This window comes from Burkholderia sp. WP9, assembly GCF_900104795.1.
Taxonomy (GTDB): domain Bacteria; phylum Pseudomonadota; class Gammaproteobacteria; order Burkholderiales; family Burkholderiaceae; genus Paraburkholderia.
This window is the reverse complement of record NZ_FNTG01000002.1, coordinates 228493-343073: the sequence shown is the minus strand read 5'-3', so window position 1 is coordinate 343073 and position 114581 is coordinate 228493. Positions and strand designations below refer to the sequence as shown.

General features: G+C 61.6%; 96 protein-coding genes, 2 tRNA genes, 2 rRNA genes, 1 pseudogene and 2 riboswitches (2 of these 103 only partly in view). Of the genes and pseudogenes, 57 read left to right on the top strand and 44 right to left on the bottom strand.

Annotation, left to right across the window (positions count from 1 at the left end):
* Both BLW71_RS22835 and BLW71_RS22830 read right to left on the bottom strand, forming a co-directional pair.
* Window positions 1-622: the 5' portion of a LysR family transcriptional regulator gene (locus BLW71_RS22835; protein WP_143048391.1), read on the bottom strand. The gene continues 335 nt to the left of window position 1, outside the view; the window shows 622 of its 957 coding nt (coding positions 1-622); it begins with the start codon at window positions 620-622; the stop codon falls past the left edge of the window.
* Between the two features lie 711 nt (window positions 623-1333).
* Complete coding sequence (locus BLW71_RS22830) at window positions 1334-2386, bottom strand: NAD(P)-dependent alcohol dehydrogenase (RefSeq protein WP_091801893.1); 1053 nt, start codon at window positions 2384-2386, stop codon at window positions 1334-1336.
* 318 nt (window positions 2387-2704) lie between these two features.
* On the opposite strand from BLW71_RS22830, the gene BLW71_RS22825 reads away from it, so the two are divergent.
* Window positions 2705-3673: an AraC family transcriptional regulator gene (locus tag BLW71_RS22825; protein ID WP_091801890.1), complete on the top strand. Its 969-nt coding sequence runs from the start codon at window positions 2705-2707 to the stop codon at window positions 3671-3673.
* An 18-nt stretch (window positions 3674-3691) separates the two neighbouring features.
* On the opposite strand, the gene BLW71_RS22820 is transcribed toward BLW71_RS22825, so the two are convergent.
* From BLW71_RS22820 to BLW71_RS22810, 3 genes are all read right to left on the bottom strand, one after another.
* Window positions 3692-4468, bottom strand: coding sequence for a molybdopterin-dependent oxidoreductase (locus tag BLW71_RS22820; protein ID WP_091801887.1), 777 nt, complete (start codon window positions 4466-4468; stop codon window positions 3692-3694).
* Window positions 4465-5097 carry a cytochrome b/b6 domain-containing protein gene (locus BLW71_RS22815; RefSeq protein WP_091808738.1) on the bottom strand — a complete coding sequence of 211 codons (633 nt, stop codon included), beginning with the start codon at window positions 5095-5097 and terminating at the stop codon, window positions 4465-4467. Before BLW71_RS22815 ends, BLW71_RS22820 begins: the two co-directional genes overlap by 4 nt.
* Before the next feature lie 91 nt (window positions 5098-5188).
* Entirely contained in the window at window positions 5189-5821 is a 633-nt protein-coding gene (locus BLW71_RS22810; RefSeq protein WP_091801884.1) for a hypothetical protein, read from the bottom strand.
* A 195-nt stretch (window positions 5822-6016) separates the two neighbouring features.
* Between BLW71_RS22810 and BLW71_RS22805 the strand changes: the two genes are divergently transcribed.
* Both BLW71_RS22805 and BLW71_RS22800 read left to right on the top strand, forming a co-directional pair.
* Window positions 6017-6688 carry a heavy metal response regulator transcription factor gene (locus BLW71_RS22805; protein WP_091801881.1) on the top strand — a complete coding sequence of 224 codons (672 nt, stop codon included), beginning with the start codon at window positions 6017-6019 and terminating at the stop codon, window positions 6686-6688.
* A complete protein-coding gene (locus BLW71_RS22800; RefSeq protein ID WP_091801878.1) occupies window positions 6685-8085 on the top strand; it encodes a heavy metal sensor histidine kinase in 1401 nt (466 codons plus the stop codon). The genes BLW71_RS22805 and BLW71_RS22800 overlap by 4 nt, the downstream gene beginning before the upstream one ends.
* Window positions 8086-8115: 30 nt before the next feature.
* Here BLW71_RS22800 and BLW71_RS22795 read toward each other — a convergent pair whose 3' ends face one another.
* Window positions 8116-8457: a zinc ribbon domain-containing protein YjdM gene (locus tag BLW71_RS22795; protein ID WP_091801875.1), complete on the bottom strand. Its 342-nt coding sequence runs from the start codon at window positions 8455-8457 to the stop codon at window positions 8116-8118.
* 269 nt (window positions 8458-8726) lie between these two features.
* On the opposite strand from BLW71_RS22795, the gene BLW71_RS22790 reads away from it, so the two are divergent.
* Window positions 8727-9029 (top strand): putative quinol monooxygenase, encoded by a 303-nt coding sequence (locus tag BLW71_RS22790; RefSeq protein ID WP_091801873.1) that lies wholly within the window; start codon window positions 8727-8729, stop codon window positions 9027-9029.
* 27 nt (window positions 9030-9056) lie between these two features.
* On the opposite strand, the gene BLW71_RS22785 is transcribed toward BLW71_RS22790, so the two are convergent.
* Entirely contained in the window at window positions 9057-10544 is a 1488-nt protein-coding gene (locus BLW71_RS22785) for a sensor domain-containing diguanylate cyclase (protein ID WP_091801871.1), read from the bottom strand.
* Between the two features lie 234 nt (window positions 10545-10778).
* On the opposite strand from BLW71_RS22785, the pseudogene BLW71_RS22780 reads away from it, so the two are divergent.
* The 7 genes and pseudogenes from BLW71_RS22780 to BLW71_RS22745 all read left to right on the top strand — a co-directional run bounded on the left by BLW71_RS22780 (window position 10779) and on the right by BLW71_RS22745 (window position 21670).
* Window positions 10779-11711, top strand: a pseudogene (locus BLW71_RS22780) (2-hydroxyacid dehydrogenase).
* Window positions 11712-11983: 272 nt separating this feature from the next.
* Window positions 11984-14908: a molybdopterin-dependent oxidoreductase gene (locus BLW71_RS22775; protein ID WP_091801868.1), complete on the top strand. Its 2925-nt coding sequence runs from the start codon at window positions 11984-11986 to the stop codon at window positions 14906-14908.
* 25 nt (window positions 14909-14933) lie between these two features.
* Window positions 14934-15689 carry a 4Fe-4S dicluster domain-containing protein gene (locus BLW71_RS22770; protein WP_091801864.1) on the top strand — a complete coding sequence of 252 codons (756 nt, stop codon included), beginning with the start codon at window positions 14934-14936 and terminating at the stop codon, window positions 15687-15689.
* Between the two features lie 20 nt (window positions 15690-15709).
* Complete coding sequence (locus BLW71_RS22765) at window positions 15710-16660, top strand: dimethyl sulfoxide reductase anchor subunit family protein (RefSeq protein WP_091801862.1); 951 nt, start codon at window positions 15710-15712, stop codon at window positions 16658-16660.
* Window positions 16661-17969: 1309 nt separating this feature from the next.
* Window positions 17970-18959: a GlxA family transcriptional regulator gene (locus BLW71_RS22755; RefSeq protein ID WP_091801856.1), complete on the top strand. Its 990-nt coding sequence runs from the start codon at window positions 17970-17972 to the stop codon at window positions 18957-18959.
* Window positions 18960-19582: 623 nt separating this feature from the next.
* Window positions 19583-20464 (top strand): UTP--glucose-1-phosphate uridylyltransferase GalU, encoded by an 882-nt coding sequence (gene galU / locus BLW71_RS22750; RefSeq protein ID WP_091801853.1) that lies wholly within the window; start codon window positions 19583-19585, stop codon window positions 20462-20464.
* A gap of 204 nt (window positions 20465-20668) precedes the next feature.
* A complete protein-coding gene (locus BLW71_RS22745) occupies window positions 20669-21670 on the top strand; it encodes a GlxA family transcriptional regulator (protein WP_091801851.1) in 1002 nt (333 codons plus the stop codon).
* Window positions 21671-21761: 91 nt separating this feature from the next.
* On the opposite strand, the gene rfbC is transcribed toward BLW71_RS22745, so the two are convergent.
* Window positions 21762-22310, bottom strand: a complete 549-nt coding sequence (gene rfbC, locus BLW71_RS22740) for a dTDP-4-dehydrorhamnose 3,5-epimerase (RefSeq protein ID WP_091801848.1) — start codon at window positions 22308-22310, stop codon at window positions 21762-21764.
* Window positions 22311-22895: 585 nt separating this feature from the next.
* On the opposite strand from rfbC, the gene BLW71_RS22735 reads away from it, so the two are divergent.
* Together BLW71_RS22735 and BLW71_RS22730 are read left to right on the top strand one after the other, a co-directional pair.
* Window positions 22896-23273: a hypothetical protein gene (locus tag BLW71_RS22735; protein ID WP_091801846.1), complete on the top strand. Its 378-nt coding sequence runs from the start codon at window positions 22896-22898 to the stop codon at window positions 23271-23273.
* Between the two features lie 76 nt (window positions 23274-23349).
* Window positions 23350-23739: a hypothetical protein gene (locus BLW71_RS22730; RefSeq protein ID WP_091801843.1), complete on the top strand. Its 390-nt coding sequence runs from the start codon at window positions 23350-23352 to the stop codon at window positions 23737-23739.
* Window positions 23740-23764: 25 nt separating this feature from the next.
* Here BLW71_RS22730 and BLW71_RS22725 read toward each other — a convergent pair whose 3' ends face one another.
* Entirely contained in the window at window positions 23765-23989 is a 225-nt protein-coding gene (locus BLW71_RS22725; protein ID WP_091801841.1) for a hypothetical protein, read from the bottom strand.
* Between the two features lie 1528 nt (window positions 23990-25517).
* Here BLW71_RS22725 and BLW71_RS22715 point away from each other — a divergent pair.
* From BLW71_RS22715 to BLW71_RS22655, 13 genes are read left to right on the top strand one after another with little or no spacing between them, the layout of a single operon-like run.
* Window positions 25518-27044 carry a mannose-1-phosphate guanylyltransferase/mannose-6-phosphate isomerase gene (locus BLW71_RS22715; protein WP_091801836.1) on the top strand — a complete coding sequence of 509 codons (1527 nt, stop codon included), beginning with the start codon at window positions 25518-25520 and terminating at the stop codon, window positions 27042-27044.
* 47 nt (window positions 27045-27091) lie between these two features.
* Window positions 27092-28471: an undecaprenyl-phosphate glucose phosphotransferase gene (locus BLW71_RS22710; RefSeq protein ID WP_091801834.1), complete on the top strand. Its 1380-nt coding sequence runs from the start codon at window positions 27092-27094 to the stop codon at window positions 28469-28471.
* Between the two features lie 56 nt (window positions 28472-28527).
* Complete coding sequence (locus BLW71_RS22705) at window positions 28528-29916, top strand: polysaccharide biosynthesis/export family protein (protein WP_286162077.1); 1389 nt, start codon at window positions 28528-28530, stop codon at window positions 29914-29916.
* Window positions 29913-30356 (top strand): low molecular weight protein-tyrosine-phosphatase, encoded by a 444-nt coding sequence (locus BLW71_RS22700; RefSeq protein ID WP_091801831.1) that lies wholly within the window; start codon window positions 29913-29915, stop codon window positions 30354-30356. The genes BLW71_RS22705 and BLW71_RS22700 overlap by 4 nt, the downstream gene beginning before the upstream one ends.
* Before the next feature lie 13 nt (window positions 30357-30369).
* The gene (locus BLW71_RS22695; RefSeq protein ID WP_091801828.1) at window positions 30370-32610 is read left to right on the top strand and encodes a polysaccharide biosynthesis tyrosine autokinase; all 2241 of its coding nucleotides are present in this window, start codon (window positions 30370-30372) and stop codon (window positions 32608-32610) included.
* Window positions 32607-33542 (top strand): glycosyltransferase family 2 protein, encoded by a 936-nt coding sequence (locus BLW71_RS22690; protein WP_091801826.1) that lies wholly within the window; start codon window positions 32607-32609, stop codon window positions 33540-33542. The genes BLW71_RS22695 and BLW71_RS22690 overlap by 4 nt, the downstream gene beginning before the upstream one ends.
* 9 nt (window positions 33543-33551) lie before the next feature.
* Window positions 33552-34934, top strand: coding sequence for an O-antigen polymerase (locus BLW71_RS22685; protein ID WP_091801825.1), 1383 nt, complete (start codon window positions 33552-33554; stop codon window positions 34932-34934).
* The gene (locus BLW71_RS22680; protein WP_091801822.1) at window positions 34931-36223 is read left to right on the top strand and encodes an MATE family efflux transporter; all 1293 of its coding nucleotides are present in this window, start codon (window positions 34931-34933) and stop codon (window positions 36221-36223) included. The genes BLW71_RS22685 and BLW71_RS22680 overlap by 4 nt, the downstream gene beginning before the upstream one ends.
* Window positions 36224-37177: a polysaccharide pyruvyl transferase family protein gene (locus tag BLW71_RS22675; protein ID WP_091801819.1), complete on the top strand. Its 954-nt coding sequence runs from the start codon at window positions 36224-36226 to the stop codon at window positions 37175-37177.
* A 3-nt stretch (window positions 37178-37180) separates the two neighbouring features.
* Complete coding sequence (locus BLW71_RS22670) at window positions 37181-38275, top strand: glycosyltransferase (protein ID WP_091801816.1); 1095 nt, start codon at window positions 37181-37183, stop codon at window positions 38273-38275.
* The gene (locus BLW71_RS22665) at window positions 38275-39411 is read left to right on the top strand and encodes a glycosyltransferase (protein ID WP_091801812.1); all 1137 of its coding nucleotides are present in this window, start codon (window positions 38275-38277) and stop codon (window positions 39409-39411) included. The genes BLW71_RS22670 and BLW71_RS22665 overlap by 1 nt, the downstream gene beginning before the upstream one ends.
* A gap of 25 nt (window positions 39412-39436) precedes the next feature.
* Complete coding sequence (locus BLW71_RS22660) at window positions 39437-40681, top strand: glycosyltransferase family protein (RefSeq protein ID WP_091801809.1); 1245 nt, start codon at window positions 39437-39439, stop codon at window positions 40679-40681.
* On the top strand, window positions 40678-42204 hold the full coding sequence (locus BLW71_RS22655) for a right-handed parallel beta-helix repeat-containing protein (RefSeq protein ID WP_091801807.1): 1527 nt from the start codon (window positions 40678-40680) through the stop codon (window positions 42202-42204). Before BLW71_RS22660 ends, BLW71_RS22655 begins: the two co-directional genes overlap by 4 nt.
* Before the next feature lie 584 nt (window positions 42205-42788).
* On the opposite strand, the gene BLW71_RS22645 is transcribed toward BLW71_RS22655, so the two are convergent.
* The 5 genes from BLW71_RS22645 to BLW71_RS22625 form a co-directional block, all read right to left on the bottom strand.
* Window positions 42789-43466 (bottom strand): dTDP-4-dehydrorhamnose 3,5-epimerase, encoded by a 678-nt coding sequence (locus tag BLW71_RS22645; RefSeq protein WP_286162076.1) that lies wholly within the window; start codon window positions 43464-43466, stop codon window positions 42789-42791.
* Between the two features lie 28 nt (window positions 43467-43494).
* On the bottom strand, window positions 43495-44388 hold the full coding sequence (gene rfbA / locus BLW71_RS22640; protein ID WP_091801800.1) for a glucose-1-phosphate thymidylyltransferase RfbA: 894 nt from the start codon (window positions 44386-44388) through the stop codon (window positions 43495-43497).
* A gap of 10 nt (window positions 44389-44398) precedes the next feature.
* On the bottom strand, window positions 44399-45460 hold the full coding sequence (gene rfbB, locus BLW71_RS22635; protein WP_091808733.1) for a dTDP-glucose 4,6-dehydratase: 1062 nt from the start codon (window positions 45458-45460) through the stop codon (window positions 44399-44401).
* 426 nt (window positions 45461-45886) lie between these two features.
* Window positions 45887-48454 carry an adenosylcobalamin-dependent ribonucleoside-diphosphate reductase gene (locus BLW71_RS22630; RefSeq protein WP_091801796.1) on the bottom strand — a complete coding sequence of 856 codons (2568 nt, stop codon included), beginning with the start codon at window positions 48452-48454 and terminating at the stop codon, window positions 45887-45889.
* Between the two features lie 261 nt (window positions 48455-48715).
* Entirely contained in the window at window positions 48716-48997 is a 282-nt protein-coding gene (locus tag BLW71_RS22625) for a DUF3331 domain-containing protein (protein ID WP_091801793.1), read from the bottom strand.
* 370 nt (window positions 48998-49367) lie between these two features.
* Here BLW71_RS22625 and BLW71_RS22620 point away from each other — a divergent pair, with 370 nt between their 5' ends.
* Window positions 49368-50450 carry an AI-2E family transporter gene (locus BLW71_RS22620; protein WP_091801790.1) on the top strand — a complete coding sequence of 361 codons (1083 nt, stop codon included), beginning with the start codon at window positions 49368-49370 and terminating at the stop codon, window positions 50448-50450.
* 45 nt (window positions 50451-50495) lie between these two features.
* On the opposite strand, the gene BLW71_RS22615 is transcribed toward BLW71_RS22620, so the two are convergent.
* On the bottom strand, window positions 50496-51371 hold the full coding sequence (locus BLW71_RS22615; RefSeq protein ID WP_091801787.1) for an alpha/beta hydrolase: 876 nt from the start codon (window positions 51369-51371) through the stop codon (window positions 50496-50498).
* Between the two features lie 99 nt (window positions 51372-51470).
* Window positions 51471-52580: an OpgC domain-containing protein gene (locus tag BLW71_RS22610; protein ID WP_091801783.1), complete on the bottom strand. Its 1110-nt coding sequence runs from the start codon at window positions 52578-52580 to the stop codon at window positions 51471-51473.
* A gap of 82 nt (window positions 52581-52662) precedes the next feature.
* Between BLW71_RS22610 and BLW71_RS41090 the strand changes: the two genes are divergently transcribed.
* Together BLW71_RS41090 and BLW71_RS22605 are read left to right on the top strand one after the other, a co-directional pair.
* Window positions 52663-52923, top strand: a complete 261-nt coding sequence (locus BLW71_RS41090; protein WP_143048390.1) for a hypothetical protein — start codon at window positions 52663-52665, stop codon at window positions 52921-52923.
* 202 nt (window positions 52924-53125) lie between these two features.
* Window positions 53126-54286 carry a porin gene (locus BLW71_RS22605; protein ID WP_091801780.1) on the top strand — a complete coding sequence of 387 codons (1161 nt, stop codon included), beginning with the start codon at window positions 53126-53128 and terminating at the stop codon, window positions 54284-54286.
* Between the two features lie 116 nt (window positions 54287-54402).
* Here BLW71_RS22605 and BLW71_RS22600 read toward each other — a convergent pair whose 3' ends face one another.
* Entirely contained in the window at window positions 54403-54702 is a 300-nt protein-coding gene (locus tag BLW71_RS22600; RefSeq protein ID WP_286162075.1) for a hypothetical protein, read from the bottom strand.
* 255 nt (window positions 54703-54957) lie between these two features.
* Entirely contained in the window at window positions 54958-55542 is a 585-nt protein-coding gene (locus tag BLW71_RS22595; protein WP_091801775.1) for an NUDIX domain-containing protein, read from the bottom strand.
* Between the two features lie 123 nt (window positions 55543-55665).
* On the opposite strand from BLW71_RS22595, the gene BLW71_RS22590 reads away from it, so the two are divergent.
* Complete coding sequence (locus BLW71_RS22590) at window positions 55666-56421, top strand: DeoR/GlpR family DNA-binding transcription regulator (RefSeq protein WP_091801772.1); 756 nt, start codon at window positions 55666-55668, stop codon at window positions 56419-56421.
* 53 nt (window positions 56422-56474) lie between these two features.
* Here BLW71_RS22590 and BLW71_RS41085 read toward each other — a convergent pair whose 3' ends face one another.
* A complete protein-coding gene (locus BLW71_RS41085; RefSeq protein WP_143048389.1) occupies window positions 56475-56705 on the bottom strand; it encodes a hypothetical protein in 231 nt (76 codons plus the stop codon).
* Between the two features lie 94 nt (window positions 56706-56799).
* On the opposite strand from BLW71_RS41085, the gene BLW71_RS22585 reads away from it, so the two are divergent.
* A complete protein-coding gene (locus tag BLW71_RS22585; protein WP_091808730.1) occupies window positions 56800-57216 on the top strand; it encodes a hypothetical protein in 417 nt (138 codons plus the stop codon).
* Between the two features lie 609 nt (window positions 57217-57825).
* Entirely contained in the window at window positions 57826-58779 is a 954-nt protein-coding gene (locus BLW71_RS22580) for a peptidoglycan DD-metalloendopeptidase family protein (protein ID WP_091801768.1), read from the top strand.
* A 10-nt stretch (window positions 58780-58789) separates the two neighbouring features.
* Here BLW71_RS22580 and BLW71_RS22575 read toward each other — a convergent pair whose 3' ends face one another.
* Window positions 58790-59608 carry an alpha/beta fold hydrolase gene (locus BLW71_RS22575; protein ID WP_091801765.1) on the bottom strand — a complete coding sequence of 273 codons (819 nt, stop codon included), beginning with the start codon at window positions 59606-59608 and terminating at the stop codon, window positions 58790-58792.
* Window positions 59609-59970: 362 nt separating this feature from the next.
* Window positions 59971-60369, bottom strand: a complete 399-nt coding sequence (locus BLW71_RS22570) for a hypothetical protein (RefSeq protein ID WP_091801762.1) — start codon at window positions 60367-60369, stop codon at window positions 59971-59973.
* A 407-nt stretch (window positions 60370-60776) separates the two neighbouring features.
* On the opposite strand from BLW71_RS22570, the gene BLW71_RS22565 reads away from it, so the two are divergent.
* The 3 genes from BLW71_RS22565 to BLW71_RS22555 are packed head-to-tail and all read left to right on the top strand — an operon-like array spanning window position 60777 to window position 64791.
* Window positions 60777-61232 (top strand): (2Fe-2S)-binding protein, encoded by a 456-nt coding sequence (locus BLW71_RS22565; protein ID WP_091801759.1) that lies wholly within the window; start codon window positions 60777-60779, stop codon window positions 61230-61232.
* Between the two features lies 1 nt (window position 61233).
* The gene (locus BLW71_RS22560) at window positions 61234-63486 is read left to right on the top strand and encodes a xanthine dehydrogenase family protein molybdopterin-binding subunit (protein WP_091801755.1); all 2253 of its coding nucleotides are present in this window, start codon (window positions 61234-61236) and stop codon (window positions 63484-63486) included.
* 12 nt (window positions 63487-63498) lie between these two features.
* Window positions 63499-64791: a c-type cytochrome gene (locus BLW71_RS22555; RefSeq protein WP_091801750.1), complete on the top strand. Its 1293-nt coding sequence runs from the start codon at window positions 63499-63501 to the stop codon at window positions 64789-64791.
* A gap of 80 nt (window positions 64792-64871) precedes the next feature.
* Here BLW71_RS22555 and BLW71_RS22550 read toward each other — a convergent pair whose 3' ends face one another.
* The 7 genes from BLW71_RS22550 to BLW71_RS22520 all read right to left on the bottom strand — a co-directional run bounded on the left by BLW71_RS22550 (window position 64872) and on the right by BLW71_RS22520 (window position 71364).
* Window positions 64872-65528 carry an amino acid ABC transporter permease gene (locus tag BLW71_RS22550; protein WP_007177020.1) on the bottom strand — a complete coding sequence of 219 codons (657 nt, stop codon included), beginning with the start codon at window positions 65526-65528 and terminating at the stop codon, window positions 64872-64874.
* Between the two features lie 2 nt (window positions 65529-65530).
* The gene (locus BLW71_RS22545) at window positions 65531-66277 is read right to left on the bottom strand and encodes an amino acid ABC transporter permease (protein WP_091801747.1); all 747 of its coding nucleotides are present in this window, start codon (window positions 66275-66277) and stop codon (window positions 65531-65533) included.
* 92 nt (window positions 66278-66369) lie between these two features.
* Window positions 66370-67194 (bottom strand): transporter substrate-binding domain-containing protein, encoded by an 825-nt coding sequence (locus BLW71_RS22540; protein WP_091801744.1) that lies wholly within the window; start codon window positions 67192-67194, stop codon window positions 66370-66372.
* 91 nt (window positions 67195-67285) lie between these two features.
* Window positions 67286-68359: an ABC transporter ATP-binding protein gene (locus BLW71_RS22535; protein ID WP_091801741.1), complete on the bottom strand. Its 1074-nt coding sequence runs from the start codon at window positions 68357-68359 to the stop codon at window positions 67286-67288.
* 49 nt (window positions 68360-68408) lie between these two features.
* A complete protein-coding gene (locus BLW71_RS22530) occupies window positions 68409-69311 on the bottom strand; it encodes an ABC transporter permease (RefSeq protein WP_091801737.1) in 903 nt (300 codons plus the stop codon).
* Entirely contained in the window at window positions 69308-70273 is a 966-nt protein-coding gene (locus BLW71_RS22525; RefSeq protein WP_091801734.1) for an ABC transporter permease, read from the bottom strand. Before BLW71_RS22525 ends, BLW71_RS22530 begins: the two co-directional genes overlap by 4 nt.
* Complete coding sequence (locus BLW71_RS22520) at window positions 70270-71364, bottom strand: ABC transporter substrate-binding protein (protein ID WP_091801731.1); 1095 nt, start codon at window positions 71362-71364, stop codon at window positions 70270-70272. The genes BLW71_RS22525 and BLW71_RS22520 overlap by 4 nt, the downstream gene beginning before the upstream one ends.
* Window positions 71365-71890: 526 nt before the next feature.
* Here BLW71_RS22520 and BLW71_RS22515 point away from each other — a divergent pair.
* Window positions 71891-72784 carry a LysR substrate-binding domain-containing protein gene (locus BLW71_RS22515; protein ID WP_091801727.1) on the top strand — a complete coding sequence of 298 codons (894 nt, stop codon included), beginning with the start codon at window positions 71891-71893 and terminating at the stop codon, window positions 72782-72784.
* A gap of 20 nt (window positions 72785-72804) precedes the next feature.
* On the opposite strand, the gene BLW71_RS22510 is transcribed toward BLW71_RS22515, so the two are convergent.
* Entirely contained in the window at window positions 72805-73887 is a 1083-nt protein-coding gene (locus BLW71_RS22510) for a calcium:cation antiporter (protein ID WP_091801724.1), read from the bottom strand.
* Window positions 73888-74347: 460 nt separating this feature from the next.
* Window positions 74348-74704, bottom strand: coding sequence for a BON domain-containing protein (locus tag BLW71_RS22505; protein WP_091801721.1), 357 nt, complete (start codon window positions 74702-74704; stop codon window positions 74348-74350).
* A gap of 453 nt (window positions 74705-75157) precedes the next feature.
* Here BLW71_RS22505 and BLW71_RS22500 point away from each other — a divergent pair, with 453 nt between their 5' ends.
* Together BLW71_RS22500 and BLW71_RS22495 are read left to right on the top strand one after the other, a co-directional pair.
* Window positions 75158-75799, top strand: a complete 642-nt coding sequence (locus BLW71_RS22500) for a DNA-3-methyladenine glycosylase (protein WP_091801718.1) — start codon at window positions 75158-75160, stop codon at window positions 75797-75799.
* 283 nt (window positions 75800-76082) lie between these two features.
* Window positions 76083-76427 carry a DUF4148 domain-containing protein gene (locus BLW71_RS22495; RefSeq protein WP_091801715.1) on the top strand — a complete coding sequence of 115 codons (345 nt, stop codon included), beginning with the start codon at window positions 76083-76085 and terminating at the stop codon, window positions 76425-76427.
* 411 nt (window positions 76428-76838) lie between these two features.
* Here BLW71_RS22495 and BLW71_RS22490 read toward each other — a convergent pair whose 3' ends face one another.
* On the bottom strand, window positions 76839-77282 hold the full coding sequence (locus BLW71_RS22490; protein ID WP_091801712.1) for a CBS domain-containing protein: 444 nt from the start codon (window positions 77280-77282) through the stop codon (window positions 76839-76841).
* A 275-nt stretch (window positions 77283-77557) separates the two neighbouring features.
* Here BLW71_RS22490 and ribA point away from each other — a divergent pair, with 275 nt between their 5' ends.
* Window positions 77558-78208, top strand: a complete 651-nt coding sequence (gene ribA, locus BLW71_RS22485) for a GTP cyclohydrolase II (protein ID WP_035516591.1) — start codon at window positions 77558-77560, stop codon at window positions 78206-78208.
* 172 nt (window positions 78209-78380) lie between these two features.
* On the opposite strand, the gene BLW71_RS22480 is transcribed toward ribA, so the two are convergent.
* Both BLW71_RS22480 and BLW71_RS22475 read right to left on the bottom strand, forming a co-directional pair.
* The gene (locus tag BLW71_RS22480; RefSeq protein ID WP_091801709.1) at window positions 78381-78581 is read right to left on the bottom strand and encodes a hypothetical protein; all 201 of its coding nucleotides are present in this window, start codon (window positions 78579-78581) and stop codon (window positions 78381-78383) included.
* 26 nt (window positions 78582-78607) lie between these two features.
* Window positions 78608-79513, bottom strand: coding sequence for an NmrA family NAD(P)-binding protein (locus BLW71_RS22475; RefSeq protein WP_091808727.1), 906 nt, complete (start codon window positions 79511-79513; stop codon window positions 78608-78610).
* 205 nt (window positions 79514-79718) lie between these two features.
* Here BLW71_RS22475 and BLW71_RS22470 point away from each other — a divergent pair, with 205 nt between their 5' ends.
* Window positions 79719-80645 (top strand): AraC family transcriptional regulator, encoded by a 927-nt coding sequence (locus BLW71_RS22470; protein WP_091801705.1) that lies wholly within the window; start codon window positions 79719-79721, stop codon window positions 80643-80645.
* 32 nt (window positions 80646-80677) lie between these two features.
* On the opposite strand, the gene BLW71_RS22465 is transcribed toward BLW71_RS22470, so the two are convergent.
* The 3 genes from BLW71_RS22465 to BLW71_RS22455 form a co-directional block, all read right to left on the bottom strand.
* Window positions 80678-81505, bottom strand: a complete 828-nt coding sequence (locus BLW71_RS22465) for an anti-sigma factor family protein (protein ID WP_091801703.1) — start codon at window positions 81503-81505, stop codon at window positions 80678-80680.
* Entirely contained in the window at window positions 81502-82020 is a 519-nt protein-coding gene (locus BLW71_RS22460) for a sigma-70 family RNA polymerase sigma factor (RefSeq protein ID WP_091801701.1), read from the bottom strand. The genes BLW71_RS22465 and BLW71_RS22460 overlap by 4 nt, the downstream gene beginning before the upstream one ends.
* 139 nt (window positions 82021-82159) lie before the next feature.
* The gene (locus tag BLW71_RS22455; RefSeq protein WP_091801698.1) at window positions 82160-82882 is read right to left on the bottom strand and encodes an anti-sigma factor family protein; all 723 of its coding nucleotides are present in this window, start codon (window positions 82880-82882) and stop codon (window positions 82160-82162) included.
* Window positions 82883-83160: 278 nt separating this feature from the next.
* On the opposite strand from BLW71_RS22455, the gene BLW71_RS22450 reads away from it, so the two are divergent.
* The 3 genes from BLW71_RS22450 to BLW71_RS22440 all read left to right on the top strand — a co-directional run bounded on the left by BLW71_RS22450 (window position 83161) and on the right by BLW71_RS22440 (window position 85170).
* The gene (locus BLW71_RS22450; protein ID WP_091801696.1) at window positions 83161-83430 is read left to right on the top strand and encodes a DUF4148 domain-containing protein; all 270 of its coding nucleotides are present in this window, start codon (window positions 83161-83163) and stop codon (window positions 83428-83430) included.
* A 112-nt stretch (window positions 83431-83542) separates the two neighbouring features.
* Window positions 83543-84634 (top strand): catalase family peroxidase, encoded by a 1092-nt coding sequence (locus BLW71_RS22445; RefSeq protein ID WP_091801693.1) that lies wholly within the window; start codon window positions 83543-83545, stop codon window positions 84632-84634.
* On the top strand, window positions 84631-85170 hold the full coding sequence (locus BLW71_RS22440; RefSeq protein WP_091801691.1) for a cytochrome b: 540 nt from the start codon (window positions 84631-84633) through the stop codon (window positions 85168-85170). Before BLW71_RS22445 ends, BLW71_RS22440 begins: the two co-directional genes overlap by 4 nt.
* A 12-nt stretch (window positions 85171-85182) precedes the next feature.
* On the opposite strand, the gene BLW71_RS22435 is transcribed toward BLW71_RS22440, so the two are convergent.
* Window positions 85183-87678 carry a GcvT family protein gene (locus BLW71_RS22435; protein WP_091801688.1) on the bottom strand — a complete coding sequence of 832 codons (2496 nt, stop codon included), beginning with the start codon at window positions 87676-87678 and terminating at the stop codon, window positions 85183-85185.
* Between the two features lie 282 nt (window positions 87679-87960).
* Between BLW71_RS22435 and BLW71_RS22430 the strand changes: the two genes are divergently transcribed.
* Together BLW71_RS22430 and BLW71_RS22425 are read left to right on the top strand one after the other, a co-directional pair.
* Complete coding sequence (locus tag BLW71_RS22430) at window positions 87961-88743, top strand: DeoR/GlpR family DNA-binding transcription regulator (RefSeq protein WP_091801684.1); 783 nt, start codon at window positions 87961-87963, stop codon at window positions 88741-88743.
* Window positions 88744-88869: 126 nt separating this feature from the next.
* Window positions 88870-92328 carry a DEAD/DEAH box helicase gene (locus BLW71_RS22425; RefSeq protein ID WP_091801681.1) on the top strand — a complete coding sequence of 1153 codons (3459 nt, stop codon included), beginning with the start codon at window positions 88870-88872 and terminating at the stop codon, window positions 92326-92328.
* A gap of 502 nt (window positions 92329-92830) precedes the next feature.
* Here the strand turns inward: BLW71_RS22425 and BLW71_RS41080 are convergent.
* Window positions 92831-93286, bottom strand: a complete 456-nt coding sequence (locus BLW71_RS41080; RefSeq protein ID WP_143048388.1) for a hypothetical protein — start codon at window positions 93284-93286, stop codon at window positions 92831-92833.
* On the opposite strand from BLW71_RS41080, the gene BLW71_RS22420 reads away from it, so the two are divergent.
* The 4 genes from BLW71_RS22420 (at window position 93233) to BLW71_RS22405 (ending at window position 98618) form a co-directional block, all read left to right on the top strand.
* On the top strand, window positions 93233-93970 hold the full coding sequence (locus tag BLW71_RS22420; protein ID WP_091801678.1) for a response regulator transcription factor: 738 nt from the start codon (window positions 93233-93235) through the stop codon (window positions 93968-93970). The genes BLW71_RS41080 and BLW71_RS22420 overlap by 54 nt on opposite strands.
* Window positions 93967-95418 (top strand): FecR family protein, encoded by a 1452-nt coding sequence (locus BLW71_RS22415; protein ID WP_091801676.1) that lies wholly within the window; start codon window positions 93967-93969, stop codon window positions 95416-95418. The genes BLW71_RS22420 and BLW71_RS22415 overlap by 4 nt, the downstream gene beginning before the upstream one ends.
* A 66-nt stretch (window positions 95419-95484) precedes the next feature.
* The gene (locus BLW71_RS22410) at window positions 95485-97977 is read left to right on the top strand and encodes a CHASE2 domain-containing protein (RefSeq protein ID WP_091801673.1); all 2493 of its coding nucleotides are present in this window, start codon (window positions 95485-95487) and stop codon (window positions 97975-97977) included.
* Window positions 97974-98618, top strand: coding sequence for a DUF4136 domain-containing protein (locus tag BLW71_RS22405; protein ID WP_091801670.1), 645 nt, complete (start codon window positions 97974-97976; stop codon window positions 98616-98618). The genes BLW71_RS22410 and BLW71_RS22405 overlap by 4 nt, the downstream gene beginning before the upstream one ends.
* Window positions 98619-98628: 10 nt before the next feature.
* Here BLW71_RS22405 and bluB read toward each other — a convergent pair whose 3' ends face one another.
* Genes bluB through cobA form a run of 5 tightly spaced genes read right to left on the bottom strand, consistent with a single transcriptional unit; the run spans window position 98629 to window position 102455 of the window.
* Window positions 98629-99288: a 5,6-dimethylbenzimidazole synthase gene (gene bluB, locus BLW71_RS22400; RefSeq protein ID WP_091801667.1), complete on the bottom strand. Its 660-nt coding sequence runs from the start codon at window positions 99286-99288 to the stop codon at window positions 98629-98631.
* On the bottom strand, window positions 99272-100624 hold the full coding sequence (locus BLW71_RS22395; protein ID WP_091801664.1) for a cobyrinic acid a,c-diamide synthase CobB: 1353 nt from the start codon (window positions 100622-100624) through the stop codon (window positions 99272-99274). The genes bluB and BLW71_RS22395 overlap by 17 nt, the downstream gene beginning before the upstream one ends.
* A 3-nt stretch (window positions 100625-100627) precedes the next feature.
* On the bottom strand, window positions 100628-101230 hold the full coding sequence (cobO, locus tag BLW71_RS22390) for a cob(I)yrinic acid a,c-diamide adenosyltransferase (RefSeq protein ID WP_091801661.1): 603 nt from the start codon (window positions 101228-101230) through the stop codon (window positions 100628-100630).
* Window positions 101231-101277: 47 nt separating this feature from the next.
* Window positions 101278-101685: a cobalamin biosynthesis protein gene (locus BLW71_RS22385; RefSeq protein ID WP_091801658.1), complete on the bottom strand. Its 408-nt coding sequence runs from the start codon at window positions 101683-101685 to the stop codon at window positions 101278-101280.
* Window positions 101682-102455 carry a uroporphyrinogen-III C-methyltransferase gene (gene cobA, locus BLW71_RS22380; protein WP_177205179.1) on the bottom strand — a complete coding sequence of 258 codons (774 nt, stop codon included), beginning with the start codon at window positions 102453-102455 and terminating at the stop codon, window positions 101682-101684. The genes BLW71_RS22385 and cobA overlap by 4 nt, the downstream gene beginning before the upstream one ends.
* A gap of 240 nt (window positions 102456-102695) precedes the next feature.
* Window positions 102696-102946: riboswitch (cobalamin riboswitch) on the bottom strand.
* 67 nt (window positions 102947-103013) lie between these two features.
* Window positions 103014-103294: riboswitch (cobalamin riboswitch) on the top strand.
* A gap of 219 nt (window positions 103295-103513) precedes the next feature.
* Here cobA and cobW point away from each other — a divergent pair.
* The 4 genes from cobW to BLW71_RS22360 all read left to right on the top strand — a co-directional run bounded on the left by cobW (window position 103514) and on the right by BLW71_RS22360 (window position 110135).
* Window positions 103514-104605: a cobalamin biosynthesis protein CobW gene (gene cobW, locus BLW71_RS22375; RefSeq protein ID WP_286162074.1), complete on the top strand. Its 1092-nt coding sequence runs from the start codon at window positions 103514-103516 to the stop codon at window positions 104603-104605.
* A 6-nt stretch (window positions 104606-104611) separates the two neighbouring features.
* A complete protein-coding gene (cobN, locus tag BLW71_RS22370; RefSeq protein ID WP_091801650.1) occupies window positions 104612-108415 on the top strand; it encodes a cobaltochelatase subunit CobN in 3804 nt (1267 codons plus the stop codon).
* Window positions 108412-109470: a magnesium chelatase ATPase subunit I gene (locus BLW71_RS22365; RefSeq protein WP_091801647.1), complete on the top strand. Its 1059-nt coding sequence runs from the start codon at window positions 108412-108414 to the stop codon at window positions 109468-109470. The genes cobN and BLW71_RS22365 overlap by 4 nt, the downstream gene beginning before the upstream one ends.
* Window positions 109471-109544: 74 nt before the next feature.
* Entirely contained in the window at window positions 109545-110135 is a 591-nt protein-coding gene (locus tag BLW71_RS22360) for a vWA domain-containing protein (protein WP_091801644.1), read from the top strand.
* A 39-nt stretch (window positions 110136-110174) separates the two neighbouring features.
* On the opposite strand, the gene BLW71_RS22355 is transcribed toward BLW71_RS22360, so the two are convergent.
* On the bottom strand, window positions 110175-111119 hold the full coding sequence (locus tag BLW71_RS22355; protein ID WP_091801640.1) for a flagellar brake protein: 945 nt from the start codon (window positions 111117-111119) through the stop codon (window positions 110175-110177).
* Window positions 111120-111759: 640 nt separating this feature from the next.
* Between BLW71_RS22355 and BLW71_RS22350 the strand changes: the two genes are divergently transcribed.
* From BLW71_RS22350 to BLW71_RS22335, 4 genes are all read left to right on the top strand, one after another.
* Window positions 111760-113292 (top strand): 16S ribosomal RNA (locus BLW71_RS22350).
* A 66-nt stretch (window positions 113293-113358) separates the two neighbouring features.
* Window positions 113359-113435: transfer RNA gene (locus BLW71_RS22345), tRNA-Ile, on the top strand.
* A 68-nt stretch (window positions 113436-113503) separates the two neighbouring features.
* A tRNA-Ala gene (locus BLW71_RS22340) sits at window positions 113504-113579 on the top strand.
* 297 nt (window positions 113580-113876) lie between these two features.
* Window positions 113877-114581, top strand: a 23S ribosomal RNA gene (locus BLW71_RS22335) (it continues 2174 nt past the right edge of the window).
* Together the 16S and 23S rRNA genes with 2 tRNA genes alongside form the textbook arrangement of a ribosomal RNA operon.

The window sequence follows — 114581 nt, the reverse complement described above, 5'->3', positions numbered from 1 at the left end:
CTTCGAAATCGAAATCCACTTCGCGTCCGTTGTGCGGCGACATGCAATTGACGGCCGCATGTCCGCGCAAATCGTCGAGGTTCGTGGGTGTGCCATGACGGGCCAGGTAGGCCGGACTCGCACAGGTCACGTGTTCGAGCGTGCCGAGTTGGCGCGCGACCAGATTCGAATCCGGCAATTCGCCTAGCTGGATGCTGCAGTCGATTGCTTCGGAGATCAGATCGACGGTGCGGTTGCTGATGCCGATAGCGAGATCGAGGTTCGGGTAGCGCGTGTGGAAGTCGTCCAGGGCCGGCAGGACGATCGTGCTGGCCACCGCGCCGGGCATTTCGATACGCAGGCGCCCGGTCAGGTTATCCGTGGCGTGCCGGATGCTGGCTTCCATTTCGTCGATGTCGGCGAGGATTTGCGCGCAGCGCTCGTAGTAGGCCGCGCCTTCGGGTGTAATGCTCAGGCGCCGCGTGGTGCGGGCGAGGAGAACTGTGCCTAGCAGCGCTTCCAGATTCTGGACGATGGTGGTCGCCGTGGCGCGGGGAATGTTGAGGGATTCCGCTGCGCGGGTGAAGCTGTTGGTGTCCACGATTCGGATGAATGTGCGCATTGCGGTTATTCGGTCGATCACGGGTTGTGCTCCAGTCTGGGGTTGTTTGTTGGCTGCGGGGCGGTTTTTGTTTGTGATCTTCGGGGTGTTGGCCTTTCCTTGATTTCGCTGTGGTCTATTCGCGTTGCCCCTGTGCGGGGCGGCACTTACTTTCTTTGCCGCCGCAAAGAAAGTAAGCAAAGAAAGCGGCTTTACACCGCCAGCTCATAAGCGGGTCCCCTGGCTTGGAGGGGGTAGTGGCGCATCTGGAATCCGCGTTCTCGCACATTCCGCCCCGGTGACAAGGCAGTCATGCTTCCGGCGGCGCTGCGCGCGCCGCAGCGGTCTTCATTGAACAGTGGCCTTTTTAGGGTGTCGCCGAGGCGAAGCCGACGGCCCCCACGGCGTAGTCCTACTGACGGGTTCCCGCGCATACCCGTCCGCGACGCACGCAGTGCGGAGTGGGAGCGGATGATGGCTTTGTCACTGGAGTGGAATGTGCGAGGGCACGGATTCCAGATGAACCACTGCCTTGGCTGTGCGGGGGACCCGCTTAAAAATTAGCGGTGTGAAGCCGCTTTCTTTGCTTACTTTCTTTGCGGCGGCAAAGAAAGTAAGTGCCGCCCCGCACAGGGGCAACGCCAATAGACCACCACGAATTCAAGGAAAGGCCAAAGCCAAAAAAAACAACCCAACCCCGACCGCGCCGCAGGCAAAAAAAACAACACCCCCGCAGCGCGGCCCACCCAAAATTTACTTCCGCAAGGAATCCAGATCAATCACAAACCGATACTTGACATCACTCTTCAGCATCCGTTCATAAGCCTCATTAATCCCCTGCATAGGAATCACCTCGATATCCGAAGTAATCCCATGCTCACCGCAGAAATCCAGCATTTCCTGCGTCTCGGCAATGCCGCCAATCAACGACCCAGCCAACCGGCGACGCTTGAAAATCAGATTGAACACCTGCGGCGACGGATGATCGTGCTCCGGCGCGCCGACCAGCGTCATGGTTCCATCACGCTTGAGCAGATTCAAAAACGGATTCAGATCATGTTGCGCAGCCACGGTGTTCAGAATGAAATCGAAGCTGTTCAAATGCGCTTCCATCTCTTCGGCATTCTTCGAAATCACCACCTCATGCGCACCCAGCCGCTTCGCGTCTTCGATCTTCGAGGGCGACGTGGTGAACAACACGACATGCGCACCCATCGCGCGCGCCAGCTTCACGCCCATATGACCCAAGCCGCCAAGGCCGACAATACCGACCTTCTTGCCGGGACCGGCGCCCCACGTGCGCAGCGGCGAATACGTGGTGATGCCCGCGCACAGCAACGGCGCCACGCCGGCAGGGTCGAGATTGTCCGGCACGCTCAAGGTGAACGCTTCGTCCACGACGAGTTGCGTGGAATAGCCGCCGTAAGTGATCTGACCGTCGACCCGGTCGACTCCGTTATACGTGCCGACAAAACCGTTCTCGCAATACTGCTCGAGACCTTCCTCGCAACTCGCACACGTGCGGCACGAATCGACCAGACAGCCGACGCCGACCAGATCGCCCACCTTGTGCTTCGTCACGTCCGCACCGACCGCGGTCACGCGGCCGACGATTTCATGGCCCGGCACCACCGGAAATACGGTGTTTTTCCATTCATTGCGCGCCTGATGCAAATCGGAATGGCACACGCCGCAAAACAGCACTTCCATCTGCACATCAAGGGGGCGAAGTTCGCGGCGCTGGATTTCGAACGGGGCGAGCGGCGCGGTAGCGTCGGTCGCTGCATAGGCATAAGTCGTGCTCATGGGTAGCTCCAGCAAAGAGGGTGAAGTCGCAAGGCGCCGGCCATGGGCGACGCATGTCGCCGATGAGGCCAACCTCGTCATGAACCGGGATCACGGCGCGGGCGGTGACTGGCAAATTCGTCAAACAGGCAATGGCCAATCGAGCCCGGCGCAGCGCGGAAATAGATGATCCGGCAGGGTTCCCATGATAGGAGCGGGCGGGGAGCCCGGGAATACCTGAATGTCTTGAAGGTTTGCCTAAAACTCCTGGCGAGCAGCGCGATAGGTCGTTTGGTGCTAAATTTCAAGCATTATTCTCTTGCACGTCACTATACCGTCATGTCAACCCGTTCCGCTGAACCCGTCCCGCTCGATCCCGCCCAGCGGCGTGTGGTCGAATTATTCGACGTGCTCGCGCCCAATCCGGGCTTCACGCGCACGAGTCTCGAAGGCGTCAATCTGATGCGCGCGAATAGTCCCATGCCGCGCATGCCTGTCATGTACGAGCCGAGCATCGTGATCGTCTGCCAGGGACGCAAGCGCGGCTTTCTCGGCGATCAGGTGTTTCAGTACGACGCGCAGCAGTATCTGGTGCTCTCGGTGCCGTTGCCATTCGAATGCGAGACCGAGGCGAGCCCGGATGAGCCTTTTCTCGCCATCTCGGTGCGCGTCGATCTCACCATGGTGGCGGAATTGCTGATGGCGTTGAACGAGACGCAAGGCGCCGCGCAGCACGAACCCGTCGGCATCTATTCGACGCCACTCGACCCGGCGCTGTGCAACGCGGTGCAGCGTCTGATGGACGCGCTGGCTTCGCCGCTCGACGCACGCATTCTCGCGCCCGGCGTGGTGCGGGAGATCTGTTATCGCGTGCTGACCGGCGAGCAGGGCGACGCGATTCGCGCGGCACTCACGCATCAGAATCATTTCGGCCGCATTGCCAAAGCATTGCGGCGGATTCATGCCGATTACCACGGCGTTCTCGATGTCGATACGCTCGCGTCCGAAGCCGGCATGAGCCTCGCCGTGTTTCACGCGCAGTTCAAAGCCGTCACCGCCACTTCGCCGATGCAATACGTGAAGACCACACGTTTGCATCATGCGCGTTTGCTGATGGTGCAGGATGGTTTGAATGCGGGCGCGGCCGCGGCGCGCGTCGGTTATGAAAGCGCGTCGCAATTCAGCCGTGAGTTCAAGCGCCTTTTCGGCCTCAGTCCAGTGGACGAAGTGAAGCGCATGCGCACCTTGTACGATTCGCCGGCACCACGCGTGGTCAAACCGGTGGCGCGCTACGTCACCGCCGTGTGAGCGGGCAAACGGGCCGCATTACAAACCGCTGAACCAGTTGTAGCCCTGATCTTCCCAATAGCCGCCAGGGTTCGTGTTCGTCACGAAGATCGCCGCGATGTGCTTGGGATTCTTGAAGCCAAGTTTGGTCGGCACGCGCAGCTTCAGTGGATAACCGTATTTGGCCGGCAGCGGCTCATTGCGGAAATCGAGCGTGAGTTGCGTCTGCGGATGCAGGGCCGTCGCCATGTCGAGACTGGAGTAATAGCGGTCCGCGCATTTGAAGCCGACATAGCGAGCGCTCAGATCCGCGCCGATGCGCTCCAGAAACGTGCGAAACGGCACGCCGCGCCATTGTCCGATCGCGCTCCATCCTTCAATGCAGATGTGGCGTGTGATCTGCGAGACCTGCGGCAACGCGCGCAGCTGATCGAGATTCCAGCTGCGCTTGTCCGACACGAGCCCTGAGACTTCGAGCTGATAAGTTGAACCGTCGATGTCCGGCGCGTCGAACTCCGGATAGAACGCGTTGAACGGAAACGGATCGGTGATTTCACGCGCGGAGTAGGTAGGTGCCAGCTTGTTGCGGTCGAACAGCCAGCCCTGCACGCGATCGTTCCAGCGCGACATGGCCCAGAGCACCTTGTCGACCGAATCGCCATCCTGCATGTTGCAGCCGGAAAGCATCGCCAGCGCGCCGATGGAAAGCGACGAGCGCAGAAACAGGCGCCGCTGCAGCCGCTCGATTTGCGGCTGATGATCGGCAAGGACGATGCGGGCTCGGCGTTCGTCGCCGTTGCGTTCGGATGCGCTCATGCCTGGGTTCCTCCATGCGCTGCGTGCCGTGCGCGACCGGTCAGCATTGGCAGCAGCGTGCGCGGCACGAGCAGCACCAGCGCCAGATGCACCACCACGAAACCGACCACACCCGCCATTGCGATGAAATGCACGCGCCGTGCGAAATCGAAGCCGCCGAATAAGGCTGTAAGCCACGAAAATTGCACCGGCTTCCAGATGGACAGCCCCGACGCGACCAGCAACACGCCAAGCGCCAGTACGATGAGATACAGCGCGCGCTGCACCGCGTTATATCTGCCGGTATCGTGCGGCAACTTGAATTGCAGGGCGAGGCTTGCGTCATGTATTACGTCGCGGGGATGAACCGGCAACAGCTTGCGCCGGAAATGCCCACCGCCGAGGCCATACGCGAAATACAGCAGGCCGTTCGCGCAGAGCAGCCACATCGCCGCGAAGTGCCAGGCGATCGAGCCGCCCAGCCATCCGCCGACGGTCGCCCACGCCGGAAATCTGAATGGGAAGAAGGGCGACGCGTTATAGATGGCCCAGCCGCTCATCACCATGCAGACCATCGCGAACGCGTTGATCCAGTGTGTGATACGGACGACGAGCGGGTGGAGGAGCAGGCGCATTTGCGGTTCGGGCATGGAAAGGATCGCGAGGCGAACGGGAGCTGGAAAGCCGCGCCATTTAAAAAAGCGCGGCTGCTCGAACAAACCGGAAAACGGCAATGTCGTGTTACATCGGCGGCGTTACGCCGTGCTCGCCCGCGGAGATGAAGTTGGCCGCCATCGAGCCGTCGGCTTCCTTGTGTGCGAACAGCACGACCTTCGCGCCCGGCACGAGCAGCGAGCGGTCACCCGGTTCCAGCGCGACGATAGGGACGTCTTGCGGAATCACGATCTTCTTTTCGCCGTCCTTGTACTTCACGGTGATCGTGCGGCCGTTGCTGACCACGAGCGAACCGACCGTACCGTTGGTCATCGAACTGTTGCCGCCGAGATCCCACGGACGGTGCCCTTCGCCGGCACCGCGCATGCTCGCGGGGAACACGTGGACTTCGAGTGCTTTCAGCGTGCCGTCCGCTTGCGGGATCGCGGCGGTGCCCACGTAGCTGTCCGGCTTGATGTCGTTCACGTCGGCGAGCACGACGCCGCGAATCGGCGTGTCCTTGGCGAGCTTCACGTCGACGTCCTTGCCGTCGCGCGTGTGGACCTTGAGCAGGTCGCCCGACAACGATGTTACCGTGCCGCGCACGCCGGTCGGCATGGCGTTCTGGGCGTATGCGGCCGGACCGGCGGTGAGGAACGCAGCGGCGGCGAGCGCCGGGGCGACGAAGGTGCGCAACGCACGCGCGGAAACCATCTTCATGAATCTGCTCCAGGTGGTGAACGATGGGGGCAGATTAGACTCGGGACCGGCTCCGGCGAGTGACAGATGGATGACAAAAACGTCATGAATGGCGCGCAACGGCCACGTAAAATGACCGGCATATCCACGTCCCGCATGTCAGCGAGCCTTCGAGCGAGCCTCCGGGCCGAAGCCCGAATTGGAGCACTGAGCACCATGAGCATCCTCGTCATAGAAGACGATCCGAAAACCGGCGACTACCTGAAGAAGGGCTTGCGCGAGAGCGGCTATGCGGTCGATCTCGCCCGCACCGGCACGGACGGCCTGCACATGGCGCTCGAAAATCCTTACGACCTCGTGGTGCTCGACGTGATGCTGCCTGGTATCGACGGCTGGGAAATCATGCGCGCGCTGCGGGCACGGCGCGATCTGCCGGTGATTTTCCTCACCGCGCGCGACCATGTCAGCGACCGTATTCGCGGTCTCGAACTCGGCGCGGACGATTACCTCGTCAAGCCGTTTTCGTTTACCGAACTGGTGCTGCGAATCCGCACGCTGCTGCGCCGTGGCGTGATCCGCGAGAGCGACGTGTTCGAGATCGCCGACCTGAAGCTCGACGTGCTGCGTCGCAAGGTGACGCGCGAAGGCGTCGAGATCCCGCTCACCAACAAGGAGTTCATGCTTTTGCATCTGCTCGTGCGCCGTCAGGGCGAAGCGCTGTCGCGCACGCAGATCGCGTCCGAAGTGTGGGACATGAACTTCGACAGCGACACCAACGTGGTCGACGTGGCCATCAAACGGCTGCGCGCCAAGGTCGATCATCCGTTCGAAAAGAAGCTGATTCATACGGTGCGCAGCATCGGCTACACCTTCGGCGACGGCTCATGAAATTCTGGACCGGGCGCTCGCTCACGGCTCGCACCACCGTGCTGTTCGCGTCGATTGCCTGCGTGGTGATCGGCACTTTGGGCGCGTATTTCTACCGCTCCGCGGAGCTGTCGTTGCAGCGCCGCGCCGACGTGGTGCTGACCGGGCGCGTCGAGCATTTCAGCCGGATTGTGCGCGATCTCTACTCGGTCGGCGAACTGAAGGACCGGCCGTTGCTGTTCGAGACCATGCTCGGCGCGGAACAGGACGTGCTGCTGTTTCGCCGTCCGGGCGAGGCGCCGTTTATCGACGTGAACCCGGGTGGCGTGGCGGTGCCCGCGTTGCAGGCCGGCGAGGAGGGCCGTCTGCCGACCTTTGCCGACATTCGCCAGACCCGGCTCGCCGACGGAGTGCCGGTGCATTGGGCGATCGCCACCGCCCGAGCGCGCGAAGACGGCACCGAGGTCGAAGTGATCGCCGGTCACCCGATGACGCAGGAAGTGCGCATGCTGGCCGCTTATCGCAACCGCATCCTGCTGGCCACGCTGATCGGCATGCTGGCCGCGACGCTGCTCGCCTATTGCGTGCTGCGCCGAGCGTTGCGCCCGGTGCGCGAGATTGCCACGCGGGCCGCGCAGATCAGCCCCGCGAGCCTGTCCGTGCGGCTCGACAGCGAGGCGGCGCCGCTCGAATTGCGCCAGCTCACGCACGCGTTCAACGCCATGCTCGACCGTCTCGCCGACGGTTATCAACATCTGTCGCAGTTTTCCGCCGACCTGGCGCACGAAATCCGCACCCCGGTTGGCGCGTTGATCGGGCAGACCCAGGTTACGCTCGCGAGGACACGCGAGCCCGAAGAGTATCAGCAGGTGCTTGAATCGAATCTGGAGGAGCTGAGTCGCCTCAGTCACATCGCGGAAAACATTCTGTTTCTTGCGCATGCGGACCATGCGGCGCTCTCAGTCGAACGTGAGCCGATCGACCTGCGCGAGGAACTCGTCAGGATCGCAGACTATTTCGAAGGTCCCGCCGACGAACGCGGCATGCGCTTCGTGGTCGAGGCAGACGGTATGGCATGGGTGAATCCCATGCTGTGCCGGCGTGCGATCAATAACCTGGTCGTCAATGCGGTGCGTTACGGCGCGAGCGATACGGTGGTGCGTTTGCGCGGCTCGCAGGACGAAGAGGGCGCCACGGTGGTGGTCGAAAACGACGGCGCGCCCATTCCCGAAGAGCAACTGGGGCGTTTGTTCGACCGCTTTTATCGCGCGGATGCGGCGCGCAGCGCGTTCACCGAATCGAGTGGTCTGGGCCTCGCGATCGTCAAGGCGATCATGCATCTGCACAGCGGCACCGCGTGCGTGGTGTGTCCGGCGCCGGGCGTGGTGCGTTTCGAATTGCGCTTTCCGGGCGTTTGAGCGCCGGCGTTCGCGGGCGGCGCTGTTCGCTCAGACCTTCTTCAGATAAGCGGCCTTCAGCATGAAGTTGCCGGCGTCCATCTTGCAGTCCACTTCATGATCGCCGCCCACGAGGCGAATGCTCTTCACCTTGGTGCCCATTTTCAGCGTGATCGACGAGCCTTTTACTTTCAGGTCCTTGATCAGCACGACCGCATCGCCATCGGCGAGTGGATTGCCGTTGGCATCCTTGACGACGCGTTGGTCGGCGTCGTCGGCGGATGCGGCGGCGTGGATCGGCCATTCATGCGCGCAATCCGGGCAGACGTAATTGTCGCCGTCGGGGTAAGTGTTTTCCATTGCGCATTGCGGGCAGGCGGGAATCGTCGACATGGTTGTGTTTCCGGACCGCGGCGGGCCGCGGATAACTTCAGGGTCCGCGAGTATAGCGGACGCGTGCCGGGGCGCCGGTGTGCGGCACGCGCAATGCTGCGCTAGCGCAAACCGGCACGTTTAAATACCCGCCTGAAGGGCGCGTGGCGGCGCCAAAGGAGCGGCGGACTATACTTTCCGATAGCGTGGCGATCCCGCGTGTGCCGCCACGCTAGCAATGCATTTGTAATGCACGCCTATTGCCCGAATCTCACAGCAGGAGTTCTGTCATGGTCAAACTCGCCCTGTACGTTCGTCTTGAAGCCAGGCCAGGCAAGGAAAAAGAGGTCGAAGCGTTCCTGCTCGGCGGCCTGCCGCTCGTCGAGGAGGAGCCGGGCACCATTGCGTGGTTCGCCTTGAAGCTGGGGCCGTCCACATTCGGTATTTTCGATGCCTTCGCGGATGAAGGCGGCCGTGACGCGCACCTGCACGGCAAAGTGGCCGCCGCGTTGATGGCGAAGGCGGGCGAACTGTTCGCCTCGCCACCCAGTATCGAGAAGGTCGACGTGCTGGCGGCCAAACTGCCGGGCTAAACGAGCGGCGGGCCGCGCGTCTGTTTGTCAGCGGCCCGCCGCGTCGCCGGCGCCGGCGGCCGGCTGGTTCGCATAGGTTGCGCGCTTGTCCTCATACATCAGCAGATCGGCGCGCTGCACGCCCGCTTCGAGCCGGTCGCCCCGTTGGCAGGTGGCCGCGCCCATCGAGAAGCTCAGCGGCGAGCCGGGATAGAACTGATTGTTCATCTCGACCAGTTGCCTGATTGCATCGACCATTGCGACGCCGCCGCGCTCGTCGGTGTCGGGCATGAGGATCGCGAACTCGTCTCCGCCAATGCGCGCCGCATGAAACGGCGTCTCGGTCGCTTTGGCGAGCACCTCGCCGGCGCGCCGCAGCAACGCGTCGCCTGCCGCGTGGCCGAGTTGATCGTTCACGCGTTTCAAACCGTTCAGGTCGGCCATGATGATCGTGACGGGCCACGGACCCTTGCGTTCGAGCCGATTCAGTTCGTCCACGTAGAAAGAGCGGTTGCGCAGTTTGGTCAGCACGTCGTGCTTGCCGAGGAACTCCAGATAGGCTTCGGCTTTCTTGCGCGCCGTGATGTCCGTGAGCGCCACCAGCACAAGATCCCAGTTCTTTTCATGGCCGGGCAGCACGGAGAATTGCAGGTGCACGTGCACCTCGCTGCCATCGAGCGAATAGTTGAGCACCTCGCGCTGCTGGAACAGCTTGCCGTCCCACAGATCGATCAACTGCTCACGGAAATGCGGGCGCATGTCGTCGCGGAACACATCAGGCAGATGCGCCAGCAGCGTTTTCTTGTCTTTGGCCGCGAACATGTCGAGCGTGTGCTGGTTCACGTCGAGCACGTGGATTTCCTGCATGCAGCGCTCGACGAACTCGGGATGCACGTCGGTAAACACGCGGAAATCGTTGATGCCGGCCGCGCGCGCTTCGTCGAGCAGACGTTTGACCGCGCTGAAATCCTCCACCCAGAGCGATACCGGCGAATACTCGAACAGACCGCGCACATACTGCTCGGCAAGCGTCACGCGATGCCGCGCGCCTTCCAGTTCGGTGATGTCCTCGACCGACACCAGCACCCGGTCCCAGTGCGCCTCGTGGCCGGGCAGCACGGCGCCTTTGAGCAGCACGTCGAGGCGCCGTCCGCCGAGCGTGTAGTTGACCGTCTGGCTGGTGAACTGCGATTGCCCGGCCCACAGCTGGCATAGCTCTTCCAGATGGGTCTTGAGCATGTCGTCGCGGAACACCGAGGCGAGATTGCCGTTGAGCGCGTCGAAATCGGCAGCCTCGAATTGGGTCAACGTTTTCTGATTGACCTTGATGACGCGGATGCTATGCGCGCATTGCGCGACGCAGCCCGGATTGGCGGCGAAATGCGCGCGCAGATCGGTCACACCGTCTGCCCGCCATGCGTCGAACAATGCGCGCACGCCGCTGAAGTCTTCGAGCCACAGCGAGACGGGCGCGAGTTCGAACATCTCGGAATCGTCGTTGGCGGGCGCGGGGCCACGCGGCAGGATGTCCAGCATGGAGTTCTCGGAATCGGAAGTGCCGCTATTTTAAAGCCGGTTGGGCGGTTGCTGAAAAGAAAGACCGGTTACGCATCATTTTCGCCTCCGCCATTCAACAAGATAACGGCCGTATTCCAATTGACTTGAGGCGCGCCGGGGCGGCCCGGTCGCTCGCCTGCATGCCTTGGCGAGCCTTGCTACACTGGCTCGAAATCTATTCCGTCCATCCACGTTGCCGACGAAAGCGCCGACATGAAGCCATCCCTTCTGGTTCTGATCCATTTGAACGATGCAAGCCGCGCGAGTATCGAAGCGGCGTTCCACGTCATCTACGCACCCAACGCCGCCCAGCGAGCCGCCGCCATCGACGCGCACGGCGAGACGATTCGCGCCGTGCTGACCAACGGCACGACCGGACTCACCGCCGCGGAAATCGACCGCATGCCGCTGTTGCAACTCGTCAGCGCGCTGGGTGCGGGCTATGAAAACCTTGCCGTCGACCACGCCCGCTCACGCGGGATCGTTCTCGTCAACGGCGCGGGGACCAACGATCATTGCGTGGCCGATCATGCGTTCGCCTTGCTGCTCGCGGTCGTGCGCGATGTGCCGCAGCTCGATCAGGCCACGCGCAAGGGCGTCTGGCGCGACAACCTGCCGATGCGCCCGAACGTCTCCGGCAAGCGCCTCGGCATTGTCGGGCTCGGCAACATCGGCGAGAAGGTCGCGCGGCGCGGCGCGGGCTTCGAGATGGAGCTCGGGTATCACAACCGTAAGCCGCGTGAAGGCTCGCCGCATCGGTACTTCGACAGTGTGGAAGACCTCGCGCGCTGGAGCGACTTTTTGATCGTCGCAACGCCGGGTGGTGCGGGCACGCGTCATCTGATCGGCGCGGCGGTGTTCGAGGCGCTCGGGCCGCACGGCTTCGTGGTCAACGTCGCGCGCGGCAGCGTGCTCGACACGGCGGCGCTCGCTCACGCGCTCACGGCGGGGACGATTGCCGGTGCGGCGCTCGACGTCTACGAGGGCGAGCCGGATCCGCCGCAAGCTTTGCTGATGCTGTAGAACGTCGTGTTGACGCCGCACGTGGGCGGCCGCTCGCCGGAAGCAATCACGGCCTCGGTCGACAACTTTCTGAGCAACGCCACGCGGCATTTCGCGGGCGAGGCGGTGTTGACGCCAATCTGACGACCCGCGCTCGCGCATTCATCGCGGGGTCGCCATGTAGTGCCAGTCCGCTGACGAGCGGCAACGCGCCCGCCCGGTTTGCACGCCGGCGCGGCCGCCTTTTCGCGCTCGGTGCGGACCGGCGCATCACTGAAAGGCAAACCAAAACTATCGGCGTGGCGGATACTTTCCGTCGAAAATGGCGATTTCCCTTGTGAGGTCGCCGCGCATAGGATGGGCGGTATCGCATCACCACTGCTTCGGCCCGCCCGAAGCCGCGACGGAGATCCCGCATGGAACACCACGCCCGCACGCAGAACGAACGTCTCGATGTCAAGACAACCACCTGCTACATGTGCGCCTGCCGCTGCGGCATTCGAGTGCATCTGCGTGAAGGCGAGGTGCGCTACATCGACGGCAATCCGGAGCATCCGCTCAACCAGGGCGTGATCTGCGCGAAGGGCGCCTCGGGCATCATGAAGCAGTACTCGCCCGCGCGCCTCACGCGACCTTTGATGCGCAAGCCCGGCGCGGAGCGGGGCAGTGCGCAGTTCGAGCCGGTGTCGTGGGAGCAGGCTTTCGAGGTGCTCGAAAAGCGCCTGGGCGCGATTCGCGCCACGGACCCGAAGAAATTCGCGCTCTTCACCGGGCGAGACCAGATGCAGGCGCTGACCGGACTCTTCGCCAAACAGTTCGGTACGCCTAATTATGCGGCGCACGGCGGCTTCTGCTCGGCCAACATGGCGGCCGGCATGATCTATACGATCGGCGGCTCGTTCTGGGAATTCGGCGGCCCGGATCTCGACAGCGCCAAACTCTTCTTCATGATCGGCACGGCGGAAGATCATCATTCGAATCCGCTGAAGGTCGCGATTTCGAAGTTCAAGCGCGCGGGCGGCCGCTTCATTGCGATCAATCCGATCCGCACTGGCTACGCGGCGATCGCCGACGAATGGGTGCCGATCAAACCCGGCACAGACGGAGCGCTGTTCATGGCGTTTCTGCACGAACTGATTGCCGCCGACGCATGGGATCACGAGTTCGTGCGCCGCTATACCAACGCAGCGGAACTCGTCGATCTCGACGAAGCCAGCGAAAACTTCGGCCTGTTCGTGCGCGATCCTGAGCGGCCGGTCGGCAATCCACTGTTTCCGCAGAATCATTTGTGGTGGGATGCGGATGCCGCGCGCGCCGTGCCGCATCACACGGCGGGTGTCATGCCGGCGCTCGACGGCCGCTATACGCTCGACGACGGCACGCCGGTCACGCCGTCGTTCGCGTTGCTGCGCGAACGGGTGGCCGATTGCACGCCCGAGTGGGCCGCCGCCATTACCGGCATTTCGGCGGAGACGATTCGACGCCTTGCCGGTGAAATGATCCAGACTTGCCGCGATCACCGCATTACGTTGCCGATCCGCTGGACCGACGCATGGGGCGAGACGCACGAAACGGTCACCGGCAACCCGGTGGCCTTTCACGCGATGCGCGGCCTCGCGGCGCACTCCAACGGCTTCCAGTCGATCCGCGCGCTGGCCGTGCTGATGTCGCTGCTCGGCACGATCGACCGGCCCGGCGGTTTCCGTCACAAGTCACCGTTTCCGCGTGCCGTGCCGCCGTCGGCGAAACCGCCGAACAGCCCCGACGCCGTCAAGCCGAATACGCCGCTCGCCACCGGTCCGCTCGGCTGGCCCGCCGCGCCCGAGGACCTGTTCATCGACGACCAGGGCGGCCCGGTGCGCATCGACAAGGCCTTCTCGTGGGAATATCCGCTGGCCGTGCATGGCTTGATGCACAGCGTGATTACCAATGCATGGCGCGGCGACCCGTACCCGATCGATACGCTGATGATTTTCATGGCCAACATGGCGTGGAATTCGTCGATGAACACGATGAAAGTGCGTGAGATGCTCGTCGACAAGCACGACGACGGCGAGTACAAGATTCCGTTTCTGGTGGTGTGCGACGCGTTCCAGTCGGAGATGACGGCCTTCGCCGATCTTATTCTGCCTGACACGACCTATCTGGAACGGCACGACGCGATGTCGATGCTCGACCGGCCGATCTCCGAGTTCGACGGTCCGGTGGATTCGGTGCGCGTGCCGGTCGTGCCGCCCACCGGCGAATGCAAGCCATTCCAGGAAGTGCTGATCGAACTCGCGTCGCGCCTGAAGTTTCCGGCTTTCACGACTGCAGAAGGCGCGCGGCGCTTTCGGGACTATCCCGACTTCGTTATCAACTTCACGACTTCACCAAATTCCGGCGTGGGCTTTCTGAGTGGCTGGCGCGGTACGGACGGCGACAAGGCGTTGGTCGGCGAGCCCAATCCGCGGCAATGGGAGGAGTACGCGAAGAACAACTGTGTGTTCCATTACCCGCTGCCCGAGACGCTGCAATACATGCGCAACTGCAACGGACCGTATCTCGAATGGGCGGTCAAAAACGGTTTTCGCAAGTTCGGCGAGCCGATCCTGATCCAGCTTTACTCCGACGTAATGCAAAAGTTCAGGCTCGCCGCGCAGGGCCGCACGAGCGGCAGGCAGCCGCCAGACCACTTACGCGCGCGCGTTGAAAAGTATTTCGATCCGCTGCCGTTCTGGTACGCGCCGCTCGAAAGCGGGGCTACGGACCTCGCGCGTTTTCCGCTTGCCGCCGTGACGCAGCGGCCAATGGCGATGTACCACTCATGGGACTCTCAGAACGCGTGGCTGCGGCAGATTCATGGCGAGAACTATCTCTACATGAATCCGTTGATGGCGGCTGAAAACGGCATCGCCGACGGCAGCTGGATCTACGCCGAATCGCAATGGGGTCGCGTGCGCTGCATGGCGCGCTTCAGCGAGACCGTCGAGCCCGGCACGGTATGGACATGGAACGCAATCGGCAAGGCATCGGGCGCATGGAGCCTCGGTCCGGGCGCGAACGAATCACAACGCGGTTTCCTGCTCAATCACCTGATCACCGACGAGTTGCCAGGCCGAGACGACGACGTGGCGCGACGCATGTCGAACTCCGATCCCGTGACGGGCCAGGCCGCATGGTACGACGTGCGCGTGCGCATCTATCCGGCGGAAGCCGACGCGCGTCACACACTGCCGCAGTTCGCGGCGATGCCCGCGGTGCCGGGTGAGAACGGCGTGATCTCACGCATCGTGCAAACCTATTTCGCGGGACGCGGGGAGTTCGCTGCGCGGCTGCGTGGCGCGTCGGGGCGCAAATAGCATAGTCAGCCGCAAGGAGCCTTTGATGACACAGATGGCATTGGTGATCGACCTGAACGTGTGCGTGGGGTGCCATGCTTGCGTGACGAGTTGCAAGGAGTGGAATACCTCGGGTGAGTCGGGCAGCCTCGCCGACCTCAATCCGTACGACGCCGATCCCTCCGGCACTTTCTTCAACCGGGTGCAGAGCTTCGAAGCCGGCAGCTTTCCCAACGCCGAGACGATCCACTTTCCGAAGTCCTGTCTGCACTGCGAGGACCCGCCGTGCGTGCCGGTCTGTCCGACCGGCGCGAGCTATAAGCGCAAGGAAGACGGGCTCGTGCTGGTGGATTTCGACCGCTGTATCGGCTGCAAATATTGCGCGTGGGCGTGCCCGTACGGCGCGCGCGAACTCGACGAAAGCCGCAAGGAGATGACGAAGTGCACGCTGTGCGTCGATCGGATCCACGATGGGAATCTGTCCGAACGTGACCGCCAGCCGGCGTGCGTGCTCGCATGCCCGACCTCCGCGCGGCTGTTCGGCGATATTCACGACCCGGACTCGGTGGTGTCGAAAGCCATCGAGGAGCGCGGCGGCTATCAGTTGATGCCTGAGTGGAACACGCGGCCGGCAAACCATTATTTGCCGCGCGTGCCGACGCAGGCCGCGGGTTGTGGCAGCGATTCGTGCTCGTGCAAATCGTCCGGCTCGATGTCGGAGCCGGTCCAATCGCCGGAATCGCTCGACGCGCAAATCGAGCGCGGTGAGTTGCATCTTGCGTCGATGGCGACGCGCATCTGAAACACCGATAGGACCTCACGATGAACCCCGCATTCTCCGTGGTTTTCCTCACCACCTTGAGCGGCGCGGCGCAGGGCTTGCTGATTGCGCTCGTCGGCGTGGAAACGGCCGCGCATCTCGGCCTGCTCGCGTCGCCCACCGATCCGTTCTATATCACCGGCGCGGCCGTGTCGGTGATATTGGGCGCACTCGGCCTGCTCGCATCGTTCTTTCATCTTGGCCATCCGGAACGTGCATGGCGCGCGATCGCCATGTGGCGAACCTCGTGGCTGTCGCGCGAATGTCTGTGCCTACCGGCGTTTCTCGCTTGCGCCTTTTTCTACGGCGTCGCCCATGCGTTTGCATCACCATGGGCGCTGGCGACAGGCTGGCTCGGTGTGCTGGCGAGCGCGGTGCTGTTCGTCTGCACGGCGATGATCTACGCGTGTTTGCGCTTTCTGCAGGAATGGGCCACGCCGCTCACGCTGGTCAACTTCGCGCTGCTCGGTTGCGCTTCGGGCTTCACGCTGGCGACAGCGTTGAGCGCGTGGCTCGCGCCCGCGCTGACCGCGGGGCTCGCCGTGTGCGCGTGCGGGTTGACGCTCGCCGGTTGCGCGAGCCGCTCGGCATCGCTCATGCGCAATGCGCGCTTGCGGCCGAAGTCGACGGTACAGAGCGCCACCGGTATTCACAATCCGAAGCTGGTGCAGGTGTCGCGTGGCTTTACCGCCGGTGCGTTCAATCTGCGCGAGTTCTTTCACGGCAAATCGGCGCGCACCCTGCGCGGTGTCAAATGGGGTTTTCTAGCGACGGCGTTCGTCGCGCCGGTCGTGTTGATGGCGCTCGGCGCGGCCCTGCATTCGATCGGCGCTTCGCTCGGCTTGCTGGCAGCCGCGTGTTTCGTGCAATACGCGGGGCTGGTCGCGGAACGCTGGTTTTTCTTTGCCGAGGCGAAGCATCCGCAGAATCTGTATTACGCGAGGGTTGGTTGAGGTGCGAGTCGGCGCGCTCTTGTGCGCTTACAAAAAATCTAATAAGACCAACCTTCATCTTTCCAGGTGCTAATGTGCTCTGTTCCAAAGATGACTGAGTAATTGGGAATCTTAAGCGATTGTATGGGAGAGACTGAAAATGATAGTCAATGAGCCCATCCTGTCGTACTCAAAGAGCCGCGACTTCACCTTTAGAACACCATCGAACCCTGGTTCGTCGACCACCATGGTTACGTTGTCTCCCACAAGAGGAAGCAGATGTGCCATCTGCGACCCAGTGGTACGGTAAGTACCAAAGCCGCCCGTGTATTCGTACACATACGTTACCTTCTCGTCCATACCTGTTCCGTTTACGTGTATCGAGTCCGATGCTCGTGACTTCCATATAGGAGGCACGAATTGAGCACTTGGATGCACGCGCGCGCAGTGCTGGCTGATGCATCGTCGACCCAATCGAGCGAACTCAAAAGAAGGGTCCAAGAAAAAAAGCCTGCCGCCCGAAGCGCGGCAGGCGAAATCGAGGGGCGGGGTTGCCTTGGAAAAGCGCCCCCTCGAAAGACCAAAGCACAGTCTAGTCGGTCGATGCGGGCAGCGGATGTGCATGGCGGATTGAGTCAAAATGTTGACTGAGGGGGACATGAGAAAGTGTCTTCCGGGCAGGAACGACCTCGCCGTTCGAGTGTGATAGCGGTCACAGAGCCGCGGACGACTCGCCGTTCCCGGTGACGCATTTATGTCGACACGTATGCTTGTCGACCATTCTTCGCTACCGTTCGCTGCAGCGCGTACCCGTCTCGTTCATGAGAGTGTTCCCATGGTATGGAGCGTGGTCATTTCGTCGAGTGGCTGGCAGGGAAGCTGCATCCGTGGCTCGGTAGTTTTGTTATAGGGAGTCCTGCCAATTCAGCGTGATCCGCATTGGCGAGCCACTATGCGCGATTAGCGACGATTGGCACGACAGGATCGTGGGGTGCGCATGCCACGCTGGTTGCGAGCGGCCGCCACGCACGCGGACTTCAAGTGTTCATCCAATGCTTTATGAAATTGAAAGCGTCAAATATAAATATTGCTGTTCTAAATAACCTGATTTATTTTTTGCGTTTTTCTGATTATTTTCATAAGACTATTAAATTCATTGCCTTGGCGTGATCGCCTTATGTGTTGTCTAAAGGATTGATCATATCCGCCAACATCTTGGTCGATTCAGCCAGAAAAATACGTCGCAGACCATCCTTATGTAGGATCAATCCGCATAATTAGTCAGACTCAAAGCAAATCGGAGCGGACAACAATTTCCGGGGAAAATCTGATGGGGTGTTTTTCAGTCGCTGACCGCAACAGCCCAATGGTACGTCACGTTTTGCCAGAGAGCGGCACCGCGAAACGTATCGGTATCGTTTTGTTTGGCGGCTTCGCCCTTCCCGAGGCAGCAGCGATCGCGGAGGTATTCCAGTCGGCGAATGCGCTCACCGAAGGGGAACAGTATGGCAAGACGCGTTACGACGTGAGTTTGTTGTCGGCAACGGGAGGCAGGGTCGCGAGTTCTTCATCGGTGTTCGTTTGGACCGAAAGCATAGGAGCTCAGCGCGAGTCAGAGCGCTTTCACGCCTTGTTTATTGCTGGTGGCGAAGGCGTGATGGATGCGCTGCGCGATGAACAGCTGGTTGCGTGGCTTCGGCGGACGCATGGGCGCGGGGAACTGGTATTCCCGATCGGTGAAGGACGAGCGTTGCTCGACGCCGCTGGTTTCGGACACGCAGCCGGTGTCGGGCGTGACGGCGAACGCGAGGGCGAAATCGCGCAGACTGGCGCTGGTAAAGGCTCTTCGAGCGCTTCCGTCAGCCCGTTTCGAACAGCTATTGCGGTGATCGAGGAAGATTTCGGCGCCGAGATTGCGCATCAGATAGCTGACTGGGTCGCGCCATCCGCGGATACCAGGTTTACGGCGATTGTGCGCAAGAGTGCTTCGATTGGCGTGAGCGAAAAGATCAAGGCATCGGCAAAATGGCTGGAAACGAACGGGCAACGCCATATTTCGATCGACGAGGCAGCGCAGATCGCGGGCATGAGCGAGCGTAATTTTCTCAGGCGCTTCAAGATTGAAATGGGTGTGACACCGTCCGATTACTTGCTGTACGTGCGGCTTGATATGAGTTGTCGCCTGCTTGTCGAAACTGATTTGCCAGTCGACAAGGTGGCGCGCCATTGCGGCATTGGATGCGGCGGCCGGCTAGCGAAACTCTTTCGCAAGCATCTAACGACAACGCCCACGGAGTATCGTATGCGCACGCGGGTTTGATCGCGGAATCGCGCTCATCTTCACGCCGCCTTCATTGATTGACCATGGTGGAAGTAATTCAAATTGTTTGTTTTTGGAAATTCCCGTGGTTTTCGTTATGCCTCCACTTTTCTGGTTAAAGTGACGCGAATCAGATTGCTGACAAAAAGATCAGTGTTCGTTGTGAATAATTTGCGCCGTGATAGTTCGGCGATATTCATTGCCCGCGCACAGCGAGGCTCGGCAAATTGGCTTATGTTAAAGCGATGTGCGAGGGCTTACTAATTGCTGGAGAAAATCGCTGAATTCAAGCTGTATTAACGGTCGAGAGCCAAACGAAAGACCGGCGCGATGGCGAACTGATCGAGAGAAAATACATTGAGCAGGGCCGGTTCGGCCAAAATTCGAATCGCTTGCGCCATGCGCGGCTACGTGACCCATTTCAGCCTTATGCTCCCGCTTCTTTTTTTCGACCCGCGTGAGCGGCAACATCCGCCGAACCGCCGGTCCCGGCTTCACGCGTTGACCTTAGCGCATTTTGCCTCGGCGTATTCCGTTGAACGCGCCTCGCCTTGCGTGCCTATCCGTGGGGTCGGGATCAAGCACGTGCGATTTGGCCATATTAATGACACTCGGAGTCCCTCATGCTAAAAGTTACGAAGGCAGTATTTCCGGTAGCGGGTCTTGGCACACGATTTCTCCCTGCCACGAAGGCGAGCCCAAAGGAGATGCTGCCGATTGTCGATAAACCTCTCATTCAATATGCCGTCGAGGAGGCCATGGCCGCCGGCATCACTGAAATGATTTTCGTGACGGGTCGCAGCAAGCGCGCGATCGAAGACCATTTCGACAAGTCGTATGAGGTGGAGGCGGAACTGGAAGCGCGCGGCAAGGACAAGCTGCTGCAGTTGGTACGCAGCATCAAGCCCAGCCATGTCGATTGTTTTTACGTACGCCAACCGGAGGCTCTCGGCCTCGGGCACGCGGTGCTGTGCGCGGAGAAGCTGGTTGGCGATAGCCCGTTCGCGGTGATTCTCGCGGACGACCTGCTATACGGCAGTCCCCCAGTGTTGACGCAAATGATCGAGGTGTTCGATCACTACCATAGCTCGGTGATTGGCGTTGAGGAAATCCCGGCGCAGGATACCAAGTCCTACGGAATCGTCGATGGCAAGGAATGGGAAAAGTCGATCATCAAGATGTCGGGCATTGTTGAAAAGCCTGAGCCGAGCGTGGCTCCTTCAAACCTCGGGGTTGTGGGCCGATATGTATTGAAGCCGCGCATTTTCAAACATCTGCGCGCAATCAAGCCGGGAGCCGGTGGCGAACTCCAGTTGACAGATGCAATCGAGTCGCTGCTCGCCGATGAGCAGGTGCTGGCATACAAGTATCGCGGCACACGCTTTGACTGCGGCAGCAAAATCGGCTATCTGAAGGCCACAGTGGAATTCGCGATGCGCCATCCTGAGGTCGGTGCCGAGTTTCGTGAGTACCTCGATGAGTATCTGTCTCTGTCGCCGTTGTGAAATCGTCAGCGTGTCCGGACTCGGTGCTCGCTTGCACGGTAAGAATCCGCACGTGGGCGACCGAATCCGACCCGCCAATTGGATCAGCAGAAGCACGGTCATCCGGACAGCCAGCCATCAGTTTTATGCAGAGCGCCTGTGTACGATTTCCCAAACGGCCCATACGTAGCCGTGGGCGGCCAATTATCTTCAGGGGATGGCTGGATGGCAGGTTTCTTTTCCCGTGCTAGTCGCCATGCGGCTCAGCCTCAGGTGTTACATGGCGTTCGCTCGGTGAAACGCATCGGGATAACTCTTTTCAATGGATTCGCGCTGCCGGAGGCCGCCACGGTAGCGGAAATCTTTCAGTCGGCTAATGCATTCTGTACCTCCATGCGCATTGGTGGCCCGCTCTACGATGTTCATTTGCTCTCGGTAGGCGGTGGAAGAATAGCGAGTTCATCGTCGGTGTTCGTCTGGACCGACAGTATCGAATCACGCGGTCGCGCTGACGATTTTCACGCACTCTTCATTGCCGGCGGCGCCGGCGTTCAAAACATGTTAAGCGAGGAGCGTCTCATTGCATGGCTGCGCTGGCTCGACTTGCGAAGCGAAAGGATTTTTCCAATTGCCGAAGGACAGTTGCTTCTGGATGCCGCCGAATTCCCGAGCAAGTCCCGCAAATTCGGCCTTGGCGAAGACGCTCATACGATTGACCAGCGCGGATTGAAAGTGTCGATTCCACACCGATCCAATACTCCGCTGCGTGGAGCACTTACGATAATTGAAGAAGACCTTGGAGCAGAAGTCGCGCGCGAGATCACAGGAGTGGTCAGATTGCGCTTTGAGGCGCAGTTTACTGCCGCGCCAAACAAAAACGTGCTCGGCGTGGTGAGCGAAAAAATTCAGTCTTCGGTGCAGTGGCTGGAGATGAATTGCGGCAGGGCGATCACGATTGAAGAAGCGGCGCAGTTCGTCGCGATGAGCGAGCGCAATTTCCTGCGTCGCTTCAAGATGGAAATGGGCGTGACGCCGTCAGACTATCTTCTCTACGTTCGTATCGATAGGTGTCGCCACCTTCTGTCGGAAACGGATCTGCCTGTCGACAAGATCGCGCGACGTTGCGGTATGGGCAGCGGCGGCCAGCTCTCGAAAGTATTTCGCCGGTATCTTGGCGTGACGCCGACCGAGTACCGCGCGAGCAAGCGCGCTTTCAACCCGGCTTGAGGAGGCCACGCCCAGGTTCGTGAGACCGGCAGTGGGAGAACCAGTAATCGCTCAACGGGAAGGGCGTTCAAGGCGAGAATGACGGCTCTTGTCAGTACACTTCAGCCATGCTGAAGCGAGTACCCACGGAATCGCGCTCCGACGTGATCGGCGCGGTTTTCAGATCCCACTCAATAGCGATATCCGGGTCGTCCCACTGCAGCGTGCGTTCGTGCTCCGCTAAACCGCGTTCGGTAGTCTTGCCGAGAACCTCCGCCACGTCCGACAGCACCAGAAAACCGTGCGCGAAGCCAGGCGGAATCCATAGCTGATGACAGTTGGCAGCCGAAAGTCGCGCGCTGATATGACGGCCGAAGCTGGGCGACCAACGGCGCAGATCGACCGCGACGTTCACGACTTCTCCATTGACGACGCGCACCAGCTTTCCCTGTGGCCGTTGAATCTGATAGTGCAGACCACACAATACGTTGTGGGGGTAAACGGTATGACGTTCCTGCACAAAACGATAGCCACGCGCTACGTGTTCCTCGAATTCCTCCTGATCGAAGCTGTCGAACGAAATGCCGTTTGCATCGTGAACAATGCGTGGCTCGATCAGTTTGACGTCGCGAATTGCCGTGTGCTTGACCTGGATTGCCATTGTGACGAATAGGATGAAGAATTGCGGACACCCTGCATGGCGTTCTGCGGGAGGTGCTGTTCGTTCTGTGCGATAGCGCCGCGTGTGTACTGTCGATCTCGGCAGCGGGCAGCCACTGGACGGCGCCTTCGGTGCGCCGTTATCCATATCGATTGCCTGCGAAACGGATTGGAGGCCAGTTCTGATGAGCCCCCGGAAACCACATCGCGGGAGTACCTATCTGTTAAGCCGTTAATCTTACAAGTGGCCGTTTATCCTTGATCGCCAAAAGTTTGGTGTGATACGCCATTTGCGTATTTCGGCAAGGGGAGCCGATCGGCATCGTGCGATGCCAGGTTGTGTGATCGGCGAAGTCCCGACCCCTCACCCGCGAATTTCGAAGCTCGGCGGAATCCCTCAATGTTTTGGCGGACCCGATCAGATTGTCCATAGGACTATCCGTCGCGTGATAACAAATCCGGCTGGCGTTAGGCATTTACCCGTAGGCGGTGGAGTGGGTCGGCTTCATCCACTGCATACCCGGGGCGCCATGCTCATTTCCAAAAGCACGCGACCAACTGGGCGCGTCCACTTAAGTCACCAATAATGAACCGTCTGCTCGAATTAGATCTTCAGGCGCGTACGGAACTGCTCGCCTATCTGGTTGCGTTACAACTGGTCGCACGCCAGAAAACCGGCCAGTGGTTGAAGCCTGGCCAACTGATCGAATCCACTCGACTGTGGCTGCGCCTGAATGGCCGTCGCGCCGATTGGCTGCAGCGTGTGACGCTGGCATGCCGTACGCAACGGCTGGCCGAGCAACTCGAGCGAACCTCGCCGGAGCGGTTCGACGCACGCAGTCTGGCGCGCATGTTCTTTTGCGGCGTGAGGCTGGACTGGCGCTCCCAGGTGGTGATCGAAATCTTCGTCGCGTGTGTGGCGAATCTGCCCGGAGAGATCGTCTTTCACAGGCAGGGCGGTTGAAGGTAATGCGAACCCTCGCAACAGAGTAACTCGGTGCACGCCGCATGTGTGACCTAGCTAATTCCACTGACTCGACATGTCCTGGTCAAATTACGCCGACACTCGTTCTTGTACTGAACTTCTAACCTATCTCGTCTTGTCTCAATTGTTGAGGCATCATCTAACCGGAAAATGGCTGCTCGCCGAGCACGCAGCCGAATTCACACATTTGTGGATGTATGTGAATGGCCCGCTTGATCTGCTGGCGCGCGTATCGTTGGCCGGCCGTTCGGAAGCACTCGCAGCGAAAATGTTGCGTGAATCGAAGCAGTTGTTCGACGCCAAGGCCCTTGCGGAGGCATTCGTCGGTTCAGGGCATCTCGACTATCGGTCTCCCGTGGTAGTCGCCGTTCACCAAGCCTGCAGGCTGCAGGTCACGTCAGCATACAAATGCACCGAACACCAGTTTTGGTGCGACGCGGATTAGGGAATCGGCTATTGCAAGGAATGCGCTAGATCAACGCGAGAAGCGCTGCTGCGGTTCTATCAAATGCATTGACCGTCGCGTCGCTATTGGCAAGCGCGGTCATGTTTTTCCGATTTGCTTCCAGAGACGAAATGAAAGCGCCGGTGAGAATCGCGCGTTGCTCGGCGGGTAAAACATCGAGAAGCGAGCTCTGGAAGCTGAGCAGAGCGAGGATCTGGCCGTGCAGGGAGTCGATAGTCGGTTCTAACATGTGAATCTCTATGCGGTGAAAAGGCGGCGAGCTGGCCGCTGTTGAGATGATGACGCGGTCATGAGCGCGTAGCCAAATCCTTGTGCCACGGTGGGGCAGGACGAGGCGTCCTCTCATACGGGCCTGCTGGCTACCGTACTGTACACACCACTGCGGAGAGCTATGTTCCCTTTGGCGGATTGAGCCACATCTTTGACGGATGCGTTTAGGAAACGGATGTCGGCTCGGCGTTCGTGCGACGAAGGATGATCGTGTTATGCGCAGTGAGCGCGAAGCATATCTGGACTATGAATGAATAAGACGGATACGGCCAAATGTTTGTCATGAAACGGGACGCGCCGGCCGCTAGTCTTCAAGAACCTCAATCGCTGGTTCTAAGTTGGTGAAATATATGGTAATTGTCCTTTCGATTCTCGCAAATCTCTGCTTCGGTGGGGCGATCGCCTACCTGCTTTTCAGCGTGTTTTCCGCGTTGAAGGTTGGGCGCCGGCACTTCCAGACATTGATATTTCTTGAGTTTCAGCCGCATCGGGCGCGTGGGAACTGGGAAGCATCGCGGGCGAGGCTCATGATCCGCTTGCGGCTATGGGCAATTCTCGGCGTGTTGATTGGAATTGGGTCTCTGACCGCGGCTCTATCGTTCCCTTAAAGGCCGTCGCTGAGAGGTCTTTCTGCGGCCTTCTCTTGTCTGCAGTCGCCAATAGAATTGGCGCCGGACGGCCAGAATGTGGGCCATGACCTGCATGGATAACTCGCTAAAACGCACCGGCCACCGAGGAATCTTGCGATCCATAAGATGGCGCCAGAGGAAATTTTGAAGTGCGGAAAAAGCGATTGCTTCCGGGATTTGCAGCTTCCTCTTGCCAATACATGGATGCATTCGTGAGATCGGGATGGTGCCTGATTCAGGGCATGGCAAGCGAATGGGCTAAAACGCCAACATGTTGGCGTTTTCCGTCAGTCGCTCAAAGTCAGAAGATGGCCTATGTATGATGCACTGCAACTGAGGTCGGGGTACTTGTAGAAAGTGAGCGGTTGGGGCGACACCCGAAATGCGAAAGGGAAATCTCGATTTTCTTGCTGATAACACGACCACTAACAGCGTTATCAGTGAAAGAGAAATGAGCATTGACCGATTGGATTGGGGCAGGTCGTTAGCCGGACGATCGCGAACGGATGCAAAAGCAGGTTCGGCCTTCAAGTTGAACTCGCTCGCGCGATAGGCGGGCGGAAGCCGGAAGTGGCTGGAGACGCCACGAACACCACATCGGTAAGCCCACCGCCGACGCTGTCGTGACGATGGGCAAGTCCCTTTTTTTGGAACCACGAACTACCCCCGTTGCTGGATCACGATGACCAGTACACGAAGGGTATGGCATCGCATTGTTTGATCTGCTGTCTAAATGCTCGCGTAACCGAGTGCTTGAGTGTTGACTGGAATCAGCGGTTGAGTGACAAGAAGTGACTGATGCAAAGAAAAAAATGCTCTGTGAATCTGTTCAAGCCGGAACTACGAATAGGACTGCATATGCTGAACACCTCAACGGATGAAGCTGTTGTGCGCGCTGGTGACAGCAGGTCGGTTCCGACGGAACAGGTGTTCTCCGCGGCGTCCGTCCGGCTTGTTCCGGTGGTGCTCGCAGGTGGCGCCGGTTCACGGCTGTGGCCCATTTCGCGTGAGCAGTATCCGAAGCAGCTAATTGACGTACTCGGTTCGGAATCGCTGCTGCAAGCTACCGTGCAGCGGATGAAGGGCTTCGGCGCGCATGGGCGATTGGTGGGTGCTCCGATTGTTATCTGTGGAGAGGAGCACCGTTTCGTGACGGCGGAACAGTTGCGTGAACGGGGTGTCGAGGCGCGCATCGTGGTGGAACCGGCTCGTCGCGATACTGCACCTGCACTGACGTTGGCGACCACGACTGCGTGCGCGGATGGGGATGATGCGATTGTGCTGGTCATGCCGGCGGACCACGCGATCGTCGACGTCGCTGCTTTCCAGGTGGCAGTCGCTCAAGCCGCAGAGCACGCCGAGCGCGGTGCGATCGTGGCACTGGGCGTGCCGCCCACGCGTGCCGAGACGGGCTTCGGCTATATCAAGCTTGGCGACGAGATTAGTGGCGAGGCGCATCGCATCGAGCGTTTCGTCGAAAAACCCGCAGCGGAGATCGCTGCCCAATACGTGGCGTCGGGTCAGTACTGGTGGAACAGCGGCATCTTTGTTTTGCGCGCGAGTGTATGGCTTGCGACGCTCAAGCGCCTCCAACCGGCAATGTATGACGCGTGTCTTCAAGCGCAGGCGCAGGGTTCCAGCGACGCTTCGTTCTTCAGGCCGGGCGCTGAAGCATTCAAGTCGTGCCCGGCCGACTCGATCGACTACGCGGTGATGGAACACCTCGGGGCGCAACAAGGCATGGCGGAAGGTGTCGTAGTCCCGCTCAGCGCGGGCTGGTCCGACCTCGGTTCGTGGGATGCAGTCTGGGATGCACTGGAGAAAGACGGTGACGGAAATGCTTCCCATGGTCGGGTCGTTTTCGAGGGGGCCACGTCCAGCTTCGCTCGTTCGGAGAAGCGTCTGATCGCATGCGTTGGCGTGAGCAACGTGGTGGTGGTTGAAACGGACGACGCCGTGCTGGTGGTCGACCGTTCCCGTGTTCAGGAAGTGAAGAGCGTGGTCAGCCGGATGCGGGCATTGCAGGCCCCTGAAGCCGAGGTTCATCGCAAGGTTCGACGCCCGTGGGGTTATTACGATTCGGTCGATCATGGCGAGCGCTTCCAGGTCAAGCGGATCCTGGTCAATCCCGGCGGTCGCCTGTCGCTGCAACTGCATCACCACCGCGCGGAGCATTGGATCGTGGTGAGTGGCACTGCTTTGGTCACGCGTGGGGACGAAGAATTTCTGTTGAGCGAGAACCAGTCGACTTTCATTCCATTGGGCGTGACGCATCGACTCGAGAACCCGGGGAAGCTGCCGCTCGAATTGATCGAAGTTCAGTCCGGGCCGTATCTCGGTGAAGACGACATTGTTCGTTTTGATGATACATACGGGCGGGCGTGACGCTTCGGTTACGCACGCTGTCCACCTTCTGGCGGGGAGATCACAACATGCTCGGATTACAGGGGTTATTGGCGCGGCTTGTCGACGTGATTCTGATCGTGGCGGGCGCACTTCTGGCGTCGCACATTCGCTTTGAAGATCTGGTTCAGACTCGGGTGGATGGCGCATTCATTACGTTCTCGGTCGCGCTTGCTCTGGTGTCGTTCCCTGCATTCGGCCTTTATGAATCGTGGCGCGGTCGCTCATTGTGGCGGCTGACGGGGCAGGTCTCGTTGGCCTGGCTGCTGGTCCAGGCGGGTGGGCTCGTTCTGATGTTCTCCGTTCATCGCACGGATATGATCTCGCGGCTCTGGTTCATCTATTGGACCGCGACGAGCGCGGCTGGCTTGATTGGGTCGCGGTTGGTGCTGCATTCGGTGCTGCGTAGCATGCGCCACGCTGGTATGAACTTGCGCAACGTCGCTGTGGTAGGCGGCGGGTCTCATTGCAAGGATGTTGTGAGTAAGGTGCAGGCGATTCCGGCAAGCGGATTTCGCATGTCGGCTCTATTCGAGGTCGGCGCAAGCGAAGTCTTCGCACCCAAGAGCATTCCGGTATTCAAGAACTTCGACGAGTTCTCCGAACACGTTAGAAAAAACGCGATTAAGGAGATCTGGCTGGCTTTGCCGTTGTCGGAAGCCCAGACCATGCTCCGTTTCGTCAACGAATTTCGTGGTGATCTGGTGAACATCCGTTTCATTCCGGATGTGCGCAGCATGGCGTTGTTCGACGCCGGCGTAGTGGATCTGATCGGCTCGCCGGCGATCAGCCTGGTTGCGTCGCCGCTGCCCGCTCGGGCAATGGTACAGAAAGAGATCTTCGACCGGTTGTTCGCGGCGCTGGCGCTACTCGCGCTGACACCCTTGTTGCTGATCATCGCGATCGCGGTGAAGTGCTCGTCGCGCGGTCCGGTCTTCTTTACGCAATACCGGAAGGGTGCTGATGGACAGGTCTTTCGCATCTATAAGTTCCGGTCCATGCGTGCTCATGCTGAGAAAGCGGGCGTCGTCACTCAGGCCACCAAGGGCGATCCGCGCATCACGCGAGTAGGTGCGCTTCTGCGCCGGACTAGTCTCGATGAGCTGCCGCAATTCTTCAACGTGCTGCGCGGCGAAATGTCGGTGGTCGGGCCAAGGCCGCATGCGATCGAACATGACGAGATGTATAAAAAGGTTGTTGACGGCTATATCCATCGCTATCGGATTAAACCTGGTATCACTGGTTGGGCGCAGGTAAATGGGTTCAGGGGGGAGACCGACCGACTGGAGAAAATGCAGAAACGAGTCGAGCATGATCTCTACTACCTGCAGAACTGGTCGTTTGGTTTGGACATGCGGATCGTGATTGCGACGATGGTAAAGGGGCTGGCGAGCAGTAACGCCTATTAACACGTCAGCCACTCGAACGAATTTTATCTACTTCAGTGCGTGGTCTTCGCAGCTGCATGGAAACACAAGCCTGCCGGCGTGTACTGCAGTCCTGGCGAGGTTTCGGTGACGATTCCACGGAAATCCGCTGGTCAATCAGACCGCAACCCGAAAAACGGCTACACCAATTTTCATACGCGATTCGCAGGGAGATCGTGCGAATTTTTTTGCAGTTGACGCTGCCGCCGAATTCGAAATCAATGAAAAAGCATTTGAAGGATTATCTGATGGCATTATTTTGGAAGTGGGTCAGTCGCTGTAAAGAAACTGATTGCCGTCGCGGTTATCAATTGCTGTCCGGACTGGCTGCAAGCGTCATTCTGTCGGCGTGCTCGGTCGCACCCGGAATGCGAATGACAACACCTCCAACGTTGCCGCTGACAAGTGCCGACGCACAGACTCCGCCGGTCAACCTCCAGGTTCCGATAGTCGACATCAATACCGCATTGATCAGGAAGATGCGTGACGAAGTGGGGCAACCCACCGCGGTCGAAAGCAATAAGCTGTTTTCGAACACGTCCGGCTATACGCTCGGAGTCGGTGACGTACTGCAGATTACGGTTTGGGATCATCCTGAACTCGCAGTCGCGCAAGGCATGCAGCAGACCCAGACAAACGTGCAGCGCAGTACCGATCCCGCAGCTGGCTTCATTATTGAAAGAGACGGTACTGTCCGCTTTCCGTACGCAGGGAAGATCGCTGTCCGCGGTCTTCAGGTAGGCGAAGCTCAGGATCGAATTGCCGCGGCGTTGAAGCGCGTTTTCGAGAATCCGCAGGTCACTGTCAGGGTGGCGTCCTACCGTGCAAAAGAGGTCTACGTAGACGGTCAGGTCAGAAGTCCCGGTGTCGTGTCCATAACCGACATCCCGATGACGCTCTACGAGGCGATTACTCGGGCAGGCGGCCTCGCTGATAGCGCTGACCAGAGCCGCCTGATACTGGTGCGCGACGGTGTCTCCTATCAATTGGATCTCGCGAAGATGCTCGCTCGCGGAGAGAACCCTTCGAAAATCGTGCTGCAGAACGGGGACCTGTTGAGAGTGGTTTCGCGAGACGAAAGCGGCGTCTACGTCATGGGCGAAGTGAATAAGCCGTCTACCGCCTATCCGCTGAGAACCGGTGCATTGACGCTTAGTGAAGCGCTGGCTCAGGCGGGAAGTATCAACTCGAATTCAGCCGACGCCGCTCAACTCTACGTGATACGCAGTTCGCAGGGCGCGAATCCCGAAGTCTTCCATCTGGATGCCCGATCGCCCGTTTCAATGATTCTGGCGAACGAATTCCAGTTGCAACCCAAGGACGTGGTGTATGTGGATGGCAGCGGACTTGTCCGATTCAGCCGTGTCCTCAGCCTGCTCCTGCCAGCGATCAACGCGGGTCTAACCGCAGCAATTGTGACGAAATGAGCGTCCATTCCATTCTGATTGTCTGTGAGGGAAATATCTGCCGAAGCCCTATGGCCGAAGCGCTGGCCATCGATCTGTTTCCACGGCTTCATATCAGCTCAGCTGGTTTAAACGCGCTGATTGGGAAAAAGGCCGATCCTTTTGCCAGATCGGTCGTGACGGAGCGAGGGCTCTGTCTGGATACGCACGTGGCCCGGCAACTCGGCTGGTCGATGGTGAAGGCCGCGGACATGATTCTGGTGATGTCCGCAGAGCAGAAGAAGAGGGTCGAAGACACGTACAGATTCGCAACAGGGCGAACCTATCGAGTGGGGCACTTTCAGAAATTCGACGTGGCTGATCCATACCAGAAAAGCAAAGCCGAATTTGAAGAAGCGTTTGCGTCGATCGAAGCCGGCCTGAAGCATTGGTCTTACGTGCTGGAAGAACTGAACGTATAAATATAGGTAACAAATGGCTGCTAATCTACCCGCGTCGCTTGACGCCACGAGTGCCAATGAAGACGTTTCGTTTGCTGATTACCTTTCGCTGATATACGAAGGGCGGTGGCTCATTGCGGGAATCATGGCGTTTGTCGTCGCGCTCAGTGTCATCTACGCTTTCGGCGCGCGCCCCATCTACGAAGCCAATATTCTGATTCAGGTCGAAGATTCCGACCTCTCCGAAAAGAATCTGCTTGGAGATCTTGCTCCCTTATTGGACGCCAAATCGGCAACCACCGCCGAGATCGAACTTCTGCGGTCGCGGCTTGTGGTCGGGTCCGCGGTTTCGAGTCTGAAGCTTTTTATCGAGGCTACGCCCCGGCACTTTCCGATCATTGGCGGATGGGTGAGCAATCGCTACGAGAGCCGGATGTCAGCGACTGGCCCGGCAGAGATCGCGCCCGCATTTCTTGGCCTGAGTCGTTTTGCGTGGGGTGGTGAGAGCATTCAAGTCGATCAATTCGACGTTCCAAGAACGTATTGGAAGAAGAAGTTCACGCTGGTGGCTACCGGTCGTGACTCGTATGTATTGAAGAGCTCAGGCGACGTGGTGCTCGAAGGGAAGCTGAACCGCGTCGCGAAAGGCCGGATCGACGACGGCGAAGTCACGCTGCTCGTATCCAGGCTAACCGCGCGTCCAGGAACCGAGTTCATTATCAAGCGCAGTTCCGAACTTCAGGCGGTGGAAGACCTTCAGGACGATCTCAAGATTGAGGAAAAGGGCAAGCAATCCGGCATCCTCAGTGTTACCTTGAATGGACCCAATCCAAAGAAGACGAAGAGTATATTGGATGCGGTGGCCAGCGAATACGTAACGCAAAACGTCGCGTTGAAATCAGCGGAAGCACAACAAACTATCGAGTTTCTCGATCGTCAACTCCCGCAGTTGAAAAGCCAGCTTGACGACGCGGAAGCCAAGTACAACCGCTTCAGAAATGAGAAGGGAACCGTCAATCTGAGCGAGGAAGCGAAGCTCATATTGCAGCAATCGGTCGATTCGAATACAGCGCTTCTCGAACTGCAGCAAAGACGTCTCGAGTTGAGGCAGCGCTTCACCGAAGAACATCCGAGTGTCGTCGCGCTTGATAAGCAGATTGCGGCTGCAAAAGGTCAGACAGAGTCCCTTGGCGGCAGAATCTCCGGGTTGCCCAACCTGGAGCAGGGCGCATTGCGTCTCATGCGCGACGTCGCTGTGGATACGGACCTGTACACGGGTCTTCTGAATAGCGCGCAGCAGCTTCGTGTCCTGAAGGCAGGCAAAGTCGGTAACGTGCGTGTGGTCGATTTTGCGCAGGATTCGGAAGAACCGATCAAGCCGAAGAAAGCGTTGGTGATCGCAATGGGCGTTGTGTTGGGCGCGATTTTCGGCGTGACAACCGCATTCGTGCGGAAGGCGTTTTTTGGTGGCGTCGAGAGTGGTGACGCGATTGAGCGCGCCACTGGCCTGCCCATCTATGCAACGATTCCGCACAGCGACGAACAACGCGCGCTGGACGATGCCGTTCGTCAGCGCGTAAAAGGCTTTCATATCCTTGCGCACCAGAATCCTGCCGATACGGCAGTCGAAAGTCTGCGCAGCCTGAGAACGGCAATTCAGTTTGCCATGCTTGAGGCTGAGAATAACGTTGCGATGGTCACGAGTCCCAGCCCCAGTGTGGGTAAGTCGTTCATTGTCGCCAACCTCGCGACGATACTTGCCTCTTCCGGTAAAAAGGTGCTGCTAATAGATTGTGATTTGCGGCGAGGCCACGTGCACGATTGCTTCGGTTTGGCACGGGAGCCGGGCGTGAGTGACTTCATATTGGGTGAGATCAGTCTCGAGAAGGTTATTCAGCGGGACGTTCTTCCCGGTCTGGATTTCATTTCGACCGGGACCGTACCGCCGAATCCCTCCGAGCTGCTGACAAACGCGAGATTCTCGGAATTGCTGGAGAAACTGCGCACTTCGTACGACGTAGTGATCGTGGATAGTCCGCCGGTCCTCGCCGTGACCGATGCGGCGATTATCGGCAAACATGCCGGGACAACACTTCTGGCCTTGCGCTATGCGCAGCACCCACTGCACGAGATCGTTGAGTCCGTTCGGCGATTGCAGCACGGTGGCGTTGCACTGAAAGGTGCATTGCTCAATGATCTGCCGCGAACCGCTCTCGGCTACGGGCGCAGGTATGGGCGGTATTACGCGTACGAATATGGGCAGCTAACGAAATGAACGAACGCTTGGCAAACAGGAAGCGTCGTCTCGACGGACAATGTGATCCGTCGATCCCGTTGACGAACGGCCATCACGTGGCAGTGATCCTGGTGAATTATAAAAACGCCAGGGATACATTGCGCTGTATCGAATCGATCGGGCAACTGGACTATGGCTCCTACTCCATCGTCGTTGTGGACAATTGTTCGGGTGACGGCTCCTACGAGAAGTTCCTGGAGCTTGGGCCGTCGGTCAGGGTTATACGCTCGGATTCCAACGACGGCTTCGCTGCCGCATGTAACCTGGCGATGAATGCGTTGCGGGATTCGGCCGTCAGATACTTCTGGTTGCTGAACAACGACACAATCGTTCGCAATGACACGCTTTCAGAGCTGGTCAAGATCGCTCAACAAAGTGATGCCATAGGCGCCGTCGGATCGAGGATCGTCGATCTACACGATGTTGAGAAGACGATCTGTGCCGGCGGAGGCGTAATCAGCCGTATTACCGGTCGATCCATGCACATCGAGAATTTCACGGCCGAGACAAAGTTGGACTACCTGTGTGGGGCAAGTTGTCTGATTCGCCGGGACGCGTACCTGGATATCGGGCCACTCTCGGAGAAGTACTTTCTTTACTGGGAAGACGCCGATTACAGCTTCCGGCTGGCAAAGAGGAACTGGTTGATTTCCTTTGCCGAGAAGTCAATCGTCATGCATGCGGAGTCGAACACGGTTGGTAAGGGGAGTCCTCGATTCGACTACTTCTTTTCTCGCGGTTCGGTCATTTTCCTTAGAAGCCATTTCAGGTATCACTGGGTCATTCCACTGCTTGTCTCCTTGTCGGGCAGGCTCGCTCGCCGTGTTATCAGGGGCAATTACGCAGGGGCCGTGGCAATTGCGACCGGAGTAGCACATGGCCTGTCCGGTCAACTTCGGCGTCCGGGCTGACGAACCGCTATGGCAACCCTTGGAACCTATACGGCACCGCGACGGCCGCTCCCGCTAAGTTTGCTGTTGGCGTTGAGCGCGCTCTTTGCCGCGCTCGGTGCTCAGATCTTTCCCGTTTTCGGAATCATCTGTTTGGCGACGATCGCGTGTTCGCTATTGGAGGCGACAAAGAAGAATCTCGCCGGGCCGGCGTTCGTCATGCTCATTGTGTTCAGCCTTTACGTGTTGCCGCGCGCCGCCTTGGTTCTGCTAGGTGCGATCGACAAATTCTCGGGTTTCGACTTGAGTGACGACAACCAATGGATCATTGGAACGGTTCTGTTTGTCTATGCGTTTCTATCCGGAACCAAGCTCAGTGGGACCGATGGCGTTGCACTTGGTGCACCGGCAAAGGGTTCAAAGCTGGCAGTCGTGATCAGTCTGTTCATGATTGCCTGTTCCATCCTGTTCTTTTTCAGCTACTTGAAGGCTGTGGGCGGAGTGCAAGGCCTGATTGCGAATTACAACGCGGAAACCTATTTCGCGGCAACTCAGGACGAGGTGGGATCTGCAAGCAAGAATGGGTCGATCTACACGCTGATTTCGGGATTTGCTATCGTCAGTGCGGCGCTGTTTGCGCTTCGCAAATCTCGCAAAATGGTTATTTCTTATTCCATTTTGTGCGGCATCTCATTGGTGATGGCGGTCTGCTTCATCAAGCGCGAGTATGCGTTCGACGTATTGATGGCGATTATCGTCACGTTGGTTGCAAGAAAGTCCGTGGTTAGACTGCAAAAGCTCGCCCTGATCGGCTTTGCGGCCGCGGGAATGCTCTTCCTGCTGTTTCTCGTCAGATCCGGATTTCAGCCGGGCGATGCCGCTGCGGTTCCGTTGGCGCTACTCGACACCTCCGAATTCTGGGTGCTCGATCAGATTATCAACGTGTACCAGAATGGCATCGGACTGACCGATTACGACTATGGCTGGCTTCATGTCATGGCGCTCGTCTCGCCTTTCATGCCGTTCGATTCATATGTCCCCCTGGACCACATTCTGGTTGAGCGATCAATGGGAATTTCCGGCTGGGGAATTCCGCCGACAATTTTTGGTTACGCCTTTCTGGTATTTGGCTGGATTGGTCTGATTCCGTATGGTATTGCGCTTGGATACCTGATCGGCCGTGTTGACCGTTGGTTGAAAAATCGAACCCGAAAGAGTTGGAGTTTCCTGAGCGCATACATGATTTTCATCATGTATTGCTGGTTTCTATTTAGAAACGGTGACCCTGTATTGGCGGTGTTTTATACCAATCGGTACCTGTTCCTGGTGATTTTCGTTGCCTTGATTGAATGGGTGTTTAACCGTGGTTCGAGGCGAATGGCTACCGCGAACTCAATGAGAGTGCGGATATGACGCGACACTTCAATTCACTATTCCGTCAGGCGCTGGGATCGAATGTCGCGATATTGGGGCTGAATTTCGGCAATGTAGCCCTTACGTCGCTGTTCGCCGGTCTAAACACGCGCGGCGCGGTGACGGCGATTATGACGTATCCGCCCTTATTAGCTTCGATATGCTGTTTTGGGCTTCATCTGGGGTTCGTTTATCTGACGCAACGGTTCCCTGAACGCGCGGAAAGTCTCTTTAAATGTTTGATTGTCTGCGCGATTTTCTCACTTGGCGCAGGCACGCTCGTCAGCTTGACAATTGCACCGTATATCGCAAGTAAGATTTCGGCCGATAGGACGCTGGTGACGATTTGGACCATCGTTCTGACCGATTCTACGATCGTCTACGCGCTGTTTTCGGGTGCCTGTCAAACCGAAAAGCTGTTCCATGTATTTAGTGTCTCGCGATTGATGTCGCCAGCGGTGACCGCGGTGGGAATTCTCGTTTTCGGTCTGTTCTCGGTGGTGGAAACGCAAGCTTATCTGGCTGCCTACGCCGCTGGATCACTGGCAAGCAGTGCGTTCACGATCGTCGTGTGCATCAAGGAATATAAAAATAGAGGCGTGTTGGGACGGAAGGATGTACGCGAACTCGGCCGTCTCGCCTCGCTGTACTGGATTGGCGATGTAATGAACATCCTGGTTTGGCAGGTGGACAAGATCGCGTTAATCGCACTGTCCATGCCGATGCGGGAGGTAGGCATCTATACGATCGTCGCAGCAATTGCGCGGGGCGTAGGCCAAATTCCGATTTCGTTGAGTCAGGTGCTGCTGGCAAAGGCGATTGGGAAATCAAGAAATGCAGTGGTGGAACAAACTGCCGTCAATTTCCGATATATCACGGTTTTGTCGGTGCTGATGGCGGCGTGCCTGACCCCGGTCATGCTGTCCTCGTTCTTTATCACGAACGTGGAGATTTCCCGATTCCTCAAGGTCCTGTGCATTCTCTCAATTGATTCCTGTGTAGCGGGGGGAAGCCTGATTGTTTCTCAGGCGTTCAGTGCTGTAGGCGAGCCGCACAAGGGGGCGGTCCGCCAACTGGTGGGCGGCTTGTCTGCGATTGTATTTGCCTATCTGCTCGGGTTGCAGCTCGGTGTAGTCGGCGTTGCGACCGGGATTCTGATGTCCTCCGTTCTAAAACTCACTGTAGCGTGGGTCATGTTCAAGGGCGCTTTTGAAACGCGATCTGAAAATTGGATGCCTTCACGCACCGATTGGGGCGGGGCATTGGGTTTTTTAAAACGGGGAGGCTAAATGAATTCGTTAAAACACAAACTGACGTCGTTGCTGGAAATCATTCCGCAAGGCGATCACATAATATTTGCCGACTATCCCGTTTATTTCAACATCGGGGATCTGTTGATATTTCAGGGGAGTGAAAATTTCTTTCGTGATAACAATATCATCATCGATGACCGCTTCAGTCTGAAGGAAAAGTCGCAGCTTTCCAGAAATACGGTTGGCGACAGGGCGATCGTATTGCAGGGGGGAGGTAACTTCGGTGACCTTTATCCGTGGCATCAGTCATTTCGTGAGCAGATCGTAAGTCAATTTCCCGACAATAAGATTGTTCTCCTGCCGCAGACGATCCATTTTTCTGATTTGGCGAAGGCCAAGGAATCGGCAGCAATTTTCAAGAGACATAGAAATCTACACATCTGTGTTAGAGACGAAAAAAGCTACAAATTTGCCGCGGATTTTCTGAGCGACAAAGTCTATTTACTGCCAGACATGGCGCATTGGCTCTACGGATCATCACCGTTCAAACCGGCAATGCGCGATGCAGCGAACGGTACGCTCTGGTTGATTCGTGGAGACAAAGAGCAGCCGCAGGCTTCGCAAGTTTCGGAACTGCCGGTCCCTGGGCGGGACTTTCAAGGAGATTGGAACGATTTGCAGAAGTTTTCGGCGCCGTTTCTCGAACAGTGGTCTACCAAATTTCATCGCTTAGCGGGAATGGCTCCGGTCAGGGTGGTTCGTCCATGGAAAATGTACCTGCCGGTGGTGCGCTCAATTATCGAGGCGAATGTGAATTTCTTCTCGAAATACGAGCGCGTTGTGACATCGAGATTGCATGGGCACATTCTCGGTGCCTTGCTGGACAAAGAAATTGTTCTGATTGATAACTCGTATGGCAAAAACTCAGGTTATTACGAGTGCTGGACGAAGGCACTTCCGAATGTGGTCCTCTCTGCCAGCGGAGTGTGAGCCGTGCGGACAGCATTCGTATTGCTTTGGGCTGAGATTTCCGTTGAGAATTGGAAGAAGTCATTCGACGAAGGCCTCAGGCCGGACAGAACGCCCTATGGATATCATTATCTGGAGGAGTCTGGATTCGACGTGCTTTATTCGAAGTCGTTTAACGAAAACCCCCTTTCCCGTATTTTCAGAAAAATTGTATCCAGGATATTTCGTGCCGATCTCGTACATGCGCTGAGAAATATCAGGGGAATGGCAAAAGCGGACTACATCTTTACCCATACGGATAAAGAGACGTTCTCTGTTCTGCTGTTGAGAACAGTTTTCCCGTGGCTGATCAAAGCGAGGACCGTGTGCCAGATTATCTGGACCCCAGACGTGCTGAAACAGCAGAGTAAGTTCGGCGCAAGGATTCTCGGAGCTGTGTTGAGGAAGGCGGATCTGGTCATCACGTTGTCCAGCCAGAACCAGGACTGGTTGAACCAGCTCGACAGCCGGATCAACGCGAGATCGGTGAAATTCGGCATTTGTCGCGACAGCTTTTTGACTGAGGAGCTTCCGGCTATTCGGGACGATTCGGCAGTGAGAGTTCTTGCGATCGGTAATGACGAACATCGAGACTGGAACACGTTTTGTGCGGCTCTCTCCGAAGTGAGTGACATCCGCGTACGAGTGCTTAGCCGTACCTTCAAGAAATCGGTTGCGTCATATCCGGATGAATGGGAAATAGAGTCCGCAAATTCGCTCGGTGAGGTAAAGGACGCGTATGCATGGGCGGACCTCGTCGTGGTGCCGCTGAAAAGCAACATGCACGCGTCCGGCATTACCTGCGTACTGGAAGCGGCATTTCTGGGCGTGCCTGTCATCGCGGCAAATACCGGAGGACTGACTGACTATTTCGAAGATGGCGAAGTGATGTACTACGAGACGGGTAGCGCCGAATCGCTTGGTTCGCAAGTCAGGAGATTTGCCACGGATGTCTCGGCGCGACGGAGTTATCAGCGTGCGGCGTTTGAGCGTGCGCGCAAGGAAACGCTGACCTCGAAAAACTACATTGCCCAGCAGGTGAGTTTGATTCTGGCTCGAGATGCAATCGGGGGGACCTGATGAAAATAGTGCACGTATGCGAGACGCTGAAGGGCGGTATCGAATCCTATTTGGCGGAGATTATTCCGTTCCAGGTGGGTCTTTACGGAGCGGACAATGTCCACATCATCGTCCCCCGCGACGGAGCGGGCGGGCGAAGCGAGTTTCACGAAGCCGTTGTCTGGGAATTCAGGAGAAAAGGGCGTTCTTTCTCTACGATGCTGAATCTCTGCGTGGCGATTCTCAAGCTCGTCAAGACACAGGCGCCGGACGTTATCCATTTGCACAGCTCTTTTGCCGGCGCCATTGGTCGCGTTGTGTTGATGGCTTTGCGCAAGGAGACGAAGGTTGTCTATTGTCCGCACGGTTGGTCCTATCTGCGCCAGGGTGCAGAACGTACGAACTGGCTGTGGAAAAAGATCGAAACGATGCTGGCGGTAGCGTGCCACAAGATCGTTTGCATTTCCGAGCACGAGTACAACGCCGCACTCAACGCCGGCTTGCCAGAACATAAGCTGGAACTGATCGTAAGCGGAATTTCGGATGTCGTGTCGGACGCGCCGCGGAATCGGGTCATCTCACGCGAAGGCCGCGCGATACGCCTGTTATTCGTCGGCAGGCTGGATTACCAGAAGGGTATCGATCTATTGTTCAATGCGCTTCGGTCGGCTGCTCGAAATGATATCGAGTTGACGATAGTCGGGGAGGCCGTTGTCAATTCCGCTTGGTGGGCGCAGATTCGCGGATCGTGTCCTGAGAATGTGCAAATCATTGGCTGGCAGGAACGGGATGCGCTGCAGCTTTTTTATGAGCTCGCCGACGCTCTCGTGGTGCCTTCACGTTGGGAAGGTTTTGGCCTCGTTGCTGTTGAAGCACTCCGATCGGGCACGCCGGTGATATGCAACGTGGCGGGAGCGTTGCCGGATATCGTGGAACACAGGATTAGCGGTTATCACCTCGATTTTCAAAATACAGAGAAGGCGGTGGCTTTCTTCGCAGAGCTGAAGCTTGAAAACCTGGCCCACTTGAGGGATGCAGCGCGTGAGCGCTATACCAGCGTTTTTAAATCCCAGGCGATGAACGAAAAGATGCTGCAGATGTATCAAGCCGTCATTCCGCACGCAGAGGCGGTGGGCACCGCGGGGTTTATGGAGTAGGTGGCCCCGATTTATCGAGGACAATATGATTCATGTCGACTATGTGGTTGGTCACGATCCCGCAATTGATCGTGACGGTATCGGGGACTATGCGGAACAAGTGGCAGCAGCTCTGGGCCGACGCGCAACGCTCGGCTCGAAGATTGGCTTTGTTCATTCGAGATTCAAACCGGCGAGTATATTTAAATGGTTTGGATTTCTTCGATTCTTTAACCGATCGAACATTGTACATATCCAGTATCCGGTTGAGGGGTGGGGGACATCGGTCATGCCTGGCGTCGTGCCAGTCATAGGTCGGCTCTTTTTTCGATCGAGCCGCCTGGCTATCACGTTGCACGAATGGCGAAGCATGCACGTGTTGCGCCGTGCAAGCGTCTATTTGACGATTCTTCTGGCAGACGTCCTGATCTTTGCCTCTGAACGGGAACGAAAAGCATTTTTAAGTTCACGGATTGCAAAGTATACGAGGAGCGCTCAACAACAGGTGGTCATTCCGATCGCCGTGAATGTTGATATTCCAGAGCTTGAAACAGCCGATATTCTGGCGGCACGTGAAAGCGCACTGTCGCGGCTGGGCCTCGGAAGAAGCAGGCTCGGCCACGGCGAGTCCGCTCGCCAGTTGGTGCTAGGCTTTTTCGGATTCGTCTATGAATGGAAACAGCCGGAAAAAATGCTCCATATTGTCAATGCGCTGCTGAACAAAGGGTGCGCAGTGAATCTGGTTATGTGCGGCGATTTTCCGGATGGGCACGACGAGAAACGGGAAAATTTTCGCAAAAAAATCGCGGAGTATCGGCTCGAAGGCAATGTCGAATTGTGCGGCTATATCGAGCGGGCGGATGAACTGGCGTTACGGCTTTCTGCGTGTGACGTAGTTCTTCAGCTGTTCTCTGATGGTCTTTCGGCAAGACGAGGAAGTTTCTGGTACTCGGCCGAGCTGGGCACGCAGGTTCTTTCCACGTTTCCGGGCGCGCAGGACGAGTTCGAGCAGTGTGGAACAGGTTATGAGCCTTCGAATGACGAGCGTGTGTTGCTGGTTCCCGCAGACGATGATCCTGCCAACATAGCGGCGAGGATTCTGGACTGGACGCGACCATGGAGTCCACCGGTGAGAAGGACGATTGCGCCTACCTGGGACGAGATAGCGGCCCAACACGAGGGGGTGTATGCCGCAATGATGCCCGCCTCGCAACCGCTGACTGACGAACTGGTGGAGGAGGCCGTTCAGCCGGCGAAGACGTTCGGTTCGCGGTCGACGGAGAGCCGATGAAACCGGTCGATCGCCTGGAGAAAAGACGCTCCGTTGTGAAAGTTATCCTGACCGGGGTGTCTTTTCTGTTGCCCTCTTTGGCGCGATCGGCAGAAAGCGATGCATCTGCTTCTTCCGGCATTGCAAGGCCAGACGGTAAAAAGAGCAGCGTGCGTATCGACGAGCTGGGTGCGAAGGGTAACGGCGTTGACGACGATACGGAATATTTCACGCGTGCCATGCGGTCCGGCGTCACGGTCGTGGCCGGAAACGGAAAGGTCTATCGCGTCAGGCCGCTCGTATTCGTTAATTTAAAAAACGCAGTATTGGATCTGAATGGTTCAACCTTGCTGATAGACCGTCCTACCCCGACAGGTCCTTCGCCGTCGGGTCTTACCTTCAAATCTTCGTCCAGCTTAGGTGGATGTCAGAATCTGAAATTGAGTCATGGAAAAATCGCTTATGTATCGACGCCTTCTGCAAGAATCGACAACAATTTCTCGATTTATGTGGAGGGGGCTCGGGGACTGGAGATTTCCGGAATTGAGATCGATGGAAGCTGGTCGGCGGGGATCTGGGTACAAAAATCGACCCATGTTTATATCCACGATAATTATGTCCATCACACCAAAGCAGACGGCATAACCTGTCAGGGTTGCGGAGACGATATACGCATTATTTCCAACCGCGTGAGCTTGCCGGGCGACGACTGTGTCGCCGTAACGTGGTTCACGGGAAATGATGAATCCTACGTCGGAAATAGCGCGGGTGAGAAATATAGCTCGAACGTCAGAATAGCGAATAATATTTGCGAGGATGGTGCTGCTCGGGGAATTTTTCTTGGGGGCGTGTCGGGAGGCGAGGTCTGTTTCAACAGGATATCGAGAACCGACGCCATTGGCATTCTACTGGCCAGAGATACAGTGGACCGGTCTTCCGAGTTTTTCTATGCTAACGGTGTGAATAACTCGAATCTGAACGTGGATATCCACCATAACGCGTTGAATCAATGCGCTATCGCGTCCAATAGCAGATATGCGGAGGTAGGTGGGATCTGGATCTCCGAGCGGAATCGCGGTATCAGGGTAATGAATAATATTCTGTATAAATGCAATAATATTCACTTCTACTGTGCTGGGAATGCGGAGATTTACCAGAATAAAAGTTTTTCTCCCCAATGGGTCGCGGGCGGAAGGGTGAAAAAAGAACAGATGCTGGGGCGGGGCAGCCACATCGTAACGGGCGCCAATTCGGCAAGCAAGGGATGGAATTTTGGCCGAATTGACGAGAACCAGTTGATTGGCGATTGCTATTACGCAATCTGGATTGGCCCGGGAAGCCTCTCCAGGCAATGGCAGGTTGCCAGAAACCGGATCTTTGTTTCGACTGACACGACTCAGTCCGCAAATTTGCTGTCCACTGAAGCGGGGCAGAAAAACGCGGCGAGGATTACTGCCTGGATTCGCTCCGACAATCCGGGGAGGGTTTCTGTGCAAGACAACGTGGTTCAGGATCTCCGCGATGCGCCCACTCTTGATCCGTAAGTTGGTTTCCGGCGTCGGCGCGTGCAAGACCGAGTTCTGATCTTGCGCTCAGTCCCGGCCGTGAGCGTCTTCGGCCGCGCAGCGCGGAGCCGAGGCATTCTCGTGGTTAGCCGATCGCTCCAACTGCTGGTCGGATCCGTTCGGCGTTCTCAGACCATGCTCGATCCGATCTGCCGACGCACTCCTCGTGCGCGCCTCCTGCAGCGACCGCACGTAATCGTCCATTGCAACGTCCTGCTGAGGGCGACGCTTACGGCGTCCCCACAGGCGACCTACGCTGCCACAGACCTTGCTGATCACGACGGCAATGCAAACGGCCATGGCAAGGAACAACAGGGCGAGACTTTCGCCAATGTTCCGTAAGCGTGTCAGTGTTCGCGAATCTCGCACGATGGCTCCAAGGCGGGCAGCGCCTTAGTCTACCAGTTCGGAACGGCGGGCTTCGACGAGCCTTGAGCAAGCATTTGCGCGCGCGATCGGTACGCCTCGCGAAGGGCAGTCCTGCCGGCGGGGACCACGATTAGCGTCGCAAGCCGTATTAGCGGAGGTGGAATGAGCAGCGTATTTGTTCGGAAAGCGCTTTGTCAGTTGGCGTCCGCGCCGCCGAGCATGCTTTTGTAAGACTTCATTGCGGGGCTTAGCCTGAAGCGCTTATTGCCGGACGGCGCCTCAGTGTCGCCATGCGTTGAAGTCATTTCGGAATAGGACGCAAGGTTACTCGTGTCCGCCGAACTGCCTTGGGATAGAAGCGACGATTGAAGTGCGCGCTTCTTTGACATTTGAAACTTCAATTGACGCCCTTTTTTGTTTTTGTCGCCAAGTGCAAGATCGTCGCCGCTTTCCGATGCGGATTCAAGCATCATGTTGGTGAGGTAATCCGGCTCATCTATCAAATCCTTCCCTACGGTCGCTTCTTTGGTCAGGCTGGGTGGCGCGTAAGGCGAACTGTTGCCGTCCTTCTTGTCGTCGAGGTCCCGACGACGTTGGTGGTCCGCATAGCGACGCCTGTAATGCCCCAATTTCGACGTGTTCGAGTCCTCCGGCACAGGCAAACCGTTCGATGAGTAAGAGGTCAATGTGGCCGGATCAACCGACGTATAGTCCAGGTCGCTCGCGTTGCCGGTGGAATAAGTCGACTGAGCGGTTTGCCGGCTCGATGCGGTGTGATATTGAGCGAAGCCGGACGTGGACATTGCAAAAAGACACAGCAAACAGGCGCGCAAAGGTCTCACTGCCGCTCCTGACAGGTCGAAGAATTTCATTTCGGTTTGCGACGTAACGCGCTTGCGATTAACTTGATTGCCACGCCACCTGCTCCGTAAGAAGGCTTTGCAGATACTTGCCGTAAGCATTCTTGGCGAGCGGTTTGGCGAGAGCCTGCAATTGTTCGCCGTCGATCCATTGCCGCCGGTACGCAATCTCTTCGGGACACGCGACCACCAGTCCCTGACGCTTCTGCAGCGTGGCGATGAAGGTCGCCGCTTCGATCAACGAGTCGTGCGTGCCCGTATCGAGCCAGGCGTAACCGCGGCCCATGATCTCGACATTGAGCGCTGCGTTGGCGAGATAACGCGAGTTGACGTCGGTGATTTCAAGCTCGCCACGCGGCGACGGCTTGATGTCCGCGGCAATGTCGCACACCTGCTTGTCGTAGAAATAGAGACCGGTGACCGCGTAATTCGAGCGCGGTTTCGCGGGCTTCTCCTCGATCGAAAGCGCACGGAACTCGCGGTCGAACTCGACCACGCCATACCGTTCCGGGTCGTGCACGTGGTACGCAAAGACAGTGGCGCCTTCGGTTTTGTCGTTGGCGTTTTCCAACTGCTTCGCCAGATCGTGACCGTAGAAAATGTTGTCGCCGAGAATCAGCGCCGAGGGATCATTACCCACGAACTCCCGGCCGATGATAAACGCCTGCGCGAGCCCGTCCGGCGAAGGCTGCACCGCGTACTGGATATTCATCCCCCACTGGCTGCCGTCGCCGAGCATCGCCTCGAAGCGCGGCGTGTCCTGTGGCGTCGATATGATCAGCACGTCCCGGATGCCCGCCACCATCAGCGTGGACAGCGGGTAGTAGATCATCGGTTTGTCGTACACCGGCAGCAACTGCTTCGATACGACGTGCGTGATCGGATACAGGCGCGTGCCCGAACCGCCCGCGAGAATAATGCCTTTGCGCGCCATTGCCGTGCCCTTACGCGCGTTGCGCGTAGTTGGTCTCAACCCACTTGCGGTATTCGCCCGAGGCGACTTCGTCCGACCACGCCTGATTGTCCAGGTACCACTGCACCGTTTTCGCGAGGCCCGTTTCGAACGTCTCCGCCGGCTTCCAGCCAAGCTCGCGTTCGAGCTTGCGCGCGTCGATCGCATAACGGCGGTCGTGGCCCGGACGATCCTTCACGTAAGTGATCTGGTCGCGGTACGAAGCGCCCGCCTTCGGACGCAACTGGTCGAGCAGGTCGCACAGCGTGTGAACCACTTCGAGGTTCTTCTTCTCGTTCCAGCCGCCCACGTTGTACGTCTCGCCCGGCGTGCCGCGCGCGAGCACTTCGCGGATCGCGCTGCAGTGGTCGCCTACATACAGCCAGTCGCGCACGTTCTGGCCGTCGCCGTACACCGGCAGCGCCTTGCCGGCGAGCGCGTTGGCGATCATCAGCGGAATCAGCTTCTCGGGGAACTGGTACGGACCGTAGTTGTTCGAGCAGTTCGTGGTAAGCACCGGCAGGCCATACGTATGGTGATACGCGCGCACCAGATGGTCCGAACCCGCCTTGGTCGCCGAGTAAGGGCTGTTCGGCGCGTACGGCGTGGTTTCGGAGAATTGCGGATCGGTAGCGGATAGCGAGCCGAACACTTCGTCGGTCGACACGTGCAGGAAGCGGAAAGCGGCCTTGTCGGCCTCGCCGAGCGCATTCCAGTACTGGCGGGTCGCTTCGAGCAGCGTGAAGGTGCCGACCACGTTGGTCTGGACGAAATCAGCCGGTCCATGAATCGAACGGTCGACGTGGCTTTCCGCGGCGAAGTGCAGCACCGCACGCGGTTTGTGCTCGACGAACAAAGCGTCGAGTGCGCTGCGATCGCAGATATCCGCGCGCACGAAAATATGCTTCGGATTGCTCTGTTGCGACTTGAGCGTACCCAGATTGCCGGCGTACGTCAGCTTGTCCACGTTCAGTACCGCTTCGTCCGACGCGTTGAGCCAGTCGAGCACGAAATTGGCGCCGATAAAACCGGCGCCGCCCGTTACCAGAATCATAAATTTTCCTTCGAATGTGCGAGGCTGCATTCGATTGCTTTGCTGAAATGTTTTTGCATGAAATTCCCGGCCTTCTAAAACACCCGCACACGAATAAAGCGCGCATGCTTGCTCAACCGTTATCGGTGAATGATTGTCGAACGCCGACGGTCGTAGGCAAAAGTGGCAGAAATTGACCCGATAATTGCGAGATTGGACAAAGGGACCGGAAAGGGCATGCGCTGATTCGACGAACGGCTCCAGTCTCGCCAGCGTGATCCAAATCACGATCAGATCGGCGGAAGTGGTCCCGAGCCACTGCGGTGTCTCGGGTGCGCCGGTGGCTTCCGCAACGCTAACGCCTCGCGGCGCCAGCGTCTGTACGACGATGCGGCGTTGCGCCGCGAGATCGTCCACGGCCCGCACCATGCGGTGCGGGCCGTCGTCCTACCCGCACGCGCCCACTTCACCGCATGCCGTACAAAAGTCGCACCCATCCTTGCGAATCACCGCGTTCGCCCCGCACGACCCGCATTTGCGTCCAAGCATCGTATGCAGCCCTTGCGCGCCGCCAGGCTGCGTCAACGCGAGAGCGCCGGCGTCGGTTTCGACGGGATGCGGACGAATGCCGAAATCCGCCGGCAACGCCGTCTCGGCCCGCATCTGTCCGCGCGGCAGACGCGCGAGCATGCGCGAGGGCACCTGATTGCCCTCGGCGTCGAGAAAGCCGCGCCGATGCAGAATCTGCTGGATCGCAAAGGCGAGGGCGGCCACCTCCGAATCGTGCCAGCGCGGCGTGCGGTGCCCGTCCAGACGCTGCACTTCGCCGAGCCGAACCTGCCCGCGGTCCCACGAAACCTTGCGCATATCCTGCAGGTTTCGCGCGACAAAACCGCCGCGCGCCGCCAGCGAGAGCGAACGCATCGTCGCCGTGATCCATTGCTGCGATTCGTCGCGCTGGCCGGTCGGAATGAAGAACTCGATAGGCCGCTCGATAGTGACGTCTTCACCGCCCAGCCGCCCCGTGACCTCGATGAACGACACCGCTACGTAGAGCGACTTTTTGCCCGCCTGGGTCAGATACTCGACTTTCTCGATGATCGCCGGCAACTCGCCTTTAGGTCGATGATCGATTGCGATACGCAGCGGATCGAGATCGCTCTCGGCCAGCGTGTCGTCGGCTTGCGGCGGGCTCACGCTGAGCACCGCGCCGAGCGTCTCGTTGGGCCGATAGGTGGCGAGACCCTTGAGCCCGTTTTTCCATGCGTCGAAGTAGAGGCTTTCGAACGCTTCGAACGGATAGTCGGCAGGCACGTTCACGGTCTTCGAGATCGACGTGTCCACGTACGGTTGCACGGCAGCCATCATGTCGAGATGATCGCGCGCCGACATTTCCAGCGCGCTGACGAAATAGTCCGGCAGCTTACCGACATCGCCGCCGAGCTCGCGATAAAGACGATACGCATAGTCTTCGACGTCGAATGATTCGCGGCTGCCATCGGCCATCACCTTCATGCGCGTGTAGGTCCACGAGAAGGCCGGCTCGATGCCGTTCGACGCGTTGTCCGCGAACGCGAGGCTCACCGTGCCGGTCGGCGCGATGGACAGCAGATGGCTGTTGCGAATGCCGTCGCGGCGAATCGCCTGCTTGATGTCCTCAGGCAGGCGCGAGGCGAAAGTGCCGGCTTCCAGATAGCGCGCCGCGTCGAAAAGCGGAAACGCGCCGCGCTCGCGGGCCAGCTCCACGGATGCGCGATACGCCTCGTCGCGCATGAGTTGCGCGATGCGCACGGCGAAGTCGCGGCCTTCCTGCGAGTTGTAGCGCAAGCCGAGCATGACGAGCGTGTCGCCGAGGCCCGTGAAGCCCACGCCGATGCGCCGCTTGGCGCGCGACTCCTCGTATTGCTGTTGAAGTGGCCACAGCGTGACGTCGAGCACGTTGTCGAGAAAGCGCACCTGCGTGCGCGTGCGCCTGGCGAGGCCGTCCCAGTCGAACGACGGCTTGCGGCCTTTGATCTGCGCGAACGGGTCGATCACAAAACGCGTGAGGTTCAGCGGCCCGAGGTTGCAGCAGCCATAGGCCGGCAACGGCTGTTCGCCGCACGGATTGGTGGCGCGGATGGTTTCGACGGCGCGCAGATTGTTGTCCTCGTTCATGCGCGAGATGAACACGATGCCGGGTTCCGCGACGTCGTAAGTGGAGCGCATGATGCGATCCCAGATCGCGCGCGCGGGGCGTTCGCTGTAGACCCACAGTCCGTCTTCGCGCTGCCGCACGTCGTCGGCCGCACGCTGCGCCGGTGAGGGCTCGGCGCGATGCACGAGTTGCCAGGGTTGATCTTCTTCGACGGCGCGCATGAATTCATCGGTCACGCCGACGGAGACGTTGAAGTTGTTCCAGCGGCCTTTCGAATGTTTGGCCTCGATGAACTCCAGCAAATCGGGGTGATTGCAGTCGAGCACGGCCATCTGCGCGCCACGCCGCGAACCGGCGCTCTCGACCGTGCGGCACGACGCGTCGAACACGTCCATATAACTGCACGGTCCGGACGCCGACGAACTGGTGGTGTGAACGCGCGCGCCCTTGGGCCGGATCGCCGAGAAGTTGTAGCCGACGCCGCCGCCGCGCCGCATGGTTTCCGCGGCCTGCAGCAGGGCGACGTAAATGCCGGGCAAGCCTTGTTCGTCGACACCCTGAATCGAGTCGCCCACAGGCTGCACGAAGCAATTGATCAGCGTGGCCGCAATGCCGGTGCCCGCCGCGCTCATGATGCGGCCGGCGCCAAGCGCACCGTGCCGCAGATTATCGACGAAGAGTGCCTCGACCGATTCGCGCAGCGCCGGAGGTTCCGCCTCGGCCACGCCGCGCGCGACGCGTTTGAACACGTCGTCGGCCGATTGCTCGTCGCCTTTCGCGTATTTTTCCAGCAGGACGTCGAGGGAGAATTGCTGCGGTGCGACGAGTGGTGCGGGAGGCGCAGTTGCCGCGCGGGTGTCCGGCGTGTCTTCGGCCATGGTATGCCCTCAAACGGCGCCGCGAGGGGCACGGCGCGGTGGTGGAAGTGCGCGTCACGATACCGCCGGGCGTGGCACGGCAGGGTGACACGGCGCAATGAGGTCCACCTTAACGCACGTGGCGAAGAGCCGCAATCAAAGGGTGTTTTACCCACCGCGCGATGCGGGGCGCATGCGTTGCGTGCCGCTATGTGGGTGGTTCCGCCGGGCGGATCGGGCGCGTCGACTCAACGCGCGCGACGCCGGCAGGGGATTGAGGCATCAGTCCTCGGCGCACTCCAGAAGTTCAGCGCAAATCATCGCGGAGGCATTGGAAGGCGCCGGCCGCTCGGCCGGTTTGAACACCGCGTCGCCGCGGCGAATCTTGCGGCGGGACACCGCGCAGGTTCCTGACGTGTGTGCGGACCTGCGCCGCCACCGTTGCTCACCGTAATGACATCGTCCCGGCTCGACCCAGCGAATCACCAGCGTCGTGTCGGAGCGCTCGAGAATTTCGATGCGTACGCCATTGGCACCGTCCAGGGGGATGGACTCTAGGGTCATCGTCGTCGGCTCCGTATTGTGGTGTGCCGAATGTAGTCCGACGCGCGCCGGATAGCCATTGTGTCGCCGTTGAAACACTGTTCTTGAAACAGCAACAATGAAACTTGACATTCGAGCTATGCCGATAAGACGGGGCTTTGCGGGCCGCGGTCTTGCTATGACGGTAATAGGCCGGATTTTTGCAACGCAGTGTTGTACGCGGTGAGACAAGGCCGCTGCCCGCAAAGGGCGCCGGTGCTTCCTTTAAGATGTGGTTATTGATGAGCGACCGTGCAGCGCCAGTGTAGCGGTTTTGCATTTTTTCGGTCGGCTCGCACACGCCCCGAACAAGTCCCTGATGGGACGTCTTCCCAGAACCATAAGAGCTCACATGATTTCATCCTCACCAGTCGCACCTCCTGAACCGCCCGAAGCGCAAGACCGCCCGAAGAAGCAGAAAACGGCCTCGCTCGTGCTGTACATCGGGCTCGTGCTGCTGGCGCTGTGGGTGGTGCGCGATTTCATCGCGGTGGTCGCCTGGGCCGGCGTGATCGCCATCGCGCTGTGGCCGCTGTTGCGCAAGGTCGAGGGCAACCGCTGGTTCACCGGCCGCACGACGCTGATCGCGGCGGTGCTCACGCTGCTGATCGCGTTGCTGGTGGTGCTGCCTGTGGGTATCGGCATTGCTCAGGCGCTTCGCGAAGCGCATGACCTGAACGAGTGGTTCAAGACCGTGCAGGAAAACGGCATTCCGCTGCCGGACTTCATCCAGCACCTGCCGTTCGGCGTGCAACAGATTTCAGGCTGGTGGCAGGCCAACCTCGCTCAGCCGCTGCGCGAGTCGGCCGCCATGAAAGGACTGCATAGTCCGGCGGTCGTGACGCTCGGCCGGCACTTCGGCGCGCGTGCGGTGCATGCCGTCACGGTGTTCGCGTTCATGCTGGTCACGCTGTTCGTGATCTTTCAGGCAGGCCCGCGTTTGTCGGGCTCGCTGCTCAAAGGCGTGCGGCGGGGTTTCGGCGACGACGGCGCGCAGCTTCTTCAACGCATGGCCGCGGCGGTGCGCGGCACGGTCTCGGGACTGGTCGTGGTCGGACTCGGCGAAGGCGCGTTGATGGGCGTCGCCTACTTCGTGACCGGCTTGCCGCACGTTGCGCTGCTCGCGTTCATTACCGCGATCGCGGCGATGCTGCCGTTCTGCGCGCCGATCACCTTTGCCATCGCGGCTGTGTGGCTGATGTCGCAAGGCTCGGTGGCGGCGGCCATCGGCCTTGCCGTGTTCGGCTCGGTCGTGGTGTTCGTCGCCGAGCACTTCGTGCGGCCGGTGCTGATCGGCAACTCGACGCGATTGCCGTTCCTGCTGGTGCTGTTCGGCATTCTCGGCGGAGCGGAAACGTTCGGGCTGCTCGGTATTTTCATCGGCCCCGCGCTGATGACCGTGCTGATGGTGTTGTGGACCGACCTCGTGCAATAGTTGCACGGTGTTGTCCGGTCTGTTCCGGCGCGACGCCTGATCCGTTCAGGGCCGCCGATTCGACGGATGCTCCTGCGGCGCAGGCTTTACGCAGCCAAGCGTGTATTTCAGCGCGGCGGGCAGCAGCGCACTCCAGACGTCCCAGGTGTGGCCGCCGTCGATAATGCGCAGCGCCGCCGGATTCCCCGACAGCCGAAGGTGCGTATAGAGCGACGATGCCTCGGCCTGGATCGCGAGGTCGTCGTCGCCGGCAGCGATGAACACCGGCAGACGATACGGCCGGCTCATGTAGCGTTCCCACTGCGCCGGATAGTTGAGCTCGTGCCAGATGCGCGTATCGAACTCGCGCTCGCCGAACACCCCGACGCGACGTGCCGCCGAGGCGCGCGGGGGTTCATTCGCATAGATCGCGGGGCTTAGCAGCAGCGCGCCGCAAAAGCGTTCCGGCTGCGTCATCGCGTAACGCAGCGCGCCGAACCCGCCCATCGAGACGCCGCCGATCATCCGTCCGCTGCGCTGTGTCGCGACCGCGTAGTGCGCTTCGATTTCGGGCAGCAGATCGTCGAAAAACGCGGTCTCCATCTTCTCCTTGCGATCGACGTACCAGTCCGTGCCGCCTTGCGGCATCACGATCGCAACCGGAGGCATCGCCTTGTGCTCGATCAGCGCGTCGGCCGCCGTTTGCAGATGGCCTTGCGTGATCCAGTCGTTAGCGTCGCCGTTGTTGCCGTGCAGGAGGTAGAGCACGGGCAGGCGGCTGGCGTCGGGGCGGTAGCCGGTCGGCAGATAGATCGTGTAGGACCACTCGCGGCCGAGCGCGTCCGAATAGAAGCTTCGGCTGATGACGGTGCTGGCGAGCGTCGGCGCGCTGGTGGACGCGGCGTAAAGTGCAACGAGTGCGGAACGTAGGAATAGACGCATGTCGGATCAGGAGGCGCGCCGCGCAGGTCGCGCGCGGCCGCGATGCTATCGGGATCGGCTGGGGGTTCTAGCGCTGGCGCACGGACGCACGCACGCCGTTCAGGGCGATGTGCGCAGCCGCCCGTTATAGAGCCGCCCAGCCAGCCGCTTGAGCGGCTCGGCGCCCAGCGCTACCGCGAACAGCGCGGCGACTGCGGCCGCATCGGCGAGCAGTCCGAGCGGATAGTTGAGATAGCCGTCCGTCGCCGCGTACAGCACGGAATCGACCACGAGCGAGATCACGGCGCCGGCGATAAAGCACAAGAGCCCCTTGCGCCCGATCACGCCGACCCACGGCATCCATTGCGCGAGCTTCTTCGCCCAGCCGAGCTGAATCAGATTCGCGACGAGCCAGGCGATGGCAAGAAAATTGACCGCGCGCAGATAGGAGAGGTTCTGTTTGAGGCTGGCATCGAGCGGCTCGCGCTCGATAAAGAGCTTGTAGTAAGCCGCTGCCGCCACCACGGCGAACGCCAGCACGCTGACGAGCCAGCTCAGGCGGTGCGTGCTGATGCGCTGATAGACCGGCTGGCAACGGGCCAGCACGCCGAGCACGAACAGTAATTGCCAGGCGAACGGGTTGAAATCCCAGTGCATGTCCGGCGCGGCGGGCAGGTAGGCGTCGATGGCCGGAGCCCCGGCCCACAGCGCGATGCTGCCGGCCAGCAGCAGCCATGGCTTGCTGCGCGCGAGCGGCAGGATCATGGGCACGAGCAGGGCGAAGAAGGCGTACATGGGCAGCACGGAAGCCAGATAAGGCTGGCGGCGGAACAGCAGAATGTCGCCCAGCGCGGCGAACGGGGTGTCGATCAGGTCGTCGAGATCCGTGGTGGCGAGGTTCGGTCCGTCGATGCTCAACGCGGTGAGTACCGCGCTGACCAGCAGCATCAAGGCGGCGGTCACGAGAAACGCCCGATAGATTTCCAGCGAGCGCCGCAGGAAGCGGCTGCGCGCGATCGTCTCGTTGCGCCGTTCGGCCAGCGCGGCATAGGCCGTGGCGGTGGCGAAGCCGCCGAGAAACACGAAGACTTCGGCGGCATCGCACAGCGCGTAGGCGTGCAGCGTGATACGCGACAGGATGCTGCCGCCGATGTGATCGACGACGATGATCAGAAGGACCAGTCCGCGAAAAAAATCGAGCTCGATCAGACGGGGTTGAGACTTTTGCATTGTGTGATGCCCAAAGCAAGCCCCGTGCGACGGCGCGCTGATCCAGCGCGGCAGGCGTCTCACAAGGCTTTTAGAAATTGGATTGGAATACAGCGGCGCATACGCGATTCACGGCGCCGCGCTCAACCGGCCGCGATCCGGCACGGATGCCAAGGCGCGTTGCCACGGTCGAGCAGGCAGTAAAAATGACCTTCGTGACGGCGCGGAGTTCCGCTGCGGCGCCGCAAAAGCTTTCTATTATATTTCTTTCCGTGACAAATCCGCGCTGGGCAGCGCGAGTCAACGGCGCGTCGAGCGTTGCCCGACTCAAGACCGCCGGGCGCTGCGTCGTTTACCTGAATGAGCGCTGCGGTAAAAGGGCCTGCCGCACCAAGTGGAGATTTCGCAACAATTTGAGATATCGACACGACACCCAATGGACGGCAGGCTAACGGCGTGTGAGGATTTCCGTAAAGCGCATCCGGGGCGGTCAGTCCCGGGTCGAAGCGCCAAGAACAAAGCGGCCGGATCGAGTTGTCCCATTGCTCGAGTGCAGGGAGATCGTCATGAACAGGCAAGTGTTCGCGCTAGCTGTCTCCGCCGCTGTGTCCGCCACTTTTGCCGCGTCGGCCTCGGCGCAGACGAGCGTGACGCTTTACGGCGTGCTCGACGAAGGCATCAACTACACCAACAATGTCGGCCGTGGCCATGTCTACGAACTGGCGAGCGGCTTTGCGCAAGGCAGCCGCTGGGGGCTGAAAGGCGCCGAGGATCTGGGCGGCGGTCTGAAGGCCATTTTCCAGCTGGAAAACGGTTTCGACGTGAGCTCCGGGCGGCTTAATCAGGGTGGCCGGATGTTCGGCCGCCAGGCGTTCGTCGGTTTGAGCGCGGACCGGTTCGGCACGTTGACGTTCGGCCGCCAGTACGACTCGGTGGTCGACTATCTGGCCCAGACCACGGCCAACGGCAACTGGGCGGGCTCGCTCTTCTCGCACCCGTACGATAACGACAACACAGACAACACGTTTCGCCTCGACAACGCGGTCAAATACACCAGTCCGTCGCTGTCCGGCTTTCAATTCGGCGGCGTCTACAGCTTCAGCAACGACACCAATTTCGCGAACAATCGCGCGTACAGTTTCGGTGGTCAGTATGCGTATGGCGGCTTGCTGGTGGCCGCCGCGTATCTGCAGGCCAACAATCCCGGCAACGGCGCGAATGGTGCGGTCACGGCGAACGACGCCGGCTTCATCGCCGCCCGTATGCGGGTGTTCGGCGGCGGCATCACTTATACGTTCGGCCCGGCGACGGCCGGTTTCGTCTATACCAATTCGAACTATCTGGACCCGACCGGCAACGGCTATCTCGGCGTGACGCCGCTCGCGCCGCCGGGCGTGCTGCTGAATTCGCTGAAGTATCAGAACTTCGAGGTGAACGGCAAGTATCAGATCTCGCCGATGCTGTTCGTCGGCGCGCAGTACGTGTACACGATGGAAACCTACGACGCCTCGACCGGCGGCGTGAAGCCGAAAATCCACTCGTTCGGCTTAATGGCGGACTACAACCTGTCCAAGCGCACCGACGTCTACATTCAGGGCGAATATCAGCAGGTGACAGGCGACACGACCTATTCGATTCTGGACGAAGCCTTCACGCCCGGTACCCAGTCTCCTTCATCGACGTCGAAGCAGGTCGTGGTGCGGGCGGCGATCCGGCATAAATTCTAGTTGCGATTGAATTGATGGCGCGCCAACGCCGCGCTGCCGATTATCGGCGAATGCGGCCGGAATTAAGATCGTGAATAGCGGCGGGTGTATCGATCCCGAACGGATTGACGCTCAGCTCAGTTCACCACGTAATTCTGAATCAGGATGCCGACTAACACGCCGAACGGAATGCCGAAGGTTCTGCCGCGCAGGGTGGCGTTGATGTCTTCATCGAGCACGAAGCTGCAACGGCGCTCGCGCCAGACGGTTTTGTAGGCGAATGGCTTTGCATCGACGATGACGATTGAAATCAGCGCGGTCACGATAACCTGTTGCAACGCATGCAGTTTGGCCATAAACGGCGAAAATTCACCGGCATTGCACAGCAGCAGCATGATGACGGCGGCAATCAGCGTGCCGAAGAAAAAACCACTCATGAATCTGTTTGCTGAACTGAGAGAATCCAATTGAACCTCGGCTTCATTCGCCGCCTCACTCGAAGCGGTGAATTAAAAATATTCTGACGGGAATGGTTTTCCATTCGATCGACCGGCGCGGCCGTGACTGCGGCGCCGGTCAACCTCAAGGAAATGCGTAAGAATATTTTTATTGCCTTCTTCAACCTATCGTCCTTTTCCTAATGGTGGCTAGGATAATTCCGAAAAATGCGGAAACTCGCCGCGTTCCAGCTATCACCTCAACAGATTCAGTCTGGCGTATTGCAACAGCATGATGGTTTTTCCGTCGACGATTTCGCCACGCTCGATCATCGCAAGCGCTTCATCCACCGGCAGTTCCAGCACCTCGATATCTTCGCCTTCGTCGGCGAGGCCGCCGCCCTGGCCGACTTTCGCCACCGCATCGTATTCGGCGACGAAAAAGTGCAGTTTCTCCGTGACCGAACCCGGACTCATGAAGGCCTCGAATAGCTTGCGCACTTCGTGTACGCGGTAGCCCGTTTCCTCTTCGACTTCCGCGCGAATTCGTTCTTCCGGCGACGCGGCCTCCAGCAATCCCGCCGGCGCCTCGATCAGCATGCCGTGATGGCCGTTGACGAACGCCGGCAGGCGGAATTGCCGCGTCAGCACGACGGTACGCCGGCGCGGATCGTATAGCAGCAGCGTCGCGCCGTTACCGCGGTCGTAGGTTTCGCGGCTTTGGCGCTGCCAGCTGCCGTCGGCGCGCTGGTAATCGAAGGTGGTTTTTTTCAGTACGTACCAGTCGTCCGACAGCACCTCGACATCGACAATCCTTACCCGGCTGGCGATTTCGTTCATGGCTCGCATCCTGTTGCGTTGGGAGATCGGCTCATGCCGCATACGAATCAATGGTATCGTGCGATATCGTGCAAAAACAAGTAATTTCGTGCAAACCATGAACCCAGCCAGGAATCGCCGCCGATGCTGACGTCGCAAAGAAAGCAATTGATACTCGACGCGCTAAAGCGTGACGGGCAAGTCGTCGCCAAAACCTTGAGCGCGGAATTCGAGGTGTCGGAAGATACGATACGTCGCGATCTGCGCGAACTCGCCGCCGAGGGCCAGCTTCAGCGCGTGCACGGCGGCGCACTGCCGGCGTCGCCGGCGGCGGTGGATTTCGCCGGGCGCGAGCGGATCGAATCGGCGTCGAAGGCGGCGATCGGCCGCGCGGCGGCCGGCATGATCGCGCGCGACCAGATTGCGTTTGTCGACGGCGGCACGACTGCCGTGCAACTGGCGCGTCATCTGCCGCGCGATTTGCGCGCGACGATCGTCACGCATAGCCCGAGTGTCGCCGTCGAACTCGCAGACCATGCCGGGCTGGAGGTCGTCGTGATCGGCGGGCGCCTGTTCCGGCATTCGATGGTCAACGTGGGCGCAGCAGCCATCGAAGCGCTCAGCCACATTCGCGCCGACCTGTATTTCATGGGCGTGACCGGCGTGCATCCGCAAGCGGGCCTGAGCACGGGCGACAGGGAAGAGGCCTATGTGAAACGCGCGTTCCTCGCGCACGCGGCCGAGACGGTGGTGCTGGCGTCGGCGGAAAAACTCAACGCGGCCTCGGCGTACAAGATCGCCGATGTGACGGCGGCGGGGACGATCGTAGTCGAACGGAACACCGCCGAAGCGCTGACCGCGCCATTCGAGGCGTTGGGCATCACGATAGCGCGGGCATAGTTCGGGATGCTTAGGAAATGAAAACCGTTATATGGCGGTTCATACCGGATCAGTCATTTGTGAAATGGCTTCACGTAGTTTGACGCATCCTGCGGCGAATTGGCGCGATGATCCCGGCCCTTGCCCGCTATCGGGTGGGCAACTCGACGCTGCGTCAAGGCGATGCTCAGGGCATCGGCTTTTTCATGTGCGGGGGTGAAGGGCCGCCAACGCAGTGCGGCACCGTGGGCGCCACGCAAACGTGCGATGAACTTGCACGCCGTGCTCTGTTCAAATGAATTCACGGTGCCGCTGCCTGCTCTTGGCTTACGGCTCGCGGCTTACGGCGCGCCCAACCTTTTCCCCGCAGGCAATGCTGATTCCTTTCACGGAGACTTCATGAGCAATCGCGCGACGCAGATCCTTCCTCACCATAGTTACGTTCATTCGATCGGCGCGCCGCTGGCCTGCGTGCAAGGCACGATCAGCAAAGTGTTCGCCAGCCCGGAAAATCACAACGGCGCCAATCACCAGCACTTCATCATCAAGGTCGACACGGTGGTGAAGTTCGAGGGCGGTACGGAGAATCTCGTGGGCGCCGAGCTATTCGTCGCCGTGCGTTTCGGCGACAACGAGGGACTCGCGCATGAGATTCCCGGATTGCAGGCCGGTCAGCCGATCGAAGCCCAAGGCGAATACATCCCCGACGCCAGCGCCTATCCCACTGAAGACAATCGCAATCCCGTTCTGCCTGTCCTGCACTTTACGCATCATCCGATCGGCTATGTGAAGTACCAGGGCCAGTACTACAGCTAGCCGGCTTCCATCGCGCCGGTCGGGAACAAATCCGTCCGCGCGCCGGCGCCATTCTCCCGCCGCGCTCAATGTCGGTCGCCGCTGTCGATTCAAGTTTTTGCCGCGCTTTGCCGTTAAAGCAAACGTTATCGTGCGTTTGCCGAGGTGTAGCCGTGGGTGCGGCTCGCATGGCTGCCCGATGGGGACGCCCGTGCGTCAATAGCGCTTGACGCGGCGTATCACAACGACCGCTCTTGCAATGACGACGCGCCGCCGCGCTACACGTTGCACGCGCAACGATGTCCGCAATACCGCGCGTAAGGTTTGTATCAAAGTATGTGAGTTGAAGCGTTTTTTATAAAACGCACTTTACAATTCCGCTTGAATTTTAATTGGTAATCTGACCCTTTTCGCAGAAGATCGGCTGTTTTTGCGGGCGGTATCCGTGCGCCCGAGGCATCCGGCAGCTCGTGAACGCATGGGGTTGGGTTGGCCGGCACGGCATGGATGAGCGCCGCACGAGGCGGCCTGGCGGTGTCGCGAGGAAAGCAGCGCGGCGGTTGGGCGCGCGCATCGCTCGCGGCAAGGCAGCATCCAGCTCGACAATGAATGAGGCAGGAGTCGAACAAGATGGGAAAGCGTTTCGACAGAACGATGTTGGCCAGTCTAGCCGGCGCGTGGGTCGCGCTGGCGGTCAGTGGTTGTGCGAATGTGGGGCAGCAGGGTGCGCAGACAGGCGCCGCATCAGGCGCGGCGGTTGCGTCCGGCGTGCCGGCCGCGAGCGCCCCGGCATCCGATGCGGCGGCCGCAACGCCGGCCGCACTCAGCGCCGAGCAGAGCGCGCTGCTCAAGAAGTCACCGCCGCTCGTGTATCGCGTGAAACGTGGCGACACCTTGGCACGCATCGCGCAGCATCATCATTGCAGTGTCGGGCAGTTGCAAGCCTGGAATGGATTGAAGGCGTCCTCGCGGCTAAAGCGCGGGCAGGTGTTGCACGTCGCGTCTCCGGAAACAGTGCGGGCGGTGAATGCGGCTAATGCGGCCGCCAAGGCCGCTGCGGCTTCCGGGGCCGCGGCTTCCGCCGCTGCGCGGCAGGCCGCGGCATCTGGCGCATCGGTGGCGGGCGCGCCGCAATCGCAGTCCGCCCAGTCGCCCGCGCCGAGCGCCGCTGAAGCGCGCGAAGTGGCGCAGCAAACCGCGCGGCATGCGAATGCCGTGTCGCTGGCCTGGCCGGCGGGCGGCAGCGTGGTCGAAGGATTCCAGCCGGGCGAAACGCGGGGTATCGAAATCGGCGGCAAGCCGGGCGATCCTGTGCGGGCGGCGGCGGACGGGAAGGTGATGTATGCGGGCATGGGTCTGAACGGTTACGGCAGCCTGATCATCGTGCAGCACAACAAGGACTTCCTGACCGCTTACTCGCATAACCGCAAGCTGCTGGTCAAAACCGGCGATATCGTCGTGCAGGGACAGCAGATCGCCGAAATGGGCGACGAAAAGAACTCGCGAGTTTCGCTGGGCTTCGAGTTGCGCCGCGACGGCAAGCCGATCGATCCCATGCCGTACCTGCCGCAAGGACGCGGCTAGGCGCGCGCCCTTAATCCAGCCACCGCAGCGCCGCGGCGACGATCGCTTCCGGCGCGTCTTCCTGCATCAGGTGGCCGGCCTTCGGTACCGGCTGAAATCGCGCTTCCGGTATGGCCGCGGCCAGTTGACGGCCGCGCGCCAGCGGAATCCACTGGTCCTCCTCGCCCCACAGAATCTGCACCGGACAACGTAGGTGCGGATAGTGCGCTTCGACCTCGTCGGTGTAGCGCTGATCCATCTGCGCGATTTGCCGGTAGAACGCGGCCTGGCCCGTTGCGCCGAGCCAGGGCGTTACATAAGGCGCGAGCTCGTGATCCGGAATCTCGCGCGCGATCGCGCCGCGCACATACGCCTTGACCACTGCCTCGTGGATGTACGGCGGCAGGCCGCCGAACGCATCACCGTGCTCGCGCACATGCCGCACGAACGGCGAACCCCACGGCGCGACCGCCACCGGATCGATCAGTGTGAGACTGCGATAGTCGCAGCCGTCGATCAGATGCGCGCGCAATGAAGTCGCGCCGCCGAAATCATGCGCGATGACGTCCGGGTTATTTACCCGCCAATGCGCGAGCAATTCCGCAAGCAACCTGTTCTGCACGCCGAGCGAAACGTCCTGAGCGTCGCGCTGTTCGGATTGCCCATAGCCGAGCAGATCGTAGTAGTAGACCGTGCGCGTTTGCGCGAGGTGAGGGGCAATGCGGTGCCACACATACGAAGAAAACGGCGTGCCGTGAACCAGCACTAGCGGCGGACCGTTGCCGGTCACGTTGAAGCGCACGGTTTGATCGCGAAACGTATAGCTTTCGGGGAGCGGCCAGTTTTGCATAGCGATGAGCGTCGCAAGAAAGTTTGGCTACCTTAGCAGGGCTTCGTGCTGCATGCTGACCGGGTTTTCGTAGTCGGCCCGGAACGTCTCCCGCAGAAGCTCACCTTTGTTTTATTCAGCAAAGCCAGGCAAATTCAAACGTGGCTCGATCGCAGACGCGTTTCAATGACAAACGAGCCGCGCACGCGACACACACTCTTACGAATCACGCATAAATTGCCTTGAAATAAGGCGTAAAACCATTGTCCGCATCCAAAAACGCCTGGTAATCGCACGATGACGCCCGCAAGGCGCCATCATGCGAACAGGGTTAAGCGCGATCGAACCACGCATTTTCGATGGTGAGGAAATTCGGGAGCCGGTTACTTCGACTCGATCCCGCGCAACAACTGCGACACCTGACCGTGCTGATGCAGGATCGCCGGATCGGCATGCAGCAGCGGCAGGTAGCGCGGCAGAAAAGTATTGTTCGGCATGTCGGGCGAGAAGAGTCCCGCTACCGCTTCGGCCGCCGCGATCCGGTCGGTGGCCTCGGCTTCCTTGTCGTCGAGAATTTCGTCGACGTTCGCAATCACCGTTGAGAGCGGCGTGAGCCAGCGGAAACCCGAACCGTTGATGAGCGCCTGCAGGAAAGCCGCTGGCGTTACCGGGCCGAATTCCTTCTCATACGCTGCCCGCTCGTGATCGAGAATGGCCTTGTGCAGCGCCAATAGCGGCCGGCGAATGTCCGAGAGGAATTGAGTGCATTGCGAGTCGTTCATGTGTGCTGCTCCTTCGGATAGTCAGACCGGATCCATGCTAACAAAATCGCACGGCAATGATTCGACAAGATTAACCGATCGTGCAAAGTCGCTCGGCTCGGGTGGATGCGCGCAAGGTAACGCCTTGATTCGAATCCGCTTTCAGCCTGGCAATATGCGCTGGGGTCATTATTTGGCCGGCCGGCGGCGTGCAGCCAGGCGGCGAACTTCTTAATGCGCGGCTACAATCTGCCGGTCAGTTTCCGGCGCGCTCGCGCCATGCATTAACCGCCGTTTTCAAGTATCGGAAAGCCGCATCGCGTATTAGTTCGGCTTATCGAATAAACGCGGCAGGTCTTCACGTTTTGGTTCGACGTCTCTGTCTAAACAGCCTCATCAACAATAAACCCGACTCTCGGAGCCGCTCAATGACAACGCTCAATATCAACGGCCAGACGCATACCGTCGACGCGCCTCCCGACATGCCACTTCTGTGGGTCTTGCGCGATCTGGTCGGCCTGACCGGCACGAAGTTCGGTTGCGGCATCGCTCAATGCGGCGCATGCACCGTGCACCTCGACGGCGTGGCAGTGCGCTCGTGCGTGCTGCCGGCAGCGGCGGTCGGCGACCGCAAGATCACCACGATCGAAGCAGTGGGCAACACGCCGGCGGGTCAGAAAGTGCAGCAGGCATGGCGTCAACTGGACGTGGTGCAATGCGGCTACTGCCAGTCCGGGCAGGTGATGTCGGCGGCTTCGCTGCTCGCGAGCAACCCCAATCCTACCGACGCGGACATCGACGCGGCCATGGCCGGCAATATCTGCCGCTGCGGGACGTACAACCGCATCCGCGCGGCGATCAAGCAAGCCGCGAAGGGGGCCTGACATGTCCCAGGGATTGCTCGATGCACAGAACGGCGGCGCGTCTTCGAAAGGCGGCGCGCGCGCCGCGGGTGGATTGTCCCGCCGCACCTTTCTGAAGTTCGGCGTGACGGTGGGGGCGGCGGCCGGTGGCGGCCTGCTGCTCGGCTTCAGCATGCCGGCCGCCAGCCAGGATCAGAAGGCCGGCAAATCGGTGATTGGCGGCGACGGTGTCGAAACGCCGCAAAGCGGTGTGTTCGCGCCGAACGCGTTCATCCAGATCGATACTGCGGGCAAGGTCACGCTCGTGATTCCGAAGGTCGAGATGGGCCAGGGCGTCTATACGTCGATTCCGATGCTGATTGCCGAAGAGCTCGAAGTGCCGCTCGACTCGATCACCGTCGACCACGCGCCGCCGAACGAAAAGCTCTTCATGGACCCGCTGCTCGGCGGCCAGCTCACGGGCGGTTCGACCTCGATCCGCTATGCGTGGGAGCCGATGCGTAAAGCCGGCGCCGCCGCGCGCACGGTCCTGATCAGCGCGGCCGCGCAGCAATGGCAAGTCGATCCGGCGAGCTGCCATGCGCAGGCCGGGCAGGTGATTCATGAGGCCAGCAAGCGCAGCATCGGCTATGGCGAGCTGGTCACCGCGGCCGCCGGTCTGCCGGCGCCGCAGAACGTCAAGCTCAAAGACCCGAAGGACTTCAAGCTGATCGGCACGCCGGCGAAGCGCCTCGACTCGCCGGAGAAAGTGGACGGCACCGCGCAGTTCGGGCTCGACGTGCGCGTGCCCGACATGGTCTATGCGGCGATTGCCAACTGTCCGGTGTTCGGCGGCACGCTCGCGAGCGTCGACGACACCCACGCGAAAAAGATCCCCGGTGTGCGTCAGGTCATCAAGATCGACAACGCGGTCGCCGTGATCGGCGACCACACCTGGGCCGCGAAGCGCGGCGTGCAGGCACTGGTTATCAAGTGGAACGAAGGCGCGGGCGCAAACCTGTCGATGAAGCAGATCGTCGACGATCTCGCGAACGCGTCACAGCGCAACGGCGCGGTGGCGCGCAAGGATGGCGACGTCGGCAACGCATTTTCAAATGCCAAGACGCGCGTGGACGCCGTCTATCAGCAGCCGTTCCTCGCGCACGCCACCATGGAGCCGATCAACTGCACGGTGCATGTGCGCCCCGACGGCTGCGATGTCTGGCTCGGCTCGCAAGTGCCGACGCGGGTCGTGGACGCCGCCGTGGCGGTCACGGGTTTGCCCGCCGACAAGATCGTCGTGCACAACCACCTGATCGGCGGCGGCTTCGGGCGGCGGCTCGAATTCGACATGGTCACGCAGGCGGTCAAGGTCGGCAAACAGGTGTCGACGCCGGTGAAGGTGGTCTGGACGCGCGAAGAAGACATTCAGCACGACATGTACCGGCCGTACTACTACGACAAAATCACCGCGGGCCTCGACGCGAACGGCAAGCCGGTTGCGTGGCAGCACCGCATCGTCGGTTCTTCGGTGATGGCGCGTTTCGCGCCGCCGGCCTTCAAGAACGGGCTCGATCCGGATGCGGTCGAAGTCGCTTCGGACCTGCCGTACGACTTGCCGAATCAACTGGTCGACTACGTTCGTCAGGAGCCGCACGCGGTCCCCACCGCATTCTGGCGCGGCGTGGGACCGACGCGCGGCACGTTCGTGGTGGAAAGCTTCATCGACGAACTCGCGGCGCAGGCCAAAGTCGATCCGGTCAAATACCGGCAGGATCTGCTCGGCAAGACGCCGCGCGCGTTGAACGTGCTCAACGTCGCCACGCAGGCGGCGAACTGGGGCAGCGCGGTGCCGAAGGGGCAAGGGCGCGGCGTGTCCGTCATGCATGCGTTCGGCAGCTTCTTCGGGATCGTCGTGGATGTCGCGGTGGATCAGGGCGAGGTGGCGGTCAAGCGTGTGGTGTGCGCGGTCGATTGCGGCATGGTGGTCAATCCGAACACGGTGGAGGCGCAGGTGCAGGGCGGCATCATCTTCGGCATCACGGCGGCGCTTTATAGCGAGATCACGATCAAGGACGGCCGCGTCGAGCAGAACAACTTCACCGACTACCGGATGTTGCGGATCGATCAGACGCCGCCTATCGAGGTGCATATCGTGAAGAGCGGCGAGGCGCCCGGCGGCATCGGCGAACCCGGCACGGCGGCGCTCGCGCCCGCGCTGACCAACGCGATCTTCGCGGCCACCGGCAAGCGGCTGCGGCAGTTGCCCGTTGGCAGCCAGTTGCAAACCGCCTGACCGGAGCCCGATATGAAAAACACACTGAAGGGTTTTGCCGTCGCGTTGAGCGTGACGCTGCCGTTGTTCGCGCAGACTCCGGCGCAGGCGGCCGCGCAATCCGCCGATTCTGCGCTCGTGCAACGTGGCGCCTATCTGGCCAAGGTCGGCGATTGTGTCGCCTGTCATACGGCGCCGAAAGGCAAGCCGTTTGCGGGCGGCCTGCCGATGACCACGCCGATGGGCCAGATCTACACCACCAACATCACGCCCGATCCGCAAACCGGCATTGGCGGTTACACGGAGGAGGACTTCGCGCGGGCCATGCGCGAAGGCATCGCGAAAGACGGCCACAATCTCTATCCGGCGATGCCGTACCCGTCGTACGCGAAGGTCAACGACGACGACATGAAAGCGCTGTACGCGTATTTCATGAGCGGCGTGGCGCCCGTGCAGCAGGCGAACCGCGAGCCGGACATCAAGTGGCCATTGAACATGCGCTGGCCGCTGAAGTTCTGGAACATGGTGTTCCTGGAGAAAGGCGTCTACCAGGACAAGTCGGGCAAAGACGTGGCCTGGAATCGCGGCGCGTATCTGATTCAGGGGTTGGGGCACTGCGGCTCGTGCCACACGCCGCGTGGTATCGCGTTTCAGGAGAAGGCGCTCGATGAAAGCGGCAGCGCGTTTCTGACCGGCGGACTGCTCGACGGCTGGTTCGCGGCGAACCTTACCGGCGAGCACAACGTCGGCTTGGGCCGCTGGAACGATCAGGATCTGCAGGCGTTCCTGAAGACCGGCGCGAATCGCCATGCATCGGCGTTCGGTTCGATGACCAGCGTGATCAACAACAGCACGCAGAACATGAACGACACCGACATCGCCGCGATGACGACGTATCTGAAGTCGCTGCCGTCGGCGGGCGGCAGCGGCGCGCCGCCTTATACGTACGATCCGCAGGCGACCAAAGTGTCGCTGAACCGTCCGGCGAACAACGAAGGCGCGCGCGTCTACACGGCGTACTGCATGCACTGCCATGGTGTCGACGGACGCGGCTTCGCGCCGATGCTGGCGCCGTTGTCCGGCAATCCGAACGTGCTGGAAAAGGATCCGTCGTCGCTGATCAACGTAACGCTGAACGGCACCGAGGACCTGGTGATCGGCGGCATTCCCGCGCCGTATCCGATGCCGAAGTACGCACCCGTGCTCAACGACCAGCAGATCGCCGATGTGCTGACCTTCGTGCGGGCGGGTTGGAACAACGGCGCGCCGGCGGTGACGGCGGAAGACGTGGCGAAGTTGCGTAAGTCGACGCACGCGGCGCGCTAGTTCTGTCAGGCGGCATACAAAAAAGCGTTCAACCGTGCCGAGCGGTTGAACGCTTTTTTATTCGCCCATCGCTGCACATGTCAGCGATGCTGGCCCACCTTCTGCCGTTTCTCCAGCACCCGCGCATACCACGTCAGCGGGAAGCACATCGCGAAGTAAATCATCGCGACCATGCCGTAGATGGGGAACGGGCGGAACGCGGCGTTGGTGATCATGGTGCCGGTCTTGGTCAATTCCGTGAAGCCGATGATCGACGCGAGCGCCGTGCTTTTCACCACCTGCACGAGAAAACCAACCGTCGGCGCCACGGCGATTTTCAGCGCCTGTGGCCACACGATATAGCGCAACTGCTGGCCGAACGTCATGCCGAGGCTTGCGCCCGCGGCCCACTGACCACGCGGCACGGCTTCGACGCAGCCGCGCCAGATGTCGACCAGATACGCGCTGGTATAGAGCGTCAGCGTGACAGTGGCCGCGACCCACGGCGATACGTCGACACCGAGCAGCGGCAAGCCGAAGAACGCGAGGAAAAGCTGCATCAGCAGCGGCGTGCCTTGAAACACTTCCACGTACACCACGACGATACGGCGCAGCCAGGCGATCGGCGACACGCGCATGGCGAGCAGAATCAGCCCGACGATGCCGCCGCCCACGAACGCGATCAACGAAAGCAGCACCGTCCAGCGGGCGGCGAGCAACAGATTGCGGGCAATGTCCCACAGCGTGAATTCGACCATGATCAACGCTCCGTGGGCAGAGTGCGGGCACCGCGCCACATCAGGCGGTTGCGCCAGTTACGCGGCGCGCTGTCGTTGCCGCGCGCCGCGCGGCCCGCGAACAGACCGCGGCCGAGCCGGTTGAGGATTTGCCGCAACACGATGGACAACAACAGATACGTGGCGGTGATGATCAGGTAGCTTTCGAACGAGCGGAAGTTGCGCGACTGGATAAAGTTGGCCGCGTAGGTGAGATCGGGCACGGAGATCTGCGAGACCACGGCCGAGCCGAGCATGACGATCAGCACCTGGCTCAGCAGCGCGGGAAACACGTTGGCGATGGCCTGCGGCAGCACGACATAGCGAAACACCTGCCCTCCGTGCAAGCCGAGCGCCTGCGCGGCCTGCACCTGGCCGCGGGAAATCGAGTCGATGCCGGCGCGCACGATTTCGATCGCGTACGCGCCGAGATTGACGGTCATGGCCAGAATCGCGGCCTGCACTTCGTCGATATGAATGCCGAGGCTCGGCAAGCCGAAGAACACGAAGAACAACTGCACGATGAACGGCGTATTGCGGATCAACTCCACATAACTCGCCACCACCCAGCGCGCCCATTTCGGCCCGGCCACCGCCACACTCGCGCCGGCAATGCCGACAATCGCGCCGAGCACGGTGGAGACGGCCGTCAGCCCCAAGGTCACGGCGACGCCGCGCGCGAGCATGCCCGCATAAAGGCCGAAGCCGCTGAAATCGAACGCATAAGTCATGGCGTGGCGCTCATCGTGAGGTCAAACTCCGGCGCTGCGCCACGCGGGCAATCTCCTGCGGGATTACGCTTCGTGGCGCGCGCAAAAAAGGTTCAGAGGTCGGCCGGCAGCGGCGCGCGCAGCCACTTCTGCGAAATCGCGTTCATGGTGCCGTCCTTGCGGGCCTTGGCAATCGTTTCGTCGACCTTCTGCTTCAGACGCGGCTCGTTCTTGTTCAAGCCGACGTGATCGGGCGAGCTGAACAGCGAGAACTTCTGCTCGGGATCATTGGCCGGATGACGCGCGAGAATCGTGGCGCCGACGTCGTTGCCGACTACCATCAACTGTACCTGACCAGAAAGAAACGCCGAAATTGCGCCGTTAGGATCGTCGAAACGTTTGATGTTCGCGGTGGGTGGCGCGATCTTGGTTACGCTCAGGTCTTCCAGCGTGCCGCGCGCGACCGAAATCGACTTGCCGGCGAGGTCAGCGGCGTTCTTCACGGGCAACGCTTTCGGGCCGAACACGGCGAGGTAGTAGGGCGCGTACGGTTGCGAGAAATCGATCACCTTCTCGCGCTCCGGCGTCTGGCCGACCGACAGCAGCATGTCCGCCTTGTGGTCGGCGAGGTAAGCCATACGGTTGTCGCCCGTTACCTGTACGAGTTCGACCTTGGCGTTGAGCGCGCGGCCGATCAGGTTGGCCACGTCGATGTCGTAGCCCATCGGCTTCATGTCCGGGCCGATCGAGCCGAACGGCGGATAGTCTTCGAATACGCCGATGCGCACCGTGCCCGACTTGGCGATGTTGTCGAGCGCATCCGCATGCGCGGTGGACGGCAACGCGCACAGCGCGCCGAGAGCGGTGAAGGCGAGCGTCGCGGCGAGTGTGGCGAACACCCGGCGGGTGCTGGATTGGGCAACGGGGCGCTGGTTCATGGTCTGTCCTCTGTCGAAAATATCGGTATTGGAATGGGCGAATTCTTGAGTGATTCAGTGGTGCGCTCGAGTGCCTGAGTCTTGCCTGAAGTCAGTGTGCGGCGCGCGCGGCGATCAGCTTGCACGCATGCGGCGGCAATTCCGCGAACACCGGCATGCCGAGCGCGAGCCCCGGCGTTTCGCGCGGCGTGGTGGCGGCGGTCAGCGTAAAGCCGGCGCAGTCGATGGTCGCTTCGAGCGATGCGCCCACGTCGCGGATAAACGTCACGGTGCCTTGCAGCCGGTTCGGGCCCGCCGCGTCGGACGCCGCTTTCAGGCACACGTCTTCCGGGCGGATCAGCAGACGGATATCGCTGCTGGACGCCGGCACGCGCGCCGGCTGCGCCACGTTGATGCGCCGGCCGCCCGGCAGGCTCACGCCGCCCGCGCCATCGTACGTGACCGGCAGGATATTGCCGAGGCCGATGAAGTCGGCGACGAATTCGCTGACCGGATCGCGATAGATGTCGAGCGGTTTGCCGACCTGGGCGATGCGGCCTTTCTCCATCACGACGATCTCGTCGGCCATCGTCATGGCTTCGCGCTGGTCGTGCGTCACCATGATCGTGGTGATGCCGAGACGCTGTTGCAGCAGGCGGATTTCCACCTGCATCGCCTCGCGCAGCTTGGCGTCGAGCGCGGAGAGCGGCTCGTCGAGCAGCAACAGTTTCGGCTGCGACGCGATCGCGCGCGCAATCGCCACGCGCTGGCGCTGGCCGCCGGAGAGCTGCGTGACCGGCCGGTTCGCCATGTGCGGCAACTGGATCAGGTCCAGCAATTCGGCCACGCGCCGCGTCTGCTGGTCCTTCGCGGTTTTGCGCAGCTTCAGCGGATAGGCGACGTTCTGCGCGACCGTCATGTGAGGAAACAGCGCGAGCGACTGGAACACCATGCCGAAGTCGCGCTGGTTCGCCGGCAGGCGCGTGATGTCGCGTCCGGCGAATTGAATGCTGCCGGATGTGGGCGTTTCGAGACCGGCGATCATCCGCAGCAGCGTGGTCTTGCCGCAGCCGGACGGGCCGAGAAAGCACACCAGCTTGCCGTCGGGCACGCTCAGATCGACGCTGTCGACGGCATGCGCCGCGCCGAAGCGCCGGGTCACGGCCTGCAACGTTAAATGGGTCATCGGATGCTCCAGCAAGGGGTCGTCATGAGCGCGTGTTCGAGGGGGGCAGTCACAGTGCCACGCCTTCGTCGCCGATCAGCTTTTCGAGCAGCCAGATCAGCGCGAAATCGATCGCGACAATGAATACGGCGAAACAGAACACGGTCGGATCGAGCGACGACACCGTGCGGCTATAGAGCCACACCGGCAGCGTCATCGTATCGATGCCGTAAAGGAAAAACGTCACCGTGAATTCGTTGAACGAGACGATGAACGCGAACAGCATGCCGGCCAGAATGCCGGGGCGCATCAGCGGCAGGATCACGTCGACGAGCGCGCGGCCGGGACTCGCGCCCATCACGCAGGCGGCCTCTTCGAACTCCGGGCCGATGGCGGCGACCGAGGCCGCGCAGTTCTTCACGGTAAACGGCAGCGCCAGAATCACGTGCGCGATGATCAGGCGGAACACGCCAAGTTCGACCGGCAGCACGTTGAACACCAGCAGCAGCGACAGGCCGAGCATCACGAGCGGATAGACGAGCGGCAGCGCGACCAGCTGTTCGACCGCGGGCTTGCCACGAAAGCGGTAGCGGCTCAGCGCGTAGGCGGCGGGCACCGAGACGAGCGTGGCGATCACCATGGTGGAGAGCGCAACGATCAGGCTCGTGCTCAAGGCGGCGCCCATCGACAGCGAGTCGCTCGCGTCCGGTGACACGAAGCTGTGCCACGCGGCGCGATACCAGTGCAGGCCATAGGCGTGCGGCGGAAATTCGAGCGTGTCGGCCGCGCTGAACGACATCGTGATCATCGTGAGGATCGGCAGCGCGGCGAGGAACAGAACGATCGCCGCGAGCAGGGCGGTGGCCTTGCCGAGCTGGCCGGGCATGACGGAAGGCCAGCGCGGTGAGCGGGGCGATCGCGGCTGCCGGCGAACGACTTGCGCGGTTTGCGCGGTTTGAACAGGCGTGCTCATGCGTGAGGCTCCTCGGCGAGACGTTGGGTACGGCGCACGAGACGCTGCGACAGCGCCATCACGGTCAGCGTGGCGACCATCAGTACGACACCCGACGCGGACGCCGCCGGCCAGTTCAGCAACGGCGCGACCTGATCGTGGACCAGCACGGCGAGCATCGGCACGCGCCGTCCGCCGAGCAAAAGCGGCACGGCGAACGCGCTTGCGTTGTAAGCGAACACGAGCAGTGCGCCGGACACGAGGCCGGGCATGGCGAGCGGCAGCAGGACGTGACGCAGCGTTTGCCAGCGCGTCGCGCCGAGCGTGGCGGCGGCTTCCTCGTAAGAAGTCGACACCGCGCGCATCGCGCTCGAAAGGGGTAGCACGGCGAGCGGAAACGCTGTCTGGATCAGCCCGAGCAGCACGCCGTTTTCGCGGTACAGCCACATCAACGGGCGTTGCACGAGGCCGCTGCCGAGCAGCGCGTGATTGAGGAGGCCAGCCGGCCCGAGAATGATCAGCCAGCCATAACCTTGCAGCAGCAGGTTGACGAGCAGCGGCAGCAGCACGCCGGCCAGCAGGAGGCGCCGGGCGAGCCGCGACTTCGTGCGGGCCATGGCCAGCGCGACCGGAATCGCCAGCAGCACCGCGCAGATCATGCTTTGGAATGCGAGCTTCAACGTGAGCCACAACGACTTCATGAAGTAGCCGTCGAGCAGGTCCGCGTAGTTTTGCAGCGTGAAACCGCGCCACTCGTTGCCTTGCGTGCCGAAGCTCATGCGCAGCACCACCAGCGCCGCCGCGCCGAGAATGGCGAGAAACAACAGGATCGGCGCGAGCAGCAGCCACGGCCGGGCCTTTTCCATCGCGGTGGCGGCGGGCGCGTCGGGCACGAGATCGGGCCCGGCGTCCGGCATCGTATTTGACGAAGCAGCGGACGCCGCCGAAGCACGCCGCGAAAAGCGCGCGAGCATCGTGGTCATGCCGAGAAGATTTCGGTGTAGCGCTTGATCCATGCCGGCTGCACGACGGCGAGCGCCTTGTCGTCATGCAACACGGCCTTCTCGGCGATCTGCTGCGGGCTCGGCACGAACGCGCGGCTCTCGGCGGGAATCACCGCTTTCGAATTGACCGGGCCGTTCAGCACGTCGGCGGCCATGCGGCCTTGCACGCCCGCGTCGAGCGAGTGGTTGATGAAGGCGTGGATCAGATCGCTGTCGCCCGGGTGCGACTTGGGGATCACCGTGAACATCAACTGCGTGGCGAAGCCTTCCTTCATGCCGTAGGTCACGCCCATCTTGTATTCGGGCTTGCGGATCTGGTCCGGGAAAAACGCCGGCGAATAGATGCCGCCAATATCGAGCGACCCGGTGCGGAACAGATCGGCCACCTGATTCGGATTTTCACCGAGCGTCATCACGCGATCTTTCAGTTGCATCAGCTTCTTGAAGCCCGGCTCGATGTTCTGCTGCGAGCCGCCGTTCATCTTCGCGGCGATGATCGCGAGGTCGACCGCTTCGGCCCACTCGGGCGGCGGCAGGAACAGGCGGCCGGCGTACTTGGGATCCCACAGCGCTTCGTACGATGCCGGCGCGGTCTTCACGGTCGAGGTGTTGTAGATCAACCCGTCCGACCACAGCAGATAGCCGACGCCGAAGCCGTTCGCGCCCGTGCGGTATTGCGGCGCGACGTCTTTGAGGTTCGGCAGTTTGTCCAGATCGGGCTTCATCAGCAGGCCGGCGTCGCCGAGACCGGCCGCGCCGACGCCCGCCAGCGTGATGACGTCGTAGGTGGGGCGATCGCCTGCGGCCTTCACCTTGGCGACCATGCCGGAGGTGCCGTCGGCGCGGTCGGCGATCACTTTGGCGCCGGTTTTCGCCGTGAAGGTGGCGGCGATGTTGCGCAACGCGGCCGCGCCTGTGTCGTCCGACCAGGTCAACAGACGCAGCGTCTTGCCGCTGAAGTTGTGTTCCTGCGCGCGCAGGTTGATGAACGGCATCGGCAAGGTGGACGCCGCGAGTGCCGCGCCGATCGTCTTGATGGCCTGCCTTCTACCCCGTTTGATCTCTTGCATGGCGGTCTCCTGTGTTGAACGCCTGTTGCCTGGTGATATTGCTGTAACCGCCGCCGATGCAGCGCCTCTTCGCGTTGCGTGCCGATGCTGCGTGTGGATGCACTCTAGGTTTGCCAAAATCCCTCAACAAACGAAATATGCGCATGGAGGGCATGACGTAATCTCATGCGACGGCCGTCACGCGATCCGGCTGGCCTACACCGGTCAGACGGCGGGAGCGCCTAGGCAGTAACGCATGCGGGTTAACGTCCATGTTTTGCCGATGTTTCGTTTGCCCACGGAGGTATGAGGAAAGCTCAGTTCTGGTGCGATTGAAAGCGCGTCTCGCCCTATGTTGGTGCGTGGCCGGCCGGCGGACCGCAAGATCGGGCGGCGACATGAGCCAAACGCATGGTTGCAGCGGCGGCCGCTTCTCGTGCTGCAACCCGTGATCGCGTATCCTATGGGCTCGACAGACGTTTCAGCGGCAAGCGTTAAGCCGTACCGCAACGTCCACCAATGATTTTTTCTGATCCCGGATAAGCCGATGCGACGCCTACCGCCGCTCAACGCGCTGCAGATTTTCGAAACGGTGGCGCGGCATCGCAGTTTCACGCGCGCCGCCGACCATCTCTGCCTGACGCAAGGCGCGGTCAGCCGGCAAATCATCGCGCTCGAGGACTACTACAAGTTTCCGCTCTTCAAGCGTCATGCGAAAGGCCTGACGCTCACCGCCGAAGGGGAATTGCTGCTGCCCGCCGTGAAGGAGAGCTTTGCGCGCATCGAGGAAATCTCGCTGCGCCTCACACGGCAGCGCACCGACCTCGCGCTGAAAGTGCCGACCTGTGTGATGCGCTGGATGCTGCCGAAAATCATGCGCTTTCAGGCCGAGTATCCCGAACTCCACGTGCAGATCACGACCACGTGGCAGCACGACGTCGATTTCCAGCTCGAACCGTTCGACGCCGCGATCATCTACGGCTCGTCGCCCGGTGCGGATGTGCAGGCAGTGCCGTTGTTCGAGGAGCGCCTGACGCCCGTGTGCGCGCCCGATCTGCTGAAAGACAAGCCGCTGGCCGAAGTGGCCGACCTCGCGCGCCATACGCTGCTGCATCCCACGCGCGATCATCGCGACTGGAAGATGTGGCTCGCCAAGGTGACCGAGGTGGATACGGCGAACGCGCCCGCCATCGACGCCGAGCACGGCCCGAGCTTCGACACGCTCGATATGGCGACCAACGCCGCGCTACAGGGCTTCGGCGTTGCGATCAGCGACCTCGCGCTGATCGACGAGGACGTGGCGGCCAAGCGCCTCGTGCGGCCGTTCGATACCGTGCTCAAGACCGGGTGGCGCTATTACTTCGTCTATCCGGATTCGGTCGCGCATCAGCAGAAGCTGAATCTGTTTCGCGACTGGATCGCGGCGCACTGGGAAGAGTAGCCCAAAGCGTCGGCGCCCGATCAAGGCGCGAACGAGAGAAACAGATACGCCGCGAACAGCGACAGGTGTACCGCGCCTTGCAGGATCGTCGTGCGGCCGCTGCTGAGCGTGAGCGTGCCCACTATCAGCGTGAGCACGAGGAGCACGGTTTCCTTGCCGTCGATCCCGAGCACGAGCGGCTGACCGGTGTACAAAAATACGCCGGCCACGGTTGGAATGGTCAGGCCGATACTGGCAAGCGCCGAGCCGAGGGCGAGATTCAGGCTGTTTTGCAAGCGATCGACGCGCGCCGCGCGCACGGCGGCAAGCCCTTCAGGCAGCAGCACCAGAGCGGCGATCACAATGCCGACCACGGCCGCCGGCGCGCCCGCGTTCTTGACCGCGGTTTCGACCACCGGCGAGAGCACCTTGGCGAGCAGCACCACCGCGACGAGACATACCAGCAGCAAGCCGCCGGCTGCCAGCGCCTGAGCGGCGGTAGGCGGCGCGGCGTGGACGTTTTCATCCGGCGTGCCGGCGAGAAAGTAATCGCGATGGCGAACGGTCTGCACGAACACGAATACGCCGTACAGCACCAGCGAAGACACCCCGGCGAACGCCAATTGGGAAGACGACAGAAGCGGACCCACGCTGGTCGTCGTGTAATTCGGCATGACGAGCGTCAGGACGGACAGCGAGGCGAGCACAGCCAGCGCCGCCGAGGCGCCACGGCTCTGAAAATCCTGCTCGCGATGCCGGATGCCGCCCACCAGCAGGCAAATGCCCACAATCCCGTTGCAGACGATCATCACGGCGGCAAACACCGTGTCGCGCGCGAGACCCGCCTTTTCCGGGCCGGACGTGAGCATGACCGAGACGATCAGCGCGACTTCGATCACGGTGACCGCCACCGCCAGCACCAGCGTACCGAACGGCTCGCCGACCCGATGCGCGACCACTTCCGCATGATGCACCGCCGTGAAGACCGCCGCACACAGCGCCACGCCGACCAGCGTGAGCAGCACGCCGCTGCCCGGCATGGCATAGGCGATGCCGAGCACGATCCACGCCACGAATGGAGCGGCAATGGTCCAGCGGGGGAGAACGGTCGCGGGCGTGGTCATTCGGGGCCTCCTTTTCGATGCTTTTATTCGGTGGTGCTGCGGGCCCGGACGGCTTGCCCTTCCGGGCCAAAGCGCGCCTGGATGTTCAGGTGGCTTGTAAGCAGTATGCTCTAACGCTTTAAATTATAAAGAATAATGGTCGGCTAGGTGGCGCTCCATTGGCGCGGAGATTGACGAGGCGCCTTCGGCATCCTGTGAGCGCAAATGGTAACTGTCAGTGAGAGGAACTGGATAACGCAGAATGGCGCGGCCGGCATGGGCTCACGCGCTGCCAGGGCGCGGCGAGCGGGAACATGTGGTTTCGTTGGCTGGACCCGAGCGGCCGGGCAAATCCCGGCGTGCGGGCAACCTGCGCTGCACTGCGCGGCGCCCGGCGAAGCCGCCGGGAGTCGCGCCAGGGCGCCAGCGCTCCGTGAGAGGGACTGGCGCCCGGTCGTTTCGTTACGACGGGTTCAGCCGATTACTGGCCGACCGGACGAATCGTCAGGGCGTTCTTGACCGACGTCACACCGGCCACGCCTTGTGCTGTCTGAGTGGCCAGGTCGACCTGCGGCTGCTCAGGCACGGAGCCGGCCAGCGTCACTGCGCCACCGCGCGCGCGCACGGTGATGTTCGACACGCTCAGACCCTTGGTCTTCGACAATGCGCTGCGGACTTTGCGTCCCAGGGCGCGGTCGGCCGCCTTGGTCTGCTTGGCCGACGGCGATGCCGATGTGGCAGCCGGGGCTGCTGCATCGCTGCTTTGCGCATAGGCATTGAGGGACGCGAGAACGATCAGCGCGCTGCCGATCATCTTGATTGCCGGAAATGCTTTCATTCAACTCTCTCCTATTGTCATTGGCACTGCGCCCCCGGAATGGGGCGGTGCGCTACACCAGCGGGTACATCGGGATCAAATCTGAATGGAACGGTGCTGCGGATCGTGCGAATGCTTTACATCTTTACGCTGATTCGGGCGGGCCGAAACACACGCGAGCCGGCAAAGGCTGTGCTGCAGGCCGGAAACACACGATACTCCAATTAGTGCCATGGTGATGGCAACGCCGTACGCAAGTGAGGTTTTGCTACAACGATTGGGCCGATGAAAACAGACCGATGGCGTCGTATTGCTTGATATCGGGCGCGCATTGCTGTATTTGCGATTAATTTTGCGGCGAGTTTTGGCGCCAATAACCGGCCGGTCGAACTGTCAACTATTGGGCGGGGCATCTCACGCTTTCGTCTCACTCGAATCTCTCGCCTCTCGTGGCTTCAATACAAGGCCTGACGCATGCGGAAACAGCAACTTCCAATCGTGCCATTGCTTCGTGACGATTTACCGCTCGATACCGTGCAACTCGCGCGCTTCATGATCGGCAAATACCTCGTGCACGATCTGCCGGAAGGGCGCATGAGCGGGCGAATCGTCGAAACGGAGGCCTATCCGGTGGGGGACTCGACGGGCCATGCATTTATCGGCCGCCGTCCGTATAACCGTTCGCTGTTTCTCGCCCGCGGTTACGCGTATGTGCGGCTGACCTATGGACTCTCGTACATGCTCAACATGTCCGCCGAGGCCGAGGATGTCGGCGCCGGCATTCTGTTTCGCGCGATCGAGCCCCTCGAAGGCTTGCCGCTGATGGAAGCGCGCCGGCCCGGCGTGCCGCTGCGCGATCTGGCGCGCGGGCCCGGGCGGCTCACCATGGCGCTCGGCATCGGCCAGGCGTTCGATGGTCGGGATCTGTGCGCGGGGCGCGATTTGTGGATTGGCGTCGTGGAGCGTGGCGACCTGCCGGTGGGCGTGACGACCCGCATCGGCTTGTCGCGTGAAATGCATCGACCGCTGCGGTTCTACGAACCGGGCAGCGCATTTGTCAGCGGGCCTCGAAAGCTTCTGCTGACGCCCCAGTCCGGTGCGTCCGAAGAGGCGTAAATTTGACCTGTGCTGAGGCGTCTGCCGGCAAAACGCACTCTAATCAGACGTATTTTTGAAATGTCAGACACAAATGGTTACGATCCCGACAATTATTACGCCAAAGATGCTGGTTGGATGGGGATTCGCGGTAATGTTCGGCGCATTATTGCGATCACGACAATTATTTATCTCGAAATCAAGGGTTTTCCCTCGACGCTCTGGTGACTAGACTGAAACCACTCGCTTCTCACATACCGTGTTCAGGCGACGCAAATAAAACCAAGTCTGGAGGTAAGTCATCATGAAATCGCTCATCAAGGCAGTTGCTATTGCCGCAGTTCTCGCCGCTCCGATCGCGTCTTTCGCTCAGGCGAGCCAGCAACCTGTCACCCGCGCGGATGTACGCCAGGACCTGATCCAGATGGAGCAGGCTGGTTATAACCCAGCCACGTCCAATGATCCGACGTATCCGGCCGATGTTCAGGCTGCTGAGCATCGCGTAGTGGCTCAGAACCCGGCCATCGCGCAGACGCAGGAGCCGGTCGCTGACACCAGTGGCTACGGCGGCGTGGCAAACGGCTCGTCGCAAGCCGGCGGCGTGATCCAGCCGATGTCGGGCCCCAAGGGCGTGTATTTCGGTAACTGATTCGACAAGTGACTAGGCGCTCGGGGCACGCGCGTTCAGCTTCGTGAGGGGGCTGAACGGGCGGGTTGCGTGACCGGGCGCTGGTCGAAAGTTGCTGCGGCGGGTGACAGGACGATCGGACGGCAATGCGTCTCTTCACATCCACCCGTCACCCGTAGCCGCACGAAGTGGGAATCGCAGTAGTAGTTCGAATTCGCGCACGCCGAAGGCGGCGCGCGCACGGCTTTAAACAGCGAGCGCATGCGAATGCGTCGCGCATCAGCAGCGTCGCCGACACTGTAGCGCCGCTGTACCGCGAAGGTCGTGGCCTACACATTCAAGGAACCTCCGCTGCCGCAAGGTAGCTTTGCCCAACCGTTTTACGGATTGGGCTTTTTTTGCTAGTGCGGGTAGCAGGGCGAGCGCCCTGCGTCAGGGCCGCTCGCCGTGAATATAGAACTCGAGCTGCTGAATGGTGAACTGCTGTTCGGCGATGATGTTCTTCACCAGGTCGCCAATCGATACCATGCCGACCAGCCGGTCATTCTCGATCACCGGCAAGTGGCGCATGCGCCGCTCCGTCATGAGGGCCATGCAGTCGTCGGTGGACTGGTCGGGCCGCACAAAGCGAACGGCTTTGCTCATGATGTCGCGCACCGGCGTGGCCTTCGACGAGCGGTCCAGCAGCACGACCTTGCGCGCATAGTCGCGCTCCGTGATGATCCCGGCGATGCTGTCGCCATCCGTGACGACCAGCGCGCCAATGCCCTTTTCGGCCATCAGCTTGATCGCGTCGTAGACGGAATCGTCGGCCCCGATGGTGAACACAGTGGTGTTGTTCGGTTTCGTTTTAAGAAGCTGTGCAACGCTTGTCATGGAGCGGCTCCGTTTCGCAGTGCAGCACGCCGGCGCGGCGCGCTGTCGTGAGGGACAGGCGATTCCAGTATAGGCCTGACAAGGCGCCGGAGTACCCAGGGAATAACTGTGGCGCGCGCGACGTTCAACTCGGGTAACGAACGGTGCGCCGCCGCGCGGCTTCCGTGTCGCGTGCAAGGGCATACGGGTGCGGGACGCCGATTAGCGGTAAACTCCCCAGTCCGTACCTTATTCCCGGTTTGATCGGGTTCATGTCAGCACCACTGTCTAACGCCATGCTCACGTCTCACGATCCGTCGCCTGCAGCAGACGGCGCACTCAACGGCGAATGCGTCGTTCTCGACGCCACCGCCACGCTTCCCACGCGCTACGGCACGTTCACTTCCTACGTGTTTCGCGTGTGTGAGAGCGGCGCCGAACATCTCGCGCTCGTGATGGGCGACGTCGCCAACAAGTCGTCCGTGTTGACGCGCCTGCATTCCGAATGCCTCACCGGCGACGTGCTCGGCTCGTACCGCTGCGACTGCGGCGAGCAACTCGACCTCGCGCTGCGCTACATCGCGGCGGAAGGCTGCGGCGTGCTGCTGTATCTGCGCGGCCACGAAGGGCGCGGCATCGGCCTGTCCAACAAGATTCGCGCGTATGCGCTGCAGGAGCAGGGGCGCGATACCGTCGAGGCCAATCTCGACCTCGGCTTGCCGGACGACTCGCGCGAATACGATTCCGCCGCGGGCATTCTGCGCACGCTGAAGGTCACGTCGGTGCGGCTCATGAGCAACAATCCGGAGAAGTTCGACACGCTGTCCAAGCACGGCATTCCGGTGTGCGAGCGCGTTGCGCTGGCCATCCCGATGCGCGAGGAAAACGAGCGTTATATCCGCACCAAGCAGGTCAAGTTCGGTCACTACTTCGACGAAAACGAATGAGTCACGCGTACACGCCGGCTGCCGTAGCTGAACGGAGGCCGGCGCTGTAGCGGCGGGTTCGTCAATATCTTGCGGCCGGAATTCCGGCCGCTTTGCTTTGCGCCCTTCTTGTGTCCTTGTTGTGTCCTCGGTATGCCCTCGTTGCGTCGGCTTCGCGCCGGAGCACGGTGGGTCAGAACATGCCGAAGTCGTCGTTGCTGTCGGGAATCGCGTTGAGTAGGTCCCACAGCGCGCGCCAGCCCAACCGTTCCGCAACACTCGCCAGGCTGGTCTGCCGGCGACGAGCGCTCGCGTGCGCAGGCGGCGTGGCACGACAGGGCGTCGAAACCTTGCTTGCCTCGATCGAGGCACGTAGCCAAGGGCAGCTATCCATGCCGTCTCTCCTCGTGCGGTTGCCGTTCAGCGTGCGGTTGTCGTAGCCGGGGCCACGCGCGGCAGAAACGCCGCCAATACTTCCGCCAGCGTCGTCGCGCCGAAACGCCGCTCGCTGATGTCAGTTTCCACGTCGATGCGCCCCGCGTTGTGCGCGTCGTACAGGTCGGTGATCAAACGCGCGTGGGGTTCGCTGAGGCCCGCGCCTTCAAGCATCGCGGCCCATTCGCCGCGCGGCGCTTCGCGCGCCACGACTGCACGGCCGGCCAGTTCGCCGATCGTGCGCGCCACGTCCAATGCGCTCACGCGCTCATCGCTTTCGATGCTCACGACCCGCGGCGAGACCTGCGGCGCTCGATCGTCGAGCAGCAGTTCGGCAGCCAGCGCGCCCACGTCCTGTGCGGCGACGCTCGGAAAACACTTGCTCAAAGGATGATGCAAACTCGGCAGCACGCCCCTCGCGAGCGCGACCGGCAGCAAGCGAGCCCAGTTGTGCATGTGTTCGGCGGCGCGCAGGAAGGTCAACGGCGAGTCGACGGTTTGAAGTTGCGTTTCGAGTTCGTGGAACAGCGTGGTGATGCCCGTGCCGGTTGCGTGTTCCGCGCCATAGTCGGAGAGCGCGAGAAGGCGCGCAGGCGGGGCGGCGCGCAATGCCGCGACACTCGTGTCGATCATGCGTCGCATGGCCTGCGCAGGATCGGCGTGCGCATGCGGCACCGGACACAGCAGTTGCACGCCGTGCGCGCCTTCGATCGCGCGCGCCACGCTCGCGGCGTCGAGCAGATCGGCGACGGCGATCTCACAGCCGATCTTCGCGAGGAATTCGCCCTGGTTTGCGTTGCGGACCACTGCACGCACCCGGCGGCCGGCCCGGCGCAATGCCACGGCGCTTGCTTTGCCGACGTTGCCGGCTGCTCCAAAAATCACGAACACGATGCGCTCCTCGTTGGGTCGGTATGACGCCATCTTAGGGACGCGGCGCCCGGCATTCGCGCAAGTAGGGATGGCGTTGCGCAGATTCGGATGATGGGTTGAACTGCCGCGCCTTGGCGGAAGCGTTGAATCACGTAGAGTCGAGCGAAACCGCCAAAAACGCCGCACAATGCGGAAGCCTTGGCCGCCATCCACGAGGGACGCAATGAATGCAGTGACACCGATACCGCAACCGCATAGTGGTTCCCGCGTCGTGTTGCGTTCGAGCAGGCTGCTCGGCTGGCAGGGTTTTGGTGCGGAACTGGTCAACGTGTCGGCGGGGCTGCACCGGATACCGGCGTTCAAGTATCACCGCGTCGGGGTGCACGTCGGCGCGCCGGTGAGGGCGCGCTGCCTGTGCAATGAGCGCCGCTACTCGCGAATCCAGGCGCACGGCGACGCCGACGTGATTCCCGCCGGGCTCGACGGGCAGTGGAGCGACGAGGCCGCCTGCACGATTTTCAGCGTGTGGATCGGCGAAGCGTTCGCGCAGCGGACCGTCGAGCAACTGTCGTTAAACTCCGCCGACGCGCAATTGCGCCCGCAATTCCAGCTACGCGATCCGCGCTTTCAGTATCTCGCCTGGGCATTACGCGCCGAACTCGAAGCGGCTGAGGCATCCGATCCTTTGTACGCCGAGAGCCTGTGTACGGCGATGGTAGTGCGCCTGATCGGCGGTGCGCCGGCGCTCGAGAACAAGCGGCGCACGCTCGCCCCGAAAACGGCCGCGCGCGTGATCGAATTTATCGAAGCGCATCTGGATCAGCGTCTCACGCTGGGCGAACTGGCGGCGCTCGCCGAATTGAGCGTGCCGCATTTCAAGGTGCTGTTTCGCGAGACGCTCGGCATGCCGGTGCATCAGTACGTGGTGCAGCGGCGCGTGGAGCGCGCGCGCACGCTACTGCTCCAAGGCAAGCTCAACGCGAGTCAGATCGCGCTCGATACGGGCTTCGCGCATCAGAGTCACATGGCGCATTGGATGGGCCGATTGTTGGGTGTCACGCCACGCGAGTTGATCAAGTCGAATGGGACTGCGGCGGGCAGTGTTGCGTTCGATCCGCACAATGCCCGCCGCATCGCAGCATCGCGATAAAGCCTCGAGGGCCGCGCAGCATCGCGCCGCGGTCAGCCCGGCGCCGCACCCGTGAGCTGCGCATAGACGTCATGCGACAGTTGCAGCAACTGCTTGCGGTCGATCCCGCCCGACACCGCATAGCCGAAGTCGCCATCGATCCAGTAAAACACGTTCACCGGGCCGTCCTGGTACAGCTTGAACGCCGTCGTGTTCGAGTTCTGCTGGCGACGCGAAATGCACAGCGTGACGCGCTCGCCGTTCGGCCCGCGATACATGAATTGCGCGGTCGGTCCGTCGGCGCCGGGCAACAGGCGTCCACCCGAGAGGTTGAAGCCGTTCTTCGAGAGAATCGGCGGATGCACGTTGGTGCCGAGGCGGTTGGAGAGCCACTGCACGAAATCCTGCTCGTGATCGCCGGTGTTCATCTCAGTCGGCCGGTCCACGGCGGGCATGTAGACAACATGCGCCACCGCCGCTTGCCGCGCGAACATTTCGGAGCTGTCCGCACTGACCGGGCGCGTATCCGAGTGGCCGCCCGCAACCGGCGCGATGACGTCCTGGCCCATATGCGTGCCCACGCCGATGCCCACGCCCAACACCAGCGCCGCCGCCATTCCGGCGAATTGCGGCCAGTTCGCGGCAATCCGCCAGCGGCGCGGCGCGGGTGCCTGCAGGCGCTTCGGCACGGGCTCGCTCAGCACGCGGTCGTAGCGCTCGTGGAACATGCTGTTCAGGGAGAAATAATCGCTGATGCGCGCGGCCAGTTCGGGATTCTGTTCGAGCGCGCGCTCCACATCGGCACGGCGTTCGTCGGACAGCGTGCCGTCCACATACGCATGCAGGTCTTCTTCGCCGATCGGCATTTGTTGGTCGCTCATCGCACCACCTGTAATTTCGCACCGGGCTGCGTGCCCGCCATCAACGCCCGTAACCGCTCGCGTCCGCGCGACAGCCGCGACATCACCGTGCCGATCGGAATGTTCAGCGCGAGCGCCACGTCGGCATAGCTCATTTCCTCGAGGCCCACCAGCAGGACGACTTCGCGCTGCTCCATCGGCAGCCGCTGCAAAGCGTAGTCGAGGTCGCGCATCTCCAGGGAGCGGGTCTGCTCCGAGGGCACGGCGAATTCACTTTCGGACACGCTTTCGTCGTCGACCGCCACGTGAACGGCGCGCGCCGAAGCCTTGCGCGCCTGATTGGCGAACACGTTGTGCATGATCGTAAACAGCCACGCGCGCAGGTCGGTGCCCGGCTGGAACATGCCGGTACGGCCGAGCGCGCGCTCCAGCGTGTCCTGCACCAGATCGTCGGCGAGGTCGCGATTGTTGATCAGCGCTCGTGCATAGCGCCGCAATCGCGGCACATGCTCCATCAGCTCGTCACGGACATCCATTTTCTATCCCGATCGTGGGGCTTTTCGCGGGCAAGGGGGCATCCTTCAGTCGCAAGAAGAGACGCGTTTGACGGGCGAACACCGTTGCTTGCACTTTATTCCCCTGCTTTCTGTGAGATCACGTATTGCGTTTCAGCAGTCATCGCATGGTCATCGCGTCGGCGGCGCGCATCAGGCCGTGGGTGCGGGCGTCGCCGGCAACCACGAAACGCTGCCGCTGCGCGGTCCAGAGCAACAGGCGAATGTCGCCGATGCGGCGCGCGGACCACTGCGGCTGCGCCGGCGCCAGCAACGCCAACGCGGAAAGCAGCACCACCGGTTGATTGTCGCCGTTCAGATAGATGAATTCGCTGACCCGCTGAAGCGGGCTCAGCGCGATCACTCTTTGGTCCACGAGGCGCAAACCGATCGCCGAGAGATTCGGCGCGGACGGATCGGCGCGAGTCGGCGACGCCGCGGAGAATTGCCCGGCCGAGCTTTCGGCGAGCGCCATTACCGCGGCATTGTTCAGCGCTTGCGCCGACACCTGTGTCGCGGCGAGCCAGCCGCTCGCCACCGCGAGCGTGAGCGCGAGCGCCGCCAGCGTGTTGAGCAGTTTGCGGCTGCGTTTAGATCCATTGATGCGCGCGACTGCGCGGCGCCATCCTGAGGAGCGGCTCGGCACCGGTTCGTCAGTTGTTTGAAAGGCCTGTTGGATCTGCGAGTTCAGTCGGCCGTAAAACGCCACCCGGCGCGCCTCCGCCGGATCCTTGCCCAGATAGTCCCGCAGAAACGCGGCGCGCTCCGGCGTCAGCGTGCCGTCTGCATAGGCCTGAATGTCCGCTTCGGAAAGCGGCGAATTGGAAGGGGCGTCGGTGGTCATGGTGTCGGCGTGCGTTGGAGGGCGGCTACCGAGGGCGAACACGTATAGCCCCGAGTTTATTCCATATGTTCACGCGCCAATTTCAACGCTACGCGCTTGCCGAAAACGCACTTTCGCGCGGCCTCCACCAAGCCGCCGGATCGCGAGCTAACCCGATCTCGCGCCGCTTTATTCCCGCTTCCGGATATGTTTTTTCCGTGCCTTCGAGGCAGGAATAAAAGCCATGAGCGTGTGGTTCTCCCTGATGCAAACCCGCACAAAACTCGCTGGAGTTCATCATGAAGAAGATCGCTTTCGTTGCATTGTCCGTTGCTGTTCTGGCTGCATCATCGAGCGCTTTCGCGCAAGGCAAGACCCGCGCTGAGGTGTACCAGGAATTGATCGAAGCGCAGCAGAACGGCCTGAATTACGTCACCGACGCATCGTATCCGGATGTAAGCCCGGTGTTCGCCCAGCAGGTCGCACAACACAGAGAAGCACTCGCTACGCAAGCGGCGGCCGCCAGCCATGGTGCGAGCCAAAGCGCGCAGGACGGCAGCGTCAATTGAAGCTCTGGATACCCGGCGCGCAAATGGAACTGGCGCGCCGGATATCGCACGGAATAGATCGCGGTATGCAGTGTTAGCCCGGTAAGCGCATCTATCCGATCAAGGAGTTTTCGTGGCAAAACCATCCGTTCCCAACCCCGGGCCTGTCTGCGCGCCTTGCAGGCTCGCCGTGATCGGCGCGGCCGTGCTGGCTCTCGCCGGCGGCTTTGCCTACACGGCAGGCTGGCTGACGCCAGCGCGCCTCAGCGCGCCGCGTTTCATCAACACCTTCGAGAAAGTCGCGGGCCAGCCGCATCCGGGCTACCGGCGCAACCATGCCAAGGGCCTGTGTATCGAAGGCTATTTCGACAGTAACGGTGACGGCGCGGCGCTGTCCCACGCCACTGTATTCGCGCAGGGGCGCACGCCGGTGACGGGCCGCTTCGCGGTGCCCGGCGGCAACCCCTCCGCGCCCGACACCAGTTCGCCCGTGCGCAGCCTCGCGTTGGAATTCCAGCTGCGCAACGGCGAGCAGTGGCGCACAGGAATGAACTCGACGCCCGTTTTCGCGGTGCACACGCCCGAGCAGTTCTATCAGCAACTGGTCGCCGCAACACCCGATCCGGCGACCGGCAAAGCGGATCCCGCCAAGCTCAAGGCGTTTTACGGCGCCAATCCCGAGACTCAACCGTTCCAGGCATGGGTCAAGGCGCATCCGCCTTCTTCGAGTCTGGCAAATGGCGCGTATTACAGCATCAACGCATTCCGTTTCACCGACGGCGCCGGCCATACGCGCGCCGTGCGCTGGGCGATGGTGCCCGAGACGCCGTACGCACCGATCACCGACGCCGAAAAAGCCGAGAAGAATTTTCTCGAAGCCGACCTCGACCAGCGGCTGGAAAACGGCCCGTTGCGCTGGCATCTGATTCTGACCGTCGCCCAACCCGGCGACCCCACGAACGACGCCACGCTGCAATGGCCCGACGATCGTCAGCATATCGACGCGGGCACGCTGGTGATCGATCACACGACGTCGCAGGAAAACGGCGCGTGCCGCGACGTCAACTTCGATCCGACGATCCTGCCGGCCGGCATCGAACCGTCGGACGATCCATTGCTCGCCGCGCGCTCGGCCGCTTACGCGCTCTCGTACAAACGCCGCACGCGCGAGGAAGCGTTGCATCCCGCGATTCATCAAGCCCAGACAAACGGAGCACACTCATGAGGCCGACGCCCACCCATTTCAGTCCGCTCGCGCGGCTGCTGCACTGGACAATGGCGCCCTTGATCATCGCGATGCTGTTCATCGGCGTGGGCATGGTCGCTACCGTCTCGCGCGCGCACAACACGCTGATTGCGATTCACAAGCCGCTCGGCATTGCGTTGCTGCTGCTTGTGGTGGTGCGCGTGGGCGTGCGACTCACGCGCGGCAGCCCGCCGTTACCGGACGATATGCCCACGCCGCAGCGGTTCGCGGCGAAGGCCTCGCATCTCGTGCTATATGCGTTGATGGCGGCAATGCCGTTGATCGGCTGGGCGATGCTGTCCGCCGCGGGCTATCCGGTCACGCTATACGGTCCGCTGCATCTGCCGCCGATCGCACCGCATAACGTCGAGTTGTTCGCGTTGCTGCGCGCGTTGCATACGTGGCTCGCATTTGCCCTGTTCGCCACGGTGCTGCTGCATCTCGCAGCGGCGTTGTTTCATGGGTTGATCCGCCGCGACGGCGTGTTTTCGAGTATGGCGCGCGGCGAGCGTTAGCGGCTTAGCGCTTTACTGCTTCATGCGTTCCGAACGCGGATCGTAAGGCGCCTTCAGGTGCACGGTGGCCGGCAGCAGTTCGCCGGCGACATCGATCGCGTAGTGGCCGCTGCTCAGGTAGGCGGTATCCGCTGCACCGTCGGGATTGTTCACGTAGCCCATTGCGACCGGACAACCCAGCGTGTGTCCGAACGCCGCCGAGCTGATGAAGCCGACCGGCTTGCCGTCGCGCAGGATCGCCTCGCCGCCCCACAGCATGCGCTGCGTGGCGCCGTCGGCGGTTAGCACCACCATGCGGCGGCGCAGCGGCTCGGCGCGCAATTTCAGCAGCGCGTCGCGGCCGCGAAACGCAATCTCCTTGTCGAGCTTGCACGCGAACGACAGACCCGCTTCGAACGGATTGGTGTCCGGCGTGAGTTCACGGCCCCACGCGCGATAGCCTTTTTCGATGCGCAAAGAGTCGATTGCATAGTAGCCAGCATTGACGAGGCCGAACGCCTCGCCCGCCGCGTGCAGCGTTTCGTACACGCCCACCGCGAATTCGACCGGTACATACAGCTCCCAGCCGAGTTCGCCGACGTAGGTGAGGCGCGTGGCCCGCACCGTCGCGTAGCCGAGATCCACTTCGCGGCTTTGGCCGAAAGCGAACGCTTCGTTGCTCCAGTCGGCCTTGGAGACGCTTTGCAGCAGCTCGCGCGAACGTGGGCCCATCACGGCGAGTACGGCGTACTGTCCGGTGACGTCGACGAGCGTGCAGTGCTGGTCGTGCGGAATTGCCCGTTCAATGGTGTCGAAGTCGCGTGTGGTTTGCGCGCTGCCGGTGACGAGCAGGTATTGATCGTCGGCAAGGCGCGTGAGCGTGAAATCCGATTCGTAGCCGCCGCGCTCGTTGAGCATGCCGGTGTATACCGTGGTGCCGGTCGGCACGTCTACGTCGTTGGCGACGATGCCTTGCAGCACGCTTTGCGCGTCGCCGCCCTTCACGAGAAATTTGGAGAACGACGTCATGTCGAACAGCGCGACGCCTTCACGGCACGCGCGGTGTTCTGCGCCGCTCCAGGGCAGCCAGTTCTGCTGGCCGAAGGCGTAGTCGATTTTCGCTTCTTCAGGCGAGGGCGCGAAAAAGTTGGCGCGCTCCCAGCCCATCTTGCTGCCGAAGCAGGCGCCCTCGTCACGCAACAGCGAATACAGCGGTGAGCGGCGAAACGGCCGCGCGCTGTCGAGTTCGCGATTCGGCCACGGCATCGCGTAATGCAGGCCGAGCGTTTCCTTCACGCGATCGTGCAGCCACGTGTCGTTGCCGTTGAAGCGCGCGAAGCGGCGAATATCCACCGGCCACAAGTCCATGGTCGGCTCGCCCGCCACGATCCATTCCGCGAGCGCCATGCCGGCGCCGCCCGCCGAGGCGATTCCCATGGAATTGAAACCCGCGCCGACGAAAAAGCGCCGCAACTCAGGCGCTTCGCCCAGCATGAAGTTGTTGTCCGGCGTGAACGACTCGGGGCCGTTATAGAACTGCCGCACCTGGGCCGTTTCGAGCGCGGGCACGCGCTGCAGCGCATTTTTCATCAGGATTTCGAACTGATCCCAATCGTCCGGCAGCAACTGGAACTCGAAATTCTCGGGAATGCCGTTCATGCCCCACGGTTTCGCATCCGGTTCGAAGCCGCCCATGACGAGGCCGCCGACTTCTTCCTTGAAGTAGATAAAGCCGTCCGGATCGCGCATGACCGGCAGATCCGGATGCACGCCGGCAATGCGCTCCGTGACAATGTAGTAGTGCTCCGCCGAATGCAGCGGCACGGTCACGCCGCACAGGCGGCCAACCGCCTTGGCCCATTGCCCTGCGCAATTCACGACGATGTCCGCGCCGATCGTGCCTTCTTCGCCGTCCTTGTTGCGCCACGCGAGTCCGCTGACCTCGCGCGCGCCGCTTGCCTTGCCGTCTTGCGCGCTGCGCGTGTGGATCGCCGTGACGCGAGTGTTTTCGACGATGCGCGCGCCGCGCATGCGGGCGCCGCGGGCGAGGGCCTGGGTCAGGTCGGTGGGATTCGCCTTGCCGTCGCCGGGCAGCCAGACCGCGCCGAGCAGGTCGTCGGTGCGCATGACCGGCCACAGGTCGCCGGCATCCTGCGGGCTGATGACATCGCAGGCCACGCCGTAGGCGCGCGCGACGGCCGCGGTGCGTTTGAGTTGCGTCATCCGCTCGGCGGTGCGGGCTACCGAGAGCGAGCCGCATTGCTTCCAGCCGGTGGCAAGTCCGGTATCGGCTTCGAGTTCGGCGTAGAGCGCGGTCGAATAGCGGATCAGCTTCGTCATGCTCTCCTGGGCGCGCAACTGACCGACGAGGCCGGCCGCATGCCACGTCGTGCCGCACGACAGTTGGCCCTGTTCGAGCAGCACCACATCGGTCCACCCCAGTTTGGTCAGATGGTAGGCGACCGAACAGCCGATGATCCCGCCGCCGACGATAACGACGCGAGCGTGGTTGGGACTGAATGTGGACATGTGTGGAAGTGCGTGGATTGAATTGGCGTAGATTGCCCCAAAAAGACACGAAATGCAACGACCTCTGTCATTGTTGAAAATCCGCTCGTGTCATACGACCGTCACGCTGCTCAGCCCTGCGTCTCGTCGTTTATCGAGGTCAGGCGTACCTGCGCCGCGGCTCGGCGCGCACCCGCTGCCCGATGGCGCCACAGTGTGGGTTTGCTTGGAAATGCGTGGCTATCAACCCCGAAGAAGCGTGACTTTTGTTAGACTCCACCTGACAGTCACCGCTCAATTTCCATGTTCTCCAACCAGCGCCAAGCCGAAATCCTGCGACTCGTCCGCGAGCAGCGCACCTGCACGATCACCGAACTGGCCGGCCGCTTCGACGTGTCCGACGAAACTATCCGTCGCAATATCAAGCCGTTGATCGCCGACGGCCTGCTGATCAAGGTTCACGGCGGCATCATGCTGCCCGAACGGCTGGATGAACCGCCGTTCCAGCGGCGCATGGCGGCCAGCCTCGAGGGCAAGCGGGCGATCGGCGCGCGCATCGGCGAACTGGTGCGGGACGGCGATTCGCTGATCCTCGAGGGCGGCACGACGTGTCTGCATATCGCGCAGGCGCTGGTCGTCCGATCGCGGCTCACGGTCGTGACCAATTCCATTGAAGTCGCGCGCGTGCTCGCGCCGCGCAATGGCAACCGTGTATTCATCGCGGGCGGCGAGTTGCGCCCGGACGACTGCGCCGCGTTCGGAGACAGCATGCTGGCCTTTCTGCGCCAGTTCCACGTGCGCTACGCGATCGCCTCGGTCACGGCAATCGACATGCAGGGGCGTTTCATGGACGCGCTGCCCGCCGACGTGGCCTTTTCGCTGGCGGCCTTCGCTCAGGCCGAGCGGCGGGTGGTCGCCGCGGACCACGCGAAGTTCGGCCACAGCGCGCTGGTGCACGCTTTCGGCGCGGATGCCGTCGACCTGCTGGTAACGGATGAAGCGCCGGCACCCGCGCTGGCTCAGGTGTTCGCCGCGGCCGGGCTGGATGTGGAGGTGGCCACACAGCCAGGTGCGTCCAACGCGTAAAATGGCCGGTTACCACAGGCAATCGATGCCGCACGAAAATTCGCCGGCCGGCGCCGCCCACGCTCCGCCCGGGTGATCCTGTCCGCGCGCGCTTGCCTTTGCCGGCTTGAATAGGAATGGACGCCGATGTCGTCAGTTTTCTTTGATCGGGAACGCATTGCGGAATGGCTCGGGGACCACACCGTCGCCAAGGCGCGCTCGGTCGGCCCCGTCACCCATGTGAAATGGCACGGCGCCACGCTGAGCGGCGACGTGCAGGGCACGCAGCGGCTTCCCTATCAAACGCGCGTGCGCTTTCGTACCGATGGCGGTTCGCCCTGGGCGCAGGGCGATTGCAGTTGTCCGGTCGGCCGCAACTGCAAGCACGTTGCCGCGTTGCTGCTCGCCGAGCTGAACTATCACGACGAGATGGACCATATCACTCACGTCGAGCCGGACGAGGGCGATACCGCGCGCGACCTGCCGGGCGCGCCGATGGCTAACGTCGGGCCGCCGTCAGGCGTGCGGCCGGAACTGGTCAGTTGGCTCGAACGTTTTCGCGCCCGCGCCGAGGCTGCGGATGCGGACGCCCAGAAGGCGAGTGCGCCGCGCTCGCAGACCCTGGCTTACCGGCTGAACTGGTCCAGCTTCCACATGCGCCACGAGGTCGTGCTGTACCGCGCGCGCTGCGATGCGCACGGCGCGATCATCGCGGTCGACGAACCTTGGGGCAATGTGGAAGCGGCGCTCCTCAAACAGCCGAAGTTCGTCTCCGACGAAGACCTGTCGATCCTGCGCGGCCTGTGGCTCGGCCGCTCACGCGAGGACTTCGGACAGTTCATCCTGCGCGGCACGAGCGGTGCGGAGATGCTGCAGAAGCTGATCGCAACCGGCCGGCTGTTCTTCGATTTCACGCCCGGCTCCGGTCACGACGGACCCGCGCCGCTCACGCGCGGCGCCGACCGGCCCGGCCGGATCGAATGGGAGCCGCTCGCTGACGAGCGCCTGCGGCCCGTGCTGTGCACCGAGCCGCGCGCGAGCATGGTGCTGCCCACCGAACCGGTCTGGTATGTGGACGGCGTCGCGAATGAAGCTGGCATCGTTCAATCGTCGTTGCCGTTCCAGCAGTTGCCGGATTACCTCGCCATGCCGCCTATCTCGCTCGCCGAAGCGCCGCTGGTCGCCTCGGTGCTGCGCGAGATCGCGCCCGAGTTGCCGCTGCCGCCCACGCACGACGCGTCCGCGATTCGCGTGATCGACGTCGATCCCGTGCCGGTGCTCACGCTCAACAGCCACGCGCTGCCGTCGGCGACGAGCAAGGCGGGCTTGCGTCAATCCGCAGCGGTCGAGCTGGCGGGCGTCAGTTTCGATTACGACGGCGTGAGCATCAATGTCGACAGCAGCGTGACGCTCGTGCCAATGCCGGGCGGCGACGTGATTCATATCCGCCGCCGCTACGAGGCCGAGAAAAAGCGTCTGCTCGAACTGCGCAAGACCGGCTTGCAGAAGGTGCCGACCAGCCGCGTCTACGCGTCGCGCCTGCTGCCCGACACCATGCTCGGCCTGCCCGATGCCGAGGCGTGGACCGCGTTCGTCAACGACGCCGTGCCGGAGCTCGTGAGCAAGGGCTGGCGCGTGACGATGGCGCCCGAGTTCCGCTACAACGTCATCGAAATCGATGCGATCGAAGGCACCGCGCATCAGGCTGGCGACGGCTGGTTCGATCTGGAGATGGGTATCCGCATCGGCGAGCGCAACGTGCGGCTCGAACCGCTGCTTGCCGACCTGTTCCGGCGCGACCGGCGCTGGCTGAGCGGCGCGCTCGAAGCCATTGCCGACGACGAGCCGATCGAGTTGAAGACCGAGGAGAACAAGCGTTTGCGCTTGCGCGCCGACCGTCTGAAGCCGGTGGTGCGCGTGCTCGTCGATCTGTTCGACGCGCTCGGCGGCTCGCTCGCCGACGGTGCGCCGCTGCGTGTGGCGTCCGTCGACGCGGGCCGGCTGGAGGCGTTGAACGGCACCGGCCGCTGGCAATTTCGCGGCGAAGATTCGATCCGGCAACTGGCGCAGCGTCTGCAGGCCGGTCCGGGGCTGCGCGAGGTGGCGGTGCCTCGCGGCCTGAAGGCCGAACTGCGCGTCTATCAGCAACAGGGCTTGAACTGGATGCAGTTTCTGCGCGAACACGATCTCGCCGGCGTACTCGCCGACGACATGGGTCTGGGCAAGACGGTGCAGACGCTTGCCCATATCCTCGCGGAGAAAGAAGCGGGGCGTCTGAACCGACCCGTGCTGATCGTCGTGCCGACCACGCTCGTGCACAACTGGCGCGAGGAAGCGCGACGCTTCGCGCCCGAACTGAAGGTGCTGGTGTTGAACGGCCCGCAGCGCAAGGAGCGTTTCGAGCAGATCGGCGAACACGAACTGATTCTGACCACCTACGCGCTGCTGTGGCGCGATCAGAAGGTGCTCGCCGAGCATGAGTATCACCTGCTGATTCTCGACGAAGCGCAGTACGTGAAGAACGCCACCACCAAAGCCGCGCAGGCCATTCGCGGTTTGCGCGCGCGGCATCGGCTGTGTTTGACGGGCACGCCGCTCGAGAATCATCTCGGCGAGCTGTGGTCTCAGTTCGATTTTCTGTTGCCGGGGTTTCTCGGCAGCCAGAAAGACTTCACCAAACGCTGGCGCAATCCGATCGAGAAGAACGGCGACGGCGTGCGCCGCGCGTTGCTCGCGCGGCGCATCCGGCCGTTCATGCTGCGCCGTCGCAAGGACGAAGTCGCCAAAGAGTTGCCGGCCAAGACCACGATTGTGTGCTCCGTGGACCTGGAAGGCGCGCAGCGCGACCTCTACGAAACCGTGCGCACGGCAATGCAGGAGAAAGTGCGCGCGGCGGTCAGCGCGCAGGGTCTCGCGCGCAGCCACATCATCGTGCTCGATGCGTTGCTGAAGCTGCGCCAGGTGTGCTGCGATCCTCGCCTTGTTCGCACGCTCAAGACCACCGGCGAGGCGGGCGAGGGGCCGGACTCGCGCGACAGAGTGGATAAGGTCGAGAAGGGCGCGCGCGCCATGCGTTCCGCCAAGCTCGACCTGCTCCTGTCGATGCTGCCGGAACTGATCGAGGAAGGGCGCCGCGTGCTGTTGTTCTCGCAGTTCACCGGCATGTTGTCGCTGATCGCCGAAGCGCTCGAAGAAGCCGCCATTCCGTACGTCGTGCTCACCGGCGATACGGCCGATCGCGTGACGCCTGTAGAGCGTTTCCAGCAAGGCGAGGTGCCGTTGTTCCTGATCAGCCTGAAGGCCGGTGGCGTGGGCCTGAACCTGACCGCCGCCGACACGGTGATCCACTACGATCCGTGGTGGAACCCGGCTGCCGAGAATCAGGCAACGGACCGCGCGCATCGGTTGGGGCAGGACAAGCCCGTGTTCGTGTACAAGCTGATTGCGGCGGGCAGCATCGAAGAAAAGATCGTGGAGTTGCAGGAGCAGAAGGCGGGACTGGCCGACAGCATTCTTTCCGAAGACGCCGCCGGCGCCGCCAAGTTCTCGGACGACGACCTCGACGCGCTGTTCGCGCCGATGCCGGAAATCGAAGGCGGCAGATAACGCGCTGCGCTCGCGGCGATGCCGTCAACGCTGTCGCCTGACACTCGCTTGCCGTACGACGTACTGCGTTGCCGCGGCGTTCCGGCAATCGACAACTTCTGTAACAAATCGTCTGCATCTGTAAATGCGCTGTTGCCGCCGCTTCAATTCATATCATTTTCAGAGTGAGACGACACAACGCTTCTATGCGTGACCCATTATCGTTTGCGTAATAGCTACCTGAAGCCACGTTACAAAGGCAGTTTTTTCATCTTGAGCTGCAATTTCGGCGCGGCTATTTTTGGGTCACTCGTGCGGTTAGACCCCCGCGAGCGTGTAGTGTTTTGAGCGGCGTCGGCCTTGGAAAGAAGGGACGCCGCATTTTTTCCCAGATCACACCACGGCTTAACAATCTTTAAACGATTTATTTTGAGACTGTTTCTATACTGACTCGCAAATTGTCAAATCGCGGTTTCCCAAGTGGGGGACGCAGCCTGAGAAAGACAACGGCGAACGGGGCCAACTACCGTGCGGGCGAGACCAGCCGCTGAAAACGACGACCCTTGCGGTCGATGCACACAGACACGGCGCAGCGGGCGACTGTGCCGCTGAAAATGCTGGGATGGTTGAACAACCGCATCGCCTGACCGGAGATTCGCGTGATCTTATCCGGGAAAAGAACAGCCGTTTTTTCGATTATGATGACCTGCCCCTCGATACGCGGCGCGATAAAGCGAACACTGCGCGCTAATTTTGAGACGGAGGCGGGATCGAACAGGGCGCAAGGCAAAGGACCACAAGTCGAAAAATGTGCCGCCGAAGATGAAATTGGAAGCAGGATCGTCGGTGCTTGCGCCGCCATCCCGGTCATCTGCCGGTCAGCCGGCCACCAGTTACGAACGACGATGTCGCGTTGCGGGGTTTTATGAGAATTGCTGTCCTGGATGACGATTCGGCTCAGGCCGACCTTGTTTGCCAAACGCTGTCGGCGGCGGGCCACATCTGTCACGCATACGGTGCGGGTCGCGAACTGGTGCGGCAGTTGCGGCGCCAGACGTTCGATCTGCTGGTGCTCGACTGGAACGTGCCCGACATGTCGGGTGAAGAGGTGCTGCGCTGGGTGCGGGAAAGTCTTTCCGAGCGCCTGCCGGTGCTGTTCATGACGAGCCGCGGCCGTGAAACCGACATCACGTCGATTCTCAACACGGGTGCGGACGACTACGTCGTCAAACCGGTTTCCGCCGCGGTCTTGCTGGCGCGAGTTGGCTCCTTGCTGCGCCGCGCTTATCACCTCAAGCCGGCCGCGGTGAAGGAAGTTTTCGGCGAATTCGAATTCGATCTGGGCGCGAAGCACGTGGTGGTGCGCGGCACGGCGGTTGCCGTCACGCAGAAGGAATTCGACCTCGCGCTGTTGCTGTTCCAGCATCTGAGCCGGCCGCTCTCGCGCGCGCACATTCTCGACGTGATCTGGAAGCAGGCGACCGACATTCCGTCGCGCACCATGGACACGCACGTATCGATGCTGCGCAGCAAGCTCGGTTTGCGCCCGGAGCACGGTTACCGTCTGACGCCGATTTACGGCTATGGCTACCGGCTGGAGCGGATCGAATCCGCCGCGCCGTCGGCGGCGCTTGGCCAACGCCCTGAAGCGGGGGACGCGTGACGTTGTGCGCCGGTGTGGCGCCGCGCGGCAGCGCGGTTTCGCCGGGCCGCCGCGGTGGCGCGTTGCTCGCGGTCGCCGGCGTGCTCGCGATGGCCTGCTTCGCGCCGGCATCATCGGTTGCGCAGTCGATGCGTGCGCCGAAGCCGCGTGCGAAAGCCGCGGCGCCCGTGTACGTGTCGTATGTGACGCACGAGGGCGACACGCTGTACGACATCGCGGGCCACTATCTGCGCGATCCGAACGATTGGGCTGTGTTGAGCCGCGTGAATCATGTGCCCGCGCCGCGCCGCATGCCGGCCGGCGTCGTGTTGCGCCTGCCTGCCGACAAGCTCAAACAGGAACAGGAATCGGCCCGCGTGATTGCGACGAGCGGCCCGGTCGAGCATGCGTTCGGCAAGAATCCCTACGTGCCGCTCGCACAAGGCGCGACGCTGGGCGAAGGCGATCGCATCCGCACCGGCGAAAACGGTTTTGTGTCGCTGGAATTGCCCGACGGCTCGCATGTCACGGTAGCGCAGAACGGCCTGCTGGATGTCAGCACGCTACGGCGCACCACGCTGACCGGCGCCAGCGATCGCGTGCTCGAATTGCGCAGCGGCGAAGTCGAGAGCCAGGTCACGCATGCGACGAAAAAAGACGACCGCTTCCAGATCCGCTCGCCATCCGTCGTGGCCGGCGTGCGCGGAACGCGCTTCAAGGTCGCCTACAATGGCGACGCGCGAATCACCGCAGTGGAAGTGCTGGACGGAGCGGTCGGCGTCGACCCTGCCGCGCTCGGCGGGCGCGTTCCGCCGCCGCCGGGCGTGCCGCTGCAGGCTTCCGCGCAGCTCGTGAAGGCGCGCTTCGGCAGCGTGACGCGGGCAGGCGAGACGATCGGCGGGCCGGTCGAACTGCTGCCCGCGCCCGCGCTCGCGCAGCCGGGCAAAGTGCAGGACGGCAAGACGGTCGCGTTCGACCTCGTTCCGGCCGAGCACGCCGTGGCGTATCGCGTGCAGATCGCACGCGACGCCGACCAGCTCGACCTGATCCGCGATCTGCGCGCGAGCGGGCCGCACGCGGATTTCGGCGACTTGCCCGACGGCACCTATTTCGTGCGCATCGCCGCGATCGACGGCAACGGACTCGAAGGACTGCCGCAGGTGTATGCGTTCGAGCGCCGTCAGCTTGGGCTGGCCGCCTCGGCCGGCCAGCGCGCCGGCAGCCGCGACTATGAGTTCCGCTGGTTCGTGAGTCGCGCCACGGTCGAGACGCGCTTCCGTTTCGTGCTGGCGACGACGGCCGATCTGCGCCATCCGCTCGTGGACCGCACCGATTTGTCCGGCGGCCAACTGGTCGTGAGCGATCTGCCGGTCGGCGATTACTATTGGACGATCGTCGCCGAGCAGTTCGAGAACGGCCGCCTCTACGAAAAGAGCAGCGCCGTGCGCTCGTTTACGCTTGCGCGCTGACGCTGATAGATTCACGGGGCTGAGCAATTCATCAGCCCGCTTCCTGGCTTCGAACCGAACAACGCTTTGCCGACCACTCCTACGCGCCTGAGCCTCGATCCGCGCGCCCGTCTCGGACGGCGCGCCGGCCGCCGCTTCCTGATCGAATGGGCGGGCATCGGCTGCCTCGGCGTCGTGGTGATTCTGCTCAGTTCGCTCGGCCGTCTGAGCGCGAGCGTCGATCATCTGGTCTATGACCGCTTTCTGAGCCTGCGCGCACAGCCTGTGCTGCGCGATATCGTGGTGCTCGAAATCGACAACGCGAGCATCGCGCAACTGGGCCGCTGGCCGTGGCCGCGCAGTGTCCATGCGAAGCTGCTCGAACAGATCGCGAAAGCGAATCCCGCCGCGGTGATCTACGACGTGCTGTTCACCGAGCCCAATGCGCAAGACGCCGAACTGGCCCGCGCTATCGCGCTGAGTCCGACGTATTTGCCGGTGCTGCTCGGCGCGCCCGACAGCGCCGGGCGCCGCACCGTGGTCGAGCCGGTGGCGCCGCTCGCGCATGCGGCGGCGGGGCTCGGTCATATCAATCTCGAAGTCGACAGCGACGGAATCGTGCGCAGCGTCGCGCAATATGAGGGCGACGCCGATTCGCGCTGGCCGCAATTGATGCTGCCGGTCGCCCAGGCCGTCGAGCATGGCGTGCTGCACCTGAATGGCGGACAGCCCGCTCGTGTTTCGGCTGCGGCCTCACCCGACAACGGCGACGACGGCCGTTTCCTCATCCCGTTCGGTCCGAACGCCCAGAACTATCCGAAGCTGAGTTTTGCCCGCGTGCTCGCCGGCGACGTGTCGCCGGAGCAGTTGCGCGGCCGCATCGTGCTGATCGGCGTGACCGCGTCCGGTTTGTATGACCGCTTTGCGACGCCGGTGTCCGGCGAGCTCGGGCCGCTGCCCGGCGTGTATATCCATGCCAACGTGCTCGACACGCTGCTGACCGGCCGCGAGATCGAGCCGGTCGCGCGCTGGGCGCTATTCGCGGTGTCGCTCGTGCCGCTCGCCGCGCTGCTGGCCGGTTTTCTCGTGTTGTCGCCGCGCCGTTCGCTGCTGCTGACCGGCGCGCTGTGCCTGCTCGCGGCGTCCGGCAGCGCCGCCTTGCTCTACGGCGCGCGGCTCTGGATGTCGCCGGTGCCGGCGATCGTCGGCGTGGTGGCCGTCTATCCGATCTGGAACTGGCGGCGCCTCGAAATGACCATGGCCTATCTGCGCGAAGAACTGCAACGTCTCGCCGACGAACCCCATTTGCTGCCGGAAACGCCGCAGCGCCGCCGCGAGTTCGGCGGCGACGTGCTGGAGCAGCACATGGCGCTGATGGCGCAGGCCGCGCAGCGTGTGCAGGACATGAAGCGCTTCGTGTGGGACAGCCTCGACAGCATGCCGGAGCCGATCCTCGTCAGCGACGTGCGCGGCGTCGTGCTGATCGCTAACCATGCCGCCAAGGCGCATTTCGCGCGTCTGGGCGCGCCGCTGCCCGAAGGCCGCCCGATGCAGGCCGTGCTGGGCGGCCTGACGCTCGTGAAGACGATCGACAGCGACGCGGCGTCGGATGCCGAAAACAATCTGTTCGCGCGCGCGCACTGGCCGGCGCCGCTCGATCCGGCGCGCCATGAATTCGCCGCGCTGATGGCGCACGGCGTGGAAGTGCGCGACGCGCGCGAGCGCGACCATTTGCTGCGTTACGCGAACTGCACCAACGAGCAGGGCGAGACCACCGGCTGGATTGCGGGTCTCGTCGACGTGTCGGCCCTGCATGCGGCCGAGCGTCAACGGGAAGACGCGCTGCGGCTCCTGTCGCACGACATGCGCTCGCCGCAGGCGTCGATTCTCGCGCTGGTGGAGATCGAACGCGCCCGTAGCGAGCCGGTGCTCGCGCGCGGTTTGCTGGAACGCATCGAGCGCTACGCGCAGCGCGCGCTCACGCTGGCCGACGACTTCGTGCAACTGGCGCGCGCCGAATCGCAAACCTATGTGCTGGAACCGGTGAATCTGAACGAGTTGCTGATCGACGCCAGCGACGAAGTCTGGCCGCAGGCGCACGCCAAGCGCATTACGTTGCTCACGGAGACCGGCGCGGCCGACGGGACCGGCGCCGATGACGACGACCACTGGATCTGCGCCGACCGTTCGTTGATGACGCGCGCGCTCGTCAACATTCTGAACAACGCGGTCAAATACAGTCCGCCGGATACGCGGATCGTATGCAGCGTGGCGAGCCCGACACCGAAGGCGGTGCCGGGTGCAGCGAGGCGCGTGTCGTGCACGATTCGCGACCAGGGCTACGGCATTCCGAAGGAACAGCAGGCGGGCCTGTTCGAGCGCTTCCGGCGCTTCCACGAAGCCGAGCGCCCGGAGGTGGGCGGCGCGGGGCTCGGCATGGCCTTCGTCAAGACGGTCGTCACGCGCCATGGCGGCGATGTCGAGGTGGCGAGCGAACCCGGTCAGGGCACGGCGTTCACGATCCGTCTGCCGGTGCTCGAAGACGCGCAATCCGGCGCTTTCCTCACGCCGCGCACGTGACGTATGACTATGCACCTTATCGAAGCGAGAAGATCGTGAAAGCCATCCTGTTCTGTGCCGCGCTGGCCGCGGCGAGTCTGACCGGTTGCGCCGGCCTGAGCGCCGACGTGCATACCGCCGACACCTCGAACGCCGCCGCCGCGCTGCAAGGCGAGCGGACCTATGCAATCACGCGCATGCCGTCGCAGGAGTCCGGCGCGGATCATCCGCGCTTCGAAAGCTTGCTGGCGGATGAACTGGCAAAGCAGGGCTTCGTTGAAACGGCGGATCGGTCCGCGCGTTATCTGCTCTCGATTGCTTACGACACGCGGCCGGCGACGATCGGCGTCAGTGAAAAAGGCTGCGCGCCGGGCGCCTGCGAACGAGCGCCCGATGCACCGTTCTCGCTGTTCGGCGGCCCTGTCTATCGGCACGCGCTGACGCTGCGGTTTTTCGAGCGCGCGAGCGGGCGGGAGGTCTATAAAGTCAGCGCGTCGAGCAGCGATCGCGACGCGGATCCGCTGCATGCCATGCCGGCGCTCGTCAAAAGCGCGCTGGCCAGGTTTCCCTTCGACGCGCCGCACGACTGGCGCGTGAAACTGCGTGCTGACGAGACGAGCGGCGTGCCGACGGTGATGTCGGTGAAGCCGCTGCAACCGTAGTGCGCCACGATCACTCCGGCGCGTCGCGGTCTTGCGGCCAACGGTTTTCGAAGACACAGTCGGCGAGCGGCAGGCGGCTCGCCCAGCGTTCGGTTTCCAGCATCGGCTCGTCGTAGAACTGGTCGACGTGACCCAGGCACAGAATCGCCACGGGCCGCGCGCCCTCCGGCATGTGCAGTAGCTGGCGAACCGCGTCGACATCGAACAGCGACACCCAGCCCATTCCCAGACCTTCCGCGCGGGCCGCGAGCCACATGTTCTGGATCGCACACGCCACCGACGCGAGGTCCATTTCCGGCAAGGTGCGGCGGCCGAAGATATGGCGCTCGCGCCCGTCCATCAGCGCCATCACCAGTAGTTCGCCGCAGTCCAGCATGCCTTCCACTTTCAGCTTCATGAACGCTTCGCGGCGTTGGCCGAGCGCGTCGGCGGTGGCGAGGCGTTCGGTTTCCACCGTGTCATGCAAGGCCGTGCGCAGCGCCGGATCGGTGATTCGCGCGATCCGCCACGGCTGCATGAAGCCGACGCTCGGCGCGTGATGTGCCGCGTCGAGCAGGCGCTGCAGCACGGCGGGGTCGACCGGATCGCGCACGAAATGGCGCATGTCGCGGCGTTCGTAAATGGCGCGGTAGACAGCGTCGCGCTCGAAATCGTCAAAAGGCTTCGCCATGGAACAGGGCGGCCGCGAAGGCCGGGTTGGAGGGCCAATAAGCGTGCATGTAGCTCGCCACGATCGAACCTGTGCGGTAGACGGCCTCGCCGGGCGCGTCGCCTTGCGGCCGGATGGCCGAACGCAGAGGCGTGAGCGAGGTGTCGAGCTTCGAGTAGTGAAACGTGTGGCCGGTCATCGGCCCGTGCAGGCTGTCGATCCGTTGCATGCCGAGCGCGGTGAAGCGCGTTTGCATCGTGGCGTGGCCTGGCAGCAGGCCGAGCATCGGCGTGCTGACGCCTTGCGTGTCGGTGAGGCGGTCAAGCAGATAGAGCATGCCGCCGCATTCGGCAACGAGCGGCTTGCCCGCGGCCGCATGCGCGCGAATGCTCGCGGCGCTGCGCGTGTTGGCCGCCAGCGTTGCCGCGTGCAGTTCCGGGTAGCCGCCGGGCAGGTACAGCGCGTCCGCGTGTTCGGGCAGTGGCTGGTCGGCGAGCGGCGAGAAGTAGTCGATCCGCGCGCCGAGCGCTTCCAGCAGCGCGACGTTGGCCGGATAGATGAATGAGAATGCGGCGTCGCGCGCGATGGCAATCGCCTTGCCCTCCAGCAGACGTGGCAGCACGTGCGGCACGGGCGCGCCGAACTCGACCGGCGGCGGCAGTTCGCACAGCGCGGTGCGGCCGAGCGTATCGGCGGCGAGATCCAGGCGCGCGTTGAGATCGTCGATTTCGTCCGCCTGGTGCAAGCCGAGATGACGGTCGGGTAAGGCGATTTCATCGCTGGCGGCAATATGCCCGCACCAGCGCAGGCCCGGCGGCAAGGCTTCTTCGAGCATCTGCGCGTGCCGCGCGGAGCCGACGCGATTGGCGAGCACGCCGTAAAACGGTACTTGCGGCCGGAATTGCGCAAGACCGAAGGCGACCGCGCCGAAGGTCTGCGCCATTGCCTTCGCCGAAATCACCGCGAGCACGGGCACGCCGAACGTGGTGGCGAGATCGGCGCTGCTCGGCGTGCCGTCGAACAAACCCATCACGCCTTCGATCAGGATCAGGTCGGCTTCGGCGGCCGCTTGCGCGAGCAGGCTGCGGCAGGCGGCTTCGCCCACCATCCACAGATCGAGCGAGAGGACGGGCGCGCCGCTTGCGCGCGCCAGAATCATCGGATCGAGAAAATCCGGTCCGGTCTTGAAGACGCGCACGCGTCGCCCTAGCCGCCGATGGTAGCGCGCCAGACCCGCGGTGATCGTGGTCTTGCCTTGACCCGACGCGGGCGCGCTGATGAAGAGGGCGGGGCATGCGCTGGAGGACGTCTCTTTTGAAGACGCGCCGGCCGAGGTGCCCTCGGGGGACGCGGACATCGCTCAGAACTCCACGCCGCGCTGCGCTTTCACACCCTGCTCGCGATACGGATGCTTGACGATGCGCATTTCGGTGACGAGGTCGGCGGCTTCGATCAACGCGTCCGGCGCGTGGCGGCCGGTCACCACCACGTGCAGCATCGGCGCGCGCGCGTTCAGCACCGCGAGCACTTCGTCGAGCGGCAAGTATTCGTACTTGAGCACCGTGTTCAGCTCGTCGAGGATCACCATCTGATACTCGCCGCTTTCGATCATGCGGCGCGCTTCGTCCCAGCCCTTGCGCGCGGTCGCGATATCGGCGTCGCGGTTCTGCGTGTTCCAGGTGTAGCCGTCGCCCATCGTGACGAAATCGCAGTTCGCGATCGCGCCGAGAAAGTCGCGCTCCGACGTGTGCAGCGCGCCCTTGATGAACTGCACGACGCCAAGGCGCATGCCGTGGCCCAACACCCGCACGGCCATGCCGAACGCGGCGGTGGTTTTGCCCTTGCCGGTGCCGGTGTTGACGATCAGCAGGCCTTTTTCGACGGTGGCGTTGGCCTGTTTCTTCTCGTGGCCTTCGCGTCGGCGCTCGGTCATGCGTTGATGTGATTCGGGATCGGTCTTCATGGCAGGTTCTGTTCCTGAGTGTCGTTGTTTGGGTGTTCGCGTTGGGCCTAGGCCGTGGTCGAGGCGATCGCCACGGTGACGCCGGCATGGACGGTCTTGCGCACGAGGAGCCGTGCTCGAGGCGCTGCGGACGTGGTGGATTCACCGAGTCCGTCCGTCGCGGCAAGCAGCGCGCACGGCTCGCACACGCCATCCACGCCGAGGTGCTCACGCGCTGCCGCCGAAGGCTCCGCCACGGGCATCGCAGCGATCCGTTCACGGCCGAAGAATGTCAGCCGCAGCGCATGACGCGCGCAGAATTCGAGCAGGCCGGCTTCGTGGGCTTTGGTATCGATGGACGCTACGGTGCCGATTTCATCGAACGCATGCGCGCCGAGCGCGGCGCGCACCGCCGCGTCGATCTGTTCGGCCGAGCTGTGCGCACGGCAACCAATGCCCACGCTCAGCGTCTTCATTGTGTAGCCGCGCCGTCTGCGCAAGGCGCTTCGTCATCGGCCCGCGCCGCTGCGCGCGCCAGCGCGAGCGACGCCACACCGCCGATCACCACGATCGCCGGCGAGCCGAGTCCGGCACGCGCGACGGTGTCGGCGAACTCGCCGAGCCGCGCGAGCGCATGGCGTTGCTCCGGACGGGTGGCCGATTCGATCGCCGCGCATGGCGTGTCGGCGCTCATGCCGGCCGCGAGCAACGCGTCGACGATATCGTGCAGCCGCCGCATGCCCATATAGATCACGAGGGTCATGCGCGTGGCGACGAGCGCGGCCCAGTCGGGTTCGCCGCTGCCCGCGCCGTGCCCGGTGACGAATACCACGCCTTGCGCGTGATCGCGGTGCGTGACGGGAATGCCGATGGCCGCGGGTGCGGCGATGCCCGCCGTAATGCCGTTGATGACCTCCACCTCGACGCCCGCCGCATGCAGCGCCTGCTGTTCTTCGCCGCCCCGGCCGAACACGAACGGATCGCCGCCTTTCAGGCGCGCGACGCTGCGCCCGGCCCGCACGTGTTCGAGCAACTGCGCGACGATGCCGGCCTGCGGCGTGGACGGATGGCCGCCGCGTTTGCCGACGTAGACGACCTGCGCGTCTGCGCGCGCGAACTGCAGCACGTCGGGATTCACCAGGTCGTCGACCAGCACAACATCGGCTTGGGCCAATGCGCGGGTCGCCTTGAGGGTCATGAGTTCGACGTCGCCGGGGCCGGCGCCGATCAGCCAGGCGCGGGTCATCGCGACGTGCATGGCGAGCGCCATGTCGTGACGGGCGGAAAGGGGCGAAGCGCGCAGGCGCGCCGGATGACGGACTTTGGGGGCATGCAGTGCTACGGATTCAGGCACGGCGAAACGCGCGGCTCGTCACGGTCCCTTTGGGAACGGATCGACGAACGGATGCGCCACGTCGTGCTTCAGCGCCTTCACATCCGTCCCTCGCGGATTCCGGCGGCCGGCGGCGTGATGTTGCCCTGAGGTTCGCCGCCTCCGCGTCTGGCCGGTATCCGGGCTGGCGGCCTCATGCGCTTTGCCTTCCCGTCCGCATTCGTTGGAATGTCATGGACAGTGGCATCGAAAAAACGCATGCGCGGCGCGAGCTGAAAGACATCGCGCCGCAGGTCGCTTACCGTTGCGGGGACAGCACAGGTTGAGCGCATAAAGCGCGGCCTGTTTCCCGTTTAACTGCACACGCGAATGCATGTGCGGGCACCAAACGCGCGCATACGATAGCACATGGCGTCCCGCCCGATAAGCGCTTGCGGCTTGCGTTTCCTTGACGGCACCGGGCCGCGGGCCTACACTCGCACGCACTTTGGTGCTCGTGTGCGCGCTCGTGCGCATGCAGTTAAACGGGAAACAGGGTGCCCGCCTGCCATGGATCGGGTCAACCTGTGCTGCCCCCGCAACGGTAAGCGAAATGTGATGCTACGGTAAGTTCCTTAGCGCCACGGAGCCGGCTTCGATGTCCACGCGCAAGGCCGCGTCGGCATATCACCACTGGGCGAGAAATCACTCGCCCGGGAAGGGGAAGCGGCGCTTTCGCCAGCCCGGATACCGGCCAGAATACGAAGGGCGAACGCCGCGGGGATGCGGCGGTGCGTTCATGATCTCATTCCCGCTTCCTGTTTTTCTGTTGTCGCGGCAACCCGTCGTTCGTCCCCGTGTTGTGTTGTCGTTCTGGCTCGCTGGGCTTACGCGCCGCTTACCCGGCTACCCGGCCGATGCACGCAGACGCGCAGACAGACACACAAAAACACGCCGGCGTGCACGTGCAACTCCTACGGATGGACCTCACGATGCAAACTCAAATGCGCAAGATCCCCGTCACCATCGTCACGGGCTTTCTCGGCAGCGGCAAGACCACGCTGCTGCGGCACATTCTTCAGCATGCGGGCGGCAAGCGCATCGCGGTGATCGTCAACGAGTTCGGCGAACTCGGTATCGACGGGGAAATTCTCAAGGGTTGCGGAATCGGTTGCGATGAAAACGGCGTCGAAACCGAAGGCCAACTGTTTGAACTCGCCAACGGGTGCCTGTGCTGCACCGTGCAGGAAGAGTTTTTTCCGGTGATGGAAAAACTCGTCGAGCGCCGCGATCAGATCGATCACGTGCTGATCGAGACGTCGGGGCTTGCGTTGCCCAAGCCGCTGGTGCAGGCGTTCAACTGGCCGCAGATCAAGAACAGCTTTACCGTGGATGCCGTGGTCACCGTGGTGGACGGCCCGGCTGCGGCAAGCGGTCAGTTCGCCGACAACCCCGTCGCCGTGGATGCACAGCGCAAGGCCGATCCGAATCTCGACCACGAATCACCGTTGCACGAACTGTTCGAAGATCAGTTGTCCGCCGCCGATCTGGTGATTCTGAACAAGACCGATTTGCTCGACGACGCGCAGCAAAACGCGGTCGAGCTGGTGATTCGCGAAGAGATTCCGCTGCAAGTGAAGATCGTGCGCGCGCAGATGGGCCGGCTCGATCTGCATACGTTACTGGGGCTCGAAGCCGCCTCGGAAGACACGATTCACCTGCGCCACGATCACCACGGTTCCGCCGAAGACGCCGACCACCATCACGACGAATTCGATTCGGTGGTCGTGCAGGCGAATGCGCTCTCGCGCGAAGCAGTGATCGCTGCGCTGCAAGGGCTCGTCGAAACGAACACGATCTACCGCGTCAAAGGGTTCGCGGCGCTGCCGGGCGCGGCGATGCGCCTCGTGATTCAGGGCGTGGGCCGCCGCTTCGACAGCTATTTCGATCGACGCTGGCAGGCTGGCGAAAGCGGCCCGAGCCGCTTCGTGCTGATTGGCGAGGATCTCGATCAGGCCGCGTTGCAGCGTGCGTTCGACGTGGCGCTCGGCGTGCCGTCGAGCGTCGAAACGCAACAGGCGTAAGCGCTCATGCATCTGCTGCGCACCACGCCGGGCGGTTTCGTCGACGATACACAAGGCGTGATCCGTATCGATCAGCAGCCCGCCGACATCGTCGTGCTCAGCTCCGCCGATACCACGCTGTCGTTGCTCGCGAGCGTGATTGCGCGCATGGGTGAAGGTTTCCCAAGCGTGCGGCTCGCGAACGTCACGTATTTGCGGCAACCGGCCTCGGTCGATTTCTACGTCGAAGACGTCTTGCAGCACGCGCGTGTGGTGGTGGTCGATCACCTCGGCGGCGAAGCGTATTGGCCTTACGGTATCGAGCAGGTGGTGGCGCTCGCCGAGCGCAAGCAGCAGACGCTCGCGATGTTCTCCGGCGATTTGCAGGAAGATCCGAACCTGCTCGCGCGCAGTACTGCAAGCGCCGATCTGTGCCATCAACTGTGGCGTTATCTGCGCGAGGGCGGTGCGCAGAATGCCGAGGCGTTCCTGCGCTGTATCGCGCACCGGACCTTCGGCTGGGGACGCGAGCCTGCGCCGCCGCGCGCGTTGCCTGCCGCGACGCTCTATCATCCCGGGCGTGACACGCCGACTATCGCCGACTGGCAGGCGCGCTGGCAACCGGATGCGCCGGTCGCGGCGATCCTGTTCTACAAGGCGCATCTGCAGGCGGCCAATACGGCCGTGTTCGACGCGCTGATCGACGCGCTCGAAGCGCAAGGCCTGAATCCGTTGCCGGTCGCGATTACCTCGCTCAAAGACGCGTTCAGCCGCGAAGTCGTGCAATCGCTGTGCGCAGAGCACAATGCCGCGCTGGTGCTGAATACGACCGCCTTCGCCGCGTCCGCGATCGACGACCCGGAGCCGCTCGCGCTTGCCGGCGACGCGCCGGTGTTCCAGGTGATTCTGAGCGGCGGCAATCGTGAAGACTGGCAAAAGGACAATCACGGCCTCAATTCGCGCGATATCGCCATGCATATCGCGCTGCCGGAAGTGGACGGCCGCATCATTACGCGCGCCATCAGCTTCAAGGGGCTGGCATACCGTTGTCCGCATACTCAGGTCGACGTGGTGCGGTATCAGCCGGACGCCGAGCGTGTGGCGTTTCTCGCGGAATTGAGCCGACGCTGGTGCCGTCTGCGTTCACTCGATAACGCGGACAAGACAGTCGCGTTGATTCTCGCCAACTATCCGATGAGCGAAGGGCGCATCGGCAACGGCGTGGGACTCGATACGCCGGCCTCGGTGGTCCGCATTCTGTCGATGCTGCGCGACGAAGGCTACCGTCTCGCCGACTTGCCCGCCGACGGCGACGCGCTGCTGAAGAAGCTCACCGAGGGCGTGACCAACGATCCGGTGGTGCGCGATCTGCGTCCCGCACTGCAAAGCCTCGCGCTCGCTGATTACCTCGCGCACTTCAATGCGTTGCCCCTCGAGGCGCGGCAGGCGTTGAACGCGCGTTGGGGCGCACCGGAGCAGGATCCGACGGTGCGGCGCGGCCGTTTCATGATCGCGGGCTGGCGTTGCGGGCAGGTGTTCGTCGGCATTCAGCCCGCGCGTTCGCGCGAACAGGGCGATTACGCCAGCTATCACGACGCCGACCTCGTGCCGCCGCATGCGTATCTGGCGTTCTATTTCTGGCTGCGCCACCAGTTCGGCATCGACGCGATCGTGCATGTCGGCAAGCACGGCAATCTGGAGTGGCTGCCTGGCAAGAGCGTCGCGTTGAGCGCTGCCTGCTGGCCTGATCTGATTCTCGGGCCGATGCCGCATCTGTATCCGTTCATCGTCAACGATCCGGGCGAGGGTAGCCAGGCGAAACGCCGCGCGCAGGCCGTGATCATCGATCACCTGATGCCGCCGCTCACGCGCGCCGAGACCTATGGGCCGTTGCAGGACCTCGAGCGGCAGGTGGACGAATACTATGAAGCGCTGATGGTCGACCCGCGCCGCTCGAAGCTGTTACGGCGCACGATTCTGGCGACCATCGTCGAACATAAGCTGCACGAGGAGTTGAGCCTCGCGGCGCCGACGGGGCAGGACGATGAGGACGCGCTCCTCACGCGCGTCGATGCATGGCTGTGCGAGTTGAAGGAAGCGCAGATTCGCGATGGCTTGCATACGTTCGGGCAATCGCCGGACGGTGTGCAACGGCGCGATACATTGCTGGCGCTTGGGCGTTTTCCTGTCGGCGACGGGCAAGGCGCGAAGGCCGGCCTGATCGATGCGTTGGCGCGCGATCTGCAGATGGACCATTTGTTCGATCCGTTGTCGGTGGACTGGTCGGCGGTGTGGGACGGGCCTCGCCCCGACGTGCTGCGCACTGTCAGTGATGCGCCGTGGCGGCACTGCGGCGACACGCGTGAACGGCTGGAGTTGCTGGCGGCCGAGTTGTTGCGCGGCGTGTGCGGCGATCAGGAGGCGGCCTCTTCGGCGTCGCCTGCTGCCGACTTGCCGCAAGCGGCGCGCGTAATCGGGCGACTGCGTGCCGATGTGCTGCCGCGGCTCGACGCCTGCGGCCCGCAGGAAATGCTTCATCTGAAGCGCGGTCTCGAAGGGCGCTTCGTGCCGCCGGGACCGAGCGGTTCGCCATCGCGTGGACGGCCCGATGTGCTGCCCACCGGTCGCAACTTTTATTCGGTCGACACGCGCGCGATCCCCACGCAAGCGGCCTGGTCGTTGGGATTGAAGTCCGCTCAGCAACTGATCGAACGGCATTTGCAGGAGAAGGGCGACTATCCGCGCGCCATCGGCCTCTCCGTGTGGGGCACCGCGACCATGCGCACCGGCGGCGACGATATCGCCCAGGCGCTCGCGTTGCTGGGCGTGCGGCCGAAGTGGGCGCCCGGCAGCCACCGCGTGACCGATTTCGAAATCATGCCGATCGAGGTGTTCGACCGGCCGCGTATCGACGTCACGTTGCGTGTGTCCGGTTTCTTTCGCGATGCCTTTGCCAACGTGATGCATCTGTTCGATGCTGCTGTGCAGGCGGTCGCGGAACTCGACGAACCCGAAGACCTGAATCCGATTCGCGCGCGCGTGCTGCGTGAGCGCGATGCGCTCATTGCGCGCGGCATGGACGCCGCCGAGGCGCGCAAGCGCGCCGGCTGGCGCGTGTTCAGCGCACGGCCCGGCGCGTATGGCGCGGGACTGCAGGACATGATCGACTCGCGGCAATGGCAGACCGACGCCGATCTCGCGAACGCCTATCAGTCGTGGGGCGGTTACGCGTACACGCAAAAGAGCGCGGGCGAAGAAGCGCGTCACGCGTTCGGCACGCGCCTCGCGGCGCTGGACGTGGTGCTGCAGAACCAGGACAACCGCGAGCACGATCTGCTCGATTCGAACGACTACTACCAGTTCCAGGGTGGCATGGTCGCCGCGGTACGGCATCTGGCCGGCGATCAGCCGAGCGTATATCACGCCGACCATAGCAATCCGGCCGCGCCGCGTGTGCGCACGCTGCATGAGGAGATTGCCCGCGTGATCCGCTCGCGGGTGGTCAATCCAAAATGGCTCGATGGCGTGAAGCGTCACGGCTATAAGGGCGCGGCGGAAATCGCCGCGACCGTCGATTATCTGTACGGCTACGATGCGACCGCGCGCGTGATCGCGGATCATCAGTACGCGCTCGTGACCGATGCCTATCTGAACGACGCTGACACCCGCGCGTTCTTGCAGCGACATAACCCGCACGCGTTGCATTCGATTTGCGAGCGCCTGCTCGAAGCGATGCAGCGCGGTTTGTGGCAGACGCCCGGCGACTATCGCGCGCAAGTGGAACAGCATCTGCTCGCGAGCGAGCAACAGATTGAAGGAATGCAAACATGAACTCAGCAGCCCGGCGGCCTGTTTTTCCTTTTGCCGCGCTGATCGGCCAGGCACCCTTGCAGCAGGCGCTCTTGCTGGCCGCTATCGATCCGGCGCTGGGCGGCGTGCTGGTGACGGGGCCGCGAGGCACGGCCAAGTCGACGGCGGCGCGGGCGCTGGCCGAGTTGTTGCCGGAGGGGCAACTGGTGAATTTGCCGCTTGGCGCGAGTGAAGACCGCTTGATCGGTACGCTCGATATCGAAACGGTGCTGCGCGACGGCTCGGTGCGCTTCTTGCCGGGTCTGCTCGCGAAAGCGCATCTCGGCGTGCTGTATGTGGATGAAGTCAACCTGCTGCCGGACGCGCTCGTCGACGCCTTGCTCGATGCGGCGGCAAGCGGCGTGAATACCGTCGAGCGCGATGGCGTGTCGCATAGCCACGACGCGAGCTTCGTGCTGATCGGCACGATGAATCCTGAAGAGGGCGAGCTGCGGCCGCAACTGATCGACCGTTTCGGCTTGATGGTCGAGTTGCAGAACTGCTTCGAGCAGCATGTGCGGCAGGCGATCGTAAAAGCCCGGCTGGCATTCGATCTCGATCCGCAGGGGTTTCGTGCGGGTTATGCGCAGCAGCAGGCGGCTTATGTGCAGCAGATTCGAGCGGCGCGCGCCACGCTGCCGCAGCTTGCGTTGGACGACGCCGTGCACGCGCGTGTCAGCACGTTGTGCATCGACGCCGCCGTGGACGGTTTGCGCGCCGATCTCGTGATGCTGCGCGCGGCGCGGGCGTTGGCGGCGTTCGAGCAGGCGGCTGCGGTGACGGCGGAGCATGTCGATCGGGTTGCCGAGGCGGTGTTGATTCATCGGCGACATTCTCGTGATTCCCATGCGCGTCGTGACGCGCGTGAGAATGACGCTTCTCAAGGCGGCGGCGCGGGGCGGCCGTCTGCGTCTGCGGAAGGCAATGCGCCGCCGGCTGACGCGGCGGGCGACAGCGAGTGGGGCTATCTTGCCCCCGAGCCGGCCGCCACCACGCAGGTCAAAGGCGTCATACCGCTCAGCGCAAAAAAACGCTGAGCCATCGGAAGGGCGCCGCCGCTGACTCGCGCAGCGGTTTTCGATGGCGGCAAGGTGCGGGTGCGTACAGCCGCTTGCATGGGACGCCGGGCAAGCGCATCGCGTGGCCTCACACACTCGCGGCGAAGGGCCAGGGCGCGTTGCGAGCAGGGCATCTGCGTTTTATGCGCGAGGCGCCGCGTGGCGGCGTGCTGCATTGTTTCGTACTCGATTGTTCGGGTTCCATGCTGGGCGGGCAGCGCCTCGCCCTCGCCAAGGGACTGTTGGTCGCCTTGTTCGACCACGCGAGCGCCGCGCGTGCCGAGGCCGCCCTGGTCTGTTTCGGCGGTGCGGGGGCGGATGTGCGATTTGGTCCCGCCGTGCCGCGTTGGTGGAACGAGCGGTGGTTGAGTCCGGTGGGCGGCGGCGGCGGCACACCGCTTTCGGCCGGCATTCAGCGAGCGAGCCGGCTGCTGGAGCGCAGCGCCCGCCGCAAACCCGCGCAGCAACGCTGGCTGTGGATCCTCACCGACGGTCGCACGCGCGACACGCCCGTGCGCCCGCTCGACGTGGACGAAGTCGTGTTCGTCGATTTCGAGCGTGAGGCGTTACGGTTGGGCCGCTGCGAAGTGCTCGCCGATGCGTGGGGCGCGCGACGTTGTACGCCGGAAGAATTGATGGGCTGAGCGGCAGGTGCGTTGCGCCGCTCGCCGTCCTGCGCTGATTTATTTCAAGCCGTTCGACCAATACACCACGTCGTCCTGGCGGTCGAATACGAAGACTTTCATCGCCATTTGCTGGGTCGCGTCGAGTTGATCGAGTTCGAGTCCATGAGTAGAAGGCTCGCCCGGCCCGTTGCCTTTGTGCACATTGCGGATCACGGCCGTGGTTTCGATCTCCGTATCCAGATCTTTCGATTTCAGGCGGAACGCGAGGCGCAACCGGTCGCCGACAGCACCCAGCGTCCAGGAGGCGATCAGCTGCATGCCCAGTGCGCTAATGCCTTTCGCGAGTCCAAGCCCCTCATACGAGTCCCCGTTTTCACCGATGCCGAAGCGCACCGCGAGGTGCGTGCGGACGCGGATCGACTTGCGCTCGCGCAGGCGACGGATCACGCCGGGTTTCGACAACACGACGTAGTCGAACGGCGAGCGGCAGATTGCCTCGATCGTGCAGACGAAACGAAACACGGCATGACTGGCAATCGCGACGATTTCGATGTTTTCGCCGAGGCCCAAGGGGAGCATGCGACCGTCGTGCATTGGCGGCGTGACGAAGAGCGCGTGATTCGGTGCGAAGCCAATGATGCGGCATGGATGCATCGGAGCGCCGCTGCCGAGCTGCGGACGCACACCGATCAACGCGCCGATTTCCAGGTGCATGTCCTTTAGCGTCAATGGGCCGCCAGGGTCTGCCTGAGTGTCTGGCTGAGGTGGCGCTTGCGTGCCCGCATCCAGCAGGTCGCCCCGTTGAGGGCGGAAGTGGTTGAACAGGAAGGTGCGTTCGTCCGTGGTCGCGAGGATGGTGCCGCTCGTGAAAAGGAGCGTGCCGTCGGCGTCGACGATCGGCCAGTCGAGAGCGGTGCCCACCGGGACATTATCCAGATTGAGGGCTGGCGTTTGCGCGGCGGGTGAGCGTTCGTCGACGTGTTCCTCGACTGGATTGTCCATGGTCGGCGGTAATTGGAGTGACGGGATATCTTGGTTGACGGCCGGCAAGGCGGAAACTTTAGTTTCTCGACAGACTCGGCTTTGGTTTCTTCTGGCGCTGCTTTCTGTCGGGCGGCGAGTGCTCTATATATAGCGAGGTTGGTCATTGCCAGATGGGTTTGGTAGAGGTGCGGTCGTGGGTCACTGTCTCGATGCCGCAAGTAGAATTGTTCCGCGAGCGGCCAATTAGATCGGATGGCTAACTAAATTGGCGGTGTCGCTGTGAGGTCTGTTTCGGTGCTCCTCAACTTTTTGAAAAATATTGCGCGAAGGGGGTTGACGACATGTCTCTCGCTCTCCATAATCTCGTTTCTCTGCTGCTGATGCAGCGACGCAGAACGAAGCGGTGCCGGGTAGGTGAAAGTACGGTGCTGGTTCGGTAGTGAATGCGGACTCGATCTTTAAAAATTAACAGCCGATAAGTGTGGGCGCTTGATGCGCGATGCGAGGTGGATCTTTCGGGATCTGCCGGCAAGCAAAAGTATCAAGTCTCACACAGTAATGAAAGGAAGGTTTGACTGTCGCAAGATGGTTGGATCATTCGTCAGTACGTTGAGTGAGCGACCGGTTCTTAACGGAACCGAAAAACAGTAACAGGTTTGAACTGAAGAGTTTGATCCTGGCTCAGATTGAACGCTGGCGGCATGCCTTACACATGCAAGTCGAACGGCAGCACGGGGGCAACCCTGGTGGCGAGTGGCGAACGGGTGAGTAATACATCGGAACGTGTCCTGTAGTGGGGGATAGCCCGGCGAAAGCCGGATTAATACCGCATACGATCTGTGGATGAAAGCGGGGGATCCTTCGGGACCTCGCGCTACAGGGGCGGCCGATGGCAGATTAGCTAGTTGGTGGGGTAAAGGCCTACCAAGGCGACGATCTGTAGCTGGTCTGAGAGGACGACCAGCCACACTGGGACTGAGACACGGCCCAGACTCCTACGGGAGGCAGCAGTGGGGAATTTTGGACAATGGGCGAAAGCCTGATCCAGCAATGCCGCGTGTGTGAAGAAGGCCTTCGGGTTGTAAAGCACTTTTGTCCGGAAAGAAAACCTCGTGGTTAATACCCGTGGGGGATGACGGTACCGGAAGAATAAGCACCGGCTAACTACGTGCCAGCAGCCGCGGTAATACGTAGGGTGCAAGCGTTAATCGGAATTACTGGGCGTAAAGCGTGCGCAGGCGGTCCGCTAAGACAGATGTGAAATCCCCGGGCTTAACCTGGGAACTGCATTTGTGACTGGCGGGCTAGAGTATGGCAGAGGGGGGTAGAATTCCACGTGTAGCAGTGAAATGCGTAGAGATGTGGAGGAATACCGATGGCGAAGGCAGCCCCCTGGGCCAATACTGACGCTCATGCACGAAAGCGTGGGGAGCAAACAGGATTAGATACCCTGGTAGTCCACGCCCTAAACGATGTCAACTAGTTGTTGGGGATTCATTTCCTTAGTAACGTAGCTAACGCGTGAAGTTGACCGCCTGGGGAGTACGGTCGCAAGATTAAAACTCAAAGGAATTGACGGGGACCCGCACAAGCGGTGGATGATGTGGATTAATTCGATGCAACGCGAAAAACCTTACCTACCCTTGACATGTATGGAACCTGGCTGAGAGGTCAGGGTGCCCGAAAGGGAGCCATAACACAGGTGCTGCATGGCTGTCGTCAGCTCGTGTCGTGAGATGTTGGGTTAAGTCCCGCAACGAGCGCAACCCTTGTCCCTAGTTGCTACGCAAGAGCACTCTAGGGAGACTGCCGGTGACAAACCGGAGGAAGGTGGGGATGACGTCAAGTCCTCATGGCCCTTATGGGTAGGGCTTCACACGTCATACAATGGTCGGAACAGAGGGTCGCCAACCCGCGAGGGGGAGCCAATCCCAGAAAACCGATCGTAGTCCGGATCGCACTCTGCAACTCGAGTGCGTGAAGCTGGAATCGCTAGTAATCGCGGATCAGCATGCCGCGGTGAATACGTTCCCGGGTCTTGTACACACCGCCCGTCACACCATGGGAGTGGGTTTTACCAGAAGTGGCTAGTCTAACCGCAAGGAGGACGGTCACCACGGTAGGATTCATGACTGGGGTGAAGTCGTAACAAGGTAGCCGTATCGGAAGGTGCGGCTGGATCACCTCCTTTCTCGAGCTAACGCGTCAATGTGTTGAGCGCTCACGCTTATCGGCTGTGAAATTTAGACAGACTCAGGGGTCTGTAGCTCAGTCGGTTAGAGCACCGTCTTGATAAGGCGGGGGTCGATGGTTCGAATCCATCCAGACCCACCAAAGTCTTGTCTGGTGTGCTGATCGATAACCTCTGGGTATCAACAGGTAGAGATTATCTGTGCATGACTGGGGGATTAGCTCAGCTGGGAGAGCACCTGCTTTGCAAGCAGGGGGTCGTCGGTTCGATCCCGTCATCCTCCACCAATCCTCAATGCGTAGCGTTCTGTGAGAAGCAGAGCGTTGTGCATTGGCGATTGAGCCAGTCAGAGTGATACGCGGTTATAGCAACTGCGATATCGGCTGTCGTTCTTTAACAATCAGGAAGAAGTAGTAAAGAGATTCACGAAAGATCACTTAGAGATGGGTGGTTGAGTAGGTGAATCAGGGTTGTGATTGTATCAATGTATGAAAAGGTGATCGAAAGATTGCCTTGGAATACGGCGCAACACGAATACTCAACCTGTAGCGGCATGTGAATCGAGAGAGACACACCCGTTATAGGGTCAAGCGAACAAGTGCATGTGGTGGATGCCTTGGCGATCACAGGCGATGAAGGACGCGGTAGCCTGCGAAAAGCGGTGGGGAGCTGGCAAACGAGCTTTGATCCACCGATATCCGAATGGGGAAACCCGGCCCGTATGGGTCATCCGTAGCTGAATACATAGGCTACGTGAAGCGAACGCGGTGAACTGAAACATCTAAGTAACCGCAGGAAAAGAAATCAACCGAGATTCCCAGAGTAGTGGCGAGCGAAATGGGACCAGCCTGTACTCTTTATCTTCATTGTTAGTCGAAGGCTCTGGAAAGTGCCGCCATAGCAGGTGATAGCCCTGTAGACGAAAACAGCGAGGAAGAACTGGGTGTACGACAAGTAGGGCGGGACACGTGAAATCCTGTCTGAAGATGGGGGGACCATCCTCCAAGGCTAAATACTCGTGATCGACCGATAGTGAACCAGTACCGTGAGGGAAAGGCGAAAAGAACCCCGGGAGGGGAGTGAAATAGATCCTGAAACCGCATGCATACAAACAGTCGGAGCCTCGCAAGGGGTGACGGCGTACCTTTTGTATAATGGGTCAGCGACTTACATTCAGTGGCAAGCTTAACCGATTAGGGCAGGCGTAGCGAAAGCGAGTCCGAACAGGGCGTTCAGTCGCTGGGTGTAGACCCGAAACCAGGTGATCTATCCATGGCCAGGATGAAGGT

What these genes read in the sequence shown, in the direction of transcription:
- BLW71_RS22600 (WP_286162075.1), bottom strand. Translation starts at nt 54,702, where the DNA reads ATGAGTGGTTTTTTCTTCGGCACGCTGATTGCCGCCGTCATCATGCTG.
- BLW71_RS22800 (WP_091801878.1), top strand. Translation starts at nt 6,685, where the DNA reads ATGAAATTCTGGACCGGGCGCTCGCTCACGGCTCGCACCACCGTGCTG.
- BLW71_RS22385 (WP_091801658.1), bottom strand. Translation starts at nt 101,685, where the DNA reads ATGAAGACGCTGAGCGTGGGCATTGGTTGCCGTGCGCACAGCTCGGCC.
- BLW71_RS22550 (WP_007177020.1), bottom strand. Translation starts at nt 65,528, where the DNA reads ATGGTCGAATTCACGCTGTGGGACATTGCCCGCAATCTGTTGCTCGCC.
- BLW71_RS22365 (WP_091801647.1), top strand. Translation starts at nt 108,412, where the DNA reads ATGAACTCAGCAGCCCGGCGGCCTGTTTTTCCTTTTGCCGCGCTGATC.
- BLW71_RS22440 (WP_091801691.1), top strand. Translation starts at nt 84,631, where the DNA reads ATGAGGCCGACGCCCACCCATTTCAGTCCGCTCGCGCGGCTGCTGCAC.
- BLW71_RS22605 (WP_091801780.1), top strand. Translation starts at nt 53,126, where the DNA reads ATGAACAGGCAAGTGTTCGCGCTAGCTGTCTCCGCCGCTGTGTCCGCC.
- BLW71_RS22625 (WP_091801793.1), bottom strand. Translation starts at nt 48,997, where the DNA reads ATGACCCTAGAGTCCATCCCCCTGGACGGTGCCAATGGCGTACGCATC.
- BLW71_RS22425 (WP_091801681.1), top strand. Translation starts at nt 88,870, where the DNA reads ATGTCGTCAGTTTTCTTTGATCGGGAACGCATTGCGGAATGGCTCGGG.
- BLW71_RS22735 (WP_091801846.1), top strand. Translation starts at nt 22,896, where the DNA reads ATGAACCGTCTGCTCGAATTAGATCTTCAGGCGCGTACGGAACTGCTC.
- BLW71_RS22500 (WP_091801718.1), top strand. Translation starts at nt 75,158, where the DNA reads ATGCGGAAACAGCAACTTCCAATCGTGCCATTGCTTCGTGACGATTTA.
- BLW71_RS22395 (WP_091801664.1), bottom strand. Translation starts at nt 100,624, where the DNA reads ATGTCCGCGTCCCCCGAGGGCACCTCGGCCGGCGCGTCTTCAAAAGAG.
- BLW71_RS22560 (WP_091801755.1), top strand. Translation starts at nt 61,234, where the DNA reads ATGTCCCAGGGATTGCTCGATGCACAGAACGGCGGCGCGTCTTCGAAA.
- BLW71_RS22515 (WP_091801727.1), top strand. Translation starts at nt 71,891, where the DNA reads ATGCGACGCCTACCGCCGCTCAACGCGCTGCAGATTTTCGAAACGGTG.
- BLW71_RS22825 (WP_091801890.1), top strand. Translation starts at nt 2,705, where the DNA reads ATGTCAACCCGTTCCGCTGAACCCGTCCCGCTCGATCCCGCCCAGCGG.
- BLW71_RS22470 (WP_091801705.1), top strand. Translation starts at nt 79,719, where the DNA reads ATGAATGCAGTGACACCGATACCGCAACCGCATAGTGGTTCCCGCGTC.
- BLW71_RS22690 (WP_091801826.1), top strand. Translation starts at nt 32,607, where the DNA reads ATGAACGAACGCTTGGCAAACAGGAAGCGTCGTCTCGACGGACAATGT.
- BLW71_RS22535 (WP_091801741.1), bottom strand. Translation starts at nt 68,359, where the DNA reads ATGACCCATTTAACGTTGCAGGCCGTGACCCGGCGCTTCGGCGCGGCG.
- BLW71_RS22505 (WP_091801721.1), bottom strand. Translation starts at nt 74,704, where the DNA reads ATGAAAGCATTTCCGGCAATCAAGATGATCGGCAGCGCGCTGATCGTT.
- ribA (WP_035516591.1), top strand. Translation starts at nt 77,558, where the DNA reads ATGCTCACGTCTCACGATCCGTCGCCTGCAGCAGACGGCGCACTCAAC.
- BLW71_RS22580 (WP_091801768.1), top strand. Translation starts at nt 57,826, where the DNA reads ATGGGAAAGCGTTTCGACAGAACGATGTTGGCCAGTCTAGCCGGCGCG.
- BLW71_RS22695 (WP_091801828.1), top strand. Translation starts at nt 30,370, where the DNA reads ATGGCTGCTAATCTACCCGCGTCGCTTGACGCCACGAGTGCCAATGAA.
- BLW71_RS22805 (WP_091801881.1), top strand. Translation starts at nt 6,017, where the DNA reads ATGAGCATCCTCGTCATAGAAGACGATCCGAAAACCGGCGACTACCTG.
- galU (WP_091801853.1), top strand. Translation starts at nt 19,583, where the DNA reads ATGCTAAAAGTTACGAAGGCAGTATTTCCGGTAGCGGGTCTTGGCACA.
- BLW71_RS22630 (WP_091801796.1), bottom strand. Translation starts at nt 48,454, where the DNA reads ATGGCCGAAGACACGCCGGACACCCGCGCGGCAACTGCGCCTCCCGCA.
- BLW71_RS22510 (WP_091801724.1), bottom strand. Translation starts at nt 73,887, where the DNA reads ATGACCACGCCCGCGACCGTTCTCCCCCGCTGGACCATTGCCGCTCCA.
- BLW71_RS22815 (WP_091808738.1), bottom strand. Translation starts at nt 5,097, where the DNA reads ATGCCCGAACCGCAAATGCGCCTGCTCCTCCACCCGCTCGTCGTCCGT.
- BLW71_RS22570 (WP_091801762.1), bottom strand. Translation starts at nt 60,369, where the DNA reads ATGAACGACTCGCAATGCACTCAATTCCTCTCGGACATTCGCCGGCCG.
- rfbB (WP_091808733.1), bottom strand. Translation starts at nt 45,460, where the DNA reads ATGATTCTGGTAACGGGCGGCGCCGGTTTTATCGGCGCCAATTTCGTG.
- BLW71_RS22355 (WP_091801640.1), bottom strand. Translation starts at nt 111,119, where the DNA reads ATGGACAATCCAGTCGAGGAACACGTCGACGAACGCTCACCCGCCGCG.
- BLW71_RS22555 (WP_091801750.1), top strand. Translation starts at nt 63,499, where the DNA reads ATGAAAAACACACTGAAGGGTTTTGCCGTCGCGTTGAGCGTGACGCTG.
- BLW71_RS22525 (WP_091801734.1), bottom strand. Translation starts at nt 70,273, where the DNA reads ATGACCACGATGCTCGCGCGCTTTTCGCGGCGTGCTTCGGCGGCGTCC.
- BLW71_RS22810 (WP_091801884.1), bottom strand. Translation starts at nt 5,821, where the DNA reads ATGAAGATGGTTTCCGCGCGTGCGTTGCGCACCTTCGTCGCCCCGGCG.
- BLW71_RS22430 (WP_091801684.1), top strand. Translation starts at nt 87,961, where the DNA reads ATGTTCTCCAACCAGCGCCAAGCCGAAATCCTGCGACTCGTCCGCGAG.
- BLW71_RS22655 (WP_091801807.1), top strand. Translation starts at nt 40,678, where the DNA reads ATGAAACCGGTCGATCGCCTGGAGAAAAGACGCTCCGTTGTGAAAGTT.
- BLW71_RS22565 (WP_091801759.1), top strand. Translation starts at nt 60,777, where the DNA reads ATGACAACGCTCAATATCAACGGCCAGACGCATACCGTCGACGCGCCT.
- BLW71_RS22645 (WP_286162076.1), bottom strand. Translation starts at nt 43,466, where the DNA reads ATGAAATTCTTCGACCTGTCAGGAGCGGCAGTGAGACCTTTGCGCGCC.
- BLW71_RS22770 (WP_091801864.1), top strand. Translation starts at nt 14,934, where the DNA reads ATGACACAGATGGCATTGGTGATCGACCTGAACGTGTGCGTGGGGTGC.
- rfbC (WP_091801848.1), bottom strand. Translation starts at nt 22,310, where the DNA reads ATGGCAATCCAGGTCAAGCACACGGCAATTCGCGACGTCAAACTGATC.
- BLW71_RS22540 (WP_091801744.1), bottom strand. Translation starts at nt 67,194, where the DNA reads ATGAACCAGCGCCCCGTTGCCCAATCCAGCACCCGCCGGGTGTTCGCC.
- rfbA (WP_091801800.1), bottom strand. Translation starts at nt 44,388, where the DNA reads ATGGCGCGCAAAGGCATTATTCTCGCGGGCGGTTCGGGCACGCGCCTG.
- BLW71_RS22585 (WP_091808730.1), top strand. Translation starts at nt 56,800, where the DNA reads ATGAGCAATCGCGCGACGCAGATCCTTCCTCACCATAGTTACGTTCAT.
- BLW71_RS22705 (WP_286162077.1), top strand. Translation starts at nt 28,528, where the DNA reads ATGGAAACACAAGCCTGCCGGCGTGTACTGCAGTCCTGGCGAGGTTTC.
- BLW71_RS22830 (WP_091801893.1), bottom strand. Translation starts at nt 2,386, where the DNA reads ATGAGCACGACTTATGCCTATGCAGCGACCGACGCTACCGCGCCGCTC.
- BLW71_RS22725 (WP_091801841.1), bottom strand. Translation starts at nt 23,989, where the DNA reads ATGTTAGAACCGACTATCGACTCCCTGCACGGCCAGATCCTCGCTCTG.
- BLW71_RS22435 (WP_091801688.1), bottom strand. Translation starts at nt 87,678, where the DNA reads ATGTCCACATTCAGTCCCAACCACGCTCGCGTCGTTATCGTCGGCGGC.
- BLW71_RS22590 (WP_091801772.1), top strand. Translation starts at nt 55,666, where the DNA reads ATGCTGACGTCGCAAAGAAAGCAATTGATACTCGACGCGCTAAAGCGT.
- BLW71_RS22665 (WP_091801812.1), top strand. Translation starts at nt 38,275, where the DNA reads ATGAAAATAGTGCACGTATGCGAGACGCTGAAGGGCGGTATCGAATCC.
- BLW71_RS22530 (WP_091801737.1), bottom strand. Translation starts at nt 69,311, where the DNA reads ATGAGCACGCCTGTTCAAACCGCGCAAACCGCGCAAGTCGTTCGCCGG.
- BLW71_RS22615 (WP_091801787.1), bottom strand. Translation starts at nt 51,371, where the DNA reads ATGCGTCTATTCCTACGTTCCGCACTCGTTGCACTTTACGCCGCGTCC.
- BLW71_RS22660 (WP_091801809.1), top strand. Translation starts at nt 39,437, where the DNA reads ATGATTCATGTCGACTATGTGGTTGGTCACGATCCCGCAATTGATCGT.
- BLW71_RS22785 (WP_091801871.1), bottom strand. Translation starts at nt 10,544, where the DNA reads ATGCTGGACATCCTGCCGCGTGGCCCCGCGCCCGCCAACGACGATTCC.
- BLW71_RS22420 (WP_091801678.1), top strand. Translation starts at nt 93,233, where the DNA reads ATGAGAATTGCTGTCCTGGATGACGATTCGGCTCAGGCCGACCTTGTT.
- BLW71_RS22520 (WP_091801731.1), bottom strand. Translation starts at nt 71,364, where the DNA reads ATGCAAGAGATCAAACGGGGTAGAAGGCAGGCCATCAAGACGATCGGC.
- BLW71_RS22455 (WP_091801698.1), bottom strand. Translation starts at nt 82,882, where the DNA reads ATGACCACCGACGCCCCTTCCAATTCGCCGCTTTCCGAAGCGGACATT.
- BLW71_RS22675 (WP_091801819.1), top strand. Translation starts at nt 36,224, where the DNA reads ATGAATTCGTTAAAACACAAACTGACGTCGTTGCTGGAAATCATTCCG.
- BLW71_RS22775 (WP_091801868.1), top strand. Translation starts at nt 11,984, where the DNA reads ATGGAACACCACGCCCGCACGCAGAACGAACGTCTCGATGTCAAGACA.
- BLW71_RS22680 (WP_091801822.1), top strand. Translation starts at nt 34,931, where the DNA reads ATGACGCGACACTTCAATTCACTATTCCGTCAGGCGCTGGGATCGAAT.
- BLW71_RS22595 (WP_091801775.1), bottom strand. Translation starts at nt 55,542, where the DNA reads ATGAACGAAATCGCCAGCCGGGTAAGGATTGTCGATGTCGAGGTGCTG.
- BLW71_RS22480 (WP_091801709.1), bottom strand. Translation starts at nt 78,581, where the DNA reads ATGGATAGCTGCCCTTGGCTACGTGCCTCGATCGAGGCAAGCAAGGTT.
- BLW71_RS22745 (WP_091801851.1), top strand. Translation starts at nt 20,669, where the DNA reads ATGGCAGGTTTCTTTTCCCGTGCTAGTCGCCATGCGGCTCAGCCTCAG.
- BLW71_RS22715 (WP_091801836.1), top strand. Translation starts at nt 25,518, where the DNA reads ATGCTGAACACCTCAACGGATGAAGCTGTTGTGCGCGCTGGTGACAGC.
- BLW71_RS22730 (WP_091801843.1), top strand. Translation starts at nt 23,350, where the DNA reads ATGTCCTGGTCAAATTACGCCGACACTCGTTCTTGTACTGAACTTCTA.
- BLW71_RS22755 (WP_091801856.1), top strand. Translation starts at nt 17,970, where the DNA reads ATGGGGTGTTTTTCAGTCGCTGACCGCAACAGCCCAATGGTACGTCAC.
- BLW71_RS22610 (WP_091801783.1), bottom strand. Translation starts at nt 52,580, where the DNA reads ATGCAAAAGTCTCAACCCCGTCTGATCGAGCTCGATTTTTTTCGCGGA.
- BLW71_RS22790 (WP_091801873.1), top strand. Translation starts at nt 8,727, where the DNA reads ATGGTCAAACTCGCCCTGTACGTTCGTCTTGAAGCCAGGCCAGGCAAG.
- BLW71_RS22450 (WP_091801696.1), top strand. Translation starts at nt 83,161, where the DNA reads ATGAAGAAGATCGCTTTCGTTGCATTGTCCGTTGCTGTTCTGGCTGCA.
- cobW (WP_286162074.1), top strand. Translation starts at nt 103,514, where the DNA reads ATGCAAACTCAAATGCGCAAGATCCCCGTCACCATCGTCACGGGCTTT.
- BLW71_RS22495 (WP_091801715.1), top strand. Translation starts at nt 76,083, where the DNA reads ATGAAATCGCTCATCAAGGCAGTTGCTATTGCCGCAGTTCTCGCCGCT.
- BLW71_RS22620 (WP_091801790.1), top strand. Translation starts at nt 49,368, where the DNA reads ATGATTTCATCCTCACCAGTCGCACCTCCTGAACCGCCCGAAGCGCAA.
- BLW71_RS22465 (WP_091801703.1), bottom strand. Translation starts at nt 81,505, where the DNA reads ATGAGCGACCAACAAATGCCGATCGGCGAAGAAGACCTGCATGCGTAT.
- BLW71_RS22765 (WP_091801862.1), top strand. Translation starts at nt 15,710, where the DNA reads ATGAACCCCGCATTCTCCGTGGTTTTCCTCACCACCTTGAGCGGCGCG.
- cobN (WP_091801650.1), top strand. Translation starts at nt 104,612, where the DNA reads ATGCATCTGCTGCGCACCACGCCGGGCGGTTTCGTCGACGATACACAA.
- BLW71_RS22700 (WP_091801831.1), top strand. Translation starts at nt 29,913, where the DNA reads ATGAGCGTCCATTCCATTCTGATTGTCTGTGAGGGAAATATCTGCCGA.
- BLW71_RS22820 (WP_091801887.1), bottom strand. Translation starts at nt 4,468, where the DNA reads ATGAGCGCATCCGAACGCAACGGCGACGAACGCCGAGCCCGCATCGTC.
- cobO (WP_091801661.1), bottom strand. Translation starts at nt 101,230, where the DNA reads ATGAAGACCGATCCCGAATCACATCAACGCATGACCGAGCGCCGACGC.
- BLW71_RS22575 (WP_091801765.1), bottom strand. Translation starts at nt 59,608, where the DNA reads ATGCAAAACTGGCCGCTCCCCGAAAGCTATACGTTTCGCGATCAAACC.
- BLW71_RS22490 (WP_091801712.1), bottom strand. Translation starts at nt 77,282, where the DNA reads ATGACAAGCGTTGCACAGCTTCTTAAAACGAAACCGAACAACACCACT.
- BLW71_RS22710 (WP_091801834.1), top strand. Translation starts at nt 27,092, where the DNA reads ATGCTCGGATTACAGGGGTTATTGGCGCGGCTTGTCGACGTGATTCTG.
- bluB (WP_091801667.1), bottom strand. Translation starts at nt 99,288, where the DNA reads ATGGCGAAGCCTTTTGACGATTTCGAGCGCGACGCTGTCTACCGCGCC.
- cobA (WP_177205179.1), bottom strand. Translation starts at nt 102,455, where the DNA reads ATGACCCGCGCCTGGCTGATCGGCGCCGGCCCCGGCGACGTCGAACTC.
- BLW71_RS22460 (WP_091801701.1), bottom strand. Translation starts at nt 82,020, where the DNA reads ATGGATGTCCGTGACGAGCTGATGGAGCATGTGCCGCGATTGCGGCGC.
- BLW71_RS22795 (WP_091801875.1), bottom strand. Translation starts at nt 8,457, where the DNA reads ATGTCGACGATTCCCGCCTGCCCGCAATGCGCAATGGAAAACACTTAC.
- BLW71_RS22545 (WP_091801747.1), bottom strand. Translation starts at nt 66,277, where the DNA reads ATGACTTATGCGTTCGATTTCAGCGGCTTCGGCCTTTATGCGGGCATG.
- BLW71_RS22685 (WP_091801825.1), top strand. Translation starts at nt 33,552, where the DNA reads ATGGCAACCCTTGGAACCTATACGGCACCGCGACGGCCGCTCCCGCTA.